Raw genomic sequence first — 112,110 nt, 5'->3', positions numbered from 1 at the left:
GAACAGGGCCAGTACGACGAGCAGGACAGCGACGAGCGGGTTCAGGTCTCGCAGATCATGAGCGTGGGCGGACCGTCGGTGGTAGCGGCGGGCAGAATCGCCCTCAGCGGCACCGCGGACGACATCCACGAGTTCATCGAGGTCGGCCAGCACGTCGCCCGCAACCGCGACCAGGAGACCCTGACGGTCGCCCAGCTGGCCGGCCTGGCCAAGGCGGCCGGCGTCCAGGCCGCCGCCCAGAAGGAGGCGGCCAAGGACGCGTCCGCCCGCGCGGTCTTCATCGCCCAGCAGGCGAAGGAGGCGGCGGCGAACGCCGCCCGCGAGACGCAGGAGGCCAGGAACGACGCCCAGCGCGCGGCCGCCGCCACCGAGAACGCGGCCAAGGCCGCCGAGCAGGCCGCCGCTGCCGCCCAGCAGGCGATCGGTGCGGCCCGCGCGGCGAACACCGCGGCCAAGATCGCGGCGAATGCCGCCGCCCAGGCTGCCTCCGCTGCAGCCGGAGCCGCCCAGGCCGCCTCCCGGGCCCAGTCCGCAGCAGCCGGAGCGGCCACCAACGCGTCCCAGGCGGGCGTGGCCCGCCAGGCTGCGACGGACGCCCGTGCTGCGGCTGACGGGGCCGACGAAGCCGCCGACGCCGCCGCGCAGGCCGGCGTCGCCGCGAATGCTGCGGGCGAGGCCGCCAAGAGTGCCACGAGCGCGGGCCAGAACGCCGGCGCGGCGGCCGACGCAGCCGATCAGGCCAACGACTACGCGGCTCAGGCCGGAGTGCAGTCGAAGTCGGCGGCCCAGGCCGCGGCCATCACCCGGCGTCACGCCCAGGAGGCGACGCGGGCAGCCAACGCGGCCCAGGCCCTCGCCGCCAAGTCGGCGGCTGCTGCCAACGAGGCGCGCGACGCCGCTCGTTCGGCCGCCTTGCACGCGCGCGCGGCCGCGAAGGAGGCGGATGACGCGGCCGCCCACGCAGGGGAAGCCGCCAATGCGGCAGAGCAGGCGACCAACCATGCGAAGTCGGCCGGGGAGTTCGCCACCGAGGCGACGGCCGCCGTCACCAAGGCCCAGACCACGCACGAGCTCACGCTGCAGATCGAGGCCGAGGGACTGACCGCCCGGACCAACGCCAGCGTCGAGAAGGCGAAGGACCTGAAGTGGCAGGAGGACCAGCGCACTGCGAAACTGGCCGCCGCGGCTCAGCAGGTCAAGGACACTGCGGCTCAGGCCCGCAATCTGATAGCCGACGCCTCGCGCCCGGACGCCGACACGACGGAGATCGCCGCCAAGGGCCGGCAGGTCGCGGTCATGACCCTCAAGACGGGCGGATCCTGGAGCCGGACCGCGGCCGGCCTGGCACTCTCCGGCGATGACGCCGCGGTCGTGGACTACGTCCGCACCGGGTGGACGTCGGCGGCACAGCAGGACGAGCGCCAGGAGGTGGAGCGGCTCGCCGCCACGACGCGCTCGGACGGGATCGCCGCCGCGGCCCGCACCGCCCTGGCCGGAAACGACCCCGCGAAGGTGACGGAGTTCCTGACGAGCGGCCAGTACCAGTCGGCCGTCCAGGACCTCCGCGTGCACATAGCGAAGATCATTTCCACCGGTGGTCCCGGTGTGCAGGAAGCCGGCCGGGCGGCTCTGGACTCCGGATCGGTCGACAGGTACCGGCAGTTCATCTCCACCGGGCAGCACGAGGCTGCTTACCAGGACGACCGTGTCCGCGCCGCTCAACTCATCGACAGCGGTACTCCGGAGGTCGCCGCCACGGCCCGGATCGCGCTCATGAGCCCGATCCGCACGCTTCGCTCGTACATCCAGTTCGGCCAGTTCCAGGCCCAGCGCGAGGACGAGCTGGCAGCCACGCACGCCGCACAGATCGAGCAGGTGATCGCAGAGGCCTCCACGGTGGCTGCCACCGCTCGACAGGACGCCGCGGAGGCAGCACAGGCCGCGGCAACCGCCCGGGATGCGTCCACCGAGGCCGACGAATACCGCCGGCAGGCCCAGGCCTCCGCCGCCGAGGCGCAGAAGTACTCCGCCCAGGCGGCACAGTCCGCCAAGTCCGCCGAAGCGTCATCGGCAAAGGCAGCCCAATCCGCCAAGACCGCGCGGAAGGCCGAGTCCGAGGCCGTCTCCGCGGTGAACCGCGCGATCAACTCCGCTGCCAGCGCCCAGTACTCGGCGAACTGGGCGAACCAGTCGGCCGGCGCCGCCCGTACGGCGGCCAAGGACGCGTGGAACTCCGCCGTCAACGCGCACGAGGACGCACGTGCCGCCGACGCGGCGTACCGGGACACCTTCGCCAGGGCCGTCGAACTCCAGAAGCAGGAGATGGCCAACTGGCTGAGCGAGCAGGAGAACATCCGCAAGGCGGCAGCCGAAGCCCAGAACGGCCAGCCCCAGGACAAGAAGGACGACAGCTGGATCCCGGGCTGGCTCTCCGGGACCGTCGACAAGGCCTGGAACTACGCACAGCCCTTCTTCAACAAGGACATCTGGATCGGGGCGGGCGAGACCGTTCTCGGCGGAGTCATGGTCGGAGCGGGTGCGACCGAGGACTTCGCGGGCGGTGTCGTGTGCCTCAGTGGTGTCGGCTGCCTGGCCGGCGCCCCCGCCATCGTCATGGGCACCACGATCATCGTCGGGGGCATCGGCATCGGGGCGGACGGGCTCGACCGTTTCAACAACGGGATCAAGACCGCCCTGAGGGAGGCCCAGGAGGGCGGGGGTGCCTCTCGCGGAGCCTCCCACCCCATCGACGAGTCCGCGAAGGCCTTCGACGCGAACGAGCGGAAGATCGCCGACCTGCTCGCCGGCGAAGGCCGCCACGTCAAGTCGGTCCTGGAATCGAAGGTGCCCGGCGAGAGGCGTCCCGATGCCATCGTCGACGGAGTTCCGACGGAGTTCAAGAGCCTTCAGCCCGGCGCCCAGCCCAGCACGGTGAGGAACCAGATCAACTCCGCCAAGGGGCAGGCCAGGGACGTGGTCATCGACGCACGGGGCTCCGGCCTGAACGAAGCCGGAGCACGCGAGGGAATCCAGAGGTTCTTCGGGGAGAACAACAGGTACAACGCTCCGGACCGGATGAACCAGATTCGCATCGTCGGCGACGGCTTCGAGGTCACCTACCCCTAGCCCGGAAGGACCGGAGTCCGTGACGCACAGGTCCTCGGCCGTGTCCGGGACCCGTCACGTCCTCCACCTGCCCATGGCGGGACCGCCGGGACCATCACGGCCCCGGCGGTCCCGCGCCACGCCGGCGGGGCGCAGCGATCGCTCCCTGGGTCCGGCAGTCCTCGCGTCGTGCGCGGAGGAACAATAGACTCGCCAGGATCGCCGCCGTTCGTGTCCGACCCCTGTGGTCAGCCGGAAAGGCCCCCCCGGATCCGGATCCTGGCACCTTCCGGGAAACATGACCAGGAGTTTCACAGTGAGTTCCCAGCACTACATCTTCATCCAGCCGGCAGCGCCCGACACCGATATCCTCTCCGATCTCTCCGCGGCGTGCGGGAGCGAGCTGCAGCCGGTCGGAATCGGGCAGGTGGACCATGTCACGACAGTCGATGGCACCACGCGTGCCGAACTGCAGCTCTCGCACGAGTTCGAGGAGGACCAGGGCATACCGTTCGAACGGTTCCAGGCAGTGCTGGTCGTGCGGGACGTGGACCGGGACCTGGAGCGGCAGTCGGCTGCCGCACGCAGAATCGTCCGTGCACTCGCGGACACCCGGCGGTACTGGGTGGTCCTGGTGTACGAACTGCAGGCCTACATCGAATCGGCGGCACCCGGCGACACCGGGTCACAGCTCTGGCCGCCGGCGCCGGCGCACCGCTAGCGCCTGTCTGCCGCTGAGACGCCGCGGACGGACGGCTCTGGCTGCCCACCGACTGGCCGTCGCTGACTGACCTGCCGAGCGGTGCCCGCGTCGGCGTCCAGAGGCACCTGCGGGCCGCCCGTCTCTGTCCGACGGGCGGTCCGCAGCCGTTCGCGCTGCTTCTCCGTGGTCGGGCCGGCGCGGTCCGGGACCGGTGGAGGGGCGGCCGGGGCCGTACGCCCCACGGCGCACCACCGGCTCCGGAAAGCCCCGAGGAGGCCTTGGACGGCACCCGCCTGCTTGCCCTCGGTCGTCTGGCTCCGGCGCGCCCCGGTCGGGATCAGCAGCCGATGTAGCGCATGCTGAGGCCGGTGATGTGGGTGCCCGAGGGTGCGTAGAGGGTGATGGCGCGGGACTTGCCCTTGCCGCCGGCCCAGTCGCTGTCGACGTGGCCGCCGTTGGAGAGGCTGCCGCGCACGTACGGACAGCGGCCGTCCGCCTTGGTGTCGTGCACCGTGCCGACGACCTTGGTGTCGTAGTTGCACCACTTGCCGTTGGCGTAGCCCTCGCCGGAGCTGATGCTCCAGTTGTTGGTGCACGAGTCGGCGCGCGGCGCGGCCTGGGCGGCGGCCGCCGGCAGGAGCAGGGCGGCGAGGGTCAGGGCGGCGACGGCGGCGCCGGGGACGGCGAGACGGCGCTTGGACATGGCGGTACCTCCACACGGGTCGGCGGTGGACATCCGGGCCGGGCACCGCACGGTACGCACGGCGCGCGGTGCGGCACGTCGGGGCCCGGGCTCGGCGATTCATCGAGCGTGACGTAGTCGAACGACCGCCGTCAACGCGGGAGTCGGGCGCCGGCCGCGGCCTGCCGCCCCTGGCGCACCGCAGCCGCCCGGGCGACCCAGGGGTACGTCCCGCACCATCGGGGTGGGGTCCGGCAGTCGACCGTGTGCACGAACCCCGGCCCGCCGTTCGTGCCCGGCTCCGGTCGGCTCCGGAGGTGGCGGACCTTCAGGCGGCCGAAGCCGCTGGCTCCGGTGATCAGGATCGTCGGATAGCCCCCGGTCGCGCGGCGGGCAGGGGGAAGGTGGTCCTGGCGTTGCCGGTGCCGAGCCCCGAGCCGACCCCGACCGCCGGGTGTTCGATGGCCTCCTCCGGCCGCACCAGCCGCACCCACCCGAGCGCGGAGGCCACCGTGAACGCCCGAACAGGACGTCCGCGGAACGGCGCCCCCGGCGGGTGGGCGGGCCGGGGCGGCGGGGCTCAGTGGCGGTGGTGGTTGTCGGGTTGGGCCGGGTCGCCCGGGTGTTCCAACCCCTCGACCAGGGTGAGGCGGCGGGCGCGTTCGCGGTCGAGCCAGCGGACGAAGACGGAGCGGCGGGCGGCGTCGCGCAGGGCCGGGGTCGGGTCGGGCGGCTCCGGGAGCGCGACCACCGCGCGCAGGGCGGCCCGCCAGGGGCCCGCGGTGACCCAGGTGCCGGGCGGGGCCGCGCGCAGGGCCTCGGCCAGGGAGGCCGGGAGGGTCGCGGGGTCGACGTCCGACTCGCCGTCGGGGAAGGCGAGTCGCCAGCGCTCCGCCGCCGGGCGGGTGGTCATCGCGCGGTGGTGGGCGAGGGACTCTGCGGCCGGCTCGGTGCCCGCCGTCACCGAGTCATAGACGGCGCGGACGGCCGGGTTGCCCTCGTAGGCGGCCGCCGTGATGGAGCCGAGCTCGACGGCGGCCTGCTGGTCGAGGCGGGCGGGCGCCGACGGCCCGACGGGCAGGCCGCGCTCCGCGGCGACCGCCTCGCAGAGGGCCTCGGTGAGGAGCACCTGGGCGACCCAGCGGGTGAGCTGCCGGTCCTCCGAACTGCCGGGCTGCGGCAGGGCGGTGGCGCGCGGGCCGGTCCGCAGGGCGGTCAGGCGGCGGTCGAGGGCGGTGCGCGGCAGGGGCCGTCCGTCGAGCAGACCGAGCACCCTCATGCCTCCACCACCAGGGCGACGGTGGGGGTGTACTGGCAGCGGCCGAACCACATGACCTTGACGAGGGCCCAGAACGAGCCCGGGTCGGTGGCTTCAGGGACGGCGACGGCGAAGTCGACGGTCGTGGTGGCGCCGGCCGGGACGGTGAAGCCGCGGACGGGCTCGGCGACGGCCTCCCAGGTGCCCCACGGCGAGACGAGTTGCAGCTCGCCCCGGATCTCGCCCCGGGTGCGGCTGGCGAGGGTGAGGCCGAGGACGGCCCGGCCGCCGGGGGCCAGGCGCAGGGTCTCGTGGGAGACGGACACGTCCAGGCCGGTGTCCCGTCCGGCGGTGGCCTGGGTGCCCTGGGCGATCGTCCAGTCCTCGGGGGTGTCGCCGGGGACGGGCAGCAGGTCGGGGAGGTCCCCGACGGCGATGGTCACCACGTCCTCGATCTGCTGGCCGTCGTGTTCGATCCGGACGGCCGCGAAGTACAGCCCGGGATCGGCGCCGGCCGGCGGGGTGAGGGTCACCGGGAAGCGCAGGTGGCCGTCGGGCGCGAGCCGGTACGGGCGGCTGCCGAGGCTGGTGGTCCAGCCCTCGGGCGGCAGCACCACGGCCGTGCCCTCGACGGCCGCGTCCCGTAGCTGGGAGGACAGGGCGACGGAGAGCGTCACCGGCTCCCCGGACGTGCGCAGCAGTCCGGGCGAGGCGCCGACGGACACCGGGAGGTAGCCGAGCGGGGCCGGGCCCCGGTTGTGCAGCCAGTAGCGGGCGTGGACGGGCTGGGCCGCCTCGGCGACCGCGCCGAGGTCCGTGTCGGCCGCCGGGGCGGTGACGGCCGGGCTCGCCAGTAGGGTGGCGATCCGTGAGCCCGGGAGGTCGAGCGCGGAGCCCTCGGCGGGGAGCGGGCGCTCCAGGAGGTCCGCGGCCCGCACCTCCCCCAGGCCGAGCGCGCCGCTGAGCCTCGCCGTACGCCCGAGGCCGGTGGACTCGACCAGCCGGACGGCCAGTTCGGGGCCGACCGGCGCCGCCGAGCCGTGCGCGACCGGGTTGCCGGCCGGCTTGAGCGCGCCCAGCAGCACCTCGCGCTGGGGTTCCACCCGCAGCCAGGACAGCGTGGCCGGCAGCGGCCCGTCCTGCGCCGGGGCGATCCGGGCGTACAGCGGGTGGTTGAACTCCTGGCCCCGGGCGGGCAGCACCTGGTCCCGCCAGTCGCCGTCCCCGCCGACCAGCGCGTAGCAGAACTCATGGGTCCAGTGCTGGAGTTGGAACGAGGCGCCGTCGGGCAGGGTGCGCCGGGGCGGGTCGATCCAGACCCCGGAGGGCCAGCCGGTGCAGGAGCGCATCAGCGACAGGTGCAGGGCGCCGGTGGTGTCGACGGCGAACCCGGGCAGTCCGAACCCGAGCAACGCCACGGTGCGGTCGGCCAGTTGCTCCCGGACCGGCGAAGGGCAGACGACGGTGATCCGGGCGTCGGCCAGGTCCTCGACCAGCGCCGCGACATCCGACACCACCAGCGCGGGCAGTGCCCGCAGGTCGCGCAGGTCGGCGTCCGGGCGCCACACCTCAGCGAGCGGGGTCAGCGCCGGCACCCACACCGCACCGTGCGCCTTCAGCGCGGCCGCGTACTCCTCCCCCGCCGACGCGACCAACTCCCGGGCCGCGTCGTTGGTTTCCGGCCCGCCGACCACGATCCGGAAGTCCGGCAGGTTGGAGTCCACGTCCAGCCAGCCGTACCGCGCCCAGTTCGCCCCCGAGGTGGTGGCGGTGACGCCGATCCGGGCGAGCGCGACCACCAGCGGGCGGGCGTCGGCGGCTGCGTCCAGCGTGGGGACGACGACCTCCGCCACGCCGAGGGCGCGCGAGCCGAGCGGCGCCCCGGCGGCGTCGGTCAGCTCGGCCCGCGCCGTGGCGCCCAGCCCGAACCAGGTGTTGGCCGGGTTGTCCAGCGTCCAGGGCGCTTCCGCCGAGTCGACGTCCGGCATCGCGAAGCCGCGCCCGATGACGGCGCCCGCGACCTCGCTGACCGGCAGGCCGCCGGGGACGTCCACCGGGAAGCGCAGCCGCAGCAGCCGGTCGGCGCCGGAGTAGTCGACCACCCGGGTCCGGCAGTCCACCCGGTCGAGGCCGTGCCACAGCGTGACGGTCTGCTCGTAGCGGACGGAGTCGACCGTCCCCTCGACCACCAGGCGCTCGCCGAGCGGGCCGGTCTCCCGGCGGACCGACGCGGGCCCGTCCCCGGAGCCGACCACCGGGCCGCTGGGCACCAGGTGCCAGGGGCCCTCGCCGAAGTCGGGGTGCTGGGGGTACTCCTCGTACACCCGCAGCTCGTTGCCGATCCGGCCGTCCTGGATCAGCTCCCGGTCGTGCCGCAGGTCCAGCACCGAGCACAGGCCGCCGCCGCGTGCCGGGTCGGCGGCCACCCGGTACCGGCCGTTGCCGATCACCGTGCCCGGGGCGGCCGTCCAGGGCTGCTCCGCGCCGTCCTCCCCCTCCACCAACCGCCAGGTGCGCCAGCCGAGCGCGGGCACGTCGGTGGCGAGGAACCGCAGCACGCCCCGGTCGACGGCGCCGGGAACGGGCGAGCCGGAGTCGTCCAGAATCCTCACCGGCCCGATGCCGGAGGGCAGTTCGACGGTGACGAGGTCGGTCCGGTCGAAGGACAGCGTGTTGGTCACCACGACGGCCCGGCCCTCGCCCTGAGTGGCGATGCGCGCGGCGAAGGCGTCCAGGGCCGCGTCCCGCACGCCCGACGCCAGGTCGTACGCCTCGCGCCAGCCGCCGAGCAGGTCCAGGTAGACCTGGTCGGACTCGGAGCCGGTGATCGCGTCGTGGTGGGCGCCGTAGGCGAGTTGGCGCCAGACCTTGTCGAGCGCGGCGGTCGGGTAGCGGCCGAGGCCCTGCGCGGCGGCGAGCGCGGCGAGCTTCTCCGCGTCCACCGCCGCGACCTCGCCGGCCCGCTGGGCCTGCTTGGTGTCGATGTACGAGACGTCCTTGCCGGTGTACACCGGGTTCATGTCGCGGGTCTGCGGGCTGGGCCGGCGCCCGGTGGCGGCGAGTTCGGCACGGACGGCGTCCAGGAACTCGCGCGGGGTCGCGCAGACGAACCGGGGCCAGAGGTACTTGGCGGCCCAGGAGCGGTGGATCTCGGTGACCCACTTGTTCGGCGGGGTGTAGTCCGTTCCCACCGGCAGCAGCAGGTTCCTGGTCGCGCCGACCGGCTTGAGCTTGCGGTACAGCGCGTAGACGGCCTGTTCGGCGGTGGCGAGGTCGGCGGAGGAGTCCATCCACCAGCCCGCCGAGTAGTGGTGCGGCATGTAGTGGGTGAGCACGCCCTCGCCGCCGGGGGCGATCCACTCGAACTCGCTCGGGAACTGCATCACCCGGGCGTCGTCCTTGGCCTCGCGGAAGTTCTTCTGGATCGGGCCCCACTGGTGGAACGGGCCGCGGGCCCAGGCGCTGCCGGTCAGGCCGGCCGCGGCGAGGTGGCCGGGGAACTGCGGGTCGTGCCCGAACACGTCGAGCTGCCAGGCGGTCCGCGGGTCGCCGCCGAGGATGTCGCGCTGGTAGCCGATGCCGTAGACGAGGTTGCGGATGGTCGTCTCGGCGCCGGTGAGGTTGGTGTTCGGCTCGTTGTACGTGCCGCCGACGAGCTCCACCTGGCCGCTCTCCAGCAGCTGCCGCAGGACCGCACGGCGCTCCGGGTGCTGGTCGAAGTAGGGCTTCAGGTAGTCGACTTCGGCCAGCACGAACTTGTACACCGGGTCCCGCAGGGCGAGGTCCAGGTGCGCGTCGACGAGGGCGAAGCCGTTGCGCTCCCAGAGCGGCCGGGTGGTGGCGTCGGCGGAGAGCAGCTCCCACGGCGAGGTGTAGGCGGCCTGGGTGTTCCACCAGACCGGGTCGTAGTGGAAGTGCGAGACCAGGAACACCGTCCAGCCCGGCTCGGCGACCTCGACCAGGGCCTCGGCGCAGGCGCCCTCGGCCGTGACGGTGACGGGCAGTTCGTCGCCGGGCGAGGCCCCGCTGATCTCCAGCGGGACCTCGACCGGCCCGGTGCCGGTCGCCTCGCCGCGGACGCCCGGCCCGGTGACGGTGATCCGGGCGGCCGGGCCGTCCAGGGTGACCCGCAGCACCTGGCGCGGGGCGCCCTCGGGGCCCACGAACAGGTCGGTGCTCTCGACGGCGGTGATGGTGACCGGCACGGGGGGCTTCCTCTTCCTCGGACGGACGTGGCTGACGGGCAGGGGCTGACGGGCAGGACGGACGGGGCTGACGGGCAGGGGCTGACGCGCGCCCGCGGACGGGCGCCCGCGGACGGGGCCGGCAGCCGCGGGCTACGCGCCCCAGGCCTCGAACTCGTAGATGCGGGCGGCCGGATCGCCGTTCTGGGCCGGCGTATTGACCACCAGCCGGACGTAGCGCGCGGTGGTGTCCACCGGGTGGGTCGTCGTGCCGGCGGTGCTGCCGGTGACGTCGGCGACGGTCGTCCAGGGGTCGCCCGTGCTCGACCTGGCCTGGATCGCGAAGTCGCGGGTGTTGTACGAGGCGCTCTCGCCGCCCGCCGCCGCGTGCTTGACCACGAACGACGACAGCCGCTTCGCCGAACCGAGGTCCACCTCCAGCCACTTGGCGGAGGTCAGGGTGCACCACTTGTCGCCGGTGCCGCCGCTGACGCTGCCGTTGACGGCCTTGGCCGGGCCCTCGTTGGCGTTGCACTGGCCGGAGGCGGTGGCCGGGCGGTTCAGCGCCAGGTTGGTGGAGGTCGGCGGGGTGCCGTTCCAACCCACCGTGGTGGACGCGGCGGTGGAACGCCCGTAGGTGGTGGACACCGCGTCGACGTCCAGGGTGGTGGTGCTCTCGCCGCCGGCCCGGTCGAGCCGCCCGACGAAGTACGCGTCGTTGGGCGTGGCGCCGAGGAAGGTGCGGCTGCCGTCCGCGTTGCGCCGGTAGACCTCGTAGTGGTGCACGTTGCCGCCGGGCGCCGCCGTCCAGGACAGCCGCAGGGACTGGCTGGAGCCGGGCGTCACGTCGCCCGCGCCGAGGACGGTGAGGCCGGCCGGTGCCGCAGGGGTCTCCACCGAGCCGTCGTACACGGCGAGTTGGCCGACGCGCAGGTCGTACGCCGGGTCGCTGCCCTCGACCCGCAGGGCGATCTGGGCGACGGTGCGGCCCGCGTACGGGGCGAGGTCTAGGCTGTGCCGCTCCCAGCCGGTGCCGGAGTTGGCGCCGACGTCGATCGTGGTGAAGCTGCCCGGGGCGTCGGTGAAGGAGACCGCGGCCTTGAGCTTGGTGGGCCCGGCGGCCGGGGTCTTGACCACCAGGTCCAGCTTGGTGTTCGCGGCGACCGCCAGCTTGGTCTGGTACAGCCGGACGGTGTTGGCGGCGTCGAGCTTTCCGCTCAGCCGCAGCGAGGAGCCGCCCTGGTAGGCGTCGGCGAAGTCGACGGACGGGGTGAGCCTGGTGCCGGCCGACTCGACCACCCAGCGGTAGGTGGGCGGGACGTCCTGGAGCGAGAGGTTGTTCCAGCCGCCGGTGGCGACCCGGGTGCCGGCCGCGTTGTAGAAGTCGCCCTGCCCGGTGTCGAAGCTGGTGACGAAGGGCTTGGCGGTGACCGGCGAGGACTCGGCGACGTAGCCGGCCAGGCCGGGCCAGCCCGCCGAGAGGTCGGTCCGGGACGGGTCGCCGTTCGCGCCGACCCAGTAGCGGGCGTCCTTGGCGTAGAAGTCGGCGCGGTCGGCGGCGGACTTCCAGGTCCACTCCGGGCGGTAGAGGCCGAGCGAGGTGGTGTGCGGGCGCCCGGCCGGGAAGAGGGAGTTCCAGTCCACGCCGGTGTTGTAGCCGTTCGCCTCGGTGTCGATGCCGGAGTAGAGCTCGTACTCGCTGCGGCCGAGCTTGCGGGCCAGCGCCCGGGAGGAGTCCAGGCCGCTCGCCGACCAGTCGAAGTTCAGGAACATCGAGTCCGAGGTGCGCTTCGAACCGTCCTGAAGGAACGGGGAGTTGGCTGAGGTGAGGGCGTTCTGCCAGTTCACGGCGCCGGAGGTGGTCATCGCGTCGTACCACATGAACTCGGTGCCGCTCTGCGCCTTGGTGTACTGCATCAGGTTGCGCACCTCGCCCGCCAGGGCCGAATCCCCGCCGCCGGTCTCCTGGTTGATGAACCAGCCGTCGAAGCCGTAGTACTGCGCGGCCTGGACGAGCTTGTCGGCGACGGGGTAGCGGCTGCCGGACTTCTGGACGAAGTCCCGCACCCACTGGAGCTGGCCGCCGTACGCGCCGGGCGGGAAGAAGACCGTGCCGTACACCTTGACGCCGTTGCGGTGGGCGGCGTCGATCACGGTCGGGTTGGGGGCGAGGATCAGGCCCTCGCCGGCCGAGCCGCCCCAGAAGACCAGCTTGTCGACGTACTGCCAGTAGCCGAAGGCGTAGTAGTTCGGGTCGGCGGAGCCCTGGGAGGGGTTGTTGGAGGTGGGCCCGAAGGAGACCAGCGAGGCGATCTTCCCCTCGCCGGCGCGGGCGTTGGGGTTGGCCCGCAGGGCCGGGTCGCTGGTGCGCGGCTGGAGCGGGACGCTGGAGCGGTTGAAGCGGGCGTCCGGGTCGGTCGCCGGGTCCCAGGTCAGGATGCTGTTGGGGTACCAGTACGAGGCGAAGGGCTGGCTGCCCGGGCCGGCCGCGGGGCCCGCCGCGGGTGCTTTGGCCGGTGGTGCGTCGGCGCGGGCCGCGGGCACGGTGGTCAGGGCGGCCGTCGTGAGGACGGCACCGAGCAGCAGGGGGAGGCGTCGTGACATGCGCTGGCTCCGATCGGGCGGAGGAGGGTGGGGGCGGGCCCGGCGTCGTGGCCGGGGCCCGGCCGCATGCGGGGGTGCCGGTGCTGGAGCGCGTGGGGGTCGCGCCGCTGCCGGTCGGCCCCGGCGCGCCCGGCCTCCGGAGACCGGGACGGGCGGTGGGGCGGGCAGCGGGAGCCGGACGGGGTGCGGGAGCCGGACGGGGTGCGGCGGACCGCCGAGCGGCGCCCGCTCGGCGCTGCGAGGCTAAACCGGTTCAGAACCGCTGTCAACGATGCGCGCAGCATCCACCCCGGCGGGGGAGGCGGTGAGCGGGCCGGCGGCGGCCGGGGCCGCGGAGGCTCCGGCCGGCGGCGAGGTGGACTCCCGCACGGTCAGCCGCGGCGTCGGCATCCGCAGGTCCCGGCCCGGCCCGGCCTCGTCCAGCTCGGCGAGCAGGCTGCGCGCGACCTGCTCGCCGAGCGCGAAGGTGTCCCGGCTGAGCGCGGTCAGCGGCGGGTGCACGATCCGGGCGAGCACCGAGTCGTCGAAGGAGACGATGGACAGCTCCCCCGGCACCGCGACGCCCATCTCCCCCGCCACGCCGAGCCCGGCGACGGCCATCACGTCGCTGTCGTAGACGATCGCGGTGGGCCGCCCGGCCCGGGACAGCAGGGTCCGGGTGGCGGCCGCGCCCTCGGCGTCGCTGAAGTCGGTGGGGACCGACACCGCCTCCTCCAGCCCGAGCCGGCGCGAGGCGTCGCGCAGCGCGCGGATCCGCCGCTGGGTGTGCTGGAAGTGCGGGAGCCCGGCGAGGTGGGCGATCCGGCGGTGCCCGATGGCAGCCAGGTAGTCGACGATGGAGAGCATCGCCTCCCGGTCGTCGGCCCAGATCCGCAGCTGGTTGCCCTTGCCGGGCCCGCCGAGCACCACGGCGGGCAGCCCGAGTTCGTCGAGCACCGCCAGCCGGGGGTCCCTGACCTGGAGGTCGACCACGATGAAGCCGTCCACCCGGTGCTCGGAGGCCCAGCCCCGGTAGACCTCGATCTCGGCGGCGGTGTCCTCGACGACCATCAGATGCAGGGCGATCGAGCCGGCCGACAGCACCGCCTGGAGCCCGGACAGCAGTTGGCTGAAGAACGGCTCGACACCGATGGTGCGGGCCGGCCGGGCGATCACCAGGCCGACGGCGTCGGACCGGGCTCCGCCGAGGGCCCGCGCGGCACTGTGCGGGCGCCAGTTCATCTCCTCGGCGACCCGCAGGATCCGGGCTCTGGTGGCCTCGCTGACGCCCGGGCGGCCGTTGAGCGCGAAGGACACCGCACCCTTGGAGACACCGGCCTGACGGGCGATGTCGGCGATCGTCGGTCTGCCCACAGAATCCGACTCCTCTCTTGACATCCAAGTTTAGGCGGGAGCATAGTCCCTGGCATAGCTAGACCGGTTTAGTAAGTCAGGTTGCGGAATCCGACACAAGCCCGAGATCCGGCCACCCCCGCGATCCCGGGACGACACCCCCGAAGCTCGGCACGATCCCCCACCCACCCCCAGGACCGGGAGACCCTCATGCGAAGAATCTGGGCGGCACTGACCACGACCGCACTCGCCACCGCCGCCCTCACCGGCTGCGGACTCGGCTCGGGCGACACCAAGGACAGCGACGCGGTGGCGAGTGCGGCCGCCACCGGCGACGTCAAGGGCAAGGTCTCGCTCCAGACCTGGGCGCTCAAGCCGAAGTTCACCGACTACATGCAGGGGGTGATCGACGGCTTCAAGAAGAAGTACCCCGGCGTCGAGGTCGAGTGGCTCGACCAGCCCGGCGAGGGCTACTCCGACAAGGTGCTCAGCCAGGCCGCCTCCGGCACCCTGCCCGACGTGGTCAACCTCCCGCCGGACTTCGCCTTCCCGCTGGCGAAGAAGGACGTCCTGCTGGACGTCGCCAAGGCCGACCCGAAGCTCACCGAGGAGTACGTCTCCGGCGGCGTGGACGCCTTCCGCTTCAACGGCCACCAGGGCACCTTCGGCTACCCCTGGTACCTCAACACCGACGTGAACTACTGGAGTTCCGAGCTCCTCACGAAGTACGGACTGGACCCGCAGAAGCCCCCGACCTCGCTGGACGAGCTGATCGCCCAGGCCCGGACGATGAAGGAGAAGTCCGGCGGCCAGGCCTACCTGATGAGCCGCAAGCCGGGCATCGGGGACCTGTACAACATCGGCGTGAAGATCATGTCCGACGACGGCAAGTCCTTCACCTTCAACACCCCCGAGGCCGCCGCGCTGCTCGACACGTACCGCGACGCCTTCAAGGAGGGCCTGATGCCGAACGGGGTGCTCACCGACACCTACGCCGGCAACTCCAAGCTCTTCAGCGCCGGCACGGCCGCCTGGACCACCGGCGGCGGCAACTTCATCACCAGCCTCGCCACCGACAACCCGACCCTCGCCCCGAAGGTCGTCCCCTCCCCCGCGATGGCCACCCCGCCGCTGTACGTCCAGGGCCTGTCCATCCCGAAGAACACCAAGAACCCGGCCGCCGCGGTGGCCCTCGCCCGCTGGGTGACCAGCCCGGAGAACCAGGCCGCCTTCGCCCACCTGACCAGCGTCTTCCCGTCCACCAAGGCCTCCGCGAACGACCCGTTCTTCAGCAAGAGCGACGGCACCAACGCGGGCGACGCCAAGGTGATCGCCTTCACCTCGCTGGCCAAGGCCAAGCTGATCCAGCCCGTCGAGGTGGACGACGCCATGGCCACCGTCATCAAGCAGCAGTTCGCGCTGGCGATCAGCGGCGAGACCGGCTCCAAGCAGGCGCTGGACACCGCCGTCGAGCAGTGCAACAAGCTGCTCAAGGGCTGACCCACCGGGCTTCACCGCACCCCACCGCCCCACCCGTACCGGCGCACAGCGGCGGGCCCTCCCCCGCACCCGCCGCTCCCCGCCCCTCACTCCACCCCCGAGGCCCCCGCACCGCCCCCAGGCCCCAGGAAGGCAAGGCATGACCCACCGGCGCTGGTTCACCCCCTGGCTGCTCGCCGGGCCCGCGATACTCTGGCTGGCCGTCTTCAACCTCTGGCCGGCCGTCAACACGGTGATCCTGTCCTTCACCAACGCCAAGCCCCTGGGCGGCGGGCAGTTCACCGGCCTGGAGAACTTCGGCCGGCTGCTGGACGACGACCAGCTCGCCGACGCCCTGCTCAACAGCATCGTGTTCATGCTGGTCTGCCTGCCCCTGCTGACCGTCCTGCCGCTGCTGCTCGCCCTGCTGGTGCAGCGGAAGATCCCCGGCATCACCTTCTTCCGCACCGCCTTCTACACCCCGGTGATCGCCTCCGCCGTCGTGGTGGCGCTGATCTGGGGCTGGGTGCTGGACGACCGCGGCCTGGTCAACGGCCTGCTGGGGCAGAGCGGCCTGGCCGACTCCCCGGTGCCGTTCCTGACCGACCGCTGGCTGCTGCTGTTCAGCGCGATCGCCCTGACCGTCTGGAAGGGCCTCGGCTACTACATGGTCATCTACCTCTCCGCCCTCGCCAACGTCCCGCGCGAGCTGCACGAGGCGGCGGCCGTGGACGGCGCCGGGCCGCTGCACCGGTTCCGGCACGTCACCCTGCCCGGGGTGCGCCCGACCATGATCCTGATCTCCGCGCTGATCTCGGTGAGTTCGCTGCGGGTCTTCTCCGAGCTGTACGTGCTCTCCAACGGCCTCGGCGGCCCGGGCGGACGGGACATGTCCGTGGTGATGCTGATCCAGATGTACAGCCGCGGCTTCAACGGCCACCTGGGCTACGCCTCGGCGCTGAGCCTGCTGCTGTTCGTGATCACCCTCGGCCCGATGCTGTTCCTGATGCGGCTGAACCGGAAGGCGGCCTGAGCCCATGACCACCGTCCGTACGCCAGACAGCACGCCCGCCCAGCCCGCTCCGCCCCCGGGGCCCGGACGGCCCGCGAGGCCGGTGAAGCCCGTGAAGCGCTCCCGGGGCTTCAACACCCCCTCCACCGCGCAGACCGCCACCCGCTACCTGCTCCTGGTACTGGTCCTGCTGCTGGTCATCGGCCCGTTCTTGTGGCAGCTGTCCACCTCCCTCAAGGGCCCCGCCGAGGACGTCTACACCCGCACCCCGAGCTTCCTGCCCGACCAGCCCACCCTGGGCAACTACGGCAAGGTCGCCGATGTCATCCCGGTGTGGACCTACGCGCTCAACTCGGTGATCGTCGCCGTGGTCTGCATCACCGGCAACGTGGTCGGCTGCACGCTGGCCGGCTACGCGCTCGCCCGGCTGCGCTTCCGGGGCGCCAGGCTCGTGCTCGGCCTCTTCCTCGCCACCCTGATCCTGCCCGGCGAGGTCACCATCGTCTCCCAGTACGTCCTGGTGCGCGGCCTCGGCCTGGCCGACACCCTGGCCGGGGTCGCCCTGCCCGGCTCGATCGCGATGCTCAACGTGCTGCTGATGCGCACCGCCTTCGCCGCCGTGCCGGCCGAGCTGGACCAGGCCGCGCTGGTGGACGGCGCCAACGTCTGGCAGCGGCTGTGGCACATCGGCCTGCCCAACGTGCGCGGCATGCTCAGCGTGATCGTGATCTTCACCTTCATCGGCGCCTGGGACGACTTCCTCTGGCCGCTGATCGTGCTCAACGACCCGCAGAAGTACACCCTGACCGTCGGGCTCCAGTACCTCAACGGCACCTTCTCCGCCAACCCCCGGCTGATCGCGGCCGGCACCATGATCGCCTTCCTGCCGATCGTCGTGGTGTTCGCACTCTGCCAGCGCTTCTTCTTCAAGGGCGTCGAGGAGGGAGCCGTCAAGGGATAGCCCGGCCAGGGACAGCCCACCGCCCGTACGCCCCACACCGTCGAGGAAGCCCTCCGATGACCACCGCTCCCCGCTTCGGCGTCAACTACACCCCCAGCGCCGGCTGGTTCCACCACTGGCTCGACTTCGACCTCGACGCCGTGCGCGCCGACTTCGACTCCATCGCCGCCCTCGGCCTGGACCACGTCCGGGTCTTCCCGCTCTGGCCGGTCTTCCAGCCCAACCGCACCCTGATCCGCCCGCGCGCCGTCGACCAGCTGACCGCCCTGGTGGACGCGGCCGGCGAGCGCGGCCTGGACGTCGCGGTGGACGGCCTCCAGGGCCACCTGTCCAGCTTCGACTTCCTCCCCTCCTGGACGCGGACCTGGCACCGGCGCAACCTCTTCACCGACCCCGAGGTGCTCGACGGCCAGGCCGCCTACCTGCGCACCCTCGCCGGGGCGCTGCGCGAGCGGCCCAACTTCCTCGGGATGACGCTCGGCAACGAGATCAACCAGTTCTCCGGCGCCCCGCACCCCGACCCGGACCGGGCCACGCCCGCCGAGGCGGAGGCCTGGCTGCGCCGGATGCTCGACGCCTGCGAGCAGGGCGCGCCCGGCCGGCTGCACCTGCACGCCTCCTACGACGCCGCCTGGTACCTGGACGAGCACCCGTTCACCCCCTGGCACTCGGCCCGGCTCGGCGCCGCGACCGCCGTGCACTCCTGGGTGTTCAACGGCACCGCCCAGCGCTACGGCGCGCACTCCACCGCCACCGCGGAGCACGCCGCCTACCTGGTCGAGCTGTCCAAGGCGTGGGCGGACGACCCGGCCCGCCCGGTCTGGCTCCAGGAGGTCGGCGCGCCCGCCCCGCACATCACGGCCGAGGACGCCGCGCGCTTCACCGGCGCCACCGTGGCGGCCGTGCTGGACTGCCCGGACCTGTGGGGGGTGACCTGGTGGTGCTCGCACGACGTGGACCGCTCGCTCGCCGACTTCCCCGAACTGGAGTACAGCCTCGGCCTGCTGACCACGGAGCGGAAGGTCAAGCCGGCCGGCGCCCGGCTCGCCGAGGCCGCCGCCGAGGCCCGCCGCTCCTGGCAGCCCCCGAAGCCGCGCAGCACCGCCGTGGTGGTCGACACCGGCGACGAGGTCACCTCGCCGCGGCGCGAGGCCTGCGGCCCCGGCGGCGCGGTGTACGAGGCGTTCATGCGCCTCGCCGAGGCCGGCGCCCGCCCGACCGCGGTGCTCGCCGAGCGCGCCGAGGACCGCGCGCACCTCGCCGCCCGCGGCATCACCGAGGTGGTCCACCCCTCCGACGTACCGTCCCCCTAGCCCTAGCCCGTCCGTTCCCCCTCAGCCACGCAACGGAGCCCGCTGACATGCACGATGACCGCACCCTGGTCGAGTCCCGCCTCAAGCGCGTCCTGGAGGAGCGCATCCGCCCGGCCGTCTACCCCGAGTCCGTCCCGCTGGAGGTCGGCATCTGGACGGCGCCCGGCGAGCCGGTCCCGGTCGCCGAGGGCCTGGCCGCCCCGCGCACCCCGATCGCGGTGGGCGACGCCTGGGGAGCCCCCTGGGGCACCAGCTGGATCACCGTGACCGGCACGGTGCCCGAGGCCTGGGCCGGGCGCACCGTCGAGGCGCTGATCGACCTCGGCTTCGACGCCAACATGCCCGGCTTCCAGTGCGAGGGCCTGGTCTACCGCCCGGACGGCTCCCCGGTGAAGGGCCTCAACCCGCAGAACCAGTGGGTGCGGATCGCCGCGCCGGCAGTCGGCGGCGAGCCGGTGCTGCTGCACGTCGAGGCCGCCTCCAACCCCGTCATCCTGGACTACCACCCCTTCCTTCCCACCGAGTTGGGCGACCGCGAGACGGCGGGCGACCAGCCGCAGTACAAGCTGGCCCGGATGGACCTCGCCGTCTTCGACGAGACGGTCTGGCAGCTGGTGATGGACCTGGAGGTGCTCGGCGAGCTGATGGCCGAGCTGCCGGTGGACAGCGCCCGTCGCTGGGAGGTCCTGCGCGCCGTCGAGCGGGCGCTGGACGCCGTCGACCTCCAGGACGTCAACGGCACCGCGGCCGAGGCCCGTTCGCGGCTCGAAGCGGTGCTGGCCGCGCCGGCCGTGCCGTCCGCGCACCGGATCAGCGCGATCGGCCACGCGCACATCGACTCCGCCTGGCTGTGGCCGCTGCGCGAGACCGTCCGCAAGGTGGCCCGCACCACCGCCAACATGACCGCGCTGCTGGAGGACGAGCCGGAGTTCCGCTACACCATGTCCCAGGCCCAGCAGTTCGCCTGGATCAAGGAGCACCGCCCCGAGGTGTACGCGAAGGTCCGCGAGGCCGTCGCGGAGGGCCGGTTCGTGCCGGCCGGCGGCATGTGGGTCGAGTCCGACACCAACATGCCGAGCTCGGAGGCGATGGCCCGGCAGTTCGTGCACGGCAAGCGGTTCTTCCTGGACGAGTTCGGGGTGGAGAACCACGAGGCCTGGCTGCCCGACACCTTCGGCTTCACCGGCGGCCTGCCGCAGATCATCCGCAACGCCGGCTCCAAGTGGCTGCTGACCCAGAAGATCTCCTGGAGCCAGGTGAACCGCTTCCCGCACCACACCTTCCTCTGGGAGGGCATCGACGGGACGCGCATCTTCACCCACTTCCCGCCCGTGGACACCTACAACTGCTCCATGAAGGGCAGCGAGATCGCCCACGCGGCACGGAACTTCAAGGACAAGGGCGTGGCCCGGCACTCGATCGCCCCGACCGGCTGGGGCGACGGCGGCGGCGGGACCACCCGCGAGATGGTCGCCAAGGCGGCCCGGCTGAAGGACCTGGAGGGCTCGGCCACCGTCCGCTGGGAGAACCCCGCCGACTTCTTCGCCAAGGCCGAGGCCGAGTACCCGGCCCCGCCGGTGTGGGTCGGCGAGCTCTACCTGGAGCTGCACCGCGCCACCCTGACCAGCCAGGCGAGGACCAAGCAGGGCAACCGGCGCAGCGAGAACCTGCTGCGCGAGGCCGAACTCTGGTGCGCCACGGCCGCGTTGCGCACCGGCGCGGCCTACCCGTACGAGCAGCTGGACCGGATCTGGAAGACGGTGCTGCTGCACCAGTTCCACGACATCCTGCCCGGCTCCTCCATCGCCTGGGTGCACCGCGAGGCGGAGGCGACGTACGCGGCGCTGGCCGGGGAGCTGGAGGCGCTGATCGGCGCGGCCCAGCAGGCGCTGGCCGGGGCGGCCGACGGCGGGCGGGAGCTGGTGTTCAACGCGGCGCCGCACACCCGCTCGGCGGTGCCCGCCGGCGGGGCCGCCGTGGCCGTGCCGAGCGGTGCCGCCTGCGAGGCGGTCCGGCGCCCCGAGGGCGGCTACACCCTGCGCAACGGCCTGCTGGAGGTCGTGGTGGACGCGGACGGCCTGATCGCCTCGGTGGTCGAGCGCGCGACCGGCCGGGAGACCGTCGCCCCGGGCAGCCGGGCCAACCTGCTCCAGCTGCACCCCGACTTCCCCAACATGTGGGACGCCTGGGACGTGGACCAGTTCTACCGCAACACCGTCACCGACCTGACCGCCGTGGACTCGCTCACCGCCACCGCCTCCCCCGAGGGCGCCTCGGTGCGGATCGCCCGCTCCTTCGGCTCCTCCACCGTCGTCCAGACCCTCACCCTGCCCGTCGGCGAGCAGCGGTTGGACATCGACACCGAGGTCGACTGGCACGAGACCGAGAAGTTCCTCAAGGCCGCGTTCCCGCTGGACGTCCACACCGAGCGCTACGCCGCCGAGACCCAGTTCGGCCACCTCTACCGGCCCACCCACACCAACACCAGCTGGGACGCCGCCAAGTTCGAGGCCTGCAACCACCGCTTCGTCCACCTCGACGAGCCCGGCTGGGGCGTCGCCCTGGTCACCGCCTCCACCTACGGCCACGACGTCACCCGCACGGTGCGCGCCGAGGACGGCGGGACGACCACCACGGTCCGCTTCTCGCTGCTGCGCGCCCCGCGCTTCCCCGACCCGCGGACCGACCAGGGCGTGCACCACTTCCGCCACGCCCTGGTGCCGGGCGCGGCGATCGGCGACGCCGTCCGCGAGGGCTACCGGATCGGCCTGCCCGAGCGGCGGGTCACCGGCAGCGCCGAGCGGGTCGCCCCGCTGGTGGAACTGGACAACGACGCCCTGGTGGTGAGCGCCGTCAAGCTCGCCGACGACCGCAGCGGGGACCTGGTCGTCCGGGTCTACGAGGCGGGCGGCGGCCGTGCCCGGGGCCGGCTGACCACCTCCTTCCCGCTGGCCGACGCCGTCCCCTGCGACCTGCTGGAGCGGCCCTGGGACGGCACCCGCGGCGAGGTGGCCGTCGAGGACGGCGCGGTGCGCCTCGCGCTGCGCCCGTTCGAGCTGGTCACCCTCCGCCTCCGGGCGACGGCCTGACCCCTACGCTGTTCGGCGCCCCGGCCCGCCTCGGCCGGGGCGCCGCCCCCTACCTCCTGGAGCCCGCCGTGCCGCTCACCCCGCTGTTCGCCGCCCTCGACATCGGCGGTACCAAGATCGCCGGCGCGCTGGTCGACGCCGCCGGACGGCTGCGGCACCGCGTCCAGCTGCCCACCCCGGCCGCCGAGCCGGGCGCGGCCGTCCTCGCCGTGGTGCACCGGGTGCTGGAGCAGCTCGCCGGGACGGCCGACTGGGCCGCCGTGACGGCCGTCGGGATCGGCAGCGCCGGCCCGGTCGACCTCGCGGGCGGCACCGTCAGCCCGGTCAACATCCCCGGCTGGCGGGGCTTCCCGCTGGTCGCCGCGGTCGCCGCGCACCCCGCGGTGGCGGCCCGCGCGCTGCCCGTCCGCCTCGCCGGGGACGGCGTGGCGATGGCCGCCGCCGAGCACTGGCAGGGCGCGGCCCGGGGCACCGCGAACGCGCTCTGCCTGGTGGTGTCCACCGGCGTCGGTGCCGGGCTGGTGCTCGACGGCGCGGTGCGCCCCGGCCCCAGCGGCAACGCCGGCCACCTCGGCCACGTCACCGTCGACCTGGACGGCGAGCCCTGCCCGTGCGGCTCCCGCGGCTGCCTGGAGGGCCTGGCCAGCGGCACCGCGATCGCCCGCCGCGCGCTCGCCGCCGGCTGGCGGCCCGTGGACGGCGACCGGACGGCCCGTGCCGTCGCCGCCTGCGCCGCCGCGGGCGACGCGCTCGCGCTCGCCTCCTTCGACCGCGCCGCCCAGGCGCTGGCCGCCGGGATCGCCGCCACGGCCGCCCTGGTGGACCTCTCCCGGGTCGTCGTCGGCGGCGGCGTGGCCGAGGCCGGGGACGTGCTGTTCGCCCCGCTCGCCCGCCACCTCGACCGCTACGCCGCCCTCTCGTACGTCCGCGGCCTGGACGTGCGCCGCGCCGAGCTCGGCACCGACGCCGGGCTGATCGGCGCCGCCGCGCTCTGCCGCTGAACCTCCCCGGAGCCGCCCGCATGCCGCCCTTCGCCCTTCTGCGCAACCCCGTCCGCCGCTACGCCTGGGGCTCGCCCACCGCCATCCCCGCGCTCACCGGCACCGCCCCCGACGGCACCCCGCAGGCCGAGCTCTGGCTCGGCGCCCACCCGTCGGCGCCCTCGCTGCTCCTCGGGGACGACGGGCCGCGGCCGCTGGACGAGCTGATCGCCGCCGACCCGCAGGGCCTGCTCGGAGCGGACACCGTACGGCGGTTCGGCCCGGAGCTGCCGTTCCTGTTCAAGGTGCTGGCCGCCGACCGGGCGCTCTCCCTCCAGGTCCACCCCACCCGCGCCCAGGCCGAGGCCGGGTACGCGGCGGAACAGGCCCGGGGCGTGCCGCCGGACGCCCCGGAGCGGGTGTTCAAGGACCGCGGCCACAAGCCCGAACTCCTCTGTGCGCTCGGCGACTTCGAGGCGCTCTGCGGCTTCCGGCCGACGGCCGGCAGCGCCCGGCTGCTGGACGCGCTCGGCGTGCTGCCGCACTGGGGCACCGCCCTGCGCACCGGCCCCGCCGAGTCCGTGCTGCCCGGGCTGCTGCGCGCCGGGCTGGCCGCCGACGGCTCCGAACTCGCCGCCGTCACCGCGGCGTTGCGTCGCACCGCGGCCGGCGGCGGGCCGTATGCCGCGAGCTGCGCCGCGTACGCCCGCCTCGCCGACGAGTACCCCGGCGACCGGGGACTGCTCCCGGCGCTGCTGCTCCACCACGTCCGGCTCACCGCCGGGCAGGCGCTGTACCTGGACGCCGGGGTGCCGCACGCCTACCTCCGGGGCGTGGGCGTGGAGTTGATGGCCAACTCGGACAACGTGCTGCGCTGCGGCCTGACACCCAAGCACGTGGACGTGGACGGCCTGCTGGCGGTCACGTCCTTCCGCCCCGGGGAGCCCGGGGTGCTCGCCCCGCGCCCTGCGGGCGGCGGGGCCGAGGAGGAATACCCCTCGCCCGCCGAGGAGTTCAGGCTCTCCCGGCTGCGCCCCGGCGCCGCGGACCTCCGGGTCGACCTCCCCGGCCCGCAGATCCTGCTCTGTGTCGCCGGGCGGGCCCGGCTGCGGGCCGCGGACGGCTCCGCACTCGCGCTGCCGGCGGGCGCTTCGGCCTACCTGCCGCCGGGCGCCGGGCCGGTCGCGCTCACCGGCCCCGGCGCCGAGCTGTTCCGGGCCACCACCGGGCAGCCGCGGCCGACGGCGGGGCACCCCCCGCGCGCAGCGGCTCAGGCCCGTGTCGGGTGGCCGAACAACAGGTCGTAGCCGTCCGGGAGTTGCTCGATCACGCGGTCCAGCAGCTCCCCGGGGACGAGGTCGGCGACGGTGCTGAGAACGGCCCCGATGTCCCACTGCGCCGTCGCCGGCGTCGCCCCGTCGATCCACCCCACCACGGCCTGCACGAAGCGCTCGGCGGTCAGCGGCTCGGCCGCCGGCCCGGCGTCGCGCAGCAGCGAGGCGTAGGTGGCGGGCAGCGCGTCGGCGAGCTCCGTCCGCTCGGACCCCACCAGGTGCTCGCCGAGCAGGGCCAGCACGACCCGGGCGGCGTGGTCCGCCTCGGCCTCGCCCCGGTACTCGCCGCGCTCCACGACGCGGGCGAGGAAGTCCTCCCAGGAGATGGTCATCGCGTCCTCCTTCCGGTCGGCGGGCTCCGGCCGGGCCGACGGCGGCCCGCGCGTCCCGGGCCCCGGGCGCTGGGGCCAGGACGGGGATCGCGGTCCGTGACCGCCGTGGGACGTACCGGTGCCCGTGCTGCTCAGCGTAACTCGCCCCGGCGCCTTCGGAACCGGCCGCCGCTGCCGATCGCCCCGCCCCGCCGCTGCTGATCGCCCCGCCACTGCCGATCACCCCGTCCCGGCAGTGCGCGCGGTCACCCCGCCGAGGCGTGGCACCGCCGGCGCGGGCGCCGGGCCGGCGCGAGGCCGCCCGCGGGCAGGCCCGCCGGGACGCGCTGCGCCGGGGGCGTCGCGGGCACCCCGGTGGCGACGGTGGCCGTCGCCGCGGTCACCGTGGTGGCCGCCAGGACCGCCTGGGCCCGGGCCGCGTCCGTCATGAACGCCGAGAGGAAGATCCGCTCGGCCGGGCTGAGCGCCCGCGAGCGGCCGGATTCGCGGTCCCGGGCGACCACCACGGTCCGCGCCCGCATGTAGCTGAGCCCGTCCCGGCAGACATTCACCTCGACCTGGGCGGAACTGCGCCCGAGCCGCTCCACGGTGAGCCGCACCGACAGCGGCTCGGGCCGGTGGTGCACCTGTTCCAGGTAGTCGATCTCGTGCCGGGCGATAATGAACCCGGCCGGGAACAGCGATTCCCGCACGGCGGTTTCGTGGTGGCGGAACAGGTCGTAAATCCCCTCCTGGATGTAGCCGACCAGACGGGCGTTGTTGATGTGCCCGTTCTCGTCCACGTCGCTCCACCTGGTGGGGCAGGAGAGCACGTGCACGCCCGGCTGCGCCGCGTTCACTGCCGGGTCAGCCCGGCGCCGGCGGGGAGCAGCGCGCGCTGCAACCTGGCGTAGTAGCCGGAGTGTTCGGCCGCCATCCGGGCCGCGGTCCAGCCCTCCTCGGCGGCTTCGGCGGCGGCCTGGACGACCAGGCTGTCCAGCACCGCGTCGACCGCCCGGCACAGGTCGTGGACGGCCGCGAGCCGTTCGATCACATCCGCCCCGCTCGCCGCGTTGCGGGACGGGAAGGCGGCCAGTGACTCCATCGCGAGCTGAAGGTCGTCCACTCCATCCGGCCGGTTTTCCGCAGGGAAATTCCGCATGTTTTTCTCCATGACTCATTCGGCCATTACGGCCCGGTAGCTAGCGTTCGATTACACCGGATCGGTGTCGACCCCCCGACCCCACGACGCTATCCCAGCCGACCGGGGTCGACGGATGGTTTGCGGACCGCGACGGGAAACTGACCTCCATCGGAGTAGTTTGTCGGTGCACACAATATGCCCCATCATCCGAATGCCGTCCGCAATTCGGGTGGTATCCCCGACGCGCACGCCGGAAACGGCTCCCCGGAGTCCGGGATCTGCTACCAGCCACTCCACCACCTCGCCTTGTACAGGTGCGTGCCGCGCAGCGACCGCTCGCCCTCCGGCCGGTGCAGGGTGATCACCGAGGTGCACCAGTCGCACGGAGCCGCGTGTTCGGGTGCCACGGTGAGCAGCCGGCCGGTCCCGGGCTCGTCCCCGACGCTCTTGAGGTCCCGCTCGGCGGCCCGGTCGGCCAGGTGCACGGCGGTGAAGCGGTCGGTGGCCGGGTCGTAGCGCCACAGGCCGGTCAGCGTGGTCACCCAGAACCGCCCGGGAGCCGCCAGGACGCCCGCCAGGTCGTGCCCGCCGCGGTCCGGCAGCGGGCTGCTCCGCACCGCCGTGAGGGTGGGCGCCGCCGGGGTGCCGCCCACCCGCAGCCCGGTCAGGACGGTGTCGCCGAGCACCCAGAGCAGGCCGCTCCGCCCGTCCCAGTGCACCCCGTGCGCGCCGGGCAGCGGGAACTGGGCGTACCCGGCGGCCCGCGGCCCCTGCGAGGCCGCGTACAGCCGCACCCAGCCGCCGGTGCTCGCGGCCACGGCCACGTTGCCGTCCGGCAGCAGTTCGATGCTGTGCGGGTTGGCGGCGCCGCCCAGGTCCGCCGCCCAGTGGACGCGGCCGGTGACGGTGTCCACGGCGGCGGCCAGCCCGCCGGAGGCCGTCGTCAGCAGGTAGCGACGCCCCTGCCGGACACGGGACTTCGCCTCGTCCGGGTTCGTCCAGCTGCGCGCGGGCGCCAGATCCGCCAACTCCGGTGCCCCGTCCGCACTCCAGCCCCAGACCACCGGCAGCCGGTCCGGCCCGCGGTAGGCCATCAGCTCCTCGGCGCTCTGCAGCACCAGCACCCGGCGCGAGGCCTGGTCCACGACCGCCACCTGCCAGCCCGGCGACCGGGCCCACGCGCCGCTTCCGGGCGCGCAGAGCAGCAGGGCGGCCGCGAGGGCCGGCAGGGTTCTCCTCAGCACGCCTTCACCGTCGTCGCCGGCGGCCGACTCCGCTCGGCGGCACGTCCGAACGGCCGAGCGGCGCGAGGGCCCCGGGCCGGCGGGAGGAAGGGGGGCACCGGCGGCGGATCCGCCGTGTTCGCTGTCATCCGGCCATCCTGGCGGGAGGGCCGCCGCGGCGGCGGCCGCCGCACGGGCCCGGGCGCCGGGGCGTCAACCCGGCGCTGACCGCGGGTTCGGGGGCCGGTTCCACACGCCCCGGCTCCGCACGCCCCGGCTCGCACTGCCCGGCGGCGAGCGTCGCCGGGCGCCCGGCGCTCAGCGCCCGGCGACGAGGTCCGCGATCCGGGCGATCGGCGAGGTGGTGGCGCGGCCGGCCTCCTCCTGCCGGTCGGCGGCGTGGTACGCGGCGTACATCGCGTGCACCCCGAGCCAGCGCAGCGGCTCCGGCTCCCAGCGCCGCACGGTGTGGCCCACCCAGGGCAGCGCGGTCAGCTCGGTGTCGCGGCCGAGCACCAGGTCCCGCAGGGTGCGGCCGGCCAGGTTGGCGGTGGCCACCCCGCTGCCGACGTACCCGCCGGCCCAGCCGAGCCCGCTCGCCCGGTCCAGCTCCACGGTGGCGCACCAGTCCCGGGGGACGCCGAGCACGCCCGCCCAGGCGTGCTCGATCCGGGCCCGCGCGGCGGCCGGGAAGAAGCGGTCGAGGATCCGCCGGAGCTGGAGCACCGTCGCCACCTGGGTGCTGCCGTCCGAGTCCGTGCGCGAGCCGAACCGGTACGGCACGCCGCGGCCACCGAGCGCGATCCGGTCGTCGGCGGTGCGCTGGGCGTACATGTAGGCGTGCGCGAAGTCGCCCAGCACCTCCCGGCCCTGCCACCCCGCCCCCGCCCAGAACTCGGCGGGCAGCGGCTCGGTGGCGACCATCGCCGAGTTCATCGGCAGCCAGGTGCGCTTCTCCCCGCGCAGCCCGGCGGTGAAGCCCTCGGTGGCACGCAGCACGCGGTCGGCCGTGACGGTGCCGTACGGGGTGACGGCGCGGGGCCTGCGCTGGCCGGTGCCGGGCAGGATCGCGGTGACGGGCGTGCCCTCGTACACCCCGACGCCCGACTCCCGCACGGTGCGCGCGAGTCCGCGGGCGAGCCGGGCGGGCTGGATGCGGGCGCCGTGGCGGGTCCAGCAGCCGCCGAGGGCGCCCGCCACGTCGATCCGCTCCCGTGCCTCCCGCGCGCCGAGCAGTTCGACCCGGCCCTCGCCGTAGGCCCGCTCGCTCGCCACGTGCTCCCGTAGGCGGTCCAACTGCGGCTTGCTGCGGGCGACTTCCAGGACACCGCCGCGCACGATGTCCGCCTCGATGCCCTCGGCCGCGGCGACGTCGACGACCTCGCCGACCGTCGCGTCCATCGCCCGCTGCATCGCGGCGGCGCGCTGCTGCCCGTACCGCTCGGCGAAGGCGCCGCGCCCCGCGAAGCCGTTGTACAGCCAGCCGCCGTTGCGCCCCGAGGCGCCGTAGCCGCAGAAGCGCTGTTCGAGGAGGGCGATCCGCAGGGACGGGTCGGCCTTCCGCAGGTAGTAGGCCGTCCAGAGGCCGGTGTACCCGCCGCCGACGACGCACACGTCGACGTCCCGGCTCCCCGGCAGGGCCGGGCCGGGCCCGGGCACCCCGTCCGCCGCGTACCAGAACGACACCCCGCCGTTGACCGCCGTCACCGGACACCTCCCGTACCCTCGCCCCGTACCCTCGCCGACCTGCCGGGACGCTACCGCCGGCCGAGCGGCGCGGGCCACCCCTCACAGTGCCAGGATCACCGGGCCCGGCCGGCCACCCTGTCAGTCCCGCAGCAGCTCCAGGGCCCGCGTCCAGTCGTACGTGCCCGGCGTGGAGTCCGCGATCCGCACGCCCATCCGCCGCAGCTTCGCCAGGCTCTCGGCGTAGGCCGGGTGCGCCGCCTGGGCGGCGCTGAGGCACGGCTGGACGGCGACCGGGACGCCCCAGCCGTACGACTCGCAGAGGATGCCGAGGGCCAGGGTGTCCGAGATGCCCAGGGCCCACTTGTTGATCGTGTTGAAGGTGGCCGGGGAGACCACGATCGCGTCCGGGTCGGGCAGCGGGCGCGGCTCCCCCGGCCTGCGCCAGGCCGAGCGGATCGGGTGCCCCGTCTGCGCGACGAGGGCCTCGGCGTCGATCAGCGGCATCGCGTCGGGAGTGGCCACCACCCCCACGTCCCAGCCCTGCTGCCGCGCGGCGGCGATCAGCTCCCCCACCCCGCCCGCGACTCCCGCCGCGCAGACGACGACGTACAACACCGGCTTCTCGGCCATCTCCGGGCAGTCCTCTCCGGTCACCGCCGCCCCGCCACCGGGGCGGCGTGCACCACCTTCCCAGACCGCCCGGGCCCCGCGCCCCGGCACCCCGCCGCGTCCGGGGGCGGGGCCCGCCTGCGCGGCCTCCCGGAGGCGGACCCGGGGCGTGTCCGACACGTCGGGCGGCGAGGCGCGCGCCCCGGCGCCGCGCACCCGGCGGGAACCGTCCCACACCCCCTCGGGACGGCGCGCCGGTCACGCCGCCGCGGCCGAGACCAGTGCGGCCGCCGCGTCGGCGCAGCCCCAGCTGAGGGTGACGCCGGCGCCTCCGTGGCCGTAGGTGTGGACGGTCCGGCCATCGCCGTCGGCTTCGAGGCGCGGGCCGCCGTGGCGGGCCGGACGCAGGCCGACGACGTGGTCGATGACCCGGGCGCCGCGCAGTTCGGGGACGTGGGCGGTGCAGCGGGCGAGGATGGCCTCGGCGGTGGCCGGGTCGGGTGCGGTGTTCCAGTCGTCGGGTTCGAAGGTGCCGCCGAGGACGACGTCGGTGCTGCGGGGGTGGACGTAGGTGTAGCCGGACGGGTCGTCCTGGATGCGGGTCGAGCTGGGCAGTCCGGGGTTGCGGACCAGGACGAGCTGGCCGCGCACCGGGTGGACGGCCCGGTCCTCGCACAGCTGCCGGGCACCGATCCCGGTGGCGTTGACCACGACGGGCGCCCAGACCCGGGCCTGGTCGAGGACGTCGAGGCGGCGGTGGACGATCTCGCCGCCGTTGTCGACGAACCGGCCGAGCAGCCAGGGCAGGTAGAGCGGCATCTCGACGGCGGGGGCGGTGAACGACCAGCCGTCCGCGCAGGCCGGTCCGCGTTCGGCGGCCGTCAGCCGGCGCAGGTCGGGGACGGCGTGGCCCCACCAGGGCAGGCCCTCCGGCTGCCGCTCGTGCGCCAGCATCCGGGTGCTGCGCATCGACACGCCGGGCACGCCCTGCCCGGCCTGGCGGGCGAACTCGGCGAACGCGGTCGCCGACCAGTCCGCCACCCGCTGGTCGGTGCCGGTGGCGACGGGGAACCAGACGGCCGCGGCGACGGCCGAGGTGGTGGACAGCGGGCCGTCGGCCGTCACCACGACCACCCGGAACCCCTTCTCCTGCAGCCGGACCGCTGTGGTGAGCCCGATGATCCCGCTCCCGACCACGACGACGTCCATCGCGAACCCCTCCTCCCGAGCGCCGCCCACCGGGTGTCGGCGGCCCTCCCCAGGAAATCCGCCCGCACCGCCGGCCGTCCAAGACCGGGTCTGTCCCCGGGCGATAAGCCGCCCTTATCATCGCCGGATGGATCTGCGGATGGATCTGCGGCGCATGCGCTACTTCTCCTTGCTCGCCGAGGAGTTGAACTTCACCCGGGCGGCCCGCCGGCTGCACGTGGCGCAGCCGGCGCTGAGCCAGCAGGTCAAGGCGCTGGAGCGGCAGCTGGGCGTGCAGCTGGTGGAGCGGACCAGCAAGGGCTGTGCGCTGACGCCGGTCGGACGGGCGGTCGCCGAGGAGGCCCGACGGGTGCTGCAGGAGGTGGCGCAGGCCGAGCAGCGGCTCGCGGCGGTGGTGCGGGGGCGGGAGGGGCGGCTGCGGGTGGCGTACACCCGCTCCGCCCGAGGCGGGGTCTGCGACGCGCTGGTGACGGAGTTCCGCAACCGGTACCCGCGGCTGGACGTCGCGCTGCAGACCACCTGGACCTCGCACAGCGTCGCCGAGCTGCTCGCGGGGCGGCTGGACGCGGCGTTCGTCCGGCCGCCGCTGGACGAGCCGGAGCTCGCCTGCCGGATCATCGCCGAGGAGGAGCTGCTGCTCGCGGTGCCGGCCGGCCATCCGCTGGCCCGCAGCCGGGCGCGGATCGGCCGGCACCGGATCGTGGACGAGCCGGTGGTGCTCTGGCCGCGCGAGAACGGGCCCGGGATGCACGCGCTGATCACCGGGCAGCTGTGGCCCGGCGGGGCGCCGCGGATCGTCCGGGAGGAGCCGGACGACGAGCAGCTCCTGCTGGCGGTGGCGGCGGGCTACGGCATCGCACCGATCCCGGAGGGCCGCGCCCGGGTGTTCCGGATCCCCGGCGTCTGCCTGCGCCGGCTGACGGCCCCGGTGCCGACGGTCACGCTGGGGCTGGCCCACCATCCCCGCACCGCGCCGCCGGCCGTCCAGCTGCTGCTCGCGATGGCCCCGCCGCTGCCGGGCGGCTGAAGCGGGGCGGTCGCGCCCGCCCGGCGCCGTGAACCCGCCCGGCGCCGTGATGCCCGCCGGGCCCGGCCCCCGGCGCCGTCAGCCCGCCCGGTACGGCCCCAGCAGCACGCCGATCACCCGCTGCGCCGTCGCGACGGCGTGCTCGCCGTCGCCCTCCGCCAGCCCCAGGACCGGGTCGAGCCCCTGGACGTGCGGTGCGAGGGCCAGGTGGGGCAGGACGAGGACCAGCAGGGAGAGCAGCGCCTCGGTGTCGGTGCCGGGGCGCAGGCACCCCTCGGCGACGCCCTTGTCCAGCAGCGGGCGCAGCACGGCGAGGTAGTGGCGGTCGACGGCGGCGCGCACCGGGGTGCGGGCGGCCGGGTCGGCTTCGAGGGCGGCGGCCGCGGTCAGGGCACGCTCCAGCGGGTGCTCGTCGAAGTACCGGATCCAGGCCGCGGTCAGCGCGGCCAGGGAGCCGTGGAAGTCGGCGGCCCAGTCGAGCCGGGCGATCTCGGCCTCCAGCGCGGCCCGGACGCGGGCGCCGGCGAGATCGGCCAGGTGGACGTACATGTCCGCCTTGTCGGCGAAGTACTGGAAGAGACTGCCCTTGGAGACTCCCGCCTCCCGGCAGATGGTGTTGAGGCTCCCCCCGCTGAAGCCGCGGGCGGCGAACTCCGCCTCCGCGGCCGCGAGCACGGCCGTTCTGCGGGCGGCCGGCAGTCGGCCCCAGGTCCCCGTCGGCACCGCCGACCTCCTTGGTGTCACGGTCCCGCTTGACCTCGGGACGCCTCCGATCGTACCGTGCGACCACTGGTCACATGACCGCTGGTCATACGGCACCACCACCCACCCGGACGGAGACCGCCCGTCCCGACACCGTCCCCACCGCCCGCCCGGACGCCGCTCCCGCCGTCCACCCGACCGACCGACGACCGCCGGGCACACCCGGCAGTCCACCCAAGGAGACCCCCGATGACCAGCCGAATCGTGCTCCTCGGCGCCACCGGCTACACCGGCGGCCTGGTCCTGCCCGCCCTGGTGCGGCAGGGCGCCAGGCCGCTGCTCGCCGGCCGCACCGCCGCCCCGCTCGCCGCCCTCGCCGAACGCTTCGGCGGGCTCGACCACGCCGTGGTGGACGCGGCCGACCCGGCCGGCCTGCGCGCGCTGCTGCGCCCGGGGGACGTGCTGGTCACCACCGTCGGCCCCTTCGAGCGCTTCGGGCACCCCGTCGCCGAGGCCGCCGCCGAGGCCGGGGCTCACTACCTCGACTCCACCGGCGAGGTCGGCTTCGTCCGCGCCCTGCACGACCGGCTGCACGACCGCGCCCGGGCCGCCGGCTCGGTGATGCTCCCCGCCTTCGGCTACGACTACGTGCCCGGGATCCTGGCCGGTGCCCTCGCCGCGGAACGCGCCGGGGAGGGCGCGCGCAGCCTCGACATCGGGTACTTCGCCACCGGCTCGCTGCGGCGCGGGCTGAGCCGGGGCACCCGTACCACCATGCGCGACGGCCTGACCCTGCCCTCCGCCCGCTGGCGGCGCCGACGGCTGGTCGACGAGCGCACCGCCTCCGTCGTGCGCCCGTTCACCGTGCGCGGCCGGCGGCGGAACGCCTTCCTCGTCTCCGGGACCGAGGTGCTCTTCCTGCCCGAGGCGTTCCCCGAGCTCGACGAGGTCACCGTCTACAACGGCTGGTTCCCGGCGCTCAGCCGGCCGATCAGCGCCGTGTCGGCCGTCGCCGACGCGCTCACCCGGCACCCGGCCGGGCGGCGGCTGCTCGGCGCCCTGGAGCGCCCGCTCGGCGGCCCGCCCGGCCCGGATGCCGCCGAGCGCGCCCGCACCCGGACCCACGTGGTGGCCGTCGCCTCGGGCGGCGCCGGGCCGCTCGCCGAGGTGCACCTCGAAGGGCCCGGCATCTACGACCTCACCGCCGAGCTGATGGCCTGGGGCGCCCGGCGCCTCGCCGACCACCCCGCGAGGAGCGCCGGAGTCCTCGGGCCGCTGGACGCCTTCGGCCTCGACGTGCTGCGCGAGGGCTGTGCCGGGGTCGGGCTCGCGCCGCTCTGAGAAGCCGCGACGGCCGCGCCCGCCCCCGCTCGACGTTCGCGGGGGCGGGCACGGCGCTCGGTGGCGGGATCAGCCGATGGTGGAGCCGGTGATCGGGGCGGAGAGCTCGACGGTCTCACCGTTCAGGGCGGTCTTGACGAACTGCCAGCTCAGGCCGGTGATCACGCCCTTGTCCAGCGGGGCCAGCTTGGCGAAGGCGGGCTGGCTGAGGTCGATGTGGGTGGAGTCGCAGGAGGGACACTGGTCCTTCACCGGGACGGTGACGGTCTTGCCCTGGTAGGTCACCTTGACCGAGATGCCCTTGCAGACCGGGTCGTTGTTGGGGTTGGCGGCGGTCCACCAGGTGTGCGAGACGGCGACCAGCATCTGGGTGGCGGCGTTGATCTGGGTGCCGCAGGCGCCGTAGCCGGCGTCGTTGTAGTAGGTGGCCTTGCCGCTCATGGGCTTGTTGATCGGTATCGCGGCGCTGGCGGTGCCGGCCGTGAGGGCGATCAGGGCGGCTGCGGCGAGCGGGGCGCCCGCGAGGATCCTGAGGTTCTTGCCGATGGCGCGCATGGTTCGTTCCCTCCGGTTGCGGTGCAGGTCATGGGCATGACATTCGGAACCCGACACATCAGTACGACAGTTCGTCGACCGAACGTCCGCCCCGGGGAGGAAACGTATGCGCCCGCCCACACGGTGGTCCAGACCTCCACACTGTTGGCATGAACACAAGGCAAGCATCTTTACCAATGCGGCCGAAGGGGCGAAGATGCGTGACCGCCCCGCCACGGAAGGTGTTGACAGGCCGTCACCCCGAGTCCTCCGGAGGCCCTCCAGATGCGCACCTCGCTCGTCGCCCTGCTCCTGGGCACCGTCCTGCTCCCGGCCACCGCACCCGTCACCGCCGGCGCGGCGCCCCGCGAGGTGAACCAGGGCTACAGCATCCCGGTCGCCGGGGTGACCGACCTCGGTGCGCTGCCCGTCCTCGGCAGCCTCGGGCTGGACTTCGCGCGCCTGCTCGGACAGTAGCCCGCCGCGCCGCTGTCACCGAGCGTCACATGAGCGCCATGGCACCGGTGTCCGGGCAGGCGTCGGCCCCGGAGCGGCGACCGCCCGCGCCGGCCCGGACTCACGTCCGCTCCGAGAATCAGTGACCCCGCCCCCCGGGCGGCAAGGCCGAGCGGCCTCCCGCAGCACGCCCGCCATCCCACCGTCATCCGCCGCAACACCCGGCAAGGGGCCGCAGGCAGCCGCAACGAAGCAACAACAGCCGCTCCCACCAGCGGAGACGACGATTGACGGGGCGTCGGCCGTTCGGCACGATGAGGCCATCACCCGATCCCGGCGACCGGGGAGGAGGGCCGGTGCCCACCGTCGTCCGCCCCGTCCCCTGTCGCTGTCCGCGCCGCTGTCGTCGCGGCGCGCTCGCCCGCTGACCGTCCGCCGAGCGCGGGCCGGTCCGCCCCCACTCCGCTCGCCGCCCCGCGGAGCCGTCTGCTGCCCGCAGGGCCTGCAGCCGCCGGGACGCGCCGTCGCGCACCCGTCATTCTTCACTGAGCGTCACCATGCCCGTCCCGAGCGGGCCCCGTCATGCTCCCCCCACCGCCCTGCGCCTGGCCCCCGCCGCCGGCCGGATCGGCGCGATCGTGGCGGGCCGCCGCCCGGCCACCCGGCATGCGCCTCGGCGGCGGCCTCCCCGCCGAGACCGTCACCGCCCTGGAGGCCGCGCTGTCCGAGCACAAGGTGCTCATCCTCCGCGGCCAGCAGCAGCCCCTCGACGACGCCGAGCAGGAGGCCTTCGCCCGGCCGCCCGGCCGGCCGGTCGGCCACCCCGCCGTGGGAGTTCCGGCTGCTCGTGGACGGCGCCGGGGCGCCGGGCGGGGGGTGGCCGGCTCGGCCCGGTCCACCAACTGATCGGGACGGCGCCCTCCCAGGGCATCAGCGTCGGCATCGACCGCAAGCCCCCGGTCTCCTGGCCGGTGTACGAGCGGCACCGCACCTTCCGCTGCACCGGCGCCCTGCACTCCGTCACCTACCGGCCCGGCGAGCCGGCGCCGTACGACCCGGAGCCCGTCGCCCGGGCGCTGCGCGAGGCGGCGGCCGCCTTCGAGCAGCCGGCCGGTGCCGGGCGGCGGGCCGTCCCGGCCGCCCGGGCCCCGCCGCCCGCTCCCCGTACCAAGATCGCTCCACCCGGGTTACCCTCGTCCCGCGCGGCGACCCGGCCGGGCGAGCGACCGAGGGGGGAACGGATGATCGGGGACCTGCTGCCGGACGTCGTGGTGACCGAGGCGGCCTACGACGACCCGCCGGAGGCCCGGCTGGAGCCCGAGGAGGAGCCCGCCGTCGCACGGGCCGTGGACAAGCGGCGCCGCGAGTTCACCACCGTCCGGCACTGCGCCCGGACGGCCCTGGCCCGGCTCGGCGTCCCGTACCGCCCGCTCGTCCCGGGCCTGCGCGGAGCGCCGAGCTGGCCCGACGGCGTGGTCGGCAGCCTCACCCACTGCGACGGCTTCCGCGCGGCGGCCGTGGCCCGGGCCGGCGCCCTCGCCTCCGTCGGCATCGACGCCGAGCCCGCGCTGCCGCTGCCGGAGGGCGTCCAGGAGGCCGTCGCGCTGCCGGTCGAGCAGCAGCGGCTCGCCGAGCTGGCGGCCGAGCACCCGGACGTCCCGTGGGACCGCCTGCTGTTCAGCGCCAAGGAGTCGGTCTACAAGGCCTGGTTCCCGCTGACCCGGGTCTTCCTGGACTTCGACGAGGCCGAGCTGGACCTCTCCCCCGACGGCACCTTCACCGCCCGGCTGCTGGTGCCGGGCCCGGTGGTCAACGGCCGCCGGATCGACGGCTTCGACGGCCGCTGGGCGGTCCGGGACGGTCTGCTGGCCACCGCCATCGCCGTCTTCCCCTAGGACGCGTCATATCCTCGTCCCGTGACGGTGACCTATGTGATCGACGGCAGCGAGATCAGGACCCTGGAGGACTTCTGGGACGCGGTCGGGCGGACCATCGGGGCGGACGGCTACTTCGGCCGCAACCTCGACGCCTTCGCCGACTGCCTGCGCGGCGGCTACGGCACGCCCGAGGACGGGGACTGGGTCATCGAGTGGCGCGACCACGACGTCTCCCGCCGCAACCTCGGCCATCCGGAGACGGTGCGCCGGCTGGAGCAGCGGCTGGCGCACGCCCACCCCGCCAACCGCGCGGGCATCGCCGCCGAGCTGGACGCCGCCCGGGCGGGCCGGGGGCCGACGGTCTTCGACTGGCTGGTCCGGGTGATCGAGCAGGAGCACCCGGGCGGCCTGCGCCTGGCCTGAGCCGACCTCGCGCGCCCGGCGAGAACTGTCGGACCCGCCCTACAGCACGTCCGAGAGCCGGACGAAGCGCCGACCCGCCGCCAGCAGCCTCGGCAGCGCCGCTGCCACCCCGGGGGCCGTCCCGCCGCCCGGGTGGTTCAGGTGGCCGATCACGATCGAGCCCGCCGGGGCGGAGGCGACCTCCTGCCGCACCCCGGCGGCCGACAGCGTGGCCCCGTCGTCCGCGTTCACCGAGAAGCCGGCCACCCGCTGGCCCAGGTCGGCGACCACCCGGGTGGCGACGTCGTCGTAGTGCGCCGTCCCGGAGCGGAAGAACCGGGGCGGGTGCCCGAGCAGCTCGGTGAGCTTCCGGGTGTTGCCCGCCACCTCGTCGTACACCTCGCCGACGTCCCGCGTTCCGGCGATGCCGTAGGCGGAACGGCCGGTCACCGAGAGCGGACGGTGGACGGTGCCGTGGTTGCCGATCTCGAACAGCGGGTCGGCGGCGAGCCGCTCGAACTCCTCCGGGTTGGCGTCGATCCAGCGGGCGTTCAGGAAGAGGGTGGCCGGCACGCCGTGCGAGCGCAGGGCGTCGATCAGGTCGGCGTCGTAGCCGCTGCCGCCGGGGCCGCCGCAGGCGTCGAAGGTGAGCGCGGTGGCGCTCTCGCCCTCCGGCAGCGCGGTGACCACCCCGGACACCTCCAGCCCCCACTCGTTCGGAGCCAGCTCGCCGTACCGTTCGACCACGGTGGCCCGGTCGGGCCGGGCCGGGGCCTGCTGGACGGGCTGGTGGGCGGGCTCCGGCGACGGTTCCGGCGCGGTCGGCGTCGCCGGGGCGGACGGCCCGGCGCCCGGCGCGCTCGGCGTCGCGGCGGACGGTATCGCCGGGGCGGACGGAGCCAGGGCGGACGGAGCCGAGGCCGCCTCGGCCTGCGCCGAGGGTGCGGGCGAGGCCGGGCCCGCCGCCCTGGTCCCGCACCCCGCCAGGGCCCCTCCGGCCACCACCATGAGCAGCGTCCGCCGACTCACCGCCATGCCCGTCTCCCGTCCGCGCCAGTCCTCATATAAACCGATGACATGACTATGAACCGACCGATCGTCACTCCCCGCAACTCGCCCCCGCCCCCGCCCGGCCCTCCTTCACCGACCCGCCCCGCCGCCGTGGGCCCCCACTCACCCCCGGTTCACCCGCCCGGGTAGGCACGCGAGCGACCCGCCCGCCTGCCCGCCGACCGGACCCGGAGACCCCGATGCCGACCGAGCCCCGCACCCCGAGCCCCGACAACCCCGACGGCCCCGACCAGCCGACCGGCCAGGGAGCACTCGGGCCCGCCCGCCGCGAGCTGCTGCGCACCGGCCTCGCCACCGGCGCCGCCACCGCCCTGGGCCTCGCCACCACCGGGCGGGCGGACGCCGCCCCCGCCGCCGCCACCACGGCCGCCCCCGCCGACCGCACTCTCACCCTCACCGGCCACCTGCCCACCGGCTGCCCCGACTTCGTGTACCTCCCGGTCGAAGTCCCGGAGGGCGTGCGCGAGATCGCCGTCAGCTACGGCTACGACAAGCCGCCCGTCCCGGCCGGCACCCCGGGCAACTCCTGCGACATCGGCATCTTCGACGAGCGCGGCACCGACCTCGGCGGCCCCGGCTTCCGCGGCTGGTCCGGCGGCTTCCGCACCGGGTTCAGCCTCTCCCGCGGCGCCGCGACCCCCGGCTACCTCCCCGGCCCCGTCAACCCCGGCACGTGGCACGTCGTCCTCGGCCCGTACCAGGTCGCCCCGCAGGGCATGGACTACCACGTGGAGGTCACCCTCCGCTTCGGCGCCCCCGGGCCCCGGTTCACCCCGCGCTACCCGGCGGAGCGGGCCCGCGGCCGCGGCCGCGCCTGGTACCGGGGCGACTGCCACCTGCACACCGTCCACTCCGACGGGCGGCGCACACCCGAGGAGGTGGCCGCCGGGGCCCGCGCGGCCGGCCTGGACTTCATCGTCTCCACCGACCACAACACCAGCTCCTCGCACGCCGTCTGGGGCCCGCTGGCCGGCCCCGACCTCCTGGTCCTGACCGGCGAGGAGGTCACCACCCGCAACGGCCACTGGCTGGCCCTCGGCCTGGAGCCCGGCGGGTTCGTCGACTGGCGCTACCGCTCGCGCGACGAGGAGTACCCGCGCTTCGTCCGCCAGGTCCACCGCTCCGGCGGCCTGGTGGTGCCCGCGCACCCGTACTGCCCGTACGTCGCCTGCCAGTGGAAGTTCGGCTACGAGCAGGCCGACGCCGTCGAGGTGTGGAACGGCCCGTGGACGTACGACGACGAGTCGGCGGTGGACACCTGGGACGGCCGGCTCGCCGTCGCCCTGCGCGAGGGCCGCTCCTGGCTGCCCGCCCTGGGCAACAGCGACGCGCACAGCGAGCCGCAGGCCATCGGCTCGCCGCACACCGTGGTGCTGGCCGAGGACCTCACCCGGGACGCCGTCCTGGACGGGCTGCGCGCCGGGCGCAGCTGGCTGGCCGAGTCCTCCGCCGTCACCCTGGACCTCAGCGTCACCGGGGACGGCCGCCGGGCGGGCATCGGGGAAAAGTTGACCGTCCCGGCCGACGCCCCGCTGGACGTCAGGCTCACCGTCACCGGCGTGCCCGGCGGGACGGTCCGCCTGATCACCGACGAGGGGCAGATGCACCAGGAGTCGCTGCCCGCCGAGGGCTCCGGCACCGTGGTCTGGCGCACCACCGCCTCGCTCGCCGCCTACGTCCGGGCCGAGGTGCGCCACCCGAAGGCGGACGGCACCCCGGGCAGGGGCAACGCGATGGGCCCGGAGCTGCCCTGGGGCCCGATGGCGGCGCTCACCAACCCGGTCGTGCTGCGCACCGCCGACCGGTAGGGCCCGTCGGCGGCCGGCCGCCCCGCTCCTGCCCCGCCCGGCCGCCTCCGTCTGCGGCCCCGCTCCCCCGCCGACCCGCCCAGGAACCGGATGGGGGACGACTCGGACCACCCGTTTGGACTAGGTTGATCCCCGAAACGCATCAGTCGTAGGGACGAGGCGGTCGGTTGTCCGGTCAAGGGGCCGACCAGCCCCTTCGCACTCCGACCGCCCCGCCCCGGCTACCCGACCGTCCCCGGCCCGCGAAGGGATCAGCAGCTGTGAACCGTACGACCGTAGGTGGGCCGGAGCTCGGGGGCGGCCGGGGCGCCGGGGGCGTCCTCGTCCTCGTCAACCCGGCCGGGGCCGGGGACAGCCCGGTCGCGGAGCTGCTCGCCCGGGAGCTGAACCCGAGCGTCCACCTGCGGACGGCCGACTTCCTGCGGGTCATCCGCGGCCGGCTCCCCTCCGGGACGTCCGACGCGGCCGGGGCGGCCGACGCGGCCGAGGCCGGGCGGCGCAACGCCACCGCGCTGGCCGCCGCCGCGCAGGCCGCCTTCGCCTACGCCACCCGCGGCTACCAGGTCGTCGTGGAGGCCCCCGCCGTCCCGACCGCGCTGGACACCTTCCGCCGGGAGAGCCGTGCCACCGGCGCCGCCCTCCACTACGTCGTCCTGCACTCCGGCCCGGCCCCCGAGGACGCCCCCCACGCCCTCGACACCACCGGCCTCGGCCCCGAGGATGCCGCCGGCTCCGTCCTCGCCGCCCTCGACGACCGCACCCACCTGCTCGGCTGGTAGGGCGTGTCTGACAATTCTCGCCGGCCGCCCGGTGCCGGGGGCTACGCCCCCACCCGCCCGTCGATCGCCTCCCGCAGGAAGTCCGCGTGCCCGTTGTGCCGGGCGTACTCGTGGATCAGGTGGAGCATCACCATCCGCAGCGACACCTCGGCGTCCCAGCGGGCCTGGTAGCCGGTGACGTCGAGGGACGCGGCGGCGCGCTCGATCCGGCGGGAGTGCTCGACCTCGGCCTGCCAGGCGTCGAAGGCCTCGGCCCGGGTGGCGCCGGCCGGGTCGTACGCCGCCTGGTAGTCGCCCTCCGCGGACCAGACCAGCGGGACGTCCTCAGCGTCGATCACCCGGCGGAACCAGGTGCGCTCGACCTCCGCCATGTGCCGGACCAGCCCGAGCAGGCTGAGCGCGGAGGGCGGGCTGGAGCGCAGGCGCAGCTGCTCGTCGGTCAGGCCCTCGCACTTCAGGGCGAGGGTCGCCCGGTGGAAGTCCAGGAAGCCGCGCAGCATCTCGCGCTCGCCGCCGGTCAGCGGCGGAGCGGGGCGGTCGTCGGGGACGTTCACGGTGAAGCTCTCCTCGCGGTGGTCGGGCATCCCCGCGGACTGTAGCGAACCACCCGCCCGCCCGCCCCCCGTTTTCCCCCGGGCACCACCGCGCCCCGCACGGCGCGGCAGGCCTGCGCCATCACGTACCGTGTTCGGACCACCACAGGTTTGGGTACGTACCTCGGCACGCCCGACGGCCGGGTGCCCAGCGAGCAGGAGACCCAGCGGCCCATGGACCACAACCGCATCCCCCCGACCGTGCGCCGCACCTACGGCGCCGACGACCTCAGCACCGCCCCGTCGTTCGCCGGGGGGTTCATCAACTTCGGCTACTGGCAGGGGATCGACCTCGCCAACCCGACCCCCGAGGACCGGGTGCGCAGCCAGGAGCAGATGTACCGGCGGGTGCTGGGCGAGTTCCCGGAGCCGCGGGAGCGGCTGCGGCTGGCGGAGGTGGGCTGCGGGCGCGGGCTGGGCGCCGCGCTGGCGCTGCGGGAGTTCCGGTTCGCGGGCGTGACGGGCGTGGACATCCACCCGGACCAGATCGAGCGGGCCCGCGCCGTCAACACGAGAGCCCTGGCGACGTACCCCGATCGGCTGGCGTACACCCTGGGCTCGGCGGAGGAGCTCCCCTTCTCCGACGGCTACCTGGACGGCGTCTTCTCCGTCGAAGCGGCCCAGCACTTCCGCGAGTTGGGCGGCTTCGCCCGCGAGTCCGCCCGCGTCCTGCGCTCGGGCGGCCGGCTCGTCGTCGCCACCTTCTTCACCGCCCCGGGCCCCGACGCCGCCGAACGCCTCAAGATCGTGCTCGCCAGCTTCGCCGACGGCCTGGACGTCCCCCACCCCCTGGAGGACTTCACCGCCGAGCTCACCCGCCACGGCTTCACCGACATCGCCGCCGACTCCATCGGCGCCGACGTCTGGCCGGGCCTGGACCGCTACCTCGCCGACACCGTCCCCACCTCCCACTGGACCCGCAACTTCCTCCCCGCCTGGCGCGACGGCCTCGTCGACTACCACGTCCTCACCGCCACCCGCATCTGACCGGGCACGACGGGCACCTCGGCGCCCGGGCCCGCCCGCCCCCCCGGAGGGGCCCGGCGCCACGCGCCCCGGCGGCGACGAAGGGCGGCCGTGAGCGACGGCCTCAGCGGTCCACGCCTCCCATCACCGGGTCGATGCTGGCCACCGCGACGACGACGTCCGCGACCTGCCCTCCCTCGCACATCGCGGCCATCGACTGCAGGTTGGTGAAGCTCGGGTCGCGGAAGTGCACCCGGTACGGCCGGGCGCCGCCGTCGGAGACGACGTGGACGCCCAGCTCGCCCCGCGCGGACTCGACCGCCGCGTACGCCTGGCCGACCGGGACGCGGAAGCCCTCGGTGACCAGCTTGAAGTGGTGGATCAGCGCCTCCATGGACTCGCCCATGATCGTGCGGATGTGGTCGAGCGAGTTGCCCAAGCCGTCCGGGCCGAGGGCCAGTTGCGCGGGCCAGGCGATCTTCTTGTCGGCCACCATGACCGGGCCGGGCGCCAGCCGGTCCAGGCACTGCTCGACGATCCGCAGCGACTGGCGCATCTCCTCCAGCCGGACCAGGAACCGCCCGTAGGCGTCCGCGGTGTCGGCCACCGCGACCTCGAAGTCGTAGTCCTGGTAGCCGCAGTACGGGTCGGTCCTGCGCAGGTCGTGCGGCAGGCCGGTGGCGCGCAGGATCGGGCCGGTGGCACCGAGGGCCAGGCAGCCGGGCAGGTCCAGGAAGCCGACGTCGACCAGCCGGGCCCTGAAGGCCGGGTTCCTCGTCGCCAGTGCGTCGTACTCGTGCATCCGCGAACGCAGCAGCCCGACCGCCTCGCGGATCTGGTCCGGCGCCCCCGGGGGCAGGTCCTGCGCCAGGCCGCCCGGTCGGACGTAGCCGTGGTTCATGCGCAGGCCGGTGACCAGCTCGAAGACGTCCAGGACCACCTCGCGGTCCCGGAAGCCGTAGACCATCAGCGTGGTGGAGCCGATCTCCATCCCCCCGGCGGCCAGCGCCACCAGGTGCGAGGAGATCCGGTTGAGCTCCATCATCATCACCCGGACCACGCTCGCCCGCTCCGGGACCTGCTCGGTGATCCCGAGCAGCTTCTCCACGGCCAGGCAGTAGGCGGTCTCGTTGAACAGCGGCATCAGGTAGTCCATCCGGGTCACGAAGGTGGTGCCCTGCACCCAGTTGCGGAACTCCATGTTCTTCTCGATGCCGGTGTGGAGGTAGCCGATGCCGCAGCGGGCCTCCTTCACCGTCTCCCCGTCGATCTCCAGGACCAGGCGCAGCACCCCGTGGGTGGACGGGTGCTGCGGCCCCATGTTGACGATGATGCGTTCGTCGTCGGCCCGGCCGACCGCCTCGACCACCTCGCCCCAGTCGCCGCCGGTGACGGTGTAGACGCGGCCCTCGGTCGTGTCCCGCGCTCCTGCCGACTCGTGCTCGGTGCCGCTCATCAGCCGTACGACCTCCGCTCGGGTCCCCGGTCACGTCCCCGTGCCCGTGTCGCGGCGCGCGATCGCGCACCCGGGGCCGCGGCCCGTCCCAGCCGGCCGGCCTTCGCTCCAGGCGCACGGGCGCGAATCGGCGGCGCCGGCTGCTGCTCAGGTCCAGGATCGCGCAGATCCGCCGGGACCACCCGGCCGGGCCGGCGGCGCACCGGCCGTGGCCGGCCGCGGCGGGCCGCATCCGTGGTCGGCCGGGGGCCGGTGGGTCACGGCTCCTCGGGCTGGGAGGGGCTGCCGTACGCTTCGAGCAAGTCGATCACGGCCCGCAGGTCCAGCGGGGTGTCGGCGCTGCCGGGGCCGTTCGCCCGGGCGGACGAGAACCGGCCGTCCGGGGCGAACTCGACCTGCAACGTCCAGTCGAGCAGGGAGAACCGCATCGCCCCGTCCTGCTCGCGCACGACCTGCCAGCCGAAGAGGCGGGCCGTCTCGCCGAGGTAGTGGGTGTCGTGGCTCACCGGTGCGGGATCGGACTCCGTCATGGCCCGATGCTCGCTCGGCCGGTGCCCCGGCGCCAGCCGCCATGCCGTGGGCGGGTGCGGACCCGGCGGGCATCCGCCGTGCCGACCTGCCGCTGCGGGGGCGCCCGCCCTACCGTAGGAGACGGCCGGGGCCACCGTCAGCGCCGACCCGGAGAGGGGTAGTGACCATGGGAACGCCACCGAACGATCCGGTACCGCCCACGCCCACGCCGGTTCCGGGGCCCGGCCCGCAGCCGGGCCCGCTGCCCGGTCCGGTGCCCGGACCGGGCGGGCCGGATCCGGTTCCGCCCGGGCCGCCCCCGCCGGAGCCCGACCCGCAGCCGCCGCCCGCGCCGCGGCCGGACCCCCGGCCCCAGCCCGGGCCGCTGCCCGGCCCGGGGCCGGCTCCCGCACCGGTCACCCGAGCACAGCGCCGGTGAGGCCGAGCGGTACCGCGGCCCCGACGCGCCCCCGCGTGACGGTCCCGGTTTCCGCGCCCGGCGCGCGGGCAGGCGCGGCAGGAGGAGTCACCGGGCCCCCGGGGACGACCGGACGGCCGCTGCCCTGAGGGGCGGTCCGGCGAGGCGGGTCGCTGCACGCTGCCGGTGGCGTGCGCCGGTGCCGAGAGGAGCAACGATGCCCGGATCCGAGCCACTGACGGAGTACCGACGCAAACGGGACTTCCACCGGACCCGCGAGCCCAGCGGGGAGGGCCGCGCCCCATCCGGCGACCGCGAGCCCGGCTTCGTCGTGCAGATCCACGACGCCCGCACCATGCACTTCGACTTCCGCCTGGAGGTCGACGGCGTGCTCAAGTCCTGGTCCGTCCCCAAGGGCCCGTCCGGCGATCCGCACGACAAGCGGCTCGCGATGCCCACCGAGGACCACCCCCTGGAGTACCGCGACTTCGAGGGGACCATCGCCGAGGGCGGGTACGGCGCCGGCACGGTGATCATCTGGGACGAGGGCAGCTACGCCAACCGCAGCACGGACAAGCGGGGGCACGAGGTCCCGTTCGCGAAGGCGCTCGCCGACGGCCACGCCTCGTTCCGGCTGGACGGGCACAAACTGCACGGCGACTGGGCCCTGACCCGCTTCCGTCAGGGCGACGGGGAGCGGGAGGCGTGGCTGCTGGTCCGGCACGGCCGGAGCGGACGCGGCGGCACGCCCGACCCCCGGCGGGCCCGCTCCGCGCGCAGCGGGCGGACGCTCGGGCAGGTCGCCGCCGAGGAGGCCGGCGGATGACCGTGCCGGACTCCGGCGCCCAGCTGGTCGGCGGCCATCAGGGCGCGCGCCTGCGCTGCGCGGGCACGGCCGGCACCGGCGACGGCACCGGGCCTCCGCCCGCGGACGAACGGCCCACCGACGTGACCGGCGAGCGAGGAGCGCCATGACCACCACCGACATCCGCGCCGGCGGCCGGACCATCGGGATCAAGAGGGCCGACAAGGTGCTCTTCCCCGACGACGGCATCACCAAGGCCGACCTCGCCGACTACTACCGCCGGGCCGGCCGGCGCATCCTGCCGCACCTGCGCGGACGCCCGCTGATGCTGGAGCGCCACCCCGACGGCATCGGCGGCGGACGGTTCATGCAGAAGGACACCCCCGACTACTTCCCGGACTGGATCCACCGCGCCGAGCTGCCCAAGGAGGACGGCACCGTCACCTACCCCGTCTGCGACGGCCTCGCCACCCTGCTCTACCTGGTCGACCAGGCGTGCATCACCCCGCACCGCTGGCTGTCCAAGGCCGACAAGCCCGACCACCCCGACCGGCTGGTGCTCGACCTCGACCCTCCCGGCGACGACTTCGAACCGGTCCGGCGGGCCGCCGCCCGCCTGCACGAGCTGCTCGGCGAACTCGGCCTGCCCGCCGCCCTGATGAGCACCGGGTCGCGCGGCCTGCACGTGCTGGTCCCGCTCGACCGCCGCGCTCCCTTCGACGAGGTCCGCGCCTTCGCGCGCGGCCTGGCCGACCTGCTCGCCGAACGGTACCCGGACGAACTCACCACCGCCGCCCGCAAGCAGGCCCGCAGGGGCCGCCTCTACCTGGACGTCCAGCGCAACGCCTACGCCCAGACCGCCGTCACCCCGTACGCCGTCCGCGCCCTGCCCGGCGCACCGGTCGCCACCCCGCTCGGCTGGGACGAACTGGACGACCCCGGCCTCACCCCGCGGCGCTGGACCGTCGCCACCGTCGGCGAGCGCCTGGAGGGCGACGACCCCTGGGGGCAGGAGCTGCGCCGCGGCCGCTCCCTGACGGCGGCCGCCCGGATGCTGGCGAAGCTCTGACCCGGCCCCTGCCACGCCCCGTACGGCTCGGACCCCCGGCACCGTCCGGACTCACCCGGCGATCCGCAGGGCGGGGATGACGCCGCCGGCGAGCACGGCGTCGCGTTGGCGGGGCGAGAGGCGGTGGGTGACCCGGTAGTCCTCGTCCGTGGTGGCGTTGTGCACGGTCAGCCGGGGGTCGGCGCCGTGAGCGAGGGCCTGGTGCAGGCCGCTGAGGAGCAGGCGGTCGCCCTGGGTGATCCGGTCGTGGTCGGCGGGGTCGGTGAACTCCAGCGGCAGGATGCCGAAGTTGGCGAGGTTCTGCCAGTGGATGCGGGCGAAGGACTTCGCGAGGACGGCGCGCAGGCCGAGCAGGCGCGGGGTGATGGCGGCGTGCTCGCGGGACGACCCCTGGCCGTAGTTGTCGCCGGCGACGACCAGGTGCGCCCCGGCCGCCCGGGCACGCTCGGGGTAGTCCGGGTCGATCCGGGTGAAGGTGAAGTCGGCGAGTTTCGGCAGGTTGGAGCGGTAGGGGAGGGCCTGGGCGCCGGCCGGGCTGATCTCGTCGGTGGAGACGTTGTCACCGGTCCTGAGCAGGACGGGGGCATCGAGTTCGTCCGGCAGCGGGTCGAGGTCGGGCAGGGCGGAGATGTTGGGCCCGCGGACGAGCTCGACGGTGGCGGCGGTCGTCGGCGGCAGCGGCGCCTCCATCATCGGCCGGTTGACCGAGGCGTGGTCCGGCAGCGCCAGGTCGGGCGGCTCCACGCCTTCGCGCAGAGCCCAGGCGCGGGGGTCGGTGAGCCGGCCGGTGAGGGCGGAGGCGGCGGCGGTCTCGGGCGAGCAGAGCCACACCGAGTCGTCCAGGGTGCCGGAGCGGCCGGGGAAGTTGCGGGGGAACGTGCGCAGCGAGTGCTGTCCGGCGGCGGGCGCCTGGCCCATGCCGATGCAGCCGAGGCAGCCGGACTGGTGGATGCGGGCTCCGGCGGTGACCAGGTCGGAGGCGGCGCCGGTCAGCAGCAGGTCCTGGAGGACCTCGCGGGAGCTGGGGTTGACGTCGAAGCTGACCGGGCCGGCGGTCTGGCGGCCGTGCACCATGGCGGCGGCGATCGCGTAGTCGCGCAGGCCCGGGTTGGCGGAGGAACCGATCACGACCTGGCCGATCGGGGTGCCCGCGACCTCACGGACCGGGACGACGTTGCCGGGCGAGCTCGGCATGGCGACCAGCGGCTCCAGGGCGGACAGGTCGATCCGCTCGGTGAGGTCGTAACGGCAGCCGGGTTCCGCGCTGTACGGCCGGAAGTCCTCCTCGCGGCCCTCGGCGCGCAGGAAGTCCCGGACGGCCTCGTCCGCGGGGAAGACGCTGGCGGTCGCGCCCAGTTCGGCGCCCATGTTGGCGATGACGTGCCGGTCCATCGCGCTCAGCCCGGCCAGGCCGGGCCCGTGGTACTCCAGGATCCGGTGGAGGCCGCCCTTCACACCGTGGCGGCGCAGCAGCTCCAGGATCACGTCCTTGGCGCTCACCCAGTCCGGCAGCTCGCCGTCGAGCCGGATGCCCCAGATGCGGGGCATGGTCAGGTGGTAGGGCCGACCGGCGAGGGCGAGGGCGACGTCCAGGCCGCCGGTGCCGATCGCCAGCATGCCGAGCGCCCCTCCGGCACAGGTGTGGGAGTCGGAGCCGAGCAGGGTCTTCCCGGGGACGCCGAAGCGCTGCATGTGGACCGGGTGGGACACGCCGTTGCCGGGCTTGGAGTACCAGAGCCCGAACCGGCGGGCGGCAGAGCGCAGGAAGAGGTGGTCCTCGGCGTTGCGCTCGTCGGCCTGGAGGAGGTTGTGGTCGACGTACTGCACGCTCAGCTCGGTACGGGCCCGGTCCAGGCCGAGTGCCTCCAGCTCCTGCATGACCAGGGTGCCGGTGGCGTCCTGGCAGAGGGTCTGGTCGATGCGCAGGGCGATCTCCTCGCCCGCCGTCATCGGACCGCTCACCAGGTGGGAGGCGATCAGTTGCTGGGCGGTCGTGAGCGGCTCGGTCACGGTGACCTCCTCCGTCGACGGGTGGGCGGGAGCGGTGCGGCCGGGGCCTGCGGTGCAAAGCGGACGGGATCCGCTCTTCCCACCGGCGGAGCGCGGGGCCCGGCCGGGTCCGGGCACCTGCGCACCGGCCAGGTCGCTCCCACCGGGCGGGTGCCCCCCGACCAGGACTCCTAACGCCGACGCTCCGGGGGCCGGGGGGGGCGTCCTGCCGCCCCTCCCGCAGACCCGCGAACCGCCGGGGCGCCGCGCCCGGGCGGCGCGGAAGCTCCCTGCGCTCGCCGCGTTACGGACCGGGACTTCTGGTTAGACGCCCGGATGACGCCCCCTGGGCGCCGACCGTCCCGCCGTCGCCGACCCCGTCGGCGGCCGGCTGACCCTCTGCTCCGGCACGCCGCCCGTACGGGCACCGGCCCCGGGCGGGTGGGCCGGTCCATCCCCCGTCACGGACCGGACCGGCACGCCCCGGCAGCACCTGTGCAGGGAGAACAGTGATGACCACTTCGAACAGCGGGGCCCCGAAGTCCGGCCCGCTCATGACCGCCTACGTCGAGGTCAACGACAACAGCATCGCCAACGCCGGCAGGTACGTCCTGGCCAAGGACGGCAGCAACGTGTTCGACATCGCCCTCGTCTTCGCCGCGAACATCAACCACGACGACCAGAAGGGCACGTACCTGGGCTTCAACCCCCACGTCCAGGACGTCCTCGACAACGCCGGCAAGCTGATCAAACCGCTCCGGGACAAGGGCATCAGGGTCCTGCTGTCCGTCCTGGGCAACCACCAGGGCGTCGGCTTCGCGAACTTCCCCGACCAGCCGTCCGCGGCCGCGTTCGCCGACCAACTCGCCGCGGCCGTCACCCGCTACGGGCTGGACGGCATCGACTTCGACGACGAGTACGCCGACTACCCCACGAGCGGGGAGGGCCAGACCAACACCTGGTCGTTCCCCTACCTGGTCGACGCACTGCGCACGAAGCTGGGCAAGGCCAAGACCATCTCGCTCTACTTCATCGGCCCCTCCTCCCGGACGCTCACCTACGGCGACATCGACGTGGGCCGGCTGATCGACTACAGCTGGAACGCGGGCTACGGCAGCTTCGACCCGCCGGACGTGCCCGGGCTCGGCAAAGCCCGGCTGGCGGCGGCCGCCATCGACATCCAGGACGAGGAGGCCGGCGGGTGGTCGACCGCCGCGGACCTGGCCAAGCAGACCTTGGACCAGGGCTACGGCGTCTACAACACCTACCGTCTCCCGGACACCGACGTCAGCACAGGCCTCTCCGCCGTCACCAAGGTCCTCTACAACAGCGACGTCCGTCCGCCCGGCACCACCGAACCCGCACCGTGACGGGGCCCGGCGGCGCCCCCGTTCTCGCGCCGCCCGGCGCGTCACGGTCCGTACCCGACGTCACTTTCCCCATGGCAGCCCGGATCCCGGGCCGAAGCCACCACCACGAGACAGGAGTCATCCCATGACCGAGTACACCCTCAAGATCGAGATCACCGACACCGGGCTGAACACCATCGGCAATGCCCAGCAGAGCGTCTGCCTGGCCAAGGACGTGGGGACCGCGGGAAGCACCTCCAACACCGCGCGGACTGTCTGGGTCAAGATCGACCCCGGCGAGAACAACGTGGTGACCTGGGAGGAGGACTACCGGATCTACGCCAGCGAGAGCAAGATCGTCGACGGCGCCCAGGTCAGTTCGACGACCCGGACGCGCGACGTGGTGACGCTCGACTACTGCTACCCCTTCACCAAGAACAACGTGTTCGGCGAAGGAACCGAGGACAAGGACGGCGAGGGCTACTACTCCCTCCACAACGGGTCGAACTGGACCATCAACGAGGAGCGGCAGGTCTGCTCCGGCCTCTACCAGGTCTCGACCGTGTCGGGCGGCGGCAACGACACGAACGACCAGGGGCCGCTCAACGCCTGTTACGTCCCCTACAACGAGAAGGGGCGGTTCGCGCCGGAGGAGGTCGTCTACGTCTGGGCCCAGAAGGTCGCCGACACCGGCGTCGTCAAGGAGAAGGTCACGACGGACATGCTCAAGGTGGAGTACGACACCGGGGAGACCTCCAAGACGGTGCACTACGACGACACGGACAACGTCTTCAAGCCCGGCCCGCTGCCTTCCCGGTAGACCGGCCCGGGGCCGCGCACGGCACCCGTCCGCGGGTGCCGTGCCGGCGCCGCGCCGTGGAGCGAACACCAGCGAGAACGGAGAGAAGCATGGGATTCCGCATCACCGTCGACGTGTTCTCCGGGCGGCCCAACCCGTCCTGGGAGATCCGGGACCCGCAGCAGGTCACCGACCTGCGCGGCCTCTTCCACGAACAGCGCCCCGCCCTCGCGCCGCCCGGCACGGGCGCCGTCCTGCTGGGCTTCCGCGGGCTGCGCGTGGAGGCCACCGACAGCGTCACGGCCCAGGGGCTCCCACCCGTCTTCACGGTGGGCGGCCCCGGCAGCCCTCCCGCGAGCGCCGAACTCGCCGAGGCCCTTCTCGACACGATGCCCGTCGAGGCACCCCCGCCCGGCGAGCAGGCCCCCGCCGTGCTGACGCCGGAGTTCCGCGAACTGGTCCGCAGCGAGATCCGCAGCGCCCGGACCTGGCCGCCGGCCGAGCCGACGGAAAGACCGCCGGCCGACGGAGCCGACTGCCCCTACGACGTCACCTCCGACGGCGCCGACCTGTGGAACAACTCCACGGTCTGCCCCCACAACAACTGCTACAACTACGCGGTCAACGACCGGACCGACACCTTCGCCCAGCCCGGCCGGGCCCACCAGTACGACCTCACGAAGGTCACCTGCGCCGACGTCCTCACCGGAGCGCTGAAGGACGGGCTGCGGAGCTGGGGGGTGAACTGCTACACGGCGGGGACCAAACGCTACAAGGTCGCCCTCGTCACGGGCGCCTTCGGCACCCAACGGGACTTCCACTGGTACCGGCTCTGCACGGACAACACCTGGTGGCACAAACCGGGCGCATGCCCGATCACCAACCTCGACAACGCCGGCAAGATCATCGCCGACCCCCAGAAGGCCAACCGCGGCAACTACACGGACTGGTGCACCTACATGCAGTCCGGCGACTCCGTGATCATCGACTGATCCGTTCCGGGCCCCAGCCGAGCGGACCGACCGAGCCCGGACGGGCAGCGGGGCCGCGGGGCGGTCTTGTCCGGCGGTGCCGGCGCGACCAGACTGGCCCGGGGTACGCGGAGCGGAGGGGTGCGGTGGCCAGGATCAGGATGCCCGACCGGGTCTTCCTCGCGTTGGAGTCCGCCCGCACGCCCCAGCACGTGGCCCTGCTGGCCACCTTCGGGCCCCCTCCCGGCGCCGAGCCCGGGCGGTACGTGCAACGGCTGTTCGAGCGGATCGCCGCCGCTCCCGTCGCGGCCCCGTTCTCCTTCCGACCGCGCCACGCCCGGTGGGGGGCCTTCGACGGCAGCTGGGAGGAGCTCGCCCCGGCGGACGTCGACCTGACGTACCACCTGCGCCGCTCCGCGCTCCCCGCGCCCGGCGGCGAGCGCGAACTGACGGACCTCGTCTCGCGGTTGCACTCCCGCCCGCTCGACACCGCGCGGCCGCTCTGGGAGTGCCACCTGATCGAGGGCCTGGCCGGGGACCGGTTCGCGCTGTACGTCAAGGTGCACCACGCGCTCACGGACGGGCTCGGCATCCAGCAGCGGCTGCGGCACATGCTCGGCACCGATCCGCTGGACGATCAGGTGCGCCCGCTCTGGAGCGTCGTGCCGGCCGCCGAGGAGGCCGGGCACGCCGCGGCGGCCGGCGGGGCCGAGGCGCCCGGCCGGACCGGCGGAGCGGCCACCACCGCGCTGGGCCTCGGCCGGGCCGCCCGGACGATGCTGCGCGGCGTCCGCGCCCGGGCGGACCGCGCCCGGGCGGTGCCGTTCCTGGTGCCGCGGTCCCCGCTGAACGGCGCCGTGGGGCGGCAGCGCCAAGTGATCACCCGGAGCTACCCGTTCGCCCGCTTCCGCGGCGTGGCGAAGGCCGCCGGGGTGACGGTCAACGACGTCCTGCTGGCGGTCTGCGGGGGCGCCCTCCGCGAGGGCCTGCTGGCGGCCGGGGCGCTTCCGGCGCGCTCGCTGACCGCCGGCACGCCGGTGTCCACCCGCAAGCCGGGCGACGCGGCCACCGCCAACTCCTTCGCGATGACCGTCATGAGCCTCGGCACCGACGTGGCCGACCCGCTGGAGCGCCTGCGCACCGTGGCCCGCTCCGGCGAGCTGGCCAAGCGGGAGCTGGCCGGGCTCCCGGAGGGCACCACCGGGCTCTACGGGGCCCTGTTCACCTGGCCGTTCGTCGCACAGAACGTGCTGGGCCTGGCCGGCGCGACCAGGCCTCCGTACAACGTGGTGGTGTCGAACATCCCCGGCCCCGCGCACCGGACGTACTTCGCCGGCTGCCCGCTGGAGACCGTCCACCCGCTGGGCAGCGTCTGCCACGGCGTCGGCCTGTTCGTCGCGGCCCGCTCGGCGGGCGGGCGGCTGAACCTGGGCCTGGTCGGCGACCGCGCCCTGCTCGCCCCGCTGGCCGGGCTGGGCGACCGGCTGGGCGAGCAACTCGATGCCCTGGAGCGGGCGTTGGGCTTGACCTAGGGGACGTCAGCGCAGCAGTCCGTCGGCCCGCAGCCGGTCGAAGACGATCCGGTCCACCGGGGAGATCCGGTGCCGGTCGGCGTGGGTGAGCCACACCATCTCGGCGATCTCGGCGGCCGGCGCGAGCTCGCCCTCGTACCCGGCGGTGTAGCAGGTCATCCGGACGACCACGCCCGGCTCGTGCCCGTGCGCCTGGGCCTCGAAGACGCCCAGCAGGGCGGCCGACTCCCGGTCGACGTTGACGGAGAGCTCCTCCGCGATCTCGCGGCACAGGGTGTCGAGGTCGTCCTCCCCCGGCTCCCGCTTCCCGCCGGGCAGGTAGTAGGCGTCCTTGCCGTGCGAGCGCGTGCTCAGCACCCTGCCGTTCTCGGTGTGGATCCACGCCACTTTGTCGATGACCGCTGCCACGGACCACTCCTCCTGTACTCCGGCCGGCCCCCGAGGGCCGGCCCCGAGGATACCGCCCCGGCCGCCCCGGCCGCCCTCAGCCGGCCAGCAGTTCCTCCCGGTAGGCGGTGACGACCTGCCGCACCGCGAAGGTCAGGTCGGCGGACAGCGCCTCGTCCAGGGTCAGCCAACGGGGCTCCTCCCCCTCCTCGTTGACGGTGACTTCCCCCGCGTCCGGCGCCGTCAGCAGGTACACGTGCCAGACGTGGGCGTCGGATCCGCGCCGGCAGCCGTCACCCGGGATCGGCAGCCTGGCGACGGGCCGCAGCCGGCCGCCGGCGGCCAGGCCGACCTCCTCGCGCAACTCGCGGGCGGCGGCGTGGGCCGGGTCCTCACCGCGTGCCACGTGGCCGGCCGGCACCGTCAACGCGTAGGGGAACGCGACGCGTTGGAAGAGCAGGAACCGGCCCGCGCGGTCGCGTACGAAGACCGCCGCGGTCTCGTGCCAGTACTCGCCGTCCTCGGCGGACCACCAGGAGATGGCGGGGTCGATGACGATGGCCCGGGCGCTGCGCTCCCCGCAGTTGCCGCAGCGCACGAGCCTCCGGCCGTCGACCGTGGTCCACTCGACCGGGCCGCCCCGGCAGAGCACGCAGTACTCCGCATAGGCGTCCGGCGCCGGACGCAGCGTCTCGATGTTCATACCGGCCTCCGCGCCGTCGGGTCGGGTGGCGCCGCCCCGGTCAGGGCAGCAGGTCGGGCAGCCGGCGCACGTCGTCGAGGACGTGCTCGGCGCCGGCCCGTACGAAGTCCTCGCGGCGGCAGAAGCCGGTGGCGACGCCGACGAAGCGCAGCCCGGCCCCGGTGGCCGCCGCGTGGTCGATGAGCGCGTCGCCCACGTACCAGACGTCCCGCGCGGCGATCCCCCGGGCGCCGAGCGTCGCCAGCGCGGCGTCGAACACCCGCGGGTCCGGCTTGTGGTGGGGGCTGTCGTCCGCTCCCTGGAGCAGGGCGAGCCGGTCCGTGGGCACCCCGATCCGTTCGACGTCCCGGAGGGCCGACAGGCGGTTCGTGGAGGTGACGACCCCGACGTCGAGGCCCCGGTTCCAGAGCTCGTGCACGACCTCGACGGCGCCGGGCAGCGGCCGTTTGAGGAACTCCTCCTCCAGCGAGAGGTTCGCCTCGCGCATCCGCTCCACGGTGTCGCTGTCGCGGTAGAGGGCGCGGATCATCAGGTCGAAGGGCTTGCCCCAGTGCAGCCGCAGCTCCTCGTCCGTCAGGTCGATCCCGTAGAACCGCCGGGCGACGGCCTTGTGGTGGGCCCACTTGACCTCCGCGGTCACCACCAGGGTGTCGTCCAGGTCGAAGAGGACGGCACGGGGCCCTCGGCGCGCGGGCCTTCCGGGCGGCGTCGTACGGGTCGTTGCGGGCGTCATGGCGTGAAGTCCCTTCCACCGGTGCGGTCCTGCGGTACGGCCGTGCTGCCCCGGGCCGGTTCCGCCGCCGCGCCGCGCGGCCGGAGCCGGGCGGAGCCGCGCGGAGCGGGCAGGACGGCCGCCAGGAGCAGTCCGATGCCGGCCGCGGTGAAGCCGAGCGCGGCCAGGCCGGCGCCGATCCACCCCGCGCCGTCCACGGCCGCGCTGAAGGCGGGCGGCCCGACCAGCGTACCGAGGCTGCCGCACTGCGCGAGCAGTCCGTTGGTGACGTCGGCGCGCCCGGGGGTGCCGGCGATGCGCGGCACCGAGGCGAACATCACGGAGATCAGCACGCCGTCGACCACCAGGCCGGCGCAGGCCAGGACCGTGACCGCCGCCGGCGGCAGGCGCAGCCCGAAGACCAGCAGCGCCGCGACGGGCAGCAGCACCAGCACCGGCGCGACGGCGAGCAGCCCGACGCCCCGGCGCAGCGGCCACCCGCTCAGCGCGCTGCCGACCACGCTGCCGAGCGAGACCACCGCGGCGACGGCGCCGGCGGCGGCCGCGGAGGCGCCGCGCTGCTCCGTCAGGAAGGTGGGCAGCAGCACGACGATGGCGACCCCGGCCAGGCAGACGCAGGCGAAGCTCAGCGCGAAGAGCACCGGGGCGGTCCAACCGGTGTGCGGGGACGGCCCTCCGGTGTCCTCGGCCGCCGCCGGTGCCCGGGCGACGGCGCGGGTGGCTCCCACCGCGCCCGCCCCCCGCACCACGGCCGCCGTCGCGACCGCCAGCGCGAGCGGCAGCACCGCGGTCGCACCGATCCAGCCGCGCCAGCCGACCTCCCCGCTGACCGCTCCCCCCAGCGCGGTGGCCAGCGCGAGGCCGGAGGGCACGCAGGTGCCCCACAGCGCCAGCGCCGTGGCCTGCGCCCGCCCTTCGGCCAGCCTGGTCAGCACGATCGGCCCGCCCACGAACACCAGGAGGTACCCGAAGCCCTGGGCGGTACGGGCCGCCAGCAGCGCCGGCCAGCCCGGGGCGAGGGCCGTCGCCGCCACGGACAGGGCGGTGAGCAGGAGCCCGCCGGCCACGGCCCGCCGGGCGTCGAGCCGGCTGATCCACCAACCGGCGGGCACCCCGAGGACGGCGCTGACCGCGGTGATGCTGGAGGTCGCCCAGGCGAACCTGCCGAGCGACAGGCCCAGGTCCTGCCGGATCTCGGAGCCGAGCGGGGACAGGACGCCCAGCCCGAAGGCGGCGACCACCCCCGAGAGCCAGGTGACCACGATGGCGGGCCACGGCGCCCCGCCGCCCTCGCCGGGCGCACCGCCGTTCCTGCGCATGGTTCGGCCTCCTGGGGGTGGACGGGTCGACGTGCGGCCGCGTGTGATGAGAGGGAGGCGCCGGCCCCCTCCCACCACACGACGCGTCAGTGCTGCCGGTCGTAGGCCGTCAGCAGGGCGCGGTCGCCGGTCACGTACGTCGTGTCGGTGATGACGGTCTGGTCGGACGGGCCGCGGCTGCACATGCACATGTGCCGTCCGCTGGACTCCACGCGTACGGCGCGGGCCCCGCCGGAGGCCATGATCTCCTCGGCGATGTCCTTCACCAGGTGCTCCTGGATCTGGAACCGCTTGCTGAAGGCCTGGACCAGCCGCGGGAACTTGCCGAGGCCCAGGATCCGGTCGCCGGGGACGTAGGCGATGTCGACCTTGCCGTAGAACGGCAGGAAGTGGTGGGCGCAGATCGAGTAGTAGTTGATGTCGTGCACCCGGACGACGCCCTGGTGCTCGCCGTCGACCAGGACGGTCGTCTTGAGGATCTTGGAGGTGTCGATCTCGTAGCCGCTCAGCAGCTCCCGGTACGCGCGGACGATGCGGGGCTCGCACTCGGGTTCGGTGTACCAGTCCAGGGCCCGTTTGTCCGTGGTGACGTTGTCCCGAAGCCACTCGGCGATCGTCATGGGTTCTCCGATCTCGGTCTGTCCGGCGCCGCTGCGGCGCCGGCCTCGCCGGGGCTCCGGCGAAGTCCTGTGGGGGGTGGGAACAGGAGGGGCCCTCGGCGCGGCGGCTCCCCGGCCGCCCCGCCCCGGCGCGACGGCCCCCTCAGCGCGACGGCTCCCCTGCCGCCAGGCGCGCGTCGGCGTAGGCGCCGAGGGCGGTCCTCTCCGCGTACGCGTACGCCCGCCGCCCCAGCGCGTGGAGGTGGGCGTGGTCGACCCCGAGGTGCCGCAGGTTCTCCGCCGCCGCCCAGTCGAGCCCCTCCCGCCACTCCTCCAGGGGCCGGGCGTAGCGGTCGAGCCCGGCGGTGCCGCGGCCCAGGTCGGCCAGGGAGAGCCCGGTCTCGCTCTCCAGCCGCCGCACCCGTGCCCACCACTGCGCCCGGAACCGCCGGTGCTCGTCGGGCGTGAAGGCACGCACGCCGCCGTCGTAGACGGCGCACTTCTCGAAGAGGCTGTCCCGGGCGGCCAGGCGGTGCAGTTCGAAGTCCGGGGCCGAGCGTCCGGGGGCCCGCAGGAAGTCGAAGGGCAGCTGGGGGAACGACTGCCCGAGCCGGGCGCTCCCGGGCAGCTCGAACAGGGCTTCCAGGGCGACGATGAAGGCGCTGAACTCCTCGCCGCTGTCGGCGAGTTCGGCGAAGTAGCGGTGCAGGCGGGCGATGCCCTGGCGGGACCCGACGGTCAGCACCAGGTAGCCGGCGAGCTGCGCCCCGCGGCCGCGCGCCGCGTCCAGGGCGGCCCGGAGCACCTTCTCCGCCGTCGCCCCGGTGCCGATGATGTCCCCGAGCACCAGCAGCTGCCGCCCGGTGAACTCCCAGCGTTCGTAGGAGATGCCGAGCGGGTGGGAGGCTCCGCGGTCGGTGCCCACGAAGCTCACCGCCCCGGGGTACCCGAAGCGCTCCGCCAGCGCGGCGTCGACCCCGAAACCGAGGCCCCCGCGCAGGATGTTCACGACCGTCGTGCTCTCCGCCGCCAGGGCCGCGGCCAGCCCGGGATCGGCCCGCGCCGCCAGGTCGAGCGCCGTGGCGACGGCGCCGGCGAGCAGGGAACGGTAGCGGTGGCCCGTGACGACCGGGTCGGTGAGGAGCTCGCGCGAGGCCGCGGTCGAGCAGAGCAGGACGCGGGTCGGCGGGCCGGCCGGGTCCACGCGGTAGCAGGCCGCGTCCTTGCTGTGCAGGAGGTACTTCATCGGATGCTCCCCTCCGGCGCCACGGGCCGGATTCACGGTTTGAGCGCGGGGCGCCTCGGCGGCCTGCCGAGGCGTTCGGCCAGCACCCGCTCCACCCGGTACGAGGACTCGATGCCGTCGACCGGCTTCAGTGCGTCCGGGCCGGGTGCCGCGTGGTGCACGGAGGCGACGAGCACCGTGCCGGGCAGCGGCAGCACGTCCGGCAGCTGGTGCGGGTGCTCGACGAGGAGCGACTTCAGCCCGACGGCGCCGAAGAGCGAGCTCCAGTCCAGGCCCACCGCGCGGCTCGGCAGACCGCCGCCGGACTCGTAGAGCCGGTTGTCGATGACGGCCAGGGTGTAGTTCCCGAGCTTCGGCAGGTGGTCGCCCAAGGCGGTGAGCACCGAGAGGTTCATCAGGAAACTGCCGTCCGTGTCGATGCCGACGACGGACAACGGGGCCGCCGCCATGGCCATTCCCAGGGAAACGGCGGTGACGTCGCCCATGGTGTCGGTGAAAAGGGTGTCGGTGGGGCGCAGCGCGTACATCACCTCGCTCGTCCGACCGAGCGGCGCGACCGACACCGAATCCGCGGGGAGCCTGGCGTACAGGGCTTCGAGGAAATCGGAGGTCTCTATTGCGCGGTCCTCAATTCTGCCGTCATTCCGGCGTTCGCCACCAGGGCCACGCTCCGCTGGCCGGTGTCGAGCGTCGCGTACGCCTTGTGGAGGCATTCCGCCAACTCACCGCAGGAATCGACTTCCGCGGTCACCAGGGACAGCATCTCGGTGTGCCGGTGCATGGTTTCCTCGTGCGGAATTCCCCACCAGTTCGGCTCGCCGAAGGCGCCGCGCCGGGATATCAGCAGGGCGGTGTGCAGCCGGTGGCTCATGGTCAGGCGGGACAGGGTCTCGCAGGCGCGGCGCAGCCCCGAGTTCTCCATCACGACCAGCGGGCGGGCGCCGGCCAGTCGGGCGCCGGCGGCCAGGCCGACCGCCGTGGCCTCGTCGTTGACCTGCACGTACCGGATCTCAGGGCGCTTCGACGCCTCCCGGCACAGCGGCGCCAGGAGCGAGTCCGGCACCGCGTAGACGATCTCCACGCCCGCCTCGACGAGCGCCTCGTACGCCGCGACAGCCGACATGGCGGCGCCTCACCTGGTGGTGGCGAGCAGTTCGACGATGATGTTCGAGTAGTGGCTGTCGCCGATGTTCCGCAGCAGGTGCGGCTGCCCGGCCTCGTGGTAGACGGCGTCACCGAGCTTGTCGTTTCCGACGTAACTGGTGCCGTCCTTGTTCACCGTCTCCGCCGTGCCGCTTTCGGTGGCGACGTAGACGTAGTCACAGGGGTGCTGGTGGACGATCGTCTGCTCTCCCGGGTCCAGTTCCAGGACCCACACCCGGACGCGGTCGTCGGAGTAGACGAGTTTGGTGCCGACCTGCTCGACGTGCTCGTGCACTGGGTACCCCGATCTGTCGCGTGATCCGCTACTGGTGGCGTGTTTCGCGTGACCGAAATCTGCGGGTATCGAACGTCATCAGATCACGGTCGATGACGTGACTCTAGATGCGTTTTCAACGAACAGCAACGGGCCGGTATCACCCCGACCCGTAATGAGCCAAACTGCGGCGGGCGGGCCCGGCCACGGCACGGCGGCCCGTAACCCGCAGGCGCCGACCCGCCGGACGCGCGCCTGGCCTGCCGTCTTGGGGGCGTCCGCCCACGGGCCGGCGAACCGGAACGATCGTTACCCGCGCGGCATATGACCTGACCGAAAGTAGCCACCGGGGCTCCGGGGGCCTTGTTCCCCCCATCCGGCCGGTGTCTGCTGAAATCCGTCAGATTGTGCGCCCGCACGACTCGTGAGGAGCCCTCGGTTGATGGACGTCGAGGTCGGGGAAACGGCGACGAAGACGGCGTTATCGGACACCCGGTGGGAGACGCCGGCCTACCTCTACGACCTGGCCGTGGTACGGCACGCCCACCGCCGGCTGGTGGGAGCACTGCCGGAACCGGCCACCCTGCTCTACTCCCTCAAGGCCAACCCGCACCCCGCCGTCCTCGGCCAGCTGGCGGCGCTCGGCTGCCACGCCGAGGTCAGCTCGCCCGGCGAGCTGGACGCCGCCGTCCGGGCCGGATTCCCCGCCGCTGGGGTCCTCTACACCGGCCCCGGCAAGCGCGACGAGGACGTGGCCCGGGCGCTCGCGACGGGCGTCCGGCAGTTCTCCGTGGACTCCCCGCACGGCCTGGACCAGCTCGACCGGCTGGGCCGGGCGCACGGCACCCGGGTGCGCGCGCTGCTGCGGGTCAACCCGCCCGTTCCCCCGGCGGGCGCCGGTCTGGCGATGACCGGCGGCCCGTCCCAGTTCGGTGCCGACCTGTCCTGGGTGCTGGAGCGGCCCCGGCTGTTCGCGGACCGGGAGCACGCCGAACTGGCGGGCCTGCACCTCTACATGGGCAGCAACCTGACCGAGGTCGCCGCGCTGCTCGCGGTGTTCCGCTACGGGCTCGATGTCGTGCGGCAGGTCGAGACGGCGCTCGGGCGCCGGCTGCGGGTGGTCGACCTCGGCGGGGGCTTCGGCGCGCCGTACGCCGTCGAGGGCGGGCTGCCGCGGTTCGACGCGCTCGGCAGCCGGCTGGCGGACCTGCTCGACGAGCGGCTCCCCGGCTGGCGGGAGGGCGAGCGGCAGGTGGTCTTCGAGTCGGGCCGGTACCTGACGGCGACCTGCGGCCGGCTGGTGACCGCGGTGCTGGACGTCAAGCGGTCGCAGGGGCGGCGCGTCGTCGTCCTGGACACCGGCGTCAACCACCTGGGCGGGATGTCGGGGCTGCGCAAGGAGGACCGGATCGAGCCGCGGTTCCGGTACGAGCCCGGCCCGGGCGGCACCGCCGGGCCCGAGGCCCCCGGCGCGCCCGAGGAGACGGACGCGTCGGAGGGGACCGACGGCACCATCGTCGCCGGTCCGCTCTGCCACCCGCTGGACGTCTGGTCCCGCAACGCCCGCCTCCCGGAGGTGGCCGTCGGGGACCGGCTGACGGTGCCGAACGTCGGGGCCTACGGGCTGCACGCGGGACTGGCCCTGTTCCACTGCCACCCCATGCCGCTGGAGGTGGTGCTCGACGGCGGGCGGGAGGTCGCCCGCGGCCGGTACGTCCTGGGCCGGGACCGGGGCCCGCGGTGATCCGCGGCCTGTCCGACCACCAGGTCGTACGGCCCGACCCGGCCGCCGCCGGCCCGACGTACCTCGACGCCCCCGCCGCCGGCGCGTCGCTCGTCGTCATGCGCGACGACACCGCGTACTGCGTACGGTCGTTGAGCCGCACCCCGGCCGGCCGCGGCACCGTGCCGCCGGGCGGCTGCGGCCCCGCCCTCGCGGAGGCCTACCGCGCCTTCCAGCGCGACCTGCGCAACGCGCTGCGCACCGTGCTGCCGCCGCGCGGCGGCCTCCGGTTCCACCTGGTCGACGCGCACCGGCTCGAACTGGCGGTGCGCCGCCGCGCCACCGGGGGCGGACCGCTGCTGTGCCTCGATCCGCTCCTGGAGCGGGCGGTGTGGCCGCTGCGGGTCTCCCGGGGGTTCCTGCTCGGCGGCCGCCGGCAGGTCGGGCTGGTGCCGCGGCCCGGCGCCGCGCCGATCGGCGAGCAGATCGCCTCGCTGCCCGGGGACCCGACCGGGCGGGGCTACACCCTGGTCGAGGACGACATCGCCACCGGCGGGACCGTCGCCGAGGTCGTCCGCCTGCTCCGGGACGCGGGACGGCCGGTCCGGCAGGTCGTGCCCGGCATCCGGCTGGGCGGGTCGGCGCCGTCCGAGGTCCTGGGCGCCCGGATCGACCCGGTGCTCCAGTACCGGACCGCCGGCACCGGGCCGGACGCGCCCGCCCCGGAGCTGGTCGACCCGAGGAACTTCCTGTTCGGCCTGTCGGGCCTCGTCGTCCGGCTGCCGGACGGCACGTGGGGCCGCGCCCCCTACTGGCTCCCCTTCGTCAGGACCTCGGCGCGGCTGGGCAGCCCGGCCGGGGCCGACCGGGAGTTCGCCGTGCTCCTGCTGGCGGCCAACCTGCGCTTCTTCGCCCGCGTCGACCGGCTGGTGCGGCGCCCGCACCGGGTGGCCGACCTGCAAGCCGACGTGCGCCGGCTGCTGCTGTCGCTGGAGGTGGCGGAGCCGGCCGAACCCGTCCGGTCGGTGCTGCGCAAGCTCACGGCGGGGCTGGACGGCTGGTCCGGACTGATCGCGGACGTCGAGGAGCGGGGCACGGACGTCGAGGAGCGGGGCACGGACGCGCCCGCCGGATCGGCCGCGCGGTGACCGGCGGGCCCGTGGCGGGCGGCTCCGGGGCCGGCCGCCCCGGCGCGGAGGACGGCCGGCCGTTCGCCGTGGTGCTCCTGGACGTCAACGGCACCCTGGTGCCCTCCACCCCCGGCCCGCCCCCGGACCGGCGCGCCCTGGAACGCCTGCGCCGCCTCGTGGCGCGGCTGACGGCCACCGGCGTCGCCGTCGGCCTCTGCTCGGACTCGCCGCTCGAACAGCTGTGGGGCTTCGGCGAGCGCATCGGCCTGGGCACGCCGCCCGGCTTCCCGGTGGTCGCCGAGAACGGCAACGTGGTGGCCGTCGACGGCACCGTGCGCACCACCACCCCGTTCCCGGCCCTGCCGGGCCTGCGCGCCGAGGTGGCGGCGGCCGCCGCGGCCCGCGGCCTGACCCGGGTCGACGACGTGGTGGCGCCCGAGTTCGGGGGCCGGCCGCCGACCGGCCGCGACTGGGCCTTCGGGGCCAACCGCCAGGCGTCCGCCGGCGTCTTCGGCGCCCCGGACTTCATCCACGACGTCCGTCGCCGCCTGACCGGCTGGAGCGCCGCGAACCGCCTCGGCCTCTCGGTCGAGCTCGCCCCGGGCCACGCCTACGCGGTCATCCACCCCTACCCGCGCACCGCGTCCGGAAAGCGCGTGGCGCTGGCCGCCCTCGCGGCGCGCGCCCCGCGGCGGCGGTTCCTGCTGGTGGGGAACTCCCCCGCCGACTGGGTCCCCGGGGTGGCGAACGTCGGGTGCGCGTTCGTCGCGGACCCCTCCGTCCCCCCGCAGGCGCGGGACGCCGCCTGGTACGTCTCGCCGCGGCCCGAACTGGCGGGCGTCGTCGACATCCTGGAGCACCTGCTCCGACGACAGCCGCCGACCCAAGGATCAGCCCGTTCCCGAGGAGGCCCACATGTTCCGAGTCCGGGTGGGGGTGGTGGGCTGCGGGATGATCGCGCAGCTGGTGCACCTCCCGTATCTGACGGCCCTGCGCGACCGCTTCGACGTCCTGGCGCTCTGTGACCGGTCCTACGACCTGGCCCGGTCGGTGGCCGAGCGCTTCCACGTCCCGAACACCTACGCGTCCGTCGAGGACATGCTGGCGAAGACCCCCGAGCTGGACGCCGTCCTCGTCCTCACCACCGACCACCGCGAGCCGGTGCTCACCGCCCTGGAGCACGGCAGGCACGTGTTCACCGAGAAGCCGCTCGGCCACACCGTCGCGGAGACGGAGGAGGTGATCGCCGCCGCCGAACGCACCGGCGCCAAGGTCATGGTGGGCTACATGAAGCGCTACGACAGCGGCGTGCGGCGGGGCCTGGCGGAGATCGCGCGGATCACCCGGCCCGTCATGGCGAGGATCCACATCGTGGTGGGCCCCGAGTACGGGAACTGGATCATCCCCGAGCTGGCCCGGATCACCCGCGCCGACCCCTCGGACGCGGCGGGCGCACCGGACGGGCGCCGCGGCCGGGTCGCCCGGGAGTTCGGCAGCGCCCCGCCCGGGGTGACGGAGGCCTACATGGACATGTTCGGGGTGTGGAGCCACGACGTGAACGTCTACCGGGCCGCCTTCCCCGAAGCGCCCGCCTCCATCCGGGCGCACTGCTCGCCGGACGGCAGGACGCTGACCGGCTCGCTCCGGTACGCCGACGGGTTCCAGTGCGTCTTCCAGGGGTCGTCCACCTCGGTCCACCGGTTCGAGGAGAGCCTCACCGTGTGGGGCGAGGACCGCACCGTCACGCTGGACATCTCCAACCCGTTCCTGCCCAACGCCCCCTCCACCGTGCGGATCTGGCGCGACGAGGCGCCGGGGCCCGGCGGCACCGGCCGGGGCTCGGCGGTGGAGGAGACCGTCACCGGGTCCTACCAGGAGGCGTTCGAGGCCCAGCTCGCGCACTTCCACGCCTGCGTCACCACACCGGGCCTGCGGCCCCTCACCGACGCGCACGAGGCGCTCCTGGACACGCGCCTGATGATCGACATCGTACGGGCAGCAGCGGAACGGCCGTAGCGCCGTGGCCGCCCTACCGGGAGAGTGCGAACCGTGAGCGAATCCCCGCACGACGTCGACCGCGCGGCCGGGGCCCGCCTCCACCGGCTGTTCGCGGAGCAGGTGGCGCGCACGCCGGACGCGCCGGCCCTGATCCGGCGGGGCGAGCCGACCTCCTACCGCCGGCTCCTCGACGGGGCCCGCCGGATCGCCCGCCTCCTGCGGGAGCGCGGGATCGGCGCGGGGGCCCTCGTCGGGATCTGCCTGGAGCGCGAACCACGCACGGTCGCCGCGCTGTTCGGCGTCCTGGAGGCCGGCGCCGGCTACGTCCCGCTCGACCCCGACTACCCGGTCGAGCGCCTGCGGTACGTCCTGGAGCACAGCGGCGCCCCGACCCTGCTGACCCAGAGCGGCCTGCGCCCGCTCTTCCCCGGCTACCGGGGCGCGGTCGTCGACCTCGACGAGGTCCAGCCGTCCGTCGACGCCCTGCCCCCCGACGGGGCCCGGCCCCTCGACGCGGCGGGCAACGCCCCGGCCTACGTGGTCTACAGCTCCGGATCCACCGGCCGCCCCAAGGGGGTGCTGGTCGGCCACCGGTCCCTGGCCAACCACAGCTCCGCGGTGAACCGGCACTTCCGGTTCGGGCCGGGCGACCGGGTCCTCCAGTGCCGGCCGCTGAGCTTCGACGCCGCCGCCGAGGAGATCTTCCCGCCGCTGCTGCACGGCGCCGCCGTGGTCCTCGACGGCGACCCGCTGCGGCAGACCTTCCGCGGGCTCACCCGGCAGGTGGTCGACACCGGGGCGACCTTCATCAGCGTCCCGACCGCCTTCTGGCACGGCTGGGTGCGCGAGGAGGACTGCCTGGTCCGGCTGGCCTCCGAGTCCTCGCTACGGCTCGTGGTGGTGGCGGGGGAACAGGCCTCCCGCCAGGCCCTGCTGACCTGGCGCAGGCACGTCGGCGAGCGGATCCGCTGGTGCAACGTCTACGGCCCGACCGAGGCGACCATCACCTCGACCGTCTTCGAGCCGGGGCCCGGCTGGGACCGGGCCCCGTCCCCGTCCGTGCCCATCGGCCGCCCCGTCGAGAACGTCCGCTGCCACGTCCTCGGCGACGACCTGGCCCCCGTGCCGGCGGGCACGGTCGGCGAACTGTACCTGGGCGGCGAGGGCCTGGCCCTCGGCTACCTCGGCGCGCCCGCGATGACGGCCGAGCGCTTCGTGGCGGACCCGTTCTCCGCGGCCCCGGGGCGGCGCCTGTACCGCACCGGGGACCTGGCCCGGCAGGACGCCGACGGCTGCCTCGAGTTCGTCGGCCGCCGGGACCACCAGGTGAAGGTCCGCGGCTACCGGGTCGAGCTGGGCGAGATCGAGGCGGTTGCCCGCGAGCACCCCGCCGTCCGGGCGTGCGCCGTGCTCCTGGACGGCGGCGACCGGGACGACCCGTCCCTGGCCCTGTACGCCGTCGTGGACGAGCGGCGCGGCCCGTCGGCCGGGGAGCTGCTCGGCCACCTGCGCGGGCGGCTGCCGTGGTACATGGTCCCCCGCGACGTCCGGTTCCTCGCCCGGATGCCGCTGACCCCCAACGGGAAGACCGACCGCACCGCCCTGCGGTCCCTGGCGGCGGACGCCGTGGCCGGCGCCCCGCACGTCGCTCCGCGCACCCCCGTCGAGGCGGCGCTGGCGGCCGTCTGGGCGGAGCTCCTCGACCGGCGGGACGTCAGCGTGGACGCCGACTTCTTCCAGCTGGGCGGCCACTCCCTGCTCGCCGCCGGCCTGATCTCCCGGATCCGCGCGGAGTTCGGCGTCAGCGTCCCGGTCCGCGTGCTGTTCGAGTCCCCCACCGTCGCCGGCCTCGCCGCGGCCGTGTCCCACGCCCTCGACACCCGGAGGCACCGATGACCGTCGACCTGTCGGATCCGCTCCTCTACCGGGACTCGGACCCGGAACCGGTGTGGGCGCGGCTGCGCGCCGAACACCCCGTGTACCGCAACGAGCGGGCCAACGGCGAGCACTTCTGGGCGGTGATGACCCACCGCCTCTGCACCGACGTGCTCACGGACCCCCGGGTGTTCAGCTCCGAGAACGGCATGCGGCTGGACTCCGACCCGAGGGTCCTGGCCGCGGCGGCCGGGAAGATGCTCAACGTCACCGACCCTCCCCGGCACGACAGGATCCGCAAGGTGATCAGCGCGGCCTTCACCCCCGCCATGGTCGACCGGCTGGAGGCCGGCATGCGCCGGACGGCCGCCCGGGCCGTCGAGGACGCCGTCGCCGAGGGCGGGTGCGAGTTCACCCGCGTCGCGCAGAAGCTGCCGGTCTCGGTCATCTGCGACCTGCTCGGAGTGCCCGAGGCCGACCGGGACTTCATGGTCGAGCGGACGCGCTTCGCCTGGAGCTCCACCGCGCTCGACGCGGCGGAGGAGGCGAGGAAGGTCCAGGCCCACACCGAGATCCTCTGCTACTTCCAGGAGTTGGCCGAGGAGCGGCGCGAGAAGCCGCAGGACGACCTGATGAGCGCCCTGGTGTGCGGCGAGATCGACGGGGTGCCGCTGACCGGGGAGGAGGTCTTCTACAACTGCGACGCCCTGGTCTCCGGCGGGAACGAGACCACCCGGCACGCCACCGTGGGCGGCCTGCTGGCGCTCGCCCGCGCCCCGGAGCAGTGGCGCAGGCTCCGGGAGGACCCGAGCCTGATGCCCTCCGCCGTCCAGGAGATCGTGCGCTACACCTCGCCGGTGATGCACGCCCTGCGCACCGCCACCCGGGACGTGGAACTCGGCGGCCGGCCCGTCCGCGCCGGCGACCACGTGGTGGCCTGGCTCCCGTCGGCCAACCGCGACGGGGAGGTCTTCGCCGACCCGGAGCGCTTCGACGTCGGGCGCTCCCCCAACCGCCACCTGGGCTTCGTCGTGGGCAACCACTACTGCATCGGCTCCGCCCTCGCCAGGCTCGAACTGACCGTGATGTTCCAGGAGATCACCCGGCGGGTCCGGACGGTGGAGGTCACCGGCCCGGTCCGCCGGCTGCGCTCCAACCTGCTCTGGGGGTTCGACTCGCTCCCGGTGGCCTTCCACCCGGACCGGGGGAGCCGGTGACCGGGCCCCGCACGGTGCCGCGGGACGGCCTGCTCCCCGACGCCCGGCGCACCGTGGAGCGCTACGAACGGGCGCACGGCATCCGCTTCCGCCACCTGCTGCGGTTCGACCCGCCCGCCCTGGCGTCCCTGCACGGCCCGGGCGAGCTGCCGGGGAGCGTGCGCGTCGCCTCCGCCGGGCGCCCCGAGGTGGTCGAGCGGATGGCCGTCGTCACGGAGGTCGCCAACCTCCCCGAGCAGCGGCAGGCGCACCGCCGCCGCTACCTGCGCGCCCTGCTCGACGTCTACGGCCTGCTGCCGGTACGGGTGGCGGACGCCGCGGCCGAGCCGGGGGCCGTCGTCCTCGCCCCGGAGCGCGAGGGGCGGATCCTGGCCGAACGGCTCGGCGTGCTGCCCCACCCCCGGGGCTGGACGCCGCAGGCCAAGCGGATGCCCGCGGCCGGCGGCCTGCTCGTCGGCCTCGACGACCGGCTCCCGGCCCGCAGCGACCGGCTGGTGATCGTCGACGGCGTGGTGGCCAGCGGGGTGACCCTCATGGCGGCGGTGCACCTGGCGGCCCGGCCGGGCGCCGTCGTCGACGTCTTCACCTGCCACGCGACCGCGGCGGGGGCACGCGCGCTGACCCGGTACGCGCGGCAGCGGGAGGTGTCGCTGACGCTCCACGTCGGCCATGTGTCGGGTGTCCTCGACGAGAGCTTCCACTCGGTGGATCCGGGCGACCGGGGGACGCTGCTCCTGGGCGACATCGGCGACACCATCAGCCCGGTCGCCCGGGAGGCCTGAGCGGCGTCCCGGAGGGCTCCGACGGGGTCCCGACCCGCCGGAGCCGCGGCCCCGACCCCGCCCCCCTTGGCGCGAACGGCCTTCCGGCGGCGGCGGATTGGTCGGGCCGGGCTTTCACATCGCGGGCGGCGGCCTGCCAGACTGGTACCGAGGGCGGGTCAGGGGCGGACGGCCACGGCGGCGAGGCAGGACGCCTCGACGTCGCTGACCGGCAGGCTGCCCGGCTCGGGGCGCCAGCGGGGAGTGGAGGTGATGCCGGGGTCGAGGATGTCCCAGCCGGTGAAGAACCGGGCGAACTCGTCGGCGGGGCGGGCGCGGACCGGGTTGCCGTTCTCGCGGTAGACCCGCTCGATGCGGGCCGCGTCCCGAGGGGCGTAGTCCGGGGTGAAGTGGCTGATCACCAGGGCGGATCCGCGGCTCGGCAGCGCGTTCCGGAGCGTCTCGGCGATCTCGTGGGCGCCCTCCGGGACGAAGTGGAGCAGGGCGACGAGGCTCAGGGCGACCGGCCGGGTGAAGTCGAGCACGCCGGTGGCGCGGACCGCCTCCAGGAGCGCGTCGGGCTCCCGCACGTCGGCCTGGACGTAGGCGGTGCGCCCCTCGGGGGTGCTGCGCAGGAGGGCCTGGGCGTGGGTGAGGACGATGGGGTCGTTGTCGGCGTAGACGACCCTGGCCCGCGGGTCGACGCCCTGGGCGATCTCGTGGAGGTTGGGCGAGGTCGGGATGCCGGTGCCGATGTCCAGGAACTGGGTGACGCCGCTGCGGGCGAGCGCCCGGGTGGCGCGGTGCATGAAGGCCCGGTTGGCCCGGGCCGCGGCGCGGGCCTGGGGGAAGACGGCGAGGGCGTGGCCGGCGGCCTCCCGGTCGGCCGGGAAGTTGGTCGTGCCGTCGAGGAAGTAGTCGTAGATCCGCGCCGAGTGCGGGCGGTGGATGGCGAGGTTGACCTCGGCGCCCGACGGAGTGGCGGTGTCGTCGTGCTGCTCTGCTGCCATGCGGTGTCCCCCTGCGTCGGCGTCGTGTGGTGCCCGCGGAACGGCGCGCCACGACCCCTGGCGCGGTGTGGCGCAACCCTGGCGCGGGCCACCGTTCACCATGCCCACGCCGACTCACGGGCAACCCTGGCGGGTGCGGTCGCCAACACGACTATTTTTGATCAGATATGACAGCCAATTAACCTGACGAGACGTCATAGCGCAGGTAATACAAACCTTTGTGTGATGGCCTTCACATCCGGCATTTCCGAACGATTGGATGTCCGTACGGAGGACGGCCGTTCTCCGTACGGCTCCACCGTTCCCGGCCCCCGGGTCGGCCGCACGTCGTCCGCGAGGCCGACGAGGAGGATCATTGTGACCAGTGACGACGAGCTGGCCGCCCTGCGCCCCGCTCATCAGCTGTCCTACGAGGCGTTCTGCGACAGCCACGAGGAGGCCTGGCGCGGAGTGGCCCGGGCCCGGCTGCACGACGAGGAGCTCGTCGAACGGGCGATCCGCAGCACCCGCCGGGAACTGGCGCGGGACTGGCTCGGCATCCTGAGCGGGCCCGACATCGAGGCCCACGCCTGGAGGGTCGCCAAGCGCTGCATCGCCGACCGGGAGCTGGGCGCCCGCCAGGCCCCGCCCGCGGAGGTCGTCCCGGCCTGGATCCTCGCCATCCGGCGCGCCCACGCCCTGGCCCGCATCAGCCTGGAGAACCTGGACAACGACCACGAGGAGCTCTACAAGGCGATCCAGCGCCTGCCGGAGCGCCAGTACGACATGATCGTGCTCCACTACATGCTCGACATCGACTACCGGACGATCGCCCGGTACCTCGACATCACCGAGACCAACGCCCGCACCGCCACCAGCCAGGGACTGGCCAAGCTCCGCCGCTTCCTCGGCAACGACACCACCACGGGGGACATGAAGTGACACGGGGACACGACCGCCGGGCAGCCGCCCCCCGGAACCGGCACCTCGGGTACGACGACGGACCCGACCGGCCGGCCAAGCTGCCCGACGGCGTGTCCGGTCCCGACCTGCGCCGCCTGGTACGCGCCCGCTCCCCGCTGGGCGCCGAGCACCTCCAGGCCCGCCACGAGCTCGACCTCGCCGCGACCCTGATCATCGCCCAGCCGGAGGCCGCCGAATCCCTCCAGGCCCTCACCAACAGCCGGCGCCGCATCCACCCGGGCGGCGCGCTCGTCCTGGCCGCCCTGCTCCACCTCGCCGGCCACGACGACGGCTGCCAGTTCTGGCTCCAGTTCGCCGCCGGTGCCGGCAGCACCACCGCCGCCAGCTGCCTGTCGTTCCTGCACGCCAGCCGCGGCGAGTTCCGCGACGCCGACCACTGGCGCAACGAGGCGGACCGGCTCGCCGACGACCCCGGCGGCGCGGCCGCGCCGGCCACCCCCTGGCCCGGCCGGCCGCTGCCGCCCGCCGTGTGGGCCGACACCCTCGCCGCCTGCCACGACGGCCTGACCCTGCGCCTGCCCCCGCGCGTGGCCGCCGTCGTCCACCAGCTGCCGGTCGCCGCCGACGACGAGGACCACGGCGAGGTCCCCCAGCCCTCCCCCACCCTCCTGGACGACCTCGCCCATGCCTCCGGCCACGCCGGGCGCCGCTGAGCCGCGCCGCCCCGCAGTCCCGCCCCCGTCCCCGCCCCCGTCCCGCGGGCGCCGCGCCGCGCCGCTCAGAGCGTGCGGCGCACGCCCGCCTGCCGCTCCAGGTTGCGCAGCTGCACCCCGAGGTCTCCCTCGACGGCGGTCCGGGCGGGGCCGCTGCGGCCGATCGGCAGGACCTCCTCGCTGCGCATGTCCTCCAGCATCAGGGCGAACGCCGCGTACATCGCGACGACCGCCACCACCAGGCCGAGCACCCCGGAGGTGCGGGTCAGCCACTCGGCGCCGGTGAGGCCGGACAGCGCGGTGGCCGCCCAGCGCGGCAGCGAGACGGCCAGCACGAGCCACAGCGCCCGCTTGGGCCTGGTCACCGCGGTCATCAGCGCCCCGAAGACCAGGAACGTCAGGTTGAGCACCCCGAGGGCCTTCAGCCCGTCGGCCGCGCCGGTGACCATCACCAGCCCGTAGGCCAGCCAGCTGCCGGCGAACACGCCCATCAGCGTCGCGGCGATCACGTCCCGGGCGCCGAAGGCCAGGATGCTCACCAGGAACTGGAGGGCGAAGGCGGGCAGCACGCACAGGGCGACGGCGGCCCTGGCCCCGGACCCGAGGACGCCGAGCTGGAGGCAGCCCGTCATCACCGAGGCGATCGCCACGGTGAAGAAGCCCAGCGGCATGGGCGAGGCGATGGGCCGCAGGTTGATCCGGGTCATCGCCCGGAGGTCCGGCTCGAACCGGCGGGCCGGAGGGGCCTGAGGCCCCTCGGCGGGAGTGGTGGTGGTCATCGGGTGGTTCGCCTTCCGCTGGGTGGTCGCGGCCCGACCGGGCCACCCGAGGAAACCTAGGCAGCGCGCCGCGCGCGGCGTACACCCCAGCGCATGACCGGTGGTCCGGCAGCGCACACCGCGCCCGGCCGCGCGGCCGGCCGTCGGACCCGGCGATCTAAGATGCCTGAACCACTGGTACGGGCCCAAACCTCCGCACCGGTGGCCCAGGCCGTGTCCGATGCGGTGACGCCGAGACGAGGGAGCACCCGTGCCCAGCCAGCGGTCCATCAACGAGGCGGAGCGGCTCGTCCAGGCGAAGCTCGGCGGCATCGCGATCCGTCGGGAGCGGATGGCCGCGGTGGCCAACATCTACCGGGCCGCCTCCGCCGTCCGCCAGCACCTGGAGAACTCGGTGCTGCGCGGCTCGGACCTGACCTGGACGGCCTTCGTGGTGCTCTGGGTGGTGTGGGTCTGGGGCGAGTCCGAGACCCGGCACGTGGCCGAGGAGGCCGGGATCTCCAAGGGCACGCTGACCGGGGTGTCCCGCACCCTGGAATCGCGCGGCCTGCTGCGGCGCGCCGACCACCCCACCGACGGACGGCTGGTGCTGCTCGCGCTCACCGAGGAGGGCGAGGCCTTCATGCGCGAGGTGTTCCCCGCGTTCAACGAGGAGGAGTCCTTCGTCACCGGGCGGCTGAGCGACGCGGAGTGCGTCACCCTCGCCGACGGGCTGCGGCGCGTGGTGCTCCAGGTCGAGGAGGCGGGCGAGGAGCGGCGCCGCTCGCTGCTGAACGGTGCGGAGCCGGCCCCGCGCCGCAGCGGCCGGCGCGCCCGCGGCTGAGGTCACCGCGCGGCCCGCACCAGGGCGTCGAAGAGGCGCTGCTGGGCCGGGTCCTCGTGGGCGGTGTCCTCGGGGTGCCACTGCACGGCGGCGAACCAGCCGTCGTGCCCGGGGAGTTCGACGGCCTCGACGGTCCCGTCGGCGGCCCGGGCGGTGACGGCCAGGCCCCGCCCGAGCCGGTCCACCCGCTGGTGGTGGTAGCAGGACGCCTCGACCCGCCCGGCGCCGGTGGTCCGGGCCAGGGCGGAGCCGGCCGCGAGCGGGACGGCGTGCCGCAGGTGGCGGTGGTCGCGGCCGGGGCCGCCCATGTCCTGGTGCAGGGTGCCGCCCAGCACCGTGTTGACCACCTGGAGCCCGCGGCAGACGGCGAGCAGCGGCAGCTTGCGCGCCAGGGCCCGCCGGGCGAGCTCCAGGTCGAACGCGTCCTGCTCCTCGTCCACGTCGTAGACGGCCTCGTGGGCGTCGGCCGCCCCGTAGCGGTGCGGCGCGAGGTCGCCGCCGCCGGGCAGCAGCAGCGCGTCGAAGCGGGAGAGCCGCGCGGCGGTCTCGGCCGGGTCGGCCGTGCCGCCGGGGGCGTGCGGGTGCAGGGCGACGGGCTCGCCGCCCGCCCGCCAGAGCGCCTCGACCAGCGCGCGGGCGTTCACCTCGGCGGCGTACCGCAGCGCCGAGGTGGTGGCCGCGAAGCGGGCCGGGACGGCGACGAGCGGACGGTGGGTCACAGGTGGATCCAGGTGGTCTTGAGCTCGGTGTACTTCTCCAGGGCGTGGACGGACTTGTCGCGGCCGTTGCCGGACTGCTTCATGCCGCCGAAGGGCACCGTGAGGTCGCCCTCCTCGTAGCAGTTGACCCAGACCGTGCCGGCCCGCAGGGCGCGGGAGACGGTGTGGGCGGTGGACAGGTCGGAGGTCCACAGGCCCGCCGCGAGGCCGTACTCGGTGGCGTTGGCGAGGGTGACGGCCTCGTCGAGGTCGTCGAAGGCGAGGACGGCGAGGACCGGACCGAAGACCTCCTCGCGGGCCAGCCGGCTGTCCGGGGCGACGCGGTCGAAGACCGTCGGTTCGAGGTAGCAGCCGCCGGTGTCGGCCAGGGTGCGCCCGCCGCCGGTGCGCAGCCGGGCGCCGTCGTCGACGGCGGCGCGGACGTGGCCGAGCACCCGTTCGAGGTGCCGTTCGCCGACCAGGGCGCCCATCTCGGTGGCGGGGTCGAGCGGGTCGCCGACCCGCAGGGCGCGGGCGCGGGCCACGACGGCCTCGGTGACCCGTTCGGCGACGGAGCGGTGCACCAGCAGCCGGGAGGGCGCGGTGCACATCTCGCCCTGGTTGAAGAAGATGCCCCAGGCGGCGGTGGCCGCGGCCCGCTCCAGGTCGGGGGCGTCGGGCAGGACGATGTTGGGCGACTTGCCGCCCAGCTCCAGCCAGACCCGCTTGAGGTTGGAGTCGGCGGCGTAGCGCAGGAAGTGGCGGCCGACGGCGGTGGAGCCGGTGAAGGCGAGGACGTCCACGCCGGGGTGGAGTCCGAGGGCCCGGCCGGCCACCGGTCCGTCGCCGGCCACGACGTTGAGCACGCCCGGCGGCAGCCCGGCCGCCAGGGCGATCCGCCCGAGCAGCAGGGCGGACAGCGGCGAGTTCTCCGAGGGCTTGAGGACGACGGTGCAGCCGGCGGCCAGCGCCGGGGCGACTTTCCAACCGGCCAGGGTGAGCGGGAAGTTCCAGGGGACGACGGCGCCGACGACCCCGGCGGGCTCCCGGGTGACGAGGGCGAGGGCGTCGGGCGCGGTGTGCGGTGACTCGTCGGTGAGCTTGTCGGCCAGCCCGCCGTACCAGCGGAAGGTGTTGACGACGGCCCGCAGTTCGATGTCGTGGGCGTCGGTGACCGGCTTGCCCGTCTCCAGGCTGACGGTGAGCGCCAGTTCGGCCCGCCGCTCCTCCAGCAGGTCGGCGAGGCGCAGCAGGACCCGCCCGCGCTCGGCCGGGGACAGCCGCGGCCAGGGGCCGTGGTCGAAGGCGCGGCGGGCGGCGGCGACGGCCGCGTCGACCTCGGCCGGGCCGGCGTCGGCGGCCTCGGCGAGCACCGTGCCGTCCCGGGGGGAGACCACGGGGAAGGAGCCGCCGCCGCCTTCGTCGGCGCCGTCGATGAGGTGGGTGACGGCTGGTTCGAGGGCCTCGGCCCGGCGGAGCCAGTCGTCGTGGGTGGCGGGGGTCATTGCGGTCCTCCAGACCACGGGGGCGGGCGGGGGGCGGCGCGGGCCCGGGGCCGGGCGCGCGCCCGGGGCGCGTCAGCCGGTGCGCCGGCGCCGGATGCGCTGGTTGGCGACGCCGAGCGCCATGACGGCCGGCACCGAGAGCACGAGCCACCAGGCGGTGCCCGCCTCGCCGCCGATCAGGGTGGTGAAGTTGGCCAGGATCAGCCAGACGGCGCCGGCGATGCCGAACGCGCCCAGCACGGGGGCGACCACGGTGTTCCACACCCGGGTGTCCAGCCGCCGGCGGCGGAAGAACACCACGACCGACACCGAGGTCAGCAGGTAGAGCAGCATCATCGCCAGGACGGCGAGCCCGCTGAACCAGGAGAACAGGGTGAGCACCGGGTCCGTGCCGGCCACTGCGAAGGGCGCGACCAGCAGGACGGCGACGGCGCTCTGCACCCGGCCGGCGGCCGCCGGGGCGTGCCGGCGGTTCAGCCGGCACAGCCGCGCGGGCACTTGGCGGTCGCGGCCGAGGCAGAACAGGTACCGGCTGGCGGAGTTGTGGAAGGTGAGGATGCCGGCGAACAGCGAGGTGGCCAGCAGGACGGGCAGGACGCCGCCGATCCAGCCGCCGAACAGCTCGGTGACCGGGGCGAAGACGAAGCCGGCCGAGTCCCCGGCGGCCAGCGCCGCCCGGGCGTCCCCCGGTGCCCTGGAGGCGCCGTGGGCCGAGATCAGCGTCCAGGTGGTGAGGGCGAAGAAGCCGGTGACCACGGTCACCGAGAGGTACGTCGCCCGCGGGACGGTCTTCCGGGGCTCCCTGGCCTCCTCACCGTAGATGGCGGTGGCCTCGAAGCCGAACATCGAGGCCAGCGCGAACATCACGGCGACGCCCGGGGCGCCCTGGAGGGCGGCCGACGGGGAGAAGCCGGCCGCCGCTCCGAGGCCCTCCGGCCCGCCGCCCTTCGCCAGGGTGACCAGCGCGAAGAGCAGCAGGACGGAGAACTCGGCGAGCACGAACGCGGCCAGCACCCGGGCGCCCATCTCGATGCCGAGGGCGCCGAGGGCCTGCACCACGGCCATGGTCGCCAGCGTGTAGGCCCACCAGGGGAGGTGGAGCGGGGTGTGGCCGGCGACGAGCCCGCTGACGATCGAGCCGTACAGGCCGTACATCGCCGCCTGGATGACGCAGTAGGCGAACAGGGCGACGCTCGCGCTGCCGGCGCCCGCGGCCCGGCCGAGGCCGGCGCCGATGTAGGTGTAGAAGGCGCCGGCGTCGACCACGTGCCGGCCCATGGCGATGAACCCGACGGAGAAGAGCAGGATCACCGCACCGGCCACCACGTACGCGGCGGGGGTGCCGGAGCCGTTGCCGAGGGCGACGGAGATCGGGGCGGCGCCGGCGATGCCCGTCAGCGGGGCCTGGCCTGACAGGACGAAGAAGAGGATGCCCAGGACGCCCAGGGCGTCGGGTTTGAGCGTGGTCGCGGTGGGGGCGTCCCGCTCGGTCCGCTCGGAGGACGTCGTCCGACTGTCCACACGGATCACCTGCCAGTTCGGGGTGGGGGAGGTCGTTTAGGGTCAAACGAGTTGCCTCATCGTGGGCCGCGGCCATCCGTTTGACAAGGGGTCGGGAGGCGGGAGCCCCCGGTCGCCGGCGGCCGACCGTCGGTCAGTGGCCGTCCGTACGCGACCGCCCGTCAGTGGCCGTCCGTCAGCGGCCGTCCGGCTCCTCGGCCCGCCCGGCCAGCAGGCCCCTGAGCTCCGCCAGCGCCTCCTCGGTGACGGAGCGCTCGCCGAACACCAGCTGGTGCAGCACCAGGCCCTCCAGCGCGGCGAAGACCAGCCGGGCCATGCCGTGGCTCACCGGGCCGGGCAGGATCCGGCGCAGCTCCTCGCGGCTCGCCTCGAAGTACTCCTCGTAGAGGCCGCGCAGGTGCGGCAGCAGTTCGGGCCGGCGGCGGGCCTCCAGCAGCAGCTCGTACTGGAAGGCCTGCACCTCGGGGCCCGCGTCGACCATCTCCGCGAGTCCGGCGCCGAAGTCCGCCGCCGAACCGGTGCCCACGCCGAGCGCGCTGACGCTCAGCGAGGAGCGGATGGCGTGGGTCAGCGCCTCCTCGATCAGGGCGTCCCGCGAGCCGAAGTAGTGCACGACGAGCCCGTGGGTGACCCCGGCCTCCTGGGCCACGGCCCGGTAGGTGAGCTTGCGCAGCCCGCCCCGGGCCACCACGCGCACGGCGGCGTCCAGCAGGGCCGTGCGTCCCGTCCCGTAGTTCGTCACGCGCTTGCGGGGGCCGCGCTCGACGGTTGGCCTGGCGGGATCGGTCATGTGATCGACCCTACCGGGGCGGACCGCTCACCGCTTCGGCGGCCTGATCCCGCGGAACTCCCAGTCCCCGCCGAGGGCGGTGGACAGCACCTCCTCCGACTCGGTGGGCTGGGCGCCCACGTCGGCGCGGATCGCGGTCGGCCCGGCCACGACGCGGTTGGCGAGCCGGCCCAGGCCCTCCACCTCGACCTCGACGAGGTCTCCGGGCGCCACCGGCCGGGAGTTGGCCGGGGTGCCGGAGAGCAGCACGTCGCCGGGGTACAGGGTGATGGTGCGGGCGATGTCGGCGACGAGGTAGTGCATGTCCCAGGTCATCTCGTCGGTGGAGCCGTCCTGGACGACCTCGCCGTTGACGTACGTCCGCAGCCGCTTGCCGTGGAAGTCCCAGTCGGTGACCAGCCCCGGGCCGAGCGGGCACAGGGTGTCGGAGCCCTTGACCCGGAGCATGGAGCCGGCGTCGGTGTCCCGGAAGTCGTGCAGGCCGTAGTCGTTGGCCACGGTGTACCCGGCGATGTACTCCCCCGCCTCGGACGGGGGGACGTTGCGGGCGGTCCGGCCGATCACGACGGCCACCTCGCCCTCGTAGTTGAGCCACTTGCAGCCCTCGGGCCGGACGACCGCGCCGTTGTGGGAGTTGAGCGCCGAGGTCGGCTTGTGGAAGTAGGTGGGGGTGTCGGGCAGGGCGATCCGGAACTCCTCCACCCGGCTGCGGTGGTTGAGGTGGACGGCGATCACCTTCGAGGGGACGACGGGCGGCAGGTGGTGGGCGTCCTCGGCGGCGACGCGCCGGCCGTCGCCGGCGACCAGTTCCGCGCCGTCGCGCACGGTCTGGACGGCGGCGCCGTCGAGGAGGATGCGGCGGTACTCGGGCATGGCGGGGCCTTCCTGGACGGGGCGGTGGGGTCCTTGACGGGCTGGGGGCCTGGACGGCCTGGGGTTCCGGACGGGCCGCGGAGGGTGCTAGACGTGGCGGGGGCCGCCCGGGGCTGGCCGGCCGGCCCCCGTCCAGCCGTGCTCCGGGCGGTCGAACCAGAGGTGCGCCTGGCCGGTGCCGATCGCGTTCTCGTACTCGCCGTACTGGCGGGCGGTCGCGGTGCAGTCCCGCTCGCCGAGGGCGCCGGCCATCATCAGGTAGTGGGCGAACCCGGCCTCCGGCCGGAACCGCCGGAACTCGTCCATGGTGTCGAGCACCCGGTCGTGGCGGCCCTCCTTGAACCAGGCGATCCGCTCCCGGTCGGCCGCGCGCGCCTCGGGGGTGAAGATGTGCGCCGGGTCGCCGGACTCGTGGTCGCGCAGCTCGCGCAGCGGCCAGAAGGTGTGGGACAGGGCGCCGGAGGCGATCAGCAGCACCCGGCGCCCCGGGGTGGCGGCGACGCCGTCGGCCAGGGCGCGGCCCAGCCGCAGGTGGTCCTCCGCGTCACCGGTCTGGCAGACGCCGACGGTCACCCAGCGCTTGTCCGGCAGGCCCTCGCCGAGGAACTTCCACAGGTTGACCGTGGCGTAGTAGATCGGCAGGTACGGGTCGTCGATCGGGGTGATCCAGGTGCCGTGCCGGCCGGCGAACGAGGCGACGTTGCCGGCGAGTTCGGGATCCCCGGGGAAGTCGTACGGCATCCGGCACATGCCGCGCGGCAGCTCCTCGGAGGTGAACAGCCCGGCCCGGCGCTGCTGGGCGGTGACCACGAACTCCACGGTGGTCGCCCAGTGGGAGTCCAGGACGACGACGGTGTCGTAGTCCGCGCGCTCGAAGACCTCCGCGCGCAGCTGCCGCAGGCCGGTGACGAGGGTGGTCTCCCGGCCCTCGTTCAGCCGCCGCCTGGTCTCCTCGGGCAGCACGATGGTGGGGACGTGGGCGAGCAGCCCGGCCCCGACGATCTCACCCACGGCCGTTCCACCCCCTCGGCGAGGTGACGGTGTTCTTCAGGTCGCAGTAGAAGTCGAAGCTCCAGGTGCCGCCCTCGCGGCCGACGCCCGAGTGGCGGGAGCCGCCGAACGGCGCCCGGAGGTCGCGCACGAAGAAGCAGTTGACCCAGACGGTGCCCGCGACCAGCCGCCCGGTGACGCGCCGGGCGCGCTCCCGGTCGCCGGTGGCGACGGTGGCCGCCAGGCCGAAGCGGGTGTCGTTGGCCAGCCGGACGGCCTCGTCCTCGTCGCGGAAGGTCTGGAGGGTCAGCACGGGCCCGAAGACCTCCTCCTGGACGATCTCCGCGTCCCGGGCGACGCCGGTGAGCAGGGTGGGCGCGTAGTACGGACCGTCCTCCCGGCGGTGGCCGCCGACCACGGCGCGGGCGCCGGCCTTGAGCGCCCGCTGCACGAAGCCGTCGATCCTCTCCAGCTGGCGGGGGTGGACGGTGGGGCCGATGTCCGTCGCCTCGTCCCGCGGGTCGCCCTGCACCAGGCGGGCGGCCCGCTCGACGAAGCGGCGGGTGAACTCCTCGGCGACGCCCTCCTCCACCAGCAGGCGGGTGGCGGCCAGGCAGACCTGCCCGGCGTTGTCGTACTGCTCCACGGCGAGCTCGACGGCGAGGTCCAGGTCGGCGTCGGCGAAGACGAGCAGCGGGGACTTGCCGCCCAGTTCGAGGCTGAGCGGGGTGAGGTGGGCGGCGGCCGAGGCGGCGATGCGCCGGGCGGTCGGCACGGACCCGGTGAAGCTGATCCGGCGCACGTCGGGGTGCCCGGTGAGGGTGTCGCCGATCTCGGAGCCGTACCCCTGCACGACGTTGAGGACCCCGGCCGGCAGCCCGGCCTCGGCGGCGACGTCCGCGAGCAGTGAGGCCGTCAGCGGCGACCACTCGGCGGGCTTGAGGACGACGCTGTTGCCGGCCGCCAGGGCCGGGGCGACCTTCCAGGTGGCCAGCATCAGCGGTGCGTTCCACGGGGTGATCAGCACGCAGGGGCCGGCCGGGTCCCAGCTGACGTGGTTGGTGTGGCCGCGGGTGTCGAAGTCCTCGTGGCCGAGGCCCAGCGACCAGTCGGCGAAGAAGCGGAAGTTGTGGGCGACCCTCGGCATCACCCCGCGCCGGTGCGAGCGCAGCAGGGCCCCGTTGTCGGCCGTCTCGACGGCGGCCAGCTCCTCCAGCCGGCGCTCCACGCCGTCGGCGATCGCGTGCAGGACGCGGGCGCGCTCCTCGCGCGGGGTGGCCGCCCAGCCGGGGAAGGCCGCCCCGGCGGCGGCGACCGCGGCGGCGGCCTCCGCCGCAGTGCCCCGGGCGATCTCGCCGAGGACTGCGCCGTCGATCGGCGAGACGTCGGTGAAGGTGTCGGCGGAGGCGACGCGTTCGCCGCCGATCCAGTGCCGGGTGTCGACGGCGACCCCGGCGGCGGTGGTGGTGGGTGCGCTCATGTCCTCAAGGCTCCTCGTGACGGCTGCGGGGCGGGTTCACTCGGCACCGGAGGTGTTCGACTCCAGCAGCCGGCCGCCGTCCCAGACCACGCCGACCTGCCGGTAGTAGGCGGCGATCGGCTCGCGCACCTCCAGCCGGGCCAGTTCCTCGGTGGGCGCCTCGAACAGCTCCAGTTCGGCCTCGCCGACCCAGGGCTGCCCGGCCTCGAAGGCGGCGGCGCCGGACTCGACCAGCTCGTCCAGGGCGAGGCCCCTGCCCTTCTCGATGGACGGCAGCCAGCGGTGGTGGGCCATCGGGTGGCCGTTGACGAAGCCGTTGCCGACGGACGGCTCGCGCAGCGTGACGACGGCCTGGGCCAGGCGCCGGTCCGCGGCCGCGAGGGTCGCGCCGAACCGGGCGCCGGCCTCGATCCGCGGGGCCGGCCCGTACGGGTGCGGCCGGGTCTGGTGGATGGAGCCGAGCTTCTTCGGATAGCCCTGGTGCAGCCCGCGGGCGACGGCGAAGTCCTTGTCGACCCAGATGTGGACGCAGCGGCTGTACGTCCGCCCCCGGTACGAGCAGCGGACTACGGCGAACGCCTCCTTGTACTGGGCGCGCACCGGGTCGAGCAGCTCCTGCCCGGAGGCGGAGCAGGACTGCCAGTCGGCCCAGATCAGCGCGACGGCGCCCGGGTCCTCCTCGGCGGGTTGCAGCGGCTCGGGCAGCAGTTCGCGCACCCGGGCCGGGTCGGTGCGGTACTCGACGGTGAGCAGGTCGCCGGAGTAGCGCCACGGCGGCGAGGGGATCAGCGAGGAGGCGCCGGTCGCCGTCTTGGGGTGGAAGTATCCACGGACACTGGCCACTTGGGGAGATCCTTACGGGGTGGGGGCGGGGTGCGGGAGGGCGGGCTGCCGGAGCAGTTCGGCGCGGTGGCGGACGGCGGCGGCCGCGGCGCGCCGGCCGCCGAGGGCGACGACGCCGACCAGCCGGCCGGCCCGGTGGTAGCCGACCAGCACGTCCCCGCCGAGGTCGCCGTCCAGGACGCGCACGTCCTCCCGGCCGAGGGCGGGGGCGCCGAAGGACTGCAGGCGGAAGTCGTGCTGGTCGCTCCAGAAGGCCGGCAGCGGCGCGAACGGCGCGAGGCCGTGGTCGGCGCCGGCGAGGTGGGCGGCGAGCACCCGGGCGGCGTGCCGGGCGCTGTCGGAGGGGATGGACCAGTGCTCGACGCGGCGTGGGACGCCGTCGTAGCGGGCGTTGGGGAAGCGGGCCACGTCCCCGACGGCGACCACGTCCGGGCGCCCGCCGGCCCGCAGGTGCCCGTCGGTGCGCACGCCGTCGGAGAGGTCCAGGCCGTTGCCGTCGAGCCACTCGGTGTTGGCCACCGAGCCGACCGACTCCACCACCACGTCCGCGGGCAGCACCCGGCCGTCCGCCAGGACGACCCCGGTGACCTCCGGCCCGCCCTCGAAACCGGTCACCCCGGTGCCGAGGGCGAAGCGCACGCCCCACCGCCGGTGGCGTTCGAGCAGGGCCCCGGCCAGCAGCTCACCGAGCGGGCCGACCATGGGCAGCGGCATCGGGTCGACCACGGTGACCTCGGCGGCACCGAGGGCCACCGCGGTGGCGGCCACCTCGCAGCCGATGAAGCCGGCGCCCACCACGACCACCCGTGCGCCCGGCACGGTCAGCGCCGCGCGCAGCCCCCGGGCGTCGGACTGCGTCCTGAGGGTGTGCCGTCCGGCCCGCGGGCCCGGGCAGTCGAGCCGCCGGGGCCGCATGCCGGTGGCGACCACGAGGGCGCGGTAGGGCAGCAGCTCGCCGCCGTCGAGCTCGACGGTCCGGGCGTCGAGGTCGGCCCGGCGGACGGCGGTGCCCAGGCGCCACCGGGCGTCGGAGAGGACGGCCCGGGGCCGGAGGGCGAGCGAGTCGAAGGACGCCGTGCCGGCCAGGGCCTCCTTGGACAGCGGGGGCCGGTTGTACGGCATGTGGGGCTCGTCCCCGACGAGGGTGATCGGCCCGTCCCAGCCGGCGGCGCGCAGCTGCTCGGCGGTGCGCAGGCCGGCCATCGAGGCACCGGCCACCACGACGGGTGCGGTCACGGCTCAGTCCTCGATCCGGATGGCCTGGAGCGGGCAGACGTCGGCGGCCTCCTCGACGTCGGCGCGCAGGCCCTCGTCGGGGCGGGCGACGTACGCGAGGTGTCCGTCGTCGTCGAGGCGGAAGACGTCGGGGGCGGCGAAGACGCACTGGCCGTGGTCCTGGCACTTGGTCATGTCGACGACGACCTTCATGGCCGGTCCTCCTGGTGGTGGGGGAGCGTCGCGGAAAGGGCGGGGAGGGAGGCGGGGCGGGCCCGCGGGAGCCGGATCACGGCCGGGGCGGCGGGGCGCCGCGGACGGGCGGGGGCCCGCCACGGAAGGCGGTGGACAGCGGCCCGCCAAAACGTTTGATGCCAAATAACATAGGAAGCGGCGGGCCTCTGGTCAAGAGCTATCCGGATGGATAGGTTTCTGGGGCGGACCCCTTGCGGAAGAGCGACCGGCGTCCCTAGCGTGTGCCACCGGCGAGCGAGCGGCGTCCCGCCCCACCGCGCGGTCCGACGCCACCGCGCCGCCCCCTCCCCTCCCCCACTCCGCCACTGCCGTGCGCCCTGGCCCTCCCGACGCCGCGAGCGGCGGGCGGGCGCCCCACTTCCCCCAGAGGAGACACCGGTGAGCGCATCCGACATCCCGGCCGTCCGCCAGCACATGGAGCGGCTGGCCGCCCAGGGCATCGACGTGGTCCGGGTGAGCTATCCCGACCTCATCGGCACCGAACGGGCCCGGGACGTCCTGCTGGACCACCTGCCCTCGGCCTGCGACCACGGCCTCGCCTTCTGCCGCGCCGTCTACCACACCACCCCCCGGGGCGGCGTCGTCCCCGTCCGCGGGGGCCTGGACGCCGGCCTTCCCGACATCTGCGTGCGCCCCGACCTCGACACCCTGACCGCCCTGCCCTGGGAGCCCGGAGTCGCCGGCTGCCTCGGCGACGTCACCGACCCGCTCACCGGGCGCCCCGCCCCGGAATCCCCCCGCGACCTGCTGCGCACGGTCGTCGAGCGGTGCCGGGAGAACGGCCTGCACCCGGTCGTGGGGCCGGAGTTGGAGTACTTCCTGTGCGACGCGGCACCCGGCGCCCCGCAGGGCTGGCGCCGCTACAGCGAGGCCGCGGGCGTGGTCTACACCGCCGGCCTGCGCGCGGACGGCGACAACCACCTGCTGCGCACCCTGCGCCTGCTGCGCGACCTCGGCATCGGCGTCACCAACGGCAACCACGAGTTCGACGGCTCCCAGTTCGAGATCAACCTGACCCACTCCGCGGCCACGGACGCCGCCGACCGCGCCTTTCGCTTCAAGTCCGCGGTCAAGGAACTCGCCCGCGCCGAGGGCCGGTTGGCGACCTTCATGGCCAAGCCCTTCCAGGGCTCCGGCGGGTCCGGCTTCCACCTCCACCTGTCCTGCGCGGACGGCGGGGGCGGCAACGCCTTCGCCGACCCGGCCGCACCGTACGGGCTGAGCGCGACCGCCCGGCACGCCGTGGCCGGGGTGCTCGCCCACGCCCCGGCCCTCGCCGCGCTGGCCAACCCGACCGTCAACTCCTACAAGCGCTTCGGCCCCGACACCCTCGCCCCCTGGCTGGTCGACTGGGGCCTGGACAACCGCAGTGCCATGGTCCGCATCCCGCCGGAGCGCGGCTCCGGCAGCCGCTTCGAACTGCGGCTCGGGGACGCGAGCGCCAACCCCTACCTGCTGATCGCGGGCACCGTGGCCGCGGCGCTGCTGGGCGTGCTGGCCGGCGAGGAGCCCCCCGCCCCGCTGGAGGGCTACGGCTACGACCCCGCCAGGTCGGCCGTCCTGCCGATGTCCCTGCCCGAGGCGCTCGACGCGCTGGAGGCGGACGCCGCCCTGACCGCGGTCCTCGGCCGGGACTTCGTCGAGGCCTACCTCACGTACAAGCGCGACGAGGTCGACCGCTTCCGACGGCACGTCACCGACTGGGAGTTCACCGAGTACGCGTACCACCTGTGAGACCGAGGAGACCCACCATGACCGCCGTGCCCGCCACCCCGTCCGCCTCCGGTGCGACCGCCTGCGGTGCCTTCGACGAACCGCTGCCCCTCGACCGGGTGAACCTGGCCGATCTCGACAACTTCACCGACGGGGTCACCCCGTGGCGCATGTTCCACACCCTCCGCCACCAGGACCCGGTGCACTGGCAGCCGGAGGACGCGCCCAACTCCGGCTTCTGGGCGGTCACCCGGCACGCCGACATCGCCCGCGTCGACCGGGACGCCGAGACCTTCACCTCGACCCGCTTCGTGAACCTGGAGGAGGTCGACGACGACCAGATCGAGAAGCGCGCCTCCGTCCTGGAGCTGGACGGCGTCCGCCACCGGGCCCTGCGCAGCATCCTCCAGCGCCAGTTCGGCGCCGGCGTGATCAACAGCTACGCCGACTTCCTGCGCGGCCTGACCGCCACCACGCTGGACGCCGCCCTGGCCAAGGGCCGCTTCGACTTCGTCGAGGAGGTCTCCGCCGACTTCCCGATCAACGTCCTCGCCCGCCTCCTGGACGTGCCCCCGGAGGACAACCAGCAGCTGATCGACTGGGGCAACCGGATCATCGGCAACACCGACCCGGACTACGCCGACGTCCTGCTGCACAGCGAGGAGAGCGAGAAGTACCGCGACCTCCCCTTCCGTTCGCCCGCCTCGCTGGAGGTCTTCGCGTACGGCCGCGAGCTCGCCCGGCAGCGGCGCGGCGGCACCGGCACCGACCTGGTCTCCCGGCTGGTCAACGAGACCCCCCGGGACGGCGTGCCGCTCTCGCCGCAGGACTTCGACAACTACTTCCTGCTGCTGGTCGTCGCCGGCAACGAGACCACCCGGCACACCATCAGCCACTCCATGCTGGCCCTCCTCCAGCACCCCGAGCAGCTCGCCCGGCTCCAGGAGGACCCGTCCCTCATCCCCACCGCGGTGGAGGAGTTCCTGCGCTGGGCCTCCCCCGTCTACCACTTCCGCCGCACGGCCACCCGGGACGTCGAGCTCGGCGGCAGGCGGATCAGGGAGGGCGAGAAGGTCGTGATGTGGTTCGCCTCCGGCAACCGTGACGAGGAGGTCTTCGGCAACCCCTATGACTTCGACGTGACCCGCCGGGACAACGACCACGTCACCTTCGGCAAGGGCAGCCCCCACCTGTGCCTGGGCAACCTGCTGGCGCGCACCGAGATCCGCATCATGTTCGAGGAGCTGATCCCGCGCCTGGCGGACGCCCGGCTCGCCGGGGACGTCCCCCGGGTGCGCTCCAACTTCGTCAACGGCATCAAGAAGCTCCCCGTCGAGGTCACCCTCGCCTGAACTCCCGCCCCGGCACGGCGCTCAGGAGGCTCCGCGGCTCCCCGCGCACAGGGCGTGGTCGATCAGGGCGCTCGCCGCGTCCTCCTGGGCCCTGATGTGGTCCCAGGTGTCGCCGCGGGCCTCGGACATGGAGACGACGGCGCTGCGCCGCCCGTCCCCGGTGACCCCGTTGAGGGTGACGAAGCCGCCGTCCCCGCCCTCGTGGCCCCAGTAGACGCCCCCGCAGGACAGCCCGCGGCTGACCAGGCCGAGCCCGTACGCGCCGCCGTGCCACAGCTCCGCCGTCCGCTCGTCCACCGCCACCGTCCGCCGCATCTCGGCCAGTTGGCGCTCCGGCAGCAGCCGGCCCGCGAGCAGGGCACGGAGCAGGAGGTTCTCCTCCCGGGTGGTGGTGACCCAGGAGAACCCGGGGTCCATCGGCACCTGTTCGGTGACGTCCACCCGGCCGTCGGGGGCGGGGAAGAGCTGGTAGGCCCGGGCGTGCGGTGCGGGCAGGGCGGGCGAGGTGCCGGTCGGCCGCGTCCGGTCCAGGCCCAGCGGGCGCAGGACGCGGTCCTCGACCTCCCGCTCGGCGGGGTGGCCGGTGGCCCGCTCGATGATCATGTCGAGCAGGAGGTACCCGGTGTTGGAGTAGCGCCAGCCCGCACCGCCGGGGTCGGGCCGGTCCGCCTCGGAGGGGAACGCCGCACCGGCCACCAGGTCCTCCCGGCGGTGGACCCGGTACCGCTCCCGCTCGTACCCGTCCTTCGTGTCGTACCCGGGCAGGTCGTCCACGATGCCGCTGGTGTGCTGGAGCAGCTGGCGCACGGTGATCCCGCGGCCGGCCCCGCCCCTGGCCCGCACCACCTCCGGCAGCCGGCGGTCGAGCGTGTCGTCCAGCGACAGCCTTCCCTCGGCCTCCAGTTGGAGGACGACGGTCGCGACCATCGTCTTGGCCGTGCTGGCCATCCGGAAGTAGCCGTCCGGTGGGACGGGCCGGCCGGTGGCCACGTCGGCGGCGCCGCTGGTGGCGACCGTCTGCCGACCGTCCGGCCCGATCACCCGGGCCTGCACCCCGGCGACGCCGAGCGCGTGGATCGCCCGGGTGTCCCGGCGCAGCTGCTCCGCGACGGACGGGGCGGCGGGCCGGACGACGGCGGTGGCCGCGGCGGCCGTGGTGGCGGTGTCGGCGCAGAGCAGCACGACGGCACCGGCCGCCACCACGAGGCGTCTGCGCAGGATCGAACGCACGATCGGAGTCATGGGCGCCACGCTAGGGCGTGACCGGATCCGACCGCCAACGCCGGTATCCCAGGGGCCTGTCGGGGGATTCCCCCAGGGGGCCTGCCGGGATCTCCCCGAGGCGACCGCGGGTGGGATCAGGGGCGCGGCCGCACCCGGCCCGCAGGCGCCGTGTCCCGCTGCGCCGCTCCCTCGGCCGCAGCCCCGGCGGCGGCCCCGCCCAGAGCCGCCAGCCGCCGCAGGCTGGACCGGCGCTGGAGCGCGCCGAGGCCGACGACCGCCGCCCCGAGGCCGAGCCAGCCGACCGGCCCGGCCGCCATCACCGCCCCGGTCAGCAGCAGCGGCCCGACCGACTTCTGCACCGACTGGGACATCCCGGCCACGCCCAGATAGGAGGCCCGCGCGCCCGGCGGCGCCAGCACCACCGCCAGCTCCCAGGAGCTCACCGAACGCAGCAGCTCCGCCAGGGTGACGAGCACCGCCGCGGCCAGCAGGGCGACCGACGCCAGGACCGGCCCGGCGCCGGTGGAGAGCGCGATCAGCAGGCAGCCGCCGAGCACCGTCACCCCGTACCAGCGCACCGCCGCGGCCGCCCCGAGCGCCCCCTGCACCCGCGCCGAGACGCGCAGCTGCAGCACCACCACGAGCACCGTGTTGAGCACCAGGAAGACCGGGACGACGGCGTGCGGCGCGCCGGTGCGGTGGACGAGCCAGAGCGGGAGTCCGACGTTCAGGACCGAGTCGTCCAGGTTCAGCGGCATGTCGAGCAGGACGAACCGCAGGTAGCCGCGGTCCCGCCAGGGGCTCGGCGCCGCCGCGGGCGCCGCGGCGGGCTCCTCCCCCGCCCGCGCCGCGACCAGGCCCCGCCCGGAGGGCTCCCGGGTGCGCCACACCAGGAGAGCGGCCAGCAGGTAGGACAGTCCGTTGGCCAGGATCAGCACCCGGTACGCGGCCGTCGTCCCCACCGCCAGCCCGAGCGCGGCGACGCCCGCACCGAGCGCGTACCCGGCGTTGGCCACACTGCGGAACAGCGCCTGGTAGGTGGACCGCCGCTCGCCCGCCACCCGGGTCGCGAACAGCATCTCCAGCGTCTTGGCGGCCCGTTCGGCCAGGCAGACCAGGGCCACCACGGGCAGCAGCGCGGCGAAGTCGTCGACCACCAGCAGCAGCCCCATCGCCCCCAGCCGCAGCAGGTGGCAGCCGATCAGCAGCCACCGCACCGGCACCCGCTCGGCCGCCCGCCCCGCCAGCGGGGACCCGGCGATCCCCGCCACCGCGCCCACCCCGAGCAGCAGGCCCAGCTGCCGGGCGTCCATCCCGCAGACGTAGGTGAAGTAGAGCACCGAGGCAGCCGCCCACACACCCGTGCCGGTCCGGTCGACGCACTGCGCCAGCAGCATGATCCGCGCGTCCCGCCCGCCCGGCGGCCGCCGCAGCTGCGCGATCAGTCCGTTCCCCCGCATGACAGGCCCCCGTCGTGTGCGTCGCCCGAGCCCGGTGGGCCGCGCGGTCCGATCAATCTCGACATCAAGATACTTCACATCAAGAGACCTATGGAACCCCCCGTCCCGGGACCCCCGCCGATCCCGGACCGCCGCCCCCGAGCCCTCGACGCACGGCGGGCGGTGCGCCACACTCTCCCCAGCAGCACCCGCGCTCCCAACGCACCGGCACGACTCAACGACCCCCCGCACCACGGAGAGCCGATCGGTGACCACTCGCCAACTGCTGGAGATCCCCTTCTCGCCCGGCCGGACCGGATCCGGACCGGCCACCTGGGGCCAACGGGCCATCTGGGACGCCGTCCGACGGCTGCCGCCGGCCGACGCACCGCGCTACAACATCGCCACCGCGGCCCCGCTCGACCCCGGACTGCCCCTGCCCGTCCTGCTCACCGCCCTGGAGCGGCTGCTCCACCTGCACGACGCGCTGCACACCCGGCTGCTCCCCGGGGCGTCCGGAGAGCTGCGCCAGGCCGTCGACGGCGCGGGCACCCTGGGCGTCCACCTGTGGTCGGCCGAGGGGCGGGAGGACCCGGCCGCGCTCGGTGCCCGGCTGCACGCCGAACTGGCCGGGCGGGCCTTCGACACCGCCGCCGGGTGGCCGCTGCGGATCGGCGCGGTGGCGGCCGACGGGCTCGTCCGGCACATCAGCCTGGTGCTCTCGCACACCGCGGTGGACGGGGCCGGGATGAGCCGGCTGGTCGCCGACCTGACCGCGCTCTGCGTCGGCGCCCCCGCCGGGCCGTCGGCGAAGCCCCGCACCCCGGCCCGACAGCCGCTGGAGGAAGCGGAGTTCCAGGCCTCCGAGCGCGGCCTGCGGCGCGACGCGGCGGCCCGCCGGCAGGTCGTGCGCAAGCTCCGGCTGGGCCCGCCCCGGCTCTTCCCGCCGGCCACCGGGCGGCCCGCCCGGTTCCCGAACGCGGTCCTGCGCTCCCCCGCCCTGGCCCGGGCCGTCGAACGGGTGGCGGCCCGGCACCGGGTCAGCACGGGCTCGGTCCTGCTCGCCGCGACGGCCGCGATGACCGCCCGGCTGGCCGGCACCACCGAGGCCGTGCTGAACGTCGTGGTGAACAACCGCTTCCTGCCGGAGCTGGCCGACGCGGTGGGGGTGATCGCGGGCGACGGGCCGTTCCGCCTCCCCGACGCCACCGCCGAGTTCGGCGAGGTGGTGCGCCGCACCCACGCCGCGGCGATCGGCACCTACCGCCACGCGTACTACGACAGGGCCGCGCTGGACGCCGAGACCGCCCGGCTGACCGCCGAGGGCGTCCCGCTGGCGGACCGCTCCTGCGTGTTCAACGACACCAGGGAGCTGCTCCCGGCCGCCGCCGCCGGCGAGGACCGCACCACCCTCACCTGGCCGGCGGAGTTCGAGCCCCGCCCCGGCCTGACCTACGCCCTGGACGCCCTGCAGTCCGCCGACGCGCTGAGCCTCGCCCTGACGGCGGACCCGAGCGTGCTCCCGCGCTCCGCGATGGAGCGGTTCCTCTACGGCATCGAGGAGTTGGTCCTCACCGAGGCCGGGGCCGCCGAGGCCGGGGCCGCCGAGCCCTCGGCGGGAGCCGCCACCGCCGGGAGCCCGGCCGGAAGCGCTTGAACCTAACACTGGTGTCAGGTTTTACCGTACCGGCGTGACCACGACCACGAACACCACCACGTCCCTGCTCACGCCGTACCGCCTCGGCCGGCTCGACCTGCCGAACCGCGTCGTGATGGCCCCGATGACACGCTACCGGGCCGCCGAGGACGGTACGCCGCTGCCCGTCGTCGCCGAGTACTACGCCCAGCGCGCGAGCGCCGGCCTGATCGTCACCGAGGGCATCTGGCCCAGCCGGCAGGGCCAGTCCGGCTGGCGCCTGCCCGGCCTGGAGACGCCCGCGCACGCGGCCGGCTGGCGCGCCGTGACGCAGGCGGTGCACGCCGCCGGCGGGCGGATCGTCGCCCAGCTGATGCACGGCGGGCGCCAGGGCCACCCGCTGAACCGGCTGCTCGGGGACGTCCCGGCCGGCCCCTCCGCCGTCCCGGCCCCGGGGCCGGTGCACGTCCGGGACGGCGGGAAGGCCGAGGCCGTCACCCCGCGCGCGATGACCCGCGAGGAGATCCGCCGCACCATCGCCGACCACGTCGCCTCGGCCCGCCTCGCCCTCGCCGCCGGCTTCGACGCCGTCGAACTGCACGGCGCCAACTCCTACCTGATCCACCAGTTCCTGGCCGACAACACCAACCTGCGCACCGACGAGTACGGCCCGCGCACCCTCGCCGACCGGCTGCGCTTCCCGATCGAGCTGGTCACCGCCGTCGCCGAGGCCGTCGGCCCCGACCGCCTCGGCCTGCGGCTGTCCCCCGGCAACCCGCAGTTCGGCATGGACGAGGCCGACCCGGCCCCGGTCTACCGGGCGCTGCTCGCCGAACTCGACGGCCTCGGCCTCGCCTACCTCCACCTCACCGACAACGACGACTACCCGGCCCTGGCCGACCTGCGCCCGCGCTGGTCCGGCCCGCTGATCGGCAACGTCGGCGAGAACCGCGCCGCCACCGACCGCGAGCGCGGCGAGGCGGTGCTCGCCGCCGGCCTGGCCGACCTGGTCTCCTACGGCCGCGCCTTCATCGCCAACCCGGACCTGCCCGAACGGTTCGCCCGGAACGCCCCGCTCGCCGCCGTCGACCCCACCCACCTCTACGGCCAGGAGGCCGCCGGATACACCGACTACCCCCGCCTGCGAGCGGCCGCCCGGCCGTGATCCGGCCCTCCGCCGGGCCCGGGGGCCGGCCTGCACCACCCCCGTCCTGACCGGATGTCAGTGCGACCCGCTATGGTCGGCCCCGAACGATCCCAGCACGAACAGCACCGCAGGGGGCACCATGACCACACCGGGCACCGGCCCGCTCACCACCGCCGACCTCGTCGAGGGCTGGCACCGGGTGGGCGTCCGGGAGGGCATGGCACTGATCGTGCACTCCTCGCTCTCCAGCCTCGGCCGGGTCGAGGGCGGCGCCGCGGCCGTGGTCGCCAGCCTGCGCGAGGCGGTCGGGCCCGGCGGCACCGTCGCCGCCCCCACCTTCACCTCCGACACGGTCCGCGACCCGGCCCCCGGGCACAGCGGCCCGCCCGGCCCCGAGGTGGCCGAACTCCGGTCCGCCGTACCGCTGTTCCACCCGGGCACGCCCTGCACCACGGGCGCGGTGGCCGAGGCGCTGCGCGCCCTGCCGGAGAGCCTGCGCAGCACCCACCCGCAGGTCTCGGTCGCCGCCGTCGGCGCGCACGCCCGGGAGATCGCCGCCCGGCGCTCGCTCGGCTTCGCCGTCGGCCGGGAGTCGCCGTTCGGCGCGCTGCACGACCTCGGCGGGTACGTCCTGCTGGTCGGCGTCGGCCACAACCGCAACACCTTCCTGCACTACGCCGAGACCTTCGCGCCCAACCGCCGGCTCAAGCTCCGCCGCTTCCCGATGGCGATCCAGGGGGAGCGCGTCTGGATCGAGGCACCGGACGTGGGGGACGACAACGACACCCACTTCCCGGTCGTGGGGCGGGAGTTCGAGGAGTACGCGGGCGTCCGCGAGGTCCTGGTCGGCGCCGCGCCCTGCCGTCTCGTCCCGGTCCGCGAGCTCATACCCTTCGCCGTCCGCCGCCTCACCGAACTGCTGGCGGCCGACACCCCGGCCCCCGCAGCGGCGTAGCGCGCACCCGGGCCGGGCCGGCGGTCCCGCCCCGTTCGTACGGGGCCGCCGGCCCGCGGCAGCGGGCCGTCAGCCGCGGCCCTCGTGCACCGCGGCGGCGTCCTGGATCTTCTTCCAGGACTTCGGCTCGGCCGGCGGCTGCCCCGCGTCGGCTCGCGGCGCCAGGGCGGCGGCCGCGGTGGCCGGCGGGACCGGCCCGACGGCGGGCTTGGCCGGGGTGAACAGCCAGGTGTTCAGCAGGTCCCCGAGCTTCTTCCCGGAGATCTTCTCCGCGTAGGCCTGGAACTCGGGGATGGTGGCGTTGCCGTAGCGCCGCTCGGTCGGCCAGCCCTTGAGGATCCGGAAGAAGGCGTCGTCCCCGACAGCGTTGCGCAGCACCTGGACGGCCACCGCACCGCGGGAGTAGACCGCCCCGGAGAACTGGTTCTCCTCCCCCGGGTCTCCCGGCTTGACGGTCCAGAACGGGTCGTCGGCCGGGCGGGAGGCGTAGATGTAGTCCGCCAGCTCCTGGGCGGTGCCCTCGTTCTCGTGCTCGGACCAGAGGAACTGCGCGTACTGGGCGAAGCCCTCGTTCAGCCAGATGTCGCTCCACCGGGACAGTGACACGCTGTCCCCGTACCACTGGTGGGCCAGCTCGTGGACGACCACCTGGGTGTTGGAGCCCCGGGCGAACAGCGCCGGGCCGTAGGAGACCCGGGTCTGGGTCTCCAGGGCGCCGCCGGACTGCGTGTTGGCCACGTAGCCGCCGACGGAGCCGAAGGGGTACTCGCCGAAGTAGCCGCTCAGCCAGTCCACCAGCTCACCGGTGCGCTCCACGCTCGCCCGCGCGGCGGCGGCGTTCTCCCCGAGGTCCTTGCTGTACGCGTTGTAGACCGGGATGCCGCTCGCCGTGGTGTCCCGGGTGACGTCGAACCTCCCGATCGCGAGGGTCGCCAGGTAGGTGGCCTGCGGCTTGTTCTCGCGCCAGGAGTAGCGTGTCCAGCCCGCCTGGGAGCTGGTGCCGGTCAGCACGCCGTTGCTGATCACCTGGTTGCCGTCCGGCACCAGCACCGAGACGTCGAAGGTGGCCTTGTTGCTCGGGTGGTCGTTGCTGGGGTACCACCATCCGGCCGAGACGGGCTCTCCGGCCACCACCGCGCCGTCCGGGGTGCGGCGCCAGGCGGTGTACCCGCCGTACTTCTGCACCGTGGACGGCACGTCCTTGTAGCGCACCACCACGGTGGCCTGGTCGCCCTTGGCCAGCGGCCGGGCGGGGGTGATCTCCAACTCCTGGTCACCGCTGGTGGCGAAGGCCGCGACCCGCCCGTTGACGCGCACCTCCGAGACGTGCAGCGCGAAGTCCAGGTCGAACCGCGAGAGGTCCTGGGTGGCCGTGGCGAGGATGGTGGTGGTGCCCTCCAACTCGTCGGTCGCGGGCTGGTACTTCAGCCGGATGTCGTAGTGCGACACGCGGTACCCGCCGTTGCCGAGGGTCGGGTAGTACGGGTCGCCGACGCCGTCGGCGCCGGGCTGGAAGCCGGAGGCCGACGCGGGGACGGCCAGGAACAGGCTCAGGGCACTGGCAGCGGAGACGATCAGCCTCTTGCGCAACGTGGTCCTCCAGGGTCACCGGGACGATAGGGATGACCAGATCCTCGTCCCGGAAGCCCCTCGTCCACTGCCCGATTGTGAGACCTTCATGAAAAGAAACACGCCGAAATGACGGCTTCGCCGCGATGCCGCGAAGCCGTCACCGCGATCCGTCGCGCCGTCAGTCGCGCGCCGCGTGGACGGAGTTGGTCTCCTGGATCTTCTTCCAGGACTTCGGCTCGGCCGGCGGCTGCCCCGCGTCGGCTCGCGGCGCCAGGGCGGCGGCCGCGGTGCCCGGCGGGACCGGCCCGACGGCGGGCTTGGCCGGGGTGAACAGCCAGGTGTTCAGCACGTCCCCGAGCTTCTTCCCGGACACCTTCTCCGCGTAGGCCTGGAACTCGGGGATGGTGGCGTTGCCGTAGCGCCGCTCGGTCGGCCAGCCCTTGAGGATCCGGAAGAAGGCGTCGTCCCCGACGGCGTTGCGCAGCGCCTGGACGGCCACCGCACCGCGCTCGTACACGGCGCCCGAGAACTGCTCGTCCGGGCCGGGGTCGCCCGGCCTGATGCTCCAGAACGGGTCGTCGGCCGGGTGCGAGGCGTAGACGTAGTCCGCCAACTCCTGGGCGGTGCCCTCGTTCTCGTGCTCGGACCAGAGGAACTGCGCGTACCGGGCGAAGCCCTCGTTCAGCCAGATGTCGCTCCACCGGGAGAGCGAGACGCTGTCCCCGTACCACTGGTGGGCCAGCTCGTGCACGACCACCGAGGCGTTGGAGCCCCGGGCGAACTGCCGCGGGCTGTAGAAGACCCGGGTCTGCGTCTCCAGCGCGTAGCCGGTCGGCACGTTCGGGACGTAGCCGCCGACGGAGCTGAAGGGGTACTCGCCGAAGTAGCCGCTCAGCCAGTCCACCAGCTCACCGGTGCGCTCCACGCTCGCCCGCGCGGCGGCCGCGTTGTCGCCCAGGTCCTTGCTGTACGCGTTGTAGACCGGGATGCCGCTCGCCGTGGTGTCCCGGGTGACGTCGAACTTCCCGACCGCCAGCGTGGCCAGGTAGGTGGCCTGCGGCCTGTTCTCGCGCCAGCTGTACCTGGTCCACCCGGCCTGCGAACTGGTGCCGGTCAGCACGCCGTTGCTGATCACCTGGTTGCCGTCCGGCACCAGCACCGAGACGTCGAAGGTGGCCTTGTTGCTCGGGTGGTCGTTGCTCGGGAACCACCACCAGGCGGCCTCGGGCTCGTTGGCGGCCACGGCGCCGTCCGGGGTGCGGTGCCAGCTGGTGAAGCCGTACTTCTTGACGGTCGACGGAACGCCCTTGTACCGCACCACCACGGTGGCCTGGGAGCCCTTGGCCAGCGGCCGGGCCGGAGTGATCTCCAACTCCTGCTCACCGCTGGTGGCGAAGGCCGCGACCCGCCCGTTGACCCGCACCTCCGAGACGTTCAGCGCGAAGTCCAGGTCGAACCGCGACAGGTCCTGGGTGGCCGTGGCGAGGATGGTGGTGGTGCCCTCCAACTCGTCGGTCGCGGGCTGGTACTTCAGCCGGATGTCGTAGTGCGACACGCGGTACCCGCCGTTGCCGTAGGTCGGGTAGTACGGGTCGCCGACCCCGGCCGCGCCCGGTTGGACACCGGAGGCCGAGGCCGGGACGGCCAGGAAGAGACTCAGGGCACTGGCAGCAGAGACGATCAGCCTCTTGCGCAACGTGGTCCTCCAGGGATCACCGGAACGATAGGGATGACCAGATCCTTGTCCCGGAAGCCCCGGCTCCACTCCCCCCGCATGAGATGTTCATGAGCAGAAACGCGCCGAAACGGCGGCTTCGCAGCCGGTCGCGAAGCCGCCACACCCTTCCCCCCGGTCCCGAGGGTCCCGACGCGCCCCTCCTGCCGCTTGCGCCCCTGGCGCCCCTCACCCCCCGAGCGACACCGGTGCCCGCACCAGCGAGCCGTACTCCGTCCACGAGCCGTCGTAGTTCTTCACGTGCGGGTACCCGAGCAGTTCGGTGAGCGCGAACCACGTGTGCGCGGACCGCTCGCCGATCCGGCAGTACGTGATCACCTCGCGCTCCGCCTCCACGCCCCTGCCCCCGTACAGCGCCCGCAGCTCCTCCGCCGAGCGGAACGACCCGTCCTCGTTGGCCGCCTGCGACCAGGGGATGTTGACCGCGCCCGGGATGTGCCCCGGCACCTGGGCCTGCTCCTGCGGCAGGTGCGGGGGCGCGATCAGCTCGCCCCGGAACTCGGCCGGCGAGCGGACGTCCACCAGCACCGAGTCCGACCCGGGCTTGGCGAACACCTCCGCCCTGGCCAGCACCTCGTCCCGCAGCGCCCGCAGCTGGGGCCGCTCGGGCCCGCGCAGCCGGTACGCGGTGTGCTGGTAGTCCATGACCTCGCGGGTGAGCTCCCGCCCCTCCAGCTCCCACTTCCTGCGCCCGCCGTCCAGCAGCCGCACCGGGCCGAAGCCGCGCAGCCGCAACAGCCAGTAGGCGTAGGCGGCGAACCAGTTGCTGTTGCCGCCGTAGAGCACCACGGTGGTGTCGTCCTCGACCCCGGCGGCCCGCAGCAGGTGCTGGACGCCTTCGCGGTCGACGTAGTCCCGGCCGACCCGGCTGTGCAGGTCGGTGCTCCAGTTCCAGCCGACCGCGCCGGGGATGTGGTCCCGGTCGTAGGCTCGGGTGTCCTCGTCCACCTCGACGACCCGGATCGTCCCGTCGTCCAGGTGGTGGGCCAGCCATTCGGTGCGGACCAACGCCTCGGGGTGCGCGTAGCCGTTGCCGGTCATCCCAGGCCCTCCTTCGCTCTGCCCAGGCTGCGGCGCCCGACCACGGGCACGACGGGCAGTGCCGCGACGACGGGGCGTACGGGCACGGCGGGGGACCGGCGACCGGGCCGGACAGTTCGAACCTACGCCGACCGTCCGGCCCCGGCCACCCCGGCGGCTCCCCGACCGGCCGCCGGCCGCCCGGTGCGCGGTGCCCGTCCGCTCAGGAGAAGACGACGGAGCGCAGCTTCAGCCGGTCGCCGAGCCTCTTGCCGGGGTTCATCACGTAGAAGGTGTCCCCCTCGCAGCCGAAGTCCAGGAAGACCGTGGCCGTGGAGCCGGTGAGGTTCTCCGGCGCGAAGCCCGGCACCTCCTGCGTCGTCCAGGGGAGGTCGACGCACTCGCCGCTCCGCGGGTCGGCCAGGCCGGCCGGGACCCCGGGGCCGACCTTGTAGAGGAAGTCGCCCTGCGCCGCGTTGGCGGAGAACGGGACGGCCAGGACGAGGGCGATGGCGCTGGCGGCGGCGAGCACGGCGTTGCGGAGGCGCATGGCTGAGGGCCTTTCAGGCGGCACCAGGAGGTGCCGGGTTTATCGGTGCGAGATCACCCTAGAGGCCCAAAAAACGCAGAAACGGTTCTTCTAATCCACCCGTCCGGGTGGTTTGAACGTGGAAGCCGCTACCCGCCGTCACCCGAGCACCTCAGTTCGGCGGAGCCGTGAAGTAGTACCCGGAATCGACCAGCACCGGCAGGTACGCCTTCAGCGCCGCCACCGTCTGCGACCGGTCCCCGCCGCCGTCGTGGTTGAGCACGATCGACCCGGGCCGGACGTTCTTGAGGATCCGGTCGATGATCGCCGGGGTCCCGGGCCTGGCCCAGTCCCGCGGGTCCACCGACCACGCCATGTTGCGCATCCCGAGGTCGGCGGCGATCTTGAGCGAGGCCGGGGACCAGTCCCCGCCGGGCGCCCGGAACCAGGTGGGCTGCCGGCCGGTGGCCCGGTGCAGCAGGTCGGAGGTGCGCTCCAGCTCGTCCCGCACCTTGCCCTCCGAGAGGTGCCGCAGGTCCGGGTGGGTCCAGGTGTGGTTGGCGATGTGGTGGCCGCGGTCCGCGATCTCCCGCACCAGGGCGGGGTGCTCGGCCGCGTTCTCGCCGATCAGGAAGAACGTCGCCCGGATCCCGTACTGCTCGAACAGCGCCAGCACGGTCGGCGTGTGCCGGGGGTCGGGGCCGTCGTCGATGGTGAGCGCCACCACCCGGCGCTCCGGGTCCAGGTCGTAGACCGGCCTGCTCTCCGCCTCGGTGAGCACCCGGCGCACCGGCACCGCGCTCGGCGCGGCGGCCGAGGGGGAGCCCGACGGCGGCACCGGCGAGGGCACCGCGGACGGCGTGCCCTGTGAAGGCGGCGCCGAGGAGGCCGCGGCCGGGGCGGCGTCCGGCCCGCCGGGCGCCCCCTCGGGCCCCGCCGGGGCGGACGGGGCGGCGACCCCGGAGGGCCCGGCCGCGGCGCCGCCCTCCCCGCCGCCCCAGGTGCTCCGACATCCCGCGGCCGTCCCCAGCAGGGACATTCCGGCCGCAACCAGTAGCAATCTGCGCGAAGTAATCTGACGATCTGACAGCATTCTGGATGCTTCCCCCGGCCGTCACCGCCGGTCCCGGCGGGCAACTCCGACGGACCCGATCACCACCCCGACGGCCCAAGGGCGCCCGCGCGCCCCGGCTCCGAAGATCTTCCACCGTTCTTCCCCGACCGGACGCTCCAGCTCCCGCCCGGACCGCTACGCTGTGCCTTCCCCAGTGTGATGATCTGCCATCAGAGGACGTGGCCATGACGACAAGTCAGGACTCCCCCCGCCAGGGCCAGCAGGACGAGGACGCCGCCGAGCTCAGCCAGTGGGAACGTTTCGGCGTCGACACCACCGCCCCGCACTCTGCGCGCGTGTACGACTACTGGCTGGGCGGGAAGACCAACTTCCCGCCGGACCGCGCCATGGGGCAGGCCATCGAGCAGGCCGTGCCGAGCGTCAAGGAGATGGCCAAGGCCAACCGGGCGTTCCAGGCCCGGGCCGTACGCCACCTGGCCCGGGAGCACGGCATCCGCCAGTTCCTCGACCTCGGCACCGGCATCCCGACCTCGCCGAACACCCACGAGATCGCGGAGGCCGTCAGCCCCGGGACGAGGGTCGTCTACGTCGACAACGACCCCATCGTGCTCGCCCACGCCCGCGCGCTGATGGTCTCCAGCCCGGCCAGCCGCACCACCTACATCCACGCCGACCTGCGCAAGCCGGAGGAGCTGTTCGCCGACCCGGCACTCACCTCCACCCTCGACCTCACCCGGCCGGTCGGCCTGCTGATGATCGCCGTGCTGATGCTGATCGCCGACGAGGACGACCCGTGGGGCCGGGTCGCCGCGCTGCGCGACGCCCTGCCGTCCGGCAGCTGCCTCGCGCTGACCACCCCCACCCCGGACTTCGACCCGGAGGCCGTCGCCAAGGTCGCCGAGGCCGCCCGGGCCGGCGGGATGACCCTGGTGCCGCGCGGCTACGACGACGTGGTCCGCTTCTTCGACGGCTGGGACCTGGTCGAGCCCGGCGTCGCCCCGGTGCTGGCCTGGCGCCCGGACGGCGAGCCCCCGGCCGACCCGAAGGCCGCCTACTACTGGGGCGGCGTCGCGGTCAAGCGCTGAGGCCGCCGGCGCCCGCGCCGGGTGGTCGCCCACCCGGCGGGGGCGTCACTTCAGCAGCCGGGACATCCGCCGGTCCGCCAGCGGCTTGCCCCCGGTCTGGCAGGTCGGGCAGTACTGGAGCGAGGAGTCCGCGAAGGACACCTCGCGGATGGTGTCCCCGCACACCGGGCAGGGCAGGCCGGTCCGCCCGTGCACCCGCAGTCCGAGCTTCTTCTCCGCCTTCAGCTCCCCCGCCGCCAGCCCGCGCGAGCGCTCGACCGCCTCGCGCAGCGTGCCGCCGAGCGCCTCGTACAGCCGGGCCGTCTCCTCCTCCGTCAGGCTCGCGGCGAGCTTGTACGGCGACATCCGGGCCGCGTGCAGCACCTCGTCCGAGTAGGCGTTGCCCACCCCGGCCAGCACGCTCTGGTCCCGCAGCACGCCCTTGAGCCGCCGGCGGTCCCCACGCAGCAGCGCGGCGAACTCCTCCGGGCCGAAGGCCGGGTCCAGCGGGTCCGGCCCGAGCCGGGCCACCCCCGGCACCTCCGCCGGGTCGCGCACCACGTAGACCGCCAGCCCCTTCTTCGACCCGGCCTCGGTGAGGTCGAAGCCGTCCCCGGCCTCCCCCGCCAGCCGCACCCGCAGTGCCAGCGGGTTGCGCGGCCCCGGCCGCGGCGGCTCGGCGGGCAGGCCGTCCTTCCAGCGCAGCCAGCCCGCCCGGGCCAGGTGGACCACCAGGTGCAGCCCCTCGGCCCCGACGTCCAGGAACTTGCCGCGCCTGGTCACCGCACCGACCGTCCGCCCCTCCAGCTCCGTGACCGGCGGGTCGTACGTCTTCAGCGCACTGATCGCCACCGGCTGCACCCGGGCGATCACGCGCCCGGTCAACCGTTCGGACAGGAAGGCGCTCAGCGCCTCGACCTCGGGCAGCTCCGGCATGCGCCCAGTCTCCCCCGCTGCGCCCCGACCCGCCCACCCGCAGCGGCATCCACCCTCCCGAGGGCCGGGCCCCCTTTGCCCCCGCCACCCCCCGGGCGCAGGCTGGAACAGAGGGAGGTGCCGCGCGCCATGAGCACCCTTGAGGAACAGATCGACATCGCCGTCCCCGTCCTCGCCGCCTGGGAGCAGCTGCACCGGGTGCACGAGTACCCCCGGTTCGTGGACGGCGTCCGCAGCGCCCAGCCGCACGGCCGGAACGTCGCGCACCTCGGGGTGGAGATCGACGGCACGGAGCGCCCGCTCGACGCCGAGATCACCGACCGCGGCCGGGGCCGGGTGATGGCCTGGCGCACGCTGGACCGGCTCGGGCTGCGCGGCGCCTTCGCCCTGCTGCCGCTCGACGCCCGGCACACCCGGGTGCAGATCCGGGTGGAGTACGACCCGGAGGCGCTGCACCGGGAGTTCGGCGGGCCGCGCGGCTTCGCCCAGGCCGGCGCGATCGAGCGGACGGTACGCGGGGACCTCGACCACTTCCGGGAGCTGGTCGAGGCGCGGGTGCGCACCGCCGAGGCGCGCCCGGAACCGCCGCAGGCCGCGGCCGGGGCACCCGAACACGGCCGGTAGGCGCCGCACAAGCCCAGCTCAGCACGGGTGGTGAGGCTCTTCACAGCGCAGCGCCCGGCAGACCGTCCGGGTTTCAACCTGTGGCAGACTCGGAGGCCATGGACACCAGCCCGGTCACCAGGACGCTCCGCGCGGCGGTCTTCGCCGCGCTGGTCGTGCTGCTCGCCGGGCTCGGCCAGGTGGTGGTCACCGGCCGCGCGCTGCCGGTCGGCCCGATGCTGCTGGCCGCCACCGCCGTCTTCGCGGTGGCCTTCGCGTTGGCCGGGCGCGAGCGCGGCTACCCGGCGGTCGCTGCGGTGTTCCTGCCGCTGGAGCTGGGCACCGGCGCCCTGTTCGACCTCGCGCAGAGCAGCTGCCCCTCGCTGCCGCCCGGCGCCGGGCACGGCCTCCAGCCGCTGCTGTGCGGCGGCGGCTCGCTCGGCGGCTTCCTGCTCGGGCACGGCGTGTCCGAGCAGGCCGGCGTGGTGCTGCTCCTGCTGCTGCACACGGTGATCGCGCTGGCCGGCGCCTTCTGGCTGCGCCGCGCGGACGCCGCGCTGTCCTGCCTGGCCGCGGCCGTCCGGATGCTGGGCGCGTTCCTGCACCGCCACCTGCCGGCCGCCGCCCGCTGGCTGCGGCTGCTGCTCGCGCCGCTGCCGGCCCGCCCGCCGGCCCGGGTGCCGTTCCCCCGGGCCAGCCGGGTGCTGGTCCCCGCCGAGGACGTCCTCGTCCGTCCGGCCGTCCGGCGCGGTCCGCCGGTGCTCACCCCGGCCGTCTGAGCCGCGGGCCTCCCGCCCGCCCCCGCTCGGCCGGCTGTCTCTCCCCGCGCGCGCCCCGACCGGGCCGCGCCGCCCCGTACGCCCGAGAGCACAGGACGACACCCGTGAGCAACACCCGCAAGACCGACAAGAAGACCTCCGCCACCGACCGCATGCGCGCCGCGCGCGCCCAGGCCGAGCGCTCCGACCGGATCCGCCGCCGGGTGGTGGTCGGCGGCGCCTGCGCCGCCGTGCTCGCCCTCGCCGCGGGCGTGGCCTTCGCCGTGGGCGGCTCCTCCGGCTCCGGCCCGGACACCGCGAACGGCCCGCTGGTCGTGCCGGCCAACGCCTCCGGCCCGGACGGCACGGTGATCACCTACGGCAAGGCCGACGCCCCGCACACCCTGGCCGTCTACGAGGACTTCCGCTGCCCGTTCTGCGAGCAGCTGGAGACCACCACCGGCACGGCGATCCAGCAGCTCGCCGACGAGGGCACGTACAAGGTCGAGTACCACCTGGCGACGTTCCTGGACAAGAACCTCGGCGGCAAGGGCTCGCGCACCGCGCTGGCCGCCGTCGGCGCCGCGCTGAACGAGGGCGTGGACCAGTTCAAGGCGTTCCACGACGTGCTGTACGCCAACCAGCCGGACGAGCGCGAGGACGGCTTCGGCGACGTCAACCACCTCCTGGACCTGGCCGGCCAGGTCCCGGGCCTGAAGACCGACGGCTTCGTGAAGGCCGTCCAGGACGGCACCTACGCGCCGTGGGCGGCCAAGGTCAACGAGGAGTTCGACAAGAGCGACGTCACCGGCACCCCGACGGTCAGGCTGGACGGCAGGAAGCTGGACGTGCTCACCAACGGCAAGGCCGTCTCCCCCGAGCAGTTCACCGCGATGGTCAAGCAGGTGACCGGGTGACGGCCGGCGCCCCCGCCGTGCGGCCGGCCGTCGGCGCGAGCCGGCCGTTCGCCTGGCTGCTGCTGATCGGCGGCGCCGTCGGGCTGTTCGCCTCGGCGGTCCTCACGCTGGACAAGATCCGGCTGCTGAAGGACCCGTCCTACGTCCCCAGCTGCAACATCAACCCGATCATCAGCTGCGGCTCGATCATGCGCAGCGAGCAGGCGGAGGCCTTCGGCTTCCCCAACTCGCTGATCGGGCTGGTCGCCTTCGGGGTGGTCGTCGCGATCGGCGCCGGGCTGCTCGCGGGGGCGGCGTTCCGGCGCTGGTTCTGGCTCGGCCTCCAGGCCGGGACGGTGTTCGGGATCGGCTTCGTCACCTGGCTGATGCACCAGGCGCTCTACCGGATCGGCGCGCTCTGCCCGTACTGCATGGTGGTGTGGGCCGCGGTGATCCCGCTGTTCTGGTACACCACGCTGCACAACCTGCGCTCGGGCGTGGTCCCGGTGGGCCCGCGGCTGCGGGTGGCCGTGCGGGAGGCGGCCCGCTACCACTGGGTGGTGCCGGCCCTGTGGTACGCGGTGATCGCGCTGTTGGTCCTCAACCGGTTCTGGTACTACTGGAGCACCCTGATCTGATCCCCGTCCGCCGCCCGCCCGCTCCGGCGGGAGGGCGGCGGACCGTCCCCCGGTGGGGTGCCATGCGCCGCAGGATCGTCCTCTTCGTCTCCTTGTCCGTCGACGGCTACTTCGAGGGCCCGGACCACGACCTCAGCTGGAACCTGGTCGACGACGAGGTGCACGGCCACTTCAACCAGGTGCTCGCCCGGATGGGTGGTTTCGTCTCCGGCCGGGTGACGCACGAGCTGATGGCCTCCTACTGGCCCACGGCCGACCAGGCCCCGGACGCCGACGCCGCGACGGTCGAGTTCGCGGGCATCTGGCGCGCCATGCCGAAGGCCGTCTTCTCGCGCACCCTCGAACACGCCGACTGGAACACCACCGTCGTCCGCGAGGTCACCCCCGCCTCGGTGGCCGCCCTCGTCGCCGGCCCCGGCGGCGACCTCACCCTCAGCGGCGCGAACCTGGCCGCGTCCTTCCTCGCCCAGGACCTCGTCGACGAGTTCCGCTGCTACGTCCACCCCGTCGTCCTCGGCCGCGGCACCCTCTTCTTCCGCCCCGCCGACCACCCCGTCCCGCTCACCCTCAAGGACTCCCACCGCTTCACCAACGGCGTCACCCTGCTCCACTACGAGCGCGGCGGCCCGTCACCCCTGGACGGGTGAGGGGCCGCCGCTGCCGCGCGCGGGGGCGGAAGCCCGGGGCGGAAGCCCGGCTCAGAAGGTGTACGCCGCGACCTCGGCGAGGAGCTCGGCGCGGCGCGCCTCGTCCAGGAAGGAGGCCCGGAAGGAGTTGGCGGCCAGGCGGCGCAGGGTCTCCGGGTCGAGGGCGAGGGCCTCGCGCACGGCCCGGAAGTTGTCCTCCACGTAGCCGCCGAAGTACGCCGGGTCGTCGGAGTTGACGGTGACCAGCAGGCCGGCCTCCAGCATCTCGCGCAGCGGGTGGTCGGCGAGGGTGTCGATGCAGCGCAGCCGCACGTTGGAGAGCGGGCACAGCGTCAGCGGGACCTGCTCGCGCACCAGGCGGGCGACCAGCTCGCCGTCCTCCAGGCAGCGCAGCCCGTGGTCGATCCGCTCGACGCCGAGGACGTCCAGCGCCTCGGTGATGTACGAGGCCGGGCCCTCCTCACCCGCGTGGGCGACCCTGCGCAGCCCGGCCTCGGCGGCCCGGCGGTAGACCTCGCGGAACTTCACCGGCGGGTGGCCGACCTCGGCGGAGTCCAGGCCGATGCCGGTGATCCGGCCGAAGTACGGGCGGGCGGCCTCGAAGGTCTCCAGCGCGGACTCGGCGGACTCGTCCCGCAGGAAGCACATGATCAGCCGGGTGCTGATGCCGTGGCGCTCCTCGCTGCGCTCCAGCGCCCTGGTCAGGCCGTCCACCACGACGCCCAGCGGCACGCCGCGCGCGGTGTGCGCCTGCGGGTCGAAGAAGATCTCCGCGTGGCGGACGCCCTGCTCGGCGGCCCGGGCCAGGTAGGCGTCGGCCAGGTCCGCGAAGTCGTCCTCGGTGCGCAGCACGGCCATCAGCGCGTAGTAGAGGTCCAGGAAGGACTGGAGGTCGCTGAAGGAGTACGCCTCGCGCAGCGCCTCGGCGTCGGCGTACGGCAGCCGGAGGCCGTTGCGGGCGGCGAGTTCGAAGGCGAGTTCGGGCTCCAGGGTGCCCTCGATGTGCAGGTGGAGTTCGGCCTTGGGAAGCGGCATGTGCGATCTGTCCGAGCGTCGGGGATGGTGTCCGGGGAAGCGGAAAGAATCATCCTATGATCCGCCTACCAGTGGGCCGCACCGGGAGGGACGCGGGTGCAGGCGCAACGGGCGGCGGGCACCCTGGAGGAGAGCACTTCCGCCGAGGAGGCACCGAGATGCGGCATGCCGAAGACCCGCACATCCGGCCCGCGGGGATCTCCCCGCACGCCCTGGGCAACGACACACTCCTGCACGAGCTGGAGCAGCTGCACCGCACCCGCCACGAGACCTTCCTGTACGGCTCGGAGGAGGCGCTGAAGCGGCACACCCTGCGCACCGGGGAGCTGGAGGCCGAGTACCTGCGCCGCTTCCCGAACCGGCAGGTCACCGCCGCGCGGACCAGGGCCGGGGCCCGGGCCCGGGAGGCGGCGGCCCGGGTGGAGTCGCTGCCGGAGTGACGGCGGCCGGCCGCGCGCCCGCCGGGACACGCCGGGCGCGCGGTGGCGTGCCCGGAGCCGGGCCGTCGGGGAGGGTGGGAGGGCAGACCCACCGGACCCGAACCCGCCCTGGGAGCCCCGCATGCCCATCGCCAGCGTCAACCCCGCGACCGGGGAGACCCTCCAGACCTTCGAACCCCTCGACGCGGCCGGCGTCGAGCGGCGGCTGGCCCGCGCCGAGGCCGCCTTCCACGGCTACCGCGGCACCTCCTTCGCCGCCCGCGCCGAACTGCTGCGCCGCGCCGCCGACCTGCTGGACCAGGACCGGGAGGCGGTCGCCCGCACCATGACGGAGGAGATGGGCAAGCCGCTGGCCGCCGCCCGCGCCGAGGCCGCCAAGTGCGCGAAGGCGATGCGCTGGTACGCGGAGCACGCGCAGGCGCTGCTCGCCGACGAGCACCCGGCTCCGGCCGACGTCGCCGACTCCGGTGCCGCCCGCGCCTACGTCCGCTACCGCCCGCTCGGCCCCGTCCTGGCCGTCATGCCGTGGAACTTCCCGCTCTGGCAGGTCGTCCGGTTCGCCGCGCCGGCCCTGATGGCCGGCAACGTCGGCCTGCTCAAGCACGCGTCCAACGTGCCGCGCACCGCGCTGGCGATCGAGGAGCTGTTCCGGCGGGCCGGGTTCCCGGAGGGCTGCTTCCAGACCCTGCTGATCGGCTCGGGCGCGGTGGAGGACGTGATCAGGGACCGCCGGGTCGCCGCCGTCACCCTCACCGGCAGCGAGCCGGCCGGGCGGGCGGTCGCGGCCACTGCGGCGGACGAGGTGAAGAAGGCCGTCCTGGAGCTGGGCGGCAGCGACCCGTTCGTGGTCCTGCCGAGCGCCGACCTGGACGCCGCGGTGCGCACCGCCGTCCAAGCCCGGGTGCAGAACAACGGCCAGTCCTGCATCGCGGCCAAGCGCTTCATCGTGCACACCGACGTGTACGAGCGCTTCACCGCCGCCTTCACCGAGGCGATGCGCGCCCTGAAGGTCGGCGACCCGATGGACGAGGGGACCGACGTCGGCCCGCTGGCCAGCCGGCAGGGCCGGGCCGACCTGGAGGAGCTGGTCGAGGACGCCCGCACCCGCGGCGCCCGGGTGGAGTGCGGCGGCGGGCGGCCGACCGGCTGGGACACCGGCTGGTTCTTCGAGCCGACGGTGCTGACCGGGATCACCCCGGCGATGCGGATCCACCAGGAGGAGACCTTCGGGCCGGTCGCCACCGTCTACCGGGTGGCCGACCTGGACGAGGCGGTGGCGCTCGCCAACGACACCCCGTTCGGGCTCAGCTCCAACGTCTGGACCACCGACGGGGCCGAGCAGGAGCGCTTCGTCCGGGACATCCAGGCCGGCGGGGTGTTCTTCAACGGGATGACGGCCTCCCACCCGGCGCTGCCGTTCGGCGGCGTCAAGCGCTCCGGGTTCGGCCGGGAGCTGTCCGGGCACGGGATCCGGGAGTTCTGCAACGTCACCACGGTGTGGATCGGCTGAGCCCTCCCGGCCCCGGGCCGGCCGGCGGCCGGGTCAGGACGCCATCCGGTGCCGGCCCGGCCCCGGGGTCATCCAGCGGGCGATGACGCCGACCATCGCGATGACCGTCAGGCCCCAGAAGATCGCCATCGGTACCAGCACCGGCAGCAGGCTCACCTGGGCGGCGACCATGCCGAGCCCGACCGAGAGCGCGATCATGAACGTCACCACGGTGGGGCTGAGGCTGAGCAGCCAGTGCCAGGCGCGGTGCCCGAAGCCCCGGTTGCGCCGGGCCCCGGGTGCGGCCGCGGCCTCGGCCTCGGCCTGGGCGTCGACTGCCTGGTAGGTCAGCAGGTCCATCGGGATCGCCTCCAATGCTGGACGGCTGGACGGGATCCTGGCCCGGGAGGGGTCAGGAGGCCTTGCGGGGGGCCGAGGACTTCCGGGTGGTGGTCTTCTTGGCCGCCGAGCCCTTGGCGGTGCTCCTGGCGGCAGCCTTCGGGGCCGCCTTCGCGGTGGTCTTCGCGGCGCTCTTCGCCGTCGTCTTCGCGGCGGTCTTCTTCGCCGGAGTGCGTTTGCGGGGCGCGGGCTCCTCCACGGCGTCCTCTCCCGCGGCCTCCTCGGCGCCGCCCCCGCCCCCGCCGCCCCCGTGCCCGCCCTTGGCCTGCTTGAGGCTGCTGCGCAGCGCCTCCATCAGGTCGATGACGTTGTCCGGCGCCTCGCCCGGCTCCTCCTCGTGCGGGACCTCCACGCCCTCCAGCCGCGCGGTGATCACCTGCTGCAGCGCCTGCTGGTAGTCGTCGTGCAGCTGGGCGAGGTCGAAGTCCTCGGAGAGGGTGTCCATCAGCGACCGCGCCATCTTGAGCTCCTGCGGCCGGACGGTGACGTCCTCCTCGGGCGCGATGCCGGCCACCGGGCGGACCTCGTCGGGCCAGATGCAGGTCTGGAGCACCAGGGTGTTGTCGTGCACCCGCAGCACCGCGGGCGACTCCCGGGTGCGCAGCGCGATCTTGGTGACGGCGATCTGCCCGGACTCGGTGAGCGCGTCGCGCAGCAGCGCGTACGGCTTGGCGGCGGCCTTGTCGGCGACGCCGACGTAGTAGGCCTTGGAGAACATCAGCGGGTCGATCTCGCCCTCGTCCACGAAGGCCAGCACGTCGATGATCTTCTTGCTGGGCAGCGGCAGGTCGGCGAGGTCCTCGTCGGAGAGCGTGACGGTCCGCCCGTCGGGGGACTCGTACCCCTTGGCGATCTCCGCGTACGGGACCTCCTTCTCCTCCCGCTCGCAGTACCGCTTCATCCGCACCCGGCCGCCGTCCTTCGCGTGCACCTGGTGCAGCGGGACGTCGTGCTCCTGGGTCGCGGAGTACAGGTGGACGGGAATGCTGACCAGCCCGAAGCTGATCGTCCCCTTCCAGGTGGTCTGCATGGGGTCGCTCCTACGACATGCCCCCGGATGTCCCACTTTGCACGGATTTGCGCGGATCGGCCACACCGCGCCGACAATGGGCCGAGGAGGTCGATGCCTATGACCGTCCGGAGCGGGCAGGACCGGGGCCAGGCGCCGCCGCCGGAGCGGTACCGCTACCGGGTGACGTACGCGGTGCGGGGCGAGCCGGGCCCACGGCGTGCGGAAGTGGCCGTCCTGCCCGGATACTCACAGGAGGACGACATCCCCCGGATCCTGGCCGCCCGGCTGACCGGGCGACCGGAGGACGAGGCATCGATCACCGTCCTCGACGTGCGGCCGATCTGACCGCCCACCCACGGGCGATTTGAGCCCCAACAGAGCCTGGAGACCTCTCCCGAACCTGACGCTGCGTCAGATTTGAGGTTTTCATGCCACCTTTCCACCCACCCCGACCAGGGCTTTTGTGTCCGTTGAGCGAACAGTTACCAAATGATTGTTCCGATCATCGGTGCGTAGAAGTTAGGTTGCGACGCAATGCGCGGGCCAGTCCCCCACCCTCCGGCACGACGAGCCGAGGGGCACACCGCGCTGGAAAGGCACAGGGTCCCTAGATGAGCGCGGACACCACCAAGCCCACGACGGCCACGACGGTCCCCCAGCAGCCGGGGCCGATCGGACACGGTGGCGACGGCCACCTGAAGGCCGGGCTCAAGAACCGCCACCTGTCGATGATCGCCATCGGCGGCGTGATCGGCGCCGGCCTGTTCGTCGGCTCCGGCGCCGGCATAGCCACCACCGGCCCGGGCATCCTGCTCTCCTACGCCCTGGCCGGCGCGCTGGTCGTCCTGGTGATGCGGATGCTCGGCGAGATGGCGGCGGCCGACCCGCAGAGCGGCTCGTTCTCGGCGTACGCGGACCGAGCACTGGGCCGCTGGGCCGGCTTCACCATCGGCTGGCTGTACTGGTTCTTCTGGGTCGTGGTGCTCGCGGTCGAGGCGACGGCGGGCGCGAAGATCCTCAACAACTGGGTGCCCGGCGTGCCGCAGTGGGGGTGGGCGCTGATCGTGATGGGCGTGCTGACCGCCACCAACCTCTTCTCGGTCGCCTCCTACGGCGAGTTCGAGTTCTGGTTCGCCGGGATCAAGGTCGTCGCGATCGCCGCGTTCCTGGTGATCGGCACCCTCGCGGCCTTCGGCCTGCTGCCGGGCACCCACGCGGTCGGCACCAGCAACCTGACCGGCCACGGCGGCTTCCTGCCGCACGGCGTGGGCGCGGTGTTCACCGGGATGCTCACCGTGGTCTTCGCCTTCATGGGCAGCGAGATCGTCACCCTGGCCGCCGGCGAGTCGGAGGACCCGGAGAAGGCGGTCAGCAAGGCCACCAACAGCGTCATCTGGCGGATCGGGATCTTCTACCTGGGCTCGATCCTGCTGGTGGTCACCCTGCTGCCCTGGGACTCCGCCGACGTCAAGGCCAGCCCGTACGTGGCCGTGCTGGACCACATCGGCATCCCGGGGGCCGGGCAGGTGATGGACGTGATCGTGCTGACGGCCGTGCTGTCCTGCCTCAACTCCGGGATGTACACCGCCTCCCGGATGGCCTTCTCGCTGGGCCAGCGCGGGGACGCGCCCCGGGCCTTCGCCACGGTGACCTCGCGCGGCGTGCCGCGGGTGGCGATCCTCTCCTCGGTGGTCTTCGGCTTCGTCGCGGTGTTCTTCAACTACACCTCGCCGGACACCGTGTTCGCCTTCCTGCTGAACTCCTCCGGGGCCGTCGCGCTCTTCGTCTGGCTGGTCATCTGCGCCACCCAGCTGAGGATGCGCAGGATCATCGAGCGCGAGATGCCCGAGCGGCACACCGTCCGGATGTGGCTGTACCCGTACCTGACCTGGACGGCCATGGGCATGATCGGGTTCGTCATGGTGTACATGTTCACCGACGCCGACGGGCGCAAGCAGATGTACCTGTCGCTGGTCGCCGCAGCCATCGTGCTGGCGGCCTCGGCCGTGGTGGGCCGACGGCGGCGGGCCGCGGTGGCGGCGGGGTCCTGACCCGCCCGCCCGCGCGGGAACGCCGGGCCCGGGAGCCGTTGCGGAGGCTCCCGGGCCCGGCGCCGTCCTCCGGGCGGCCCGTGGGCCCGGGCGGCCCACGGGCCCACGGACCGGCCGGAGCCGCGGGCAGTTTGACCGATGCACGCCAAGGGGGATACCAGGGCAACGGCGCTCCCCCACGAGCGCCCCCACCCTCCCCGGGAGACCTCGTGCTGCCCGTGCCCGCCCCCACGCCGCCCCCGCCGCCCCCGTCCCGCCCGGCACCCGAGTCCGCGCGGCTGCACTTCGGCCGCCGGCTGCGGCACTGGCGCGAGGCCCGCGGCCTCAGCCAGGCCGAGTTCGGCCGCCTGCTCGGCTACCACGACTCGCTGATCAGCCGGGTGGAGAACGCCCGCCGCTGGCCGCCGCCAGGGCTGCCCGCCCGGGCCGACGCGCTCCTGCGGGCCGACGGCGAGCTGGCGGACCTCTGGCAGGCCATCCGACGGGAGCGCGAACGCCTCGGCGGACGCGCCGCCGCCCGGCCGCCGCTCGCCCCCGCCACCGCCCCGCCGGACGCCGCCACCGTCGAGGTGCTCGCCCACCTGCTCGCCGTCTACCGCGCCGCCGCGGGCCGGATCGGCGGCGAGGAGCTGGCCGCCGTCCTGGAGCACCACGCCCACACCCTGCTCGGCGGGCTGCGCCCCGGCCCTCACCCGGACCCCTCCGCCGGACGTTCGCCCGCCCACCGCTCGCTCGCCGCCCAGTACGCCGAGCTCGCGGGCTGGGCCCACTTCGAGGGCGACCGCCCGGCCCGCGCGCTCAGCTGGTACGCCACCGGACTGGAGTGGGCCCGCGCGAGCGACGACCGGGCCACCGCGGCCGCCCTGCTCGTCCGCCAGAGCGCGCTGTACTGGTGGCTCGGCGACCCCGCCACCGCCCTCGCCCTGGCGGAGACCGCCCGGACCACCGCCCCGCCCCGGCCGGAGCTGCGGGCCTGGGCCGCCGTCGTCCGGGCCCACGCCCACGCGCTGGCCGGACGGGCCCCGCAGGCCCGCCGGGCCCTGGCGGACGCCCGGCGGCTGACCGGCGCCGCCCTGCACTCCGGCGAGCCCACGCCCTGGACGGAGCGCGCCGAGCTGGTCCTGGCCGTCGCCCACGGCACCTGCCACCGGGACCTCTCGCTCCGCACCGGCCGCACCGCCCACGCCCGCGCCGCGGCGGACCGGCTGGAGGCGGCCCTGCGACTCCTCGACCGGGCCGCCCACCCGCGCGACCACGCCCTGGTCACCGCCCGCCTCGCCGGCGCCCACGCCCTCGCCGGCCACCCCGACGCCGCGGCCGCCCTGCTCTCCCGGCTGCCGCCGAACACCACCGGCCGCATCGCCCGCGAGCAGCGGCGGGCCGGGGAGTGGCTGCACCGGTGAACGCCCGGACTCCCCACCGCCGCCCGGACGGCACCGCCGGAGAACGCCCGGCCCCGGGCCCGGACCCGCGACAGCGGGGCCGGCCACCACCTGCGGGAGTGGTGACCGGCCCCGCCTGACCGGTCCGGCCGGACCGGCGGCCCCTGCGGGTCGGCTCAGAGGCCGGCCGCCGCCGAGGCGATGGCCGACGCGTACGTGCTCACCTGGGTGTAGACGCCCGGGTAGCCGGGGCGGGCGCAGCCGTTGCCCCAGCTGACGATGCCGACCTGGATCCAGCGGCCCGCCGTGTCCCGGCGGACCATCGGGCCGCCCGAGTCGCCCTGGCAGGTGTCGACGCCGCCCTGGGAGACGTAGCCCGCGCAGAGCGAGCCCGCCTTGTTCAGGCCCGGGTAGGCGCCGGCGCAGGTGGCGTCGTCGACGAACGGCACGGTGGCCTTGAGCAGGTACCGCTGCTGGGCGCCGCCCTCGCTCGCGGCGCCCCAGCCCATGATGGTGAAGGTGCCGTTGTCGTAGGCGGTGGAGGTGGCGATCGGCAGGGTGCCGACCGCGCTGCCGGTGATCGGCGAGGCCAGCTTGATCAGTGCCCAGTCGTTGCCGTTCTCGGCGCTGCTGAAGGACGGCGACTGGTAGACGTACGAGGAACGGGCCGTGATCGCGGTGCCGCCGCGCAGGTCGACCGCGCCCGCGGTGACGGTGATGCTGCTGTCGGCGCCGGTGCCGTCGACGCAGTGGGCGGCGGTGAGCACGATCTGCGAGGTGTAGAGCGCGCCGCCGCAGCCCATCGAGAGCCGCACCACGAACGGGAACTCGCCCTGCGCCGCCCGCGTGCCGCCGACCACGCTCGGCGACGGCGCGGGCGACGCGGCGGCGGGCAGTACGAGCATGCCGACGCCGAGCACCAGAGCAGCCAACAGGCTCATCAGCCTGCCGAGTTGACGTACCATCGGACTCCTCCTTGCAGGTGGGGAAGACCGAGAGTGGCCCGGCGGGCGGCACCGCAGAAGGGGGGCGCCCTTGCCGGTCGAATCTGGCAGGAACACGGCAATGCGGGATTCCGGGCACGGAAGCCCTAGGGATCGTCTTCAAAGATCAGGTCCAGAGCAGGATTGAGGCGATGGTGACGGCGGCCTGGTAGGACTCGCGGGTCTTGTCGTAGCGGGT

The 112,110-nt window shown here is 74.5% G+C and carries 103 protein-coding genes (1 of these 103 only partly in view); 51 read left to right on the top strand and 52 right to left on the bottom strand.

Translation table 11 applies throughout. The features are described 5' to 3' along the window. On the top strand, window positions 1–3,126 hold the 3' portion of the coding sequence (locus ACH5AR_RS03125; RefSeq protein ID WP_396299645.1) for a chemotaxis protein. It extends 552 nt beyond the left edge of the window; only the last 3,126 of its 3,678 coding nucleotides appear in the window; its start codon lies beyond the left edge, outside the window; it ends in the stop codon at window positions 3,124–3,126. Between the two features lie 295 nt (window positions 3,127–3,421). Next, on the top strand, window positions 3,422–3,826 hold the full coding sequence (locus ACH5AR_RS03120; protein ID WP_396299644.1) for a hypothetical protein: 405 nt from the start codon (window positions 3,422–3,424) through the stop codon (window positions 3,824–3,826). A gap of 319 nt (window positions 3,827–4,145) precedes the next feature. On the opposite strand, the gene ACH5AR_RS03115 is transcribed toward ACH5AR_RS03120, so the two are convergent. The 5 genes from ACH5AR_RS03115 to ACH5AR_RS03095 form a co-directional block, all read right to left on the bottom strand. Continuing rightward, window positions 4,146–4,511 carry a hypothetical protein gene (locus ACH5AR_RS03115; protein WP_396299643.1) on the bottom strand — a complete coding sequence of 122 codons (366 nt, stop codon included), beginning with the start codon at window positions 4,509–4,511 and terminating at the stop codon, window positions 4,146–4,148. Window positions 4,512–5,070: 559 nt separating this feature from the next. After that, a complete protein-coding gene (locus tag ACH5AR_RS03110; protein ID WP_396299642.1) occupies window positions 5,071–5,769 on the bottom strand; it encodes a hypothetical protein in 699 nt (232 codons plus the stop codon). Further along, window positions 5,766–9,953: an NEW3 domain-containing protein gene (locus tag ACH5AR_RS03105; protein ID WP_396299641.1), complete on the bottom strand. Its 4,188-nt coding sequence runs from the start codon at window positions 9,951–9,953 to the stop codon at window positions 5,766–5,768. The genes ACH5AR_RS03110 and ACH5AR_RS03105 overlap by 4 nt, the downstream gene beginning before the upstream one ends. Before the next feature lie 132 nt (window positions 9,954–10,085). Then, window positions 10,086–12,536, bottom strand: coding sequence for a discoidin domain-containing protein (locus ACH5AR_RS03100; RefSeq protein WP_396299640.1), 2,451 nt, complete (start codon window positions 12,534–12,536; stop codon window positions 10,086–10,088). A gap of 243 nt (window positions 12,537–12,779) precedes the next feature. Beyond that, complete coding sequence (locus tag ACH5AR_RS03095) at window positions 12,780–13,889, bottom strand: LacI family DNA-binding transcriptional regulator (protein WP_396299639.1); 1,110 nt, start codon at window positions 13,887–13,889, stop codon at window positions 12,780–12,782. Window positions 13,890–14,078: 189 nt separating this feature from the next. On the opposite strand from ACH5AR_RS03095, the gene ACH5AR_RS03090 reads away from it, so the two are divergent. The 7 genes from ACH5AR_RS03090 (at window position 14,079) to manA (ending at window position 24,009) form a co-directional block, all read left to right on the top strand. Then, on the top strand, window positions 14,079–15,368 hold the full coding sequence (locus ACH5AR_RS03090; RefSeq protein WP_396299638.1) for an ABC transporter substrate-binding protein: 1,290 nt from the start codon (window positions 14,079–14,081) through the stop codon (window positions 15,366–15,368). Between the two features lie 139 nt (window positions 15,369–15,507). Next, window positions 15,508–16,380 (top strand): carbohydrate ABC transporter permease, encoded by an 873-nt coding sequence (locus ACH5AR_RS03085; RefSeq protein ID WP_396299637.1) that lies wholly within the window; start codon window positions 15,508–15,510, stop codon window positions 16,378–16,380. 4 nt (window positions 16,381–16,384) lie between these two features. Then, window positions 16,385–17,320, top strand: coding sequence for a carbohydrate ABC transporter permease (locus ACH5AR_RS03080; protein WP_396299636.1), 936 nt, complete (start codon window positions 16,385–16,387; stop codon window positions 17,318–17,320). Window positions 17,321–17,376: 56 nt separating this feature from the next. Beyond that, the gene (locus ACH5AR_RS03075) at window positions 17,377–18,633 is read left to right on the top strand and encodes a glycosyl hydrolase (RefSeq protein ID WP_396299635.1); all 1,257 of its coding nucleotides are present in this window, start codon (window positions 17,377–17,379) and stop codon (window positions 18,631–18,633) included. A gap of 47 nt (window positions 18,634–18,680) precedes the next feature. After that, window positions 18,681–21,722 (top strand): alpha-mannosidase, encoded by a 3,042-nt coding sequence (locus ACH5AR_RS03070; RefSeq protein ID WP_396299634.1) that lies wholly within the window; start codon window positions 18,681–18,683, stop codon window positions 21,720–21,722. A gap of 68 nt (window positions 21,723–21,790) precedes the next feature. Beyond that, window positions 21,791–22,723, top strand: a complete 933-nt coding sequence (locus tag ACH5AR_RS03065; RefSeq protein WP_396299633.1) for an ROK family protein — start codon at window positions 21,791–21,793, stop codon at window positions 22,721–22,723. 20 nt (window positions 22,724–22,743) lie between these two features. Continuing rightward, entirely contained in the window at window positions 22,744–24,009 is a 1,266-nt protein-coding gene (gene manA, locus ACH5AR_RS03060; protein WP_396299632.1) for a mannose-6-phosphate isomerase, class I, read from the top strand. On the opposite strand, the gene ACH5AR_RS03055 is transcribed toward manA, so the two are convergent. The 7 genes from ACH5AR_RS03055 to ACH5AR_RS03025 form a co-directional block, all read right to left on the bottom strand. Next, window positions 23,973–24,368, bottom strand: a complete 396-nt coding sequence (locus ACH5AR_RS03055) for a DUF2267 domain-containing protein (RefSeq protein WP_396299631.1) — start codon at window positions 24,366–24,368, stop codon at window positions 23,973–23,975. The genes manA and ACH5AR_RS03055 overlap by 37 nt on opposite strands. A gap of 245 nt (window positions 24,369–24,613) precedes the next feature. Next, complete coding sequence (locus tag ACH5AR_RS03050; protein WP_396299630.1) at window positions 24,614–25,207, bottom strand: acyl-CoA thioesterase; 594 nt, start codon at window positions 25,205–25,207, stop codon at window positions 24,614–24,616. Next, entirely contained in the window at window positions 25,204–25,473 is a 270-nt protein-coding gene (locus tag ACH5AR_RS03045; protein WP_396299629.1) for a hypothetical protein, read from the bottom strand. Before ACH5AR_RS03045 ends, ACH5AR_RS03050 begins: the two co-directional genes overlap by 4 nt. Before the next feature lie 299 nt (window positions 25,474–25,772). Continuing rightward, entirely contained in the window at window positions 25,773–26,735 is a 963-nt protein-coding gene (locus tag ACH5AR_RS03040) for a DUF6528 family protein (RefSeq protein ID WP_396299628.1), read from the bottom strand. A 297-nt stretch (window positions 26,736–27,032) separates the two neighbouring features. Next, the gene (locus ACH5AR_RS03035) at window positions 27,033–28,421 is read right to left on the bottom strand and encodes an NAD(P)/FAD-dependent oxidoreductase (protein ID WP_396299627.1); all 1,389 of its coding nucleotides are present in this window, start codon (window positions 28,419–28,421) and stop codon (window positions 27,033–27,035) included. A gap of 120 nt (window positions 28,422–28,541) precedes the next feature. Then, on the bottom strand, window positions 28,542–29,033 hold the full coding sequence (locus tag ACH5AR_RS03030; protein WP_396299626.1) for a flavoprotein: 492 nt from the start codon (window positions 29,031–29,033) through the stop codon (window positions 28,542–28,544). 237 nt (window positions 29,034–29,270) lie between these two features. Further along, entirely contained in the window at window positions 29,271–30,221 is a 951-nt protein-coding gene (locus ACH5AR_RS03025) for an FAD-dependent oxidoreductase (protein ID WP_396299625.1), read from the bottom strand. Window positions 30,222–30,348: 127 nt separating this feature from the next. Here ACH5AR_RS03025 and ACH5AR_RS03020 point away from each other — a divergent pair, with 127 nt between their 5' ends. Continuing rightward, complete coding sequence (locus tag ACH5AR_RS03020) at window positions 30,349–31,248, top strand: LysR family transcriptional regulator (protein WP_396299624.1); 900 nt, start codon at window positions 30,349–30,351, stop codon at window positions 31,246–31,248. Window positions 31,249–31,326: 78 nt separating this feature from the next. On the opposite strand, the gene ACH5AR_RS03015 is transcribed toward ACH5AR_RS03020, so the two are convergent. After that, entirely contained in the window at window positions 31,327–31,971 is a 645-nt protein-coding gene (locus tag ACH5AR_RS03015) for a TetR/AcrR family transcriptional regulator (protein ID WP_396299623.1), read from the bottom strand. A 228-nt stretch (window positions 31,972–32,199) separates the two neighbouring features. Here ACH5AR_RS03015 and ACH5AR_RS03010 point away from each other — a divergent pair, with 228 nt between their 5' ends. Beyond that, entirely contained in the window at window positions 32,200–33,291 is a 1,092-nt protein-coding gene (locus ACH5AR_RS03010) for a saccharopine dehydrogenase family protein (protein ID WP_396299622.1), read from the top strand. Window positions 33,292–33,360: 69 nt separating this feature from the next. Here ACH5AR_RS03010 and ACH5AR_RS03005 read toward each other — a convergent pair whose 3' ends face one another. Next, on the bottom strand, window positions 33,361–33,846 hold the full coding sequence (locus tag ACH5AR_RS03005) for a cysteine/serine endopeptidase inhibitor (protein WP_396299621.1): 486 nt from the start codon (window positions 33,844–33,846) through the stop codon (window positions 33,361–33,363). A 264-nt stretch (window positions 33,847–34,110) separates the two neighbouring features. On the opposite strand from ACH5AR_RS03005, the gene ACH5AR_RS03000 reads away from it, so the two are divergent. The 4 genes from ACH5AR_RS03000 (at window position 34,111) to ACH5AR_RS02985 (ending at window position 36,581) form a co-directional block, all read left to right on the top strand. After that, a complete protein-coding gene (locus ACH5AR_RS03000; RefSeq protein ID WP_396299620.1) occupies window positions 34,111–34,302 on the top strand; it encodes a hypothetical protein in 192 nt (63 codons plus the stop codon). 645 nt (window positions 34,303–34,947) lie between these two features. After that, complete coding sequence (locus ACH5AR_RS02995) at window positions 34,948–35,187, top strand: hypothetical protein (RefSeq protein ID WP_396299619.1); 240 nt, start codon at window positions 34,948–34,950, stop codon at window positions 35,185–35,187. A gap of 335 nt (window positions 35,188–35,522) precedes the next feature. Then, a complete protein-coding gene (locus ACH5AR_RS02990; protein WP_396299969.1) occupies window positions 35,523–36,176 on the top strand; it encodes a 4'-phosphopantetheinyl transferase in 654 nt (217 codons plus the stop codon). Between the two features lie 21 nt (window positions 36,177–36,197). Next, window positions 36,198–36,581, top strand: a complete 384-nt coding sequence (locus ACH5AR_RS02985) for a barstar family protein (RefSeq protein ID WP_396299618.1) — start codon at window positions 36,198–36,200, stop codon at window positions 36,579–36,581. A gap of 39 nt (window positions 36,582–36,620) precedes the next feature. Here ACH5AR_RS02985 and ACH5AR_RS02980 read toward each other — a convergent pair whose 3' ends face one another. Beyond that, on the bottom strand, window positions 36,621–37,595 hold the full coding sequence (locus ACH5AR_RS02980) for a polysaccharide deacetylase family protein (RefSeq protein ID WP_396299617.1): 975 nt from the start codon (window positions 37,593–37,595) through the stop codon (window positions 36,621–36,623). Between the two features lie 215 nt (window positions 37,596–37,810). Between ACH5AR_RS02980 and ACH5AR_RS02975 the strand changes: the two genes are divergently transcribed. Both ACH5AR_RS02975 and ACH5AR_RS02970 read left to right on the top strand, forming a co-directional pair. Then, the gene (locus ACH5AR_RS02975; RefSeq protein WP_396299616.1) at window positions 37,811–39,439 is read left to right on the top strand and encodes a CehA/McbA family metallohydrolase; all 1,629 of its coding nucleotides are present in this window, start codon (window positions 37,811–37,813) and stop codon (window positions 39,437–39,439) included. Between the two features lie 260 nt (window positions 39,440–39,699). Then, window positions 39,700–40,218 carry a hypothetical protein gene (locus ACH5AR_RS02970; RefSeq protein ID WP_396299615.1) on the top strand — a complete coding sequence of 173 codons (519 nt, stop codon included), beginning with the start codon at window positions 39,700–39,702 and terminating at the stop codon, window positions 40,216–40,218. A gap of 41 nt (window positions 40,219–40,259) precedes the next feature. Here ACH5AR_RS02970 and ACH5AR_RS02965 read toward each other — a convergent pair whose 3' ends face one another. Further along, window positions 40,260–40,802: a DinB family protein gene (locus ACH5AR_RS02965; protein WP_396299614.1), complete on the bottom strand. Its 543-nt coding sequence runs from the start codon at window positions 40,800–40,802 to the stop codon at window positions 40,260–40,262. A gap of 120 nt (window positions 40,803–40,922) precedes the next feature. Between ACH5AR_RS02965 and ACH5AR_RS02960 the strand changes: the two genes are divergently transcribed. After that, window positions 40,923–41,798 carry a class I SAM-dependent methyltransferase gene (locus tag ACH5AR_RS02960; RefSeq protein WP_396299613.1) on the top strand — a complete coding sequence of 292 codons (876 nt, stop codon included), beginning with the start codon at window positions 40,923–40,925 and terminating at the stop codon, window positions 41,796–41,798. Between the two features lie 103 nt (window positions 41,799–41,901). Here ACH5AR_RS02960 and ACH5AR_RS02955 read toward each other — a convergent pair whose 3' ends face one another. Then, window positions 41,902–43,233 carry an NADH-quinone oxidoreductase subunit D gene (locus ACH5AR_RS02955; RefSeq protein WP_396299612.1) on the bottom strand — a complete coding sequence of 444 codons (1,332 nt, stop codon included), beginning with the start codon at window positions 43,231–43,233 and terminating at the stop codon, window positions 41,902–41,904. Window positions 43,234–43,490: 257 nt separating this feature from the next. Continuing rightward, entirely contained in the window at window positions 43,491–43,763 is a 273-nt protein-coding gene (locus ACH5AR_RS02950) for a hypothetical protein (protein WP_396299611.1), read from the bottom strand. 615 nt (window positions 43,764–44,378) lie between these two features. Between ACH5AR_RS02950 and ACH5AR_RS02945 the strand changes: the two genes are divergently transcribed. The 3 genes from ACH5AR_RS02945 to ligD are packed head-to-tail and all read left to right on the top strand — an operon-like array spanning window position 44,379 to window position 46,035. Then, window positions 44,379–44,987: a DNA polymerase ligase N-terminal domain-containing protein gene (locus tag ACH5AR_RS02945; protein ID WP_396299610.1), complete on the top strand. Its 609-nt coding sequence runs from the start codon at window positions 44,379–44,381 to the stop codon at window positions 44,985–44,987. Further along, on the top strand, window positions 44,984–45,136 hold the full coding sequence (locus tag ACH5AR_RS02940) for a hypothetical protein (protein WP_396299609.1): 153 nt from the start codon (window positions 44,984–44,986) through the stop codon (window positions 45,134–45,136). The genes ACH5AR_RS02945 and ACH5AR_RS02940 overlap by 4 nt, the downstream gene beginning before the upstream one ends. Then, a complete protein-coding gene (gene ligD / locus ACH5AR_RS02935; protein ID WP_396299608.1) occupies window positions 45,133–46,035 on the top strand; it encodes a non-homologous end-joining DNA ligase in 903 nt (300 codons plus the stop codon). Before ACH5AR_RS02940 ends, ligD begins: the two co-directional genes overlap by 4 nt. A gap of 51 nt (window positions 46,036–46,086) precedes the next feature. Here ligD and ACH5AR_RS02930 read toward each other — a convergent pair whose 3' ends face one another. After that, window positions 46,087–47,985 (bottom strand): aconitate hydratase, encoded by a 1,899-nt coding sequence (locus tag ACH5AR_RS02930; protein ID WP_396299968.1) that lies wholly within the window; start codon window positions 47,983–47,985, stop codon window positions 46,087–46,089. A gap of 551 nt (window positions 47,986–48,536) precedes the next feature. Between ACH5AR_RS02930 and ACH5AR_RS02925 the strand changes: the two genes are divergently transcribed. From ACH5AR_RS02925 to ACH5AR_RS02910, 4 genes are all read left to right on the top strand, one after another. Next, on the top strand, window positions 48,537–49,394 hold the full coding sequence (locus tag ACH5AR_RS02925) for an endo-beta-N-acetylglucosaminidase H (protein ID WP_396299607.1): 858 nt from the start codon (window positions 48,537–48,539) through the stop codon (window positions 49,392–49,394). Between the two features lie 124 nt (window positions 49,395–49,518). Continuing rightward, the gene (locus ACH5AR_RS02920; protein ID WP_396299606.1) at window positions 49,519–50,193 is read left to right on the top strand and encodes a hypothetical protein; all 675 of its coding nucleotides are present in this window, start codon (window positions 49,519–49,521) and stop codon (window positions 50,191–50,193) included. An 89-nt stretch (window positions 50,194–50,282) separates the two neighbouring features. Then, a complete protein-coding gene (locus ACH5AR_RS02915; protein ID WP_396299605.1) occupies window positions 50,283–51,164 on the top strand; it encodes a hypothetical protein in 882 nt (293 codons plus the stop codon). Between the two features lie 125 nt (window positions 51,165–51,289). Then, window positions 51,290–52,675, top strand: a complete 1,386-nt coding sequence (locus ACH5AR_RS02910; protein WP_396299604.1) for a wax ester/triacylglycerol synthase family O-acyltransferase — start codon at window positions 51,290–51,292, stop codon at window positions 52,673–52,675. 6 nt (window positions 52,676–52,681) lie between these two features. Here the strand turns inward: ACH5AR_RS02910 and ACH5AR_RS02905 are convergent, their stop codons facing one another. The 9 genes from ACH5AR_RS02905 to ACH5AR_RS02865 all read right to left on the bottom strand — a co-directional run bounded on the left by ACH5AR_RS02905 (window position 52,682) and on the right by ACH5AR_RS02865 (window position 59,100). Further along, the gene (locus tag ACH5AR_RS02905; protein ID WP_396299603.1) at window positions 52,682–53,083 is read right to left on the bottom strand and encodes an NUDIX domain-containing protein; all 402 of its coding nucleotides are present in this window, start codon (window positions 53,081–53,083) and stop codon (window positions 52,682–52,684) included. A gap of 76 nt (window positions 53,084–53,159) precedes the next feature. Next, window positions 53,160–53,765: an NUDIX hydrolase gene (locus ACH5AR_RS02900; protein ID WP_396299602.1), complete on the bottom strand. Its 606-nt coding sequence runs from the start codon at window positions 53,763–53,765 to the stop codon at window positions 53,160–53,162. A gap of 40 nt (window positions 53,766–53,805) precedes the next feature. After that, window positions 53,806–54,498 carry an HAD family hydrolase gene (locus ACH5AR_RS02895; RefSeq protein WP_396299601.1) on the bottom strand — a complete coding sequence of 231 codons (693 nt, stop codon included), beginning with the start codon at window positions 54,496–54,498 and terminating at the stop codon, window positions 53,806–53,808. Continuing rightward, on the bottom strand, window positions 54,495–55,817 hold the full coding sequence (locus ACH5AR_RS02890; protein ID WP_396299600.1) for an MFS transporter: 1,323 nt from the start codon (window positions 55,815–55,817) through the stop codon (window positions 54,495–54,497). Before ACH5AR_RS02890 ends, ACH5AR_RS02895 begins: the two co-directional genes overlap by 4 nt. 86 nt (window positions 55,818–55,903) lie before the next feature. Next, complete coding sequence (folE, locus tag ACH5AR_RS02885) at window positions 55,904–56,437, bottom strand: GTP cyclohydrolase I (protein ID WP_396299599.1); 534 nt, start codon at window positions 56,435–56,437, stop codon at window positions 55,904–55,906. 142 nt (window positions 56,438–56,579) lie between these two features. Next, complete coding sequence (locus ACH5AR_RS02880; protein WP_396299598.1) at window positions 56,580–57,662, bottom strand: phosphoribosyltransferase; 1,083 nt, start codon at window positions 57,660–57,662, stop codon at window positions 56,580–56,582. A gap of 32 nt (window positions 57,663–57,694) precedes the next feature. Continuing rightward, window positions 57,695–58,225: a thiamine pyrophosphate-dependent enzyme gene (locus tag ACH5AR_RS02875; RefSeq protein WP_396299597.1), complete on the bottom strand. Its 531-nt coding sequence runs from the start codon at window positions 58,223–58,225 to the stop codon at window positions 57,695–57,697. 50 nt (window positions 58,226–58,275) lie between these two features. Next, entirely contained in the window at window positions 58,276–58,785 is a 510-nt protein-coding gene (locus tag ACH5AR_RS02870; RefSeq protein WP_396299596.1) for a thiamine pyrophosphate-binding protein, read from the bottom strand. Between the two features lie 9 nt (window positions 58,786–58,794). Continuing rightward, window positions 58,795–59,100 (bottom strand): hypothetical protein, encoded by a 306-nt coding sequence (locus ACH5AR_RS02865; RefSeq protein WP_396299595.1) that lies wholly within the window; start codon window positions 59,098–59,100, stop codon window positions 58,795–58,797. A 421-nt stretch (window positions 59,101–59,521) separates the two neighbouring features. Here ACH5AR_RS02865 and ACH5AR_RS02860 point away from each other — a divergent pair, with 421 nt between their 5' ends. The 7 genes from ACH5AR_RS02860 to ACH5AR_RS02830 are packed head-to-tail and all read left to right on the top strand — an operon-like array spanning window position 59,522 to window position 67,804. Beyond that, window positions 59,522–60,823, top strand: a complete 1,302-nt coding sequence (locus ACH5AR_RS02860; protein WP_396299594.1) for a type III PLP-dependent enzyme — start codon at window positions 59,522–59,524, stop codon at window positions 60,821–60,823. Next, window positions 60,820–61,950: a hypothetical protein gene (locus ACH5AR_RS02855; RefSeq protein WP_396299593.1), complete on the top strand. Its 1,131-nt coding sequence runs from the start codon at window positions 60,820–60,822 to the stop codon at window positions 61,948–61,950. The genes ACH5AR_RS02860 and ACH5AR_RS02855 overlap by 4 nt, the downstream gene beginning before the upstream one ends. Further along, a complete protein-coding gene (locus tag ACH5AR_RS02850) occupies window positions 61,947–62,957 on the top strand; it encodes a hypothetical protein (RefSeq protein WP_396299592.1) in 1,011 nt (336 codons plus the stop codon). Before ACH5AR_RS02855 ends, ACH5AR_RS02850 begins: the two co-directional genes overlap by 4 nt. Continuing rightward, the gene (locus tag ACH5AR_RS02845) at window positions 62,848–63,948 is read left to right on the top strand and encodes a Gfo/Idh/MocA family protein (RefSeq protein ID WP_396299591.1); all 1,101 of its coding nucleotides are present in this window, start codon (window positions 62,848–62,850) and stop codon (window positions 63,946–63,948) included. The genes ACH5AR_RS02850 and ACH5AR_RS02845 overlap by 110 nt, the downstream gene beginning before the upstream one ends. 33 nt (window positions 63,949–63,981) lie before the next feature. Next, window positions 63,982–65,826 (top strand): amino acid adenylation domain-containing protein, encoded by a 1,845-nt coding sequence (locus ACH5AR_RS02840; RefSeq protein ID WP_396299590.1) that lies wholly within the window; start codon window positions 63,982–63,984, stop codon window positions 65,824–65,826. Then, window positions 65,823–67,022: a cytochrome P450 gene (locus ACH5AR_RS02835; protein WP_396299589.1), complete on the top strand. Its 1,200-nt coding sequence runs from the start codon at window positions 65,823–65,825 to the stop codon at window positions 67,020–67,022. The genes ACH5AR_RS02840 and ACH5AR_RS02835 overlap by 4 nt, the downstream gene beginning before the upstream one ends. Then, complete coding sequence (locus ACH5AR_RS02830; RefSeq protein WP_396299588.1) at window positions 67,019–67,804, top strand: hypothetical protein; 786 nt, start codon at window positions 67,019–67,021, stop codon at window positions 67,802–67,804. The genes ACH5AR_RS02835 and ACH5AR_RS02830 overlap by 4 nt, the downstream gene beginning before the upstream one ends. 158 nt (window positions 67,805–67,962) lie before the next feature. Here ACH5AR_RS02830 and ACH5AR_RS02825 read toward each other — a convergent pair whose 3' ends face one another. Next, window positions 67,963–68,793, bottom strand: a complete 831-nt coding sequence (locus ACH5AR_RS02825; protein ID WP_396299587.1) for an SAM-dependent methyltransferase — start codon at window positions 68,791–68,793, stop codon at window positions 67,963–67,965. 357 nt (window positions 68,794–69,150) lie between these two features. On the opposite strand from ACH5AR_RS02825, the gene ACH5AR_RS02820 reads away from it, so the two are divergent. Together ACH5AR_RS02820 and ACH5AR_RS02815 are read left to right on the top strand one after the other, a co-directional pair. Beyond that, window positions 69,151–69,714 carry an RNA polymerase sigma factor gene (locus ACH5AR_RS02820; protein ID WP_396299586.1) on the top strand — a complete coding sequence of 188 codons (564 nt, stop codon included), beginning with the start codon at window positions 69,151–69,153 and terminating at the stop codon, window positions 69,712–69,714. Window positions 69,715–69,806: 92 nt separating this feature from the next. Then, on the top strand, window positions 69,807–70,409 hold the full coding sequence (locus ACH5AR_RS02815) for a hypothetical protein (RefSeq protein ID WP_396299585.1): 603 nt from the start codon (window positions 69,807–69,809) through the stop codon (window positions 70,407–70,409). Between the two features lie 65 nt (window positions 70,410–70,474). Here the strand turns inward: ACH5AR_RS02815 and ACH5AR_RS02810 are convergent, their stop codons facing one another. After that, a complete protein-coding gene (locus tag ACH5AR_RS02810; protein ID WP_396299584.1) occupies window positions 70,475–71,188 on the bottom strand; it encodes a GPR1/FUN34/YaaH family transporter in 714 nt (237 codons plus the stop codon). A 250-nt stretch (window positions 71,189–71,438) separates the two neighbouring features. Here ACH5AR_RS02810 and ACH5AR_RS02805 point away from each other — a divergent pair, with 250 nt between their 5' ends. Beyond that, complete coding sequence (locus ACH5AR_RS02805; RefSeq protein ID WP_396299583.1) at window positions 71,439–72,011, top strand: MarR family winged helix-turn-helix transcriptional regulator; 573 nt, start codon at window positions 71,439–71,441, stop codon at window positions 72,009–72,011. Window positions 72,012–72,013: 2 nt separating this feature from the next. Here the strand turns inward: ACH5AR_RS02805 and ACH5AR_RS02800 are convergent, their stop codons facing one another. The 10 genes from ACH5AR_RS02800 to ACH5AR_RS02755 form a co-directional block, all read right to left on the bottom strand. Further along, window positions 72,014–72,730, bottom strand: a complete 717-nt coding sequence (locus ACH5AR_RS02800) for a gamma-glutamyl-gamma-aminobutyrate hydrolase family protein (RefSeq protein WP_396299582.1) — start codon at window positions 72,728–72,730, stop codon at window positions 72,014–72,016. Beyond that, entirely contained in the window at window positions 72,727–74,214 is a 1,488-nt protein-coding gene (locus ACH5AR_RS02795) for an aldehyde dehydrogenase (RefSeq protein WP_396299581.1), read from the bottom strand. Before ACH5AR_RS02795 ends, ACH5AR_RS02800 begins: the two co-directional genes overlap by 4 nt. A 72-nt stretch (window positions 74,215–74,286) precedes the next feature. Next, complete coding sequence (locus ACH5AR_RS02790; protein ID WP_396299580.1) at window positions 74,287–75,735, bottom strand: APC family permease; 1,449 nt, start codon at window positions 75,733–75,735, stop codon at window positions 74,287–74,289. 175 nt (window positions 75,736–75,910) lie between these two features. Next, window positions 75,911–76,525 carry a TetR/AcrR family transcriptional regulator gene (locus ACH5AR_RS02785; protein ID WP_396299579.1) on the bottom strand — a complete coding sequence of 205 codons (615 nt, stop codon included), beginning with the start codon at window positions 76,523–76,525 and terminating at the stop codon, window positions 75,911–75,913. Between the two features lie 27 nt (window positions 76,526–76,552). Continuing rightward, window positions 76,553–77,398 carry a fumarylacetoacetate hydrolase family protein gene (locus tag ACH5AR_RS02780; protein WP_396299578.1) on the bottom strand — a complete coding sequence of 282 codons (846 nt, stop codon included), beginning with the start codon at window positions 77,396–77,398 and terminating at the stop codon, window positions 76,553–76,555. Between the two features lie 87 nt (window positions 77,399–77,485). Continuing rightward, window positions 77,486–78,409: a 3,4-dihydroxyphenylacetate 2,3-dioxygenase gene (locus ACH5AR_RS02775; protein WP_396299577.1), complete on the bottom strand. Its 924-nt coding sequence runs from the start codon at window positions 78,407–78,409 to the stop codon at window positions 77,486–77,488. After that, the gene (locus tag ACH5AR_RS02770; RefSeq protein WP_396299576.1) at window positions 78,402–79,868 is read right to left on the bottom strand and encodes an aldehyde dehydrogenase; all 1,467 of its coding nucleotides are present in this window, start codon (window positions 79,866–79,868) and stop codon (window positions 78,402–78,404) included. The genes ACH5AR_RS02775 and ACH5AR_RS02770 overlap by 8 nt, the downstream gene beginning before the upstream one ends. Window positions 79,869–79,904: 36 nt before the next feature. Continuing rightward, window positions 79,905–80,711: an acetoacetate decarboxylase family protein gene (locus ACH5AR_RS02765; RefSeq protein ID WP_396299575.1), complete on the bottom strand. Its 807-nt coding sequence runs from the start codon at window positions 80,709–80,711 to the stop codon at window positions 79,905–79,907. Between the two features lie 12 nt (window positions 80,712–80,723). Beyond that, complete coding sequence (locus ACH5AR_RS02760) at window positions 80,724–81,947, bottom strand: NAD(P)/FAD-dependent oxidoreductase (RefSeq protein ID WP_396299574.1); 1,224 nt, start codon at window positions 81,945–81,947, stop codon at window positions 80,724–80,726. 3 nt (window positions 81,948–81,950) lie between these two features. Continuing rightward, window positions 81,951–82,139, bottom strand: coding sequence for a ferredoxin (locus ACH5AR_RS02755; RefSeq protein ID WP_396299573.1), 189 nt, complete (start codon window positions 82,137–82,139; stop codon window positions 81,951–81,953). A gap of 420 nt (window positions 82,140–82,559) precedes the next feature. Between ACH5AR_RS02755 and ACH5AR_RS02750 the strand changes: the two genes are divergently transcribed. Both ACH5AR_RS02750 and ACH5AR_RS02745 read left to right on the top strand, forming a co-directional pair. Beyond that, entirely contained in the window at window positions 82,560–83,915 is a 1,356-nt protein-coding gene (locus ACH5AR_RS02750) for a glutamine synthetase family protein (protein ID WP_396299572.1), read from the top strand. Window positions 83,916–83,932: 17 nt separating this feature from the next. Beyond that, window positions 83,933–85,246, top strand: a complete 1,314-nt coding sequence (locus tag ACH5AR_RS02745; RefSeq protein WP_396299571.1) for a cytochrome P450 — start codon at window positions 83,933–83,935, stop codon at window positions 85,244–85,246. 21 nt (window positions 85,247–85,267) lie between these two features. Here the strand turns inward: ACH5AR_RS02745 and ACH5AR_RS02740 are convergent, their stop codons facing one another. Continuing rightward, entirely contained in the window at window positions 85,268–86,488 is a 1,221-nt protein-coding gene (locus ACH5AR_RS02740; RefSeq protein WP_396299570.1) for a serine hydrolase domain-containing protein, read from the bottom strand. Between the two features lie 116 nt (window positions 86,489–86,604). Continuing rightward, on the bottom strand, window positions 86,605–87,930 hold the full coding sequence (locus ACH5AR_RS02735; RefSeq protein ID WP_396299569.1) for an MFS transporter: 1,326 nt from the start codon (window positions 87,928–87,930) through the stop codon (window positions 86,605–86,607). A gap of 247 nt (window positions 87,931–88,177) precedes the next feature. On the opposite strand from ACH5AR_RS02735, the gene ACH5AR_RS02730 reads away from it, so the two are divergent. The 3 genes from ACH5AR_RS02730 to ACH5AR_RS02720 all read left to right on the top strand — a co-directional run bounded on the left by ACH5AR_RS02730 (window position 88,178) and on the right by ACH5AR_RS02720 (window position 91,647). After that, on the top strand, window positions 88,178–89,566 hold the full coding sequence (locus tag ACH5AR_RS02730) for a condensation domain-containing protein (protein WP_396299568.1): 1,389 nt from the start codon (window positions 88,178–88,180) through the stop codon (window positions 89,564–89,566). A gap of 34 nt (window positions 89,567–89,600) precedes the next feature. Further along, on the top strand, window positions 89,601–90,710 hold the full coding sequence (locus ACH5AR_RS02725; RefSeq protein ID WP_396299567.1) for an alkene reductase: 1,110 nt from the start codon (window positions 89,601–89,603) through the stop codon (window positions 90,708–90,710). Between the two features lie 121 nt (window positions 90,711–90,831). Next, window positions 90,832–91,647, top strand: coding sequence for an aminoglycoside N(3)-acetyltransferase (locus ACH5AR_RS02720; protein ID WP_396299566.1), 816 nt, complete (start codon window positions 90,832–90,834; stop codon window positions 91,645–91,647). 69 nt (window positions 91,648–91,716) lie between these two features. Here ACH5AR_RS02720 and ACH5AR_RS02715 read toward each other — a convergent pair whose 3' ends face one another. The 5 genes from ACH5AR_RS02715 to ACH5AR_RS02695 all read right to left on the bottom strand — a co-directional run bounded on the left by ACH5AR_RS02715 (window position 91,717) and on the right by ACH5AR_RS02695 (window position 97,353). Beyond that, window positions 91,717–93,237: a M1 family metallopeptidase gene (locus ACH5AR_RS02715; protein ID WP_396299565.1), complete on the bottom strand. Its 1,521-nt coding sequence runs from the start codon at window positions 93,235–93,237 to the stop codon at window positions 91,717–91,719. A 160-nt stretch (window positions 93,238–93,397) separates the two neighbouring features. Then, a complete protein-coding gene (locus ACH5AR_RS02710) occupies window positions 93,398–94,915 on the bottom strand; it encodes a M1 family metallopeptidase (protein WP_396299564.1) in 1,518 nt (505 codons plus the stop codon). Window positions 94,916–95,122: 207 nt separating this feature from the next. Beyond that, window positions 95,123–95,995, bottom strand: coding sequence for a sulfurtransferase (locus ACH5AR_RS02705; RefSeq protein ID WP_396299563.1), 873 nt, complete (start codon window positions 95,993–95,995; stop codon window positions 95,123–95,125). Window positions 95,996–96,197: 202 nt separating this feature from the next. Further along, complete coding sequence (locus tag ACH5AR_RS02700) at window positions 96,198–96,524, bottom strand: hypothetical protein (RefSeq protein WP_396299562.1); 327 nt, start codon at window positions 96,522–96,524, stop codon at window positions 96,198–96,200. Between the two features lie 151 nt (window positions 96,525–96,675). Continuing rightward, window positions 96,676–97,353 carry a polysaccharide deacetylase family protein gene (locus ACH5AR_RS02695; RefSeq protein WP_396299561.1) on the bottom strand — a complete coding sequence of 226 codons (678 nt, stop codon included), beginning with the start codon at window positions 97,351–97,353 and terminating at the stop codon, window positions 96,676–96,678. A 449-nt stretch (window positions 97,354–97,802) separates the two neighbouring features. On the opposite strand from ACH5AR_RS02695, the gene ACH5AR_RS02690 reads away from it, so the two are divergent. Beyond that, complete coding sequence (locus tag ACH5AR_RS02690) at window positions 97,803–98,663, top strand: SAM-dependent methyltransferase (protein ID WP_396299560.1); 861 nt, start codon at window positions 97,803–97,805, stop codon at window positions 98,661–98,663. Between the two features lie 45 nt (window positions 98,664–98,708). Here ACH5AR_RS02690 and ACH5AR_RS02685 read toward each other — a convergent pair whose 3' ends face one another. Further along, window positions 98,709–99,578: an Fpg/Nei family DNA glycosylase gene (locus tag ACH5AR_RS02685; protein WP_396299559.1), complete on the bottom strand. Its 870-nt coding sequence runs from the start codon at window positions 99,576–99,578 to the stop codon at window positions 98,709–98,711. A gap of 129 nt (window positions 99,579–99,707) precedes the next feature. Here ACH5AR_RS02685 and ACH5AR_RS02680 point away from each other — a divergent pair, with 129 nt between their 5' ends. The 5 genes from ACH5AR_RS02680 to ACH5AR_RS02660 all read left to right on the top strand — a co-directional run bounded on the left by ACH5AR_RS02680 (window position 99,708) and on the right by ACH5AR_RS02660 (window position 103,120). Continuing rightward, complete coding sequence (locus ACH5AR_RS02680) at window positions 99,708–100,202, top strand: SRPBCC family protein (protein WP_396299558.1); 495 nt, start codon at window positions 99,708–99,710, stop codon at window positions 100,200–100,202. A 98-nt stretch (window positions 100,203–100,300) separates the two neighbouring features. Further along, on the top strand, window positions 100,301–100,960 hold the full coding sequence (locus ACH5AR_RS02675) for a hypothetical protein (RefSeq protein ID WP_396299557.1): 660 nt from the start codon (window positions 100,301–100,303) through the stop codon (window positions 100,958–100,960). Between the two features lie 104 nt (window positions 100,961–101,064). Beyond that, a complete protein-coding gene (locus ACH5AR_RS02670; RefSeq protein ID WP_396299556.1) occupies window positions 101,065–101,856 on the top strand; it encodes a DsbA family protein in 792 nt (263 codons plus the stop codon). Continuing rightward, window positions 101,853–102,473: a vitamin K epoxide reductase family protein gene (locus tag ACH5AR_RS02665; RefSeq protein WP_396299555.1), complete on the top strand. Its 621-nt coding sequence runs from the start codon at window positions 101,853–101,855 to the stop codon at window positions 102,471–102,473. Before ACH5AR_RS02670 ends, ACH5AR_RS02665 begins: the two co-directional genes overlap by 4 nt. Window positions 102,474–102,535: 62 nt before the next feature. Then, window positions 102,536–103,120 carry a dihydrofolate reductase family protein gene (locus tag ACH5AR_RS02660; protein ID WP_396299554.1) on the top strand — a complete coding sequence of 195 codons (585 nt, stop codon included), beginning with the start codon at window positions 102,536–102,538 and terminating at the stop codon, window positions 103,118–103,120. A gap of 51 nt (window positions 103,121–103,171) precedes the next feature. Here the strand turns inward: ACH5AR_RS02660 and ACH5AR_RS02655 are convergent, their stop codons facing one another. Further along, a complete protein-coding gene (locus ACH5AR_RS02655; RefSeq protein ID WP_396299553.1) occupies window positions 103,172–104,155 on the bottom strand; it encodes an adenosine deaminase in 984 nt (327 codons plus the stop codon). 158 nt (window positions 104,156–104,313) lie between these two features. Here ACH5AR_RS02655 and ACH5AR_RS02650 point away from each other — a divergent pair, with 158 nt between their 5' ends. Further along, window positions 104,314–104,595: a DUF6158 family protein gene (locus ACH5AR_RS02650; protein WP_396299552.1), complete on the top strand. Its 282-nt coding sequence runs from the start codon at window positions 104,314–104,316 to the stop codon at window positions 104,593–104,595. A gap of 121 nt (window positions 104,596–104,716) precedes the next feature. Next, the gene (locus tag ACH5AR_RS02645) at window positions 104,717–106,105 is read left to right on the top strand and encodes an NADP-dependent succinic semialdehyde dehydrogenase (protein ID WP_396299551.1); all 1,389 of its coding nucleotides are present in this window, start codon (window positions 104,717–104,719) and stop codon (window positions 106,103–106,105) included. A 33-nt stretch (window positions 106,106–106,138) separates the two neighbouring features. Here ACH5AR_RS02645 and ACH5AR_RS02640 read toward each other — a convergent pair whose 3' ends face one another. Continuing rightward, on the bottom strand, window positions 106,139–106,444 hold the full coding sequence (locus ACH5AR_RS02640; protein WP_396299550.1) for a hypothetical protein: 306 nt from the start codon (window positions 106,442–106,444) through the stop codon (window positions 106,139–106,141). A 52-nt stretch (window positions 106,445–106,496) separates the two neighbouring features. Next, on the bottom strand, window positions 106,497–107,513 hold the full coding sequence (locus ACH5AR_RS02635; protein WP_396299549.1) for a Ku protein: 1,017 nt from the start codon (window positions 107,511–107,513) through the stop codon (window positions 106,497–106,499). A 99-nt stretch (window positions 107,514–107,612) separates the two neighbouring features. Between ACH5AR_RS02635 and ACH5AR_RS02630 the strand changes: the two genes are divergently transcribed. The 3 genes from ACH5AR_RS02630 (at window position 107,613) to ACH5AR_RS02620 (ending at window position 110,949) form a co-directional block, all read left to right on the top strand. Next, entirely contained in the window at window positions 107,613–107,840 is a 228-nt protein-coding gene (locus ACH5AR_RS02630; protein WP_396299548.1) for a hypothetical protein, read from the top strand. Between the two features lie 266 nt (window positions 107,841–108,106). Further along, window positions 108,107–109,546, top strand: coding sequence for an amino acid permease (locus ACH5AR_RS02625; RefSeq protein ID WP_396299547.1), 1,440 nt, complete (start codon window positions 108,107–108,109; stop codon window positions 109,544–109,546). Window positions 109,547–109,755: 209 nt separating this feature from the next. Next, window positions 109,756–110,949 carry a helix-turn-helix domain-containing protein gene (locus tag ACH5AR_RS02620; protein ID WP_396299546.1) on the top strand — a complete coding sequence of 398 codons (1,194 nt, stop codon included), beginning with the start codon at window positions 109,756–109,758 and terminating at the stop codon, window positions 110,947–110,949. A gap of 155 nt (window positions 110,950–111,104) precedes the next feature. Here ACH5AR_RS02620 and ACH5AR_RS02615 read toward each other — a convergent pair whose 3' ends face one another. After that, window positions 111,105–111,893 carry a S1 family peptidase gene (locus ACH5AR_RS02615; RefSeq protein WP_396299545.1) on the bottom strand — a complete coding sequence of 263 codons (789 nt, stop codon included), beginning with the start codon at window positions 111,891–111,893 and terminating at the stop codon, window positions 111,105–111,107. Between the last annotated feature and the right edge of the window lie 217 nt (window positions 111,894–112,110).

It is taken from the genome of Kitasatospora sp. NPDC018619 (genome assembly GCF_044391605.1).
Classification (GTDB): domain Bacteria; phylum Actinomycetota; class Actinomycetes; order Streptomycetales; family Streptomycetaceae; genus Kitasatospora.
The sequence above is the reverse complement of the archived record's forward strand: the minus strand, read 5'-3'. Positions and strand labels throughout refer to the sequence as shown.

What these genes read in the sequence shown, in the direction of transcription:
- ACH5AR_RS03005 (WP_396299621.1), bottom strand. Translation starts at nt 33,846, where the DNA reads ATGCGCGCCATCGGCAAGAACCTCAGGATCCTCGCGGGCGCCCCGCTC.
- ACH5AR_RS02745 (WP_396299571.1), top strand. Translation starts at nt 83,933, where the DNA reads ATGACCGCCGTGCCCGCCACCCCGTCCGCCTCCGGTGCGACCGCCTGC.
- ACH5AR_RS02995 (WP_396299619.1), top strand. Translation starts at nt 34,948, where the DNA reads ATGCGCCTCGGCGGCGGCCTCCCCGCCGAGACCGTCACCGCCCTGGAG.
- ligD (WP_396299608.1), top strand. Translation starts at nt 45,133, where the DNA reads ATGACCACCACCGACATCCGCGCCGGCGGCCGGACCATCGGGATCAAG.
- ACH5AR_RS03025 (WP_396299625.1), bottom strand. Translation starts at nt 30,221, where the DNA reads ATGGACGTCGTCGTGGTCGGGAGCGGGATCATCGGGCTCACCACAGCG.
- ACH5AR_RS03090 (WP_396299638.1), top strand. Translation starts at nt 14,079, where the DNA reads ATGCGAAGAATCTGGGCGGCACTGACCACGACCGCACTCGCCACCGCC.
- ACH5AR_RS02770 (WP_396299576.1), bottom strand. Translation starts at nt 79,868, where the DNA reads ATGAGCGCACCCACCACCACCGCCGCCGGGGTCGCCGTCGACACCCGG.
- ACH5AR_RS03030 (WP_396299626.1), bottom strand. Translation starts at nt 29,033, where the DNA reads ATGGCCGAGAAGCCGGTGTTGTACGTCGTCGTCTGCGCGGCGGGAGTC.
- ACH5AR_RS02630 (WP_396299548.1), top strand. Translation starts at nt 107,613, where the DNA reads ATGACCGTCCGGAGCGGGCAGGACCGGGGCCAGGCGCCGCCGCCGGAG.
- ACH5AR_RS02655 (WP_396299553.1), bottom strand. Translation starts at nt 104,155, where the DNA reads ATGCCGCTTCCCAAGGCCGAACTCCACCTGCACATCGAGGGCACCCTG.
- ACH5AR_RS02785 (WP_396299579.1), bottom strand. Translation starts at nt 76,525, where the DNA reads ATGACCGATCCCGCCAGGCCAACCGTCGAGCGCGGCCCCCGCAAGCGC.
- ACH5AR_RS02920 (WP_396299606.1), top strand. Translation starts at nt 49,519, where the DNA reads ATGACCGAGTACACCCTCAAGATCGAGATCACCGACACCGGGCTGAAC.
- ACH5AR_RS02900 (WP_396299602.1), bottom strand. Translation starts at nt 53,765, where the DNA reads ATGAACATCGAGACGCTGCGTCCGGCGCCGGACGCCTATGCGGAGTAC.
- ACH5AR_RS02735 (WP_396299569.1), bottom strand. Translation starts at nt 87,930, where the DNA reads ATGCGGGGGAACGGACTGATCGCGCAGCTGCGGCGGCCGCCGGGCGGG.
- ACH5AR_RS03000 (WP_396299620.1), top strand. Translation starts at nt 34,111, where the DNA reads ATGCGCACCTCGCTCGTCGCCCTGCTCCTGGGCACCGTCCTGCTCCCG.
- ACH5AR_RS02945 (WP_396299610.1), top strand. Translation starts at nt 44,379, where the DNA reads ATGCCCGGATCCGAGCCACTGACGGAGTACCGACGCAAACGGGACTTC.
- ACH5AR_RS02975 (WP_396299616.1), top strand. Translation starts at nt 37,811, where the DNA reads ATGCCGACCGAGCCCCGCACCCCGAGCCCCGACAACCCCGACGGCCCC.
- ACH5AR_RS02810 (WP_396299584.1), bottom strand. Translation starts at nt 71,188, where the DNA reads ATGACCACCACCACTCCCGCCGAGGGGCCTCAGGCCCCTCCGGCCCGC.
- ACH5AR_RS03055 (WP_396299631.1), bottom strand. Translation starts at nt 24,368, where the DNA reads ATGACCATCTCCTGGGAGGACTTCCTCGCCCGCGTCGTGGAGCGCGGC.
- ACH5AR_RS02705 (WP_396299563.1), bottom strand. Translation starts at nt 95,995, where the DNA reads ATGACCGGCAACGGCTACGCGCACCCCGAGGCGTTGGTCCGCACCGAA.
- ACH5AR_RS02650 (WP_396299552.1), top strand. Translation starts at nt 104,314, where the DNA reads ATGCGGCATGCCGAAGACCCGCACATCCGGCCCGCGGGGATCTCCCCG.
- ACH5AR_RS03020 (WP_396299624.1), top strand. Translation starts at nt 30,349, where the DNA reads ATGGATCTGCGGATGGATCTGCGGCGCATGCGCTACTTCTCCTTGCTC.
- ACH5AR_RS02890 (WP_396299600.1), bottom strand. Translation starts at nt 55,817, where the DNA reads ATGCGCAGGAACGGCGGTGCGCCCGGCGAGGGCGGCGGGGCGCCGTGG.
- ACH5AR_RS02780 (WP_396299578.1), bottom strand. Translation starts at nt 77,398, where the DNA reads ATGCCCGAGTACCGCCGCATCCTCCTCGACGGCGCCGCCGTCCAGACC.
- ACH5AR_RS02625 (WP_396299547.1), top strand. Translation starts at nt 108,107, where the DNA reads ATGAGCGCGGACACCACCAAGCCCACGACGGCCACGACGGTCCCCCAG.
- ACH5AR_RS02645 (WP_396299551.1), top strand. Translation starts at nt 104,717, where the DNA reads ATGCCCATCGCCAGCGTCAACCCCGCGACCGGGGAGACCCTCCAGACC.
- ACH5AR_RS02965 (WP_396299614.1), bottom strand. Translation starts at nt 40,802, where the DNA reads ATGCCCGACCACCGCGAGGAGAGCTTCACCGTGAACGTCCCCGACGAC.
- manA (WP_396299632.1), top strand. Translation starts at nt 22,744, where the DNA reads ATGCCGCCCTTCGCCCTTCTGCGCAACCCCGTCCGCCGCTACGCCTGG.
- ACH5AR_RS02870 (WP_396299596.1), bottom strand. Translation starts at nt 58,785, where the DNA reads ATGTCGGCTGTCGCGGCGTACGAGGCGCTCGTCGAGGCGGGCGTGGAG.
- ACH5AR_RS03085 (WP_396299637.1), top strand. Translation starts at nt 15,508, where the DNA reads ATGACCCACCGGCGCTGGTTCACCCCCTGGCTGCTCGCCGGGCCCGCG.
- ACH5AR_RS03100 (WP_396299640.1), bottom strand. Translation starts at nt 12,536, where the DNA reads ATGTCACGACGCCTCCCCCTGCTGCTCGGTGCCGTCCTCACGACGGCC.
- ACH5AR_RS02930 (WP_396299968.1), bottom strand. Translation starts at nt 47,985, where the DNA reads ATGACGGCGGGCGAGGAGATCGCCCTGCGCATCGACCAGACCCTCTGC.
- ACH5AR_RS03115 (WP_396299643.1), bottom strand. Translation starts at nt 4,511, where the DNA reads ATGTCCAAGCGCCGTCTCGCCGTCCCCGGCGCCGCCGTCGCCGCCCTG.
- ACH5AR_RS02990 (WP_396299969.1), top strand. Translation starts at nt 35,523, where the DNA reads ATGATCGGGGACCTGCTGCCGGACGTCGTGGTGACCGAGGCGGCCTAC.
- ACH5AR_RS02940 (WP_396299609.1), top strand. Translation starts at nt 44,984, where the DNA reads ATGACCGTGCCGGACTCCGGCGCCCAGCTGGTCGGCGGCCATCAGGGC.
- ACH5AR_RS03070 (WP_396299634.1), top strand. Translation starts at nt 18,681, where the DNA reads ATGCACGATGACCGCACCCTGGTCGAGTCCCGCCTCAAGCGCGTCCTG.
- ACH5AR_RS03080 (WP_396299636.1), top strand. Translation starts at nt 16,385, where the DNA reads ATGACCACCGTCCGTACGCCAGACAGCACGCCCGCCCAGCCCGCTCCG.
- ACH5AR_RS02640 (WP_396299550.1), bottom strand. Translation starts at nt 106,444, where the DNA reads ATGGACCTGCTGACCTACCAGGCAGTCGACGCCCAGGCCGAGGCCGAG.
- ACH5AR_RS02685 (WP_396299559.1), bottom strand. Translation starts at nt 99,578, where the DNA reads ATGCCGGAGCTGCCCGAGGTCGAGGCGCTGAGCGCCTTCCTGTCCGAA.
- ACH5AR_RS03075 (WP_396299635.1), top strand. Translation starts at nt 17,377, where the DNA reads ATGACCACCGCTCCCCGCTTCGGCGTCAACTACACCCCCAGCGCCGGC.
- ACH5AR_RS02980 (WP_396299617.1), bottom strand. Translation starts at nt 37,595, where the DNA reads ATGGCGGTGAGTCGGCGGACGCTGCTCATGGTGGTGGCCGGAGGGGCC.
- ACH5AR_RS02895 (WP_396299601.1), bottom strand. Translation starts at nt 54,498, where the DNA reads ATGACGCCCGCAACGACCCGTACGACGCCGCCCGGAAGGCCCGCGCGC.
- ACH5AR_RS02950 (WP_396299611.1), bottom strand. Translation starts at nt 43,763, where the DNA reads ATGACGGAGTCCGATCCCGCACCGGTGAGCCACGACACCCACTACCTC.
- ACH5AR_RS02835 (WP_396299589.1), top strand. Translation starts at nt 65,823, where the DNA reads ATGACCGTCGACCTGTCGGATCCGCTCCTCTACCGGGACTCGGACCCG.
- ACH5AR_RS02700 (WP_396299562.1), bottom strand. Translation starts at nt 96,524, where the DNA reads ATGCGCCTCCGCAACGCCGTGCTCGCCGCCGCCAGCGCCATCGCCCTC.
- ACH5AR_RS02915 (WP_396299605.1), top strand. Translation starts at nt 50,283, where the DNA reads ATGGGATTCCGCATCACCGTCGACGTGTTCTCCGGGCGGCCCAACCCG.
- ACH5AR_RS02795 (WP_396299581.1), bottom strand. Translation starts at nt 74,214, where the DNA reads ATGACCCCCGCCACCCACGACGACTGGCTCCGCCGGGCCGAGGCCCTC.
- ACH5AR_RS02680 (WP_396299558.1), top strand. Translation starts at nt 99,708, where the DNA reads ATGAGCACCCTTGAGGAACAGATCGACATCGCCGTCCCCGTCCTCGCC.
- ACH5AR_RS02880 (WP_396299598.1), bottom strand. Translation starts at nt 57,662, where the DNA reads ATGAAGTACCTCCTGCACAGCAAGGACGCGGCCTGCTACCGCGTGGAC.
- folE (WP_396299599.1), bottom strand. Translation starts at nt 56,437, where the DNA reads ATGACGATCGCCGAGTGGCTTCGGGACAACGTCACCACGGACAAACGG.
- ACH5AR_RS02955 (WP_396299612.1), bottom strand. Translation starts at nt 43,233, where the DNA reads ATGAGCGGCACCGAGCACGAGTCGGCAGGAGCGCGGGACACGACCGAG.
- ACH5AR_RS02845 (WP_396299591.1), top strand. Translation starts at nt 62,848, where the DNA reads ATGTTCCGAGTCCGGGTGGGGGTGGTGGGCTGCGGGATGATCGCGCAG.
- ACH5AR_RS02925 (WP_396299607.1), top strand. Translation starts at nt 48,537, where the DNA reads ATGACCACTTCGAACAGCGGGGCCCCGAAGTCCGGCCCGCTCATGACC.
- ACH5AR_RS02660 (WP_396299554.1), top strand. Translation starts at nt 102,536, where the DNA reads ATGCGCCGCAGGATCGTCCTCTTCGTCTCCTTGTCCGTCGACGGCTAC.
- ACH5AR_RS02755 (WP_396299573.1), bottom strand. Translation starts at nt 82,139, where the DNA reads ATGAAGGTCGTCGTCGACATGACCAAGTGCCAGGACCACGGCCAGTGC.
- ACH5AR_RS02635 (WP_396299549.1), bottom strand. Translation starts at nt 107,513, where the DNA reads ATGCAGACCACCTGGAAGGGGACGATCAGCTTCGGGCTGGTCAGCATT.
- ACH5AR_RS02740 (WP_396299570.1), bottom strand. Translation starts at nt 86,488, where the DNA reads ATGACTCCGATCGTGCGTTCGATCCTGCGCAGACGCCTCGTGGTGGCG.
- ACH5AR_RS02615 (WP_396299545.1), bottom strand. Translation starts at nt 111,893, where the DNA reads ATGGTACGTCAACTCGGCAGGCTGATGAGCCTGTTGGCTGCTCTGGTG.
- ACH5AR_RS02860 (WP_396299594.1), top strand. Translation starts at nt 59,522, where the DNA reads ATGGACGTCGAGGTCGGGGAAACGGCGACGAAGACGGCGTTATCGGAC.
- ACH5AR_RS02720 (WP_396299566.1), top strand. Translation starts at nt 90,832, where the DNA reads ATGACCACACCGGGCACCGGCCCGCTCACCACCGCCGACCTCGTCGAG.
- ACH5AR_RS02825 (WP_396299587.1), bottom strand. Translation starts at nt 68,793, where the DNA reads ATGGCAGCAGAGCAGCACGACGACACCGCCACTCCGTCGGGCGCCGAG.
- ACH5AR_RS03110 (WP_396299642.1), bottom strand. Translation starts at nt 5,769, where the DNA reads ATGAGGGTGCTCGGTCTGCTCGACGGACGGCCCCTGCCGCGCACCGCC.
- ACH5AR_RS03010 (WP_396299622.1), top strand. Translation starts at nt 32,200, where the DNA reads ATGACCAGCCGAATCGTGCTCCTCGGCGCCACCGGCTACACCGGCGGC.
- ACH5AR_RS02675 (WP_396299557.1), top strand. Translation starts at nt 100,301, where the DNA reads ATGGACACCAGCCCGGTCACCAGGACGCTCCGCGCGGCGGTCTTCGCC.
- ACH5AR_RS02690 (WP_396299560.1), top strand. Translation starts at nt 97,803, where the DNA reads ATGACGACAAGTCAGGACTCCCCCCGCCAGGGCCAGCAGGACGAGGAC.